Here is a 110,509-nt window from a genome sequence, read left to right as displayed (position 1 = left end):
AATGAGCCCGATACAATATCGAACTCATTTTTATAATTATTAATTTTTAATCTGTCCAAACTTTTGGGTGCAGTCTATATTGAGCCTTTTTTATTTTTACTATTTTAGCGAATTATTATAACATTTTCAAGAAGTTAACTTCTAATTCTGTTAATTTTCTATATTCACCTCTTTGTATTGTTTTCTTTGTAAGTCCAGCAAAAGAAACACGATCTAAAGCCTCTACCTCATACCCTTTCTCTTGGAAAATACGGCGTACAACACGGTTCCAACCAATGTGTAGCTCTATACCAACTTCATTTTTTGGTCGACCTTCGATAAAAGAAATCGCATCAACAACTGCAATTCCTTCAGGAATTAAGCGTACACCTTTTTTGATGTCAGCCATATCGTTAGCTGTTAATTTCTTATCCAATGTCACATGATATATTTTCTTAATATCGTGACTTGGATGCGTTAATTTCTTCGTTAAATAACCATCGTTCGTAAACAATAAAACACCTGTTGTTTGTCTGTCTAAGCGACCTACAGGGAAAATACGTGCTGTAGTTGCATTAGCCATTAAGTCCATAACTGTTTTACGTCCTTTTTCGTCATTTGAAGTAGAAATAAACCCTTTAGGTTTATTCAATACAAAATAGACATTTTTCTCTGAAGAGATTTTACGACCATCAAAACGTACTTCATCATCGGGTTGTACTTTATACCCCATTTCTGTAATCACTTGACCATTCACTGTAACGATTCCAGTTTTGATCAACTCGTCAGCCTCTCTTCTGGATGCAATCCCTGCATTCGCTACATATTTATTTAAACGAATAGTCCCGTCATCAACTGGTGCTTTTTTTAACCTTTTTACAAAAGGTTTTTCACCTGGTTTACTGAACGTCTTTTTTGGTCCAAAACTTTTCTTTCCTTCTTCTGTTGGTTTTCCTCCAAAAGTTGGTTTGCTTGAGCCAAAAGATGGTTTACCACCTTCTGTTTTTTTAGCTCCAAAACTTGGTTTACTTCCTCCAAAAGACGGTTTTCCTTTCCCTGAAGATGGTCGTGAAGAAGAATTTCCTCTTGCTGACCCACCTTTTCCACGATTGTTCCCGCCTTGGGAATTTCTGTCGTTGGATTGATTTCGTCTGTTATTCATTTGAATTTGATTAATTTATGCGCTTGTTAAAATTTTGCGCAATAGTTTGCAAAGTTAAGGGATTTATTTCGATTAATACGATACTAAATACACCTGCAACAATCATTCCTTTAAAAAAATAATGTAAAATCTTATATTCTTGCATAGTTTTGATTCTCCAAATGATAAGTAAGATCAAGGTAAATGCAATATTTGCTGCAATAAAAAAATATTTCATAGCACCCACATCATTTTTTATCAAAATAATAAAACCAATGATTAATTCGATAATAATTAAACCAGAAATTAAAATTTTGGTAAAATCTATTCCATATTTGATTGGAATCGAGTCGTAATTATAAATTAAATCTGCTTTCTGAGAGCTCAAATCTTTTACGATATCGGTAATCAACAACAAAATGGTTAAATATGTCGCGTGTAATGCAAGATTGAATGTAAAATGGTCAAAATAAATGAGTAATGCAAAAAATGGCATGACGCGAATAATAACCAAATAAAAATTTTTAATCAATGCAAAACGGTTAATCTTGTGGCTATAAAACCAAACTAAAAATTGATAAACGAAGAAGAAAATAAAAACACGCCAAGAAATCAAAGCCGCAATAAATAAAGCGAGTAAATTAAGAATGATATAAACAGTTAATTTAAAGCCTTGCGAAACTTGTTTTTGCAAATATACTTTCATCGGACGTTTGAGTTCGTCTTTCTCTAAATCGTAAAAATTATTGATAATATAGCCAGCTGCAACGCAAAGAATAGAGCAAAGTATTAATCCATCTAATTTAGGATTAGTTAGCAATTCTCGGTGGCTAACATCGGGTGCAAAAATAAAAAGTGCGGCAAGATATTGTGCTAAAATTAACACAATAAGATTGTAACCACGAACAACAGAAAATAATGCAAAAATTTTTAAGATTATTTTCTGTATGTTCATAAATTGTATTTTAATAAATTATTTTATTAGAATTTGTAGATAACTTCTGTCTGAAAGTCTTTCAAATAACTTTTTGCTTTGTCATAATCTTGCGTAAATCCAAGAACGTAACCACCGCCACCAGAACCACAAAGTTTTAGGTAATAGGTATCTGTATCAATTCCAGTTTTCCAAGCGTCCACCAATTTTTGAGGAATCATTGGTCTAAAATGTTCATAACCCCAAGCAGATAATTTCTGAAGATTAGCAAAAAGCGGATTGTATTCTCCCTTTACAAAGTTTTCGATACAAGCATTGTTGTATTTGATAAATTCCTCTTTCAATGTTTTACGGAAACCTTCTTTTTTCATCTTTTCGAAGAAAATGTGAATCATTGGTGCAGTTTCTCCAGGAGTTCCTGAATTGATTAAGAAAACAGCTCCTTTTCCATCTTCTTTTGCAGAAGGCAAACCAATTGTCGAAATATCGTCTTTAGATTGTATTAGTAATGGAATATTCATGTAACAAATCAAAGGGTCAATTCCAGAACTTTTACCATGAAAATGAGATTCTAAATTTCCAAAAAGCGCTTTTAACTCACTTATTTTTTCTTTGTTTAGATGTTGATTGATATCAATTTTATTCAAGGCATATTTGTCATAAATAGCTGCGACCAAAGCGCCCGAACTTCCTACGCCATATCCTTGTGGAATATTAGAGTCGAAGTACATGCCGTTTGCAACATCTTCTGAAAAAGATTTTGTATCAAAGGTATCGGCAAAATTTTCTTCTAAAAATTTTGCATAATTTTTTAAGTGAGCATTTGATTGTTCTGCTATTTCAGAAGGTTCAAATTTTAATGCACCTTGGTAAAAATTATAAGGAATTGTTAATCCTTTCGAGTTCTCAATAATTCCATATTCGCCAAAAAGTAAGATTTTGGCATAAAATAATGGGTTTTTCATTCCACGCTAAAATTGGTCTTGCAAATCTACAAAATTTAAGCCAATCTTTTCTCAATTCGTAAAAGACTTTTGGTTTAAGAAATTGTAAATCACCTTTATTTGAAATCAATCGAATTATTTTTTCGTTTTAGACTTATTTTGGAATATATTTTGACTAATCATTTTAAAATAAATTAATTAAATTTTGATTAAGGTGAAATGATTTTAAACGAATTAAGACTAAAAATAGAGAATTAATGTATTAAAATATATAAATTTGCGCCATGTATATTACTGAATATTTATCAAACGAAGTTAAACCCGGAAAAGTTAGTTTTTCTCCAAGTCAGCTTTTAGAAGTTGTACAGGAGAATAGATTGACGCATATACCTTTGTTCCAAGGATTGGATTTTGTTGGTAATATCTCAGATGAAGATTTGATCGAATTATCTCTTAACGATGAAAAAGTGGATTACACTTCCTATTTAGAGCATTTTTATCTTTCGGAATCAAGTACGCTTTTAGATGCTATTCAGATGATGTACACGAATCAGGCGAATATCCTTCCAATTATCAATGAACAATCGCGCTATGTTGGTTGTATTACAGAAACGGATATAATCAATACATTAGCAAAATTTCCTTTTGTTGCAGCTCAAGGCGTCTCGATGTTAGTTTCTATTGCAGAAAAAGAGTTGTCGATGACTGCGATTTCTAATATTATCGAAGTGAATAATGGAAAAATTTTGGGAATGATGATTGTTGGTTACAAAGAAGATAGTGTTTATGTTTTGCTAAAATTTAGCTCTTCCAATTTGTTAGCGATTGGTGAAACATTTGAACGTTATGGATATCAAGTGATTCAGAAATTTTATAACGACGAAAAACAAGAACTTCTACAAAGTCGTTATGCACAACTATTAAAATACATGAATACCTAATGATAAAAGTTGCACTTTTTGGACAAAAAACAAGTACGTCTTTAACGGATATTATTCCACCATTTATTAATTATTTAGTTCAAAATGAAATTACTTTTTGTGTTGAACAAAACTTTCTTCAAATTTTAAAAGAGACAACTGATTTTCATAGCGAAAATGTAGAAACCTATACTTCTTATGAAGATCTTGACAAATCAGTCATGTTCTTATTCAGTTTTGGAGGAGACGGAACAATATTGTCTGCGACAACAATAGTGAAAGACTCTAACATTCCGATTATTGGTGTCAATACAGGTCGATTAGGTTTTTTAGCAACAATTAATAAAAATGTATTGTTAGAACAATTAGATAGTTTTTTCAATGGACAATACAATATTATTCCAAGAACTTTATTGACAGTAAAAAGAAGTGATGGTGTAGAAATTGAAAATAATTTTGCCATTAACGAAGTAACTGTTGTTCGACGCGAAACCACGAGTATGATAACAGTTGATGCTTATTTAAACAATGAGTTTTTAAATTCTTTTTGGTCCGATGGTTTGATTATATCGACACCTACAGGTTCTACAGGATATTCGTTAAGTTGTGGAGGTCCAATTGTACATCCTTCTAATCAAAACTTTGTGATAACACCGGTCGCACCTCATAATTTGAATGTACGTCCATTGATTGTGTCTGAAAATGAGAAAATTGACCTAAAAATACGCAGTCGTGCCAACGAATATTTTCTTTCCTTAGATTCTCGTAACTTTCCTTTAACAACTGATGTTGAGTTAACCATACAAAAAGCAGACTTCAAAATTTTAATTGTAGAAGCTATTGACGCGACTTATTTCACAACTTTGAGAGAAAAAATGCTTTGGGGTTCGGATAAAAGGAATTAAAATTTACAATAAAACTTCTTAATTTTTGTTAAATCAGTTACGTTGAATTGACTTTTGTTTATATTTGTTCGAATTTAAAAGAAACTAAAAAGCAAAAGCCGAAAAAATAACACAACATATGAGGAGATTATTTTTGTTTGTTTTTATACTATGTTTTTCGCAATTAGCAGTTGCGCAAAGGCATGAACTCGGAGTTTTTGCTGGTGGTGCAAATGTGATTGGCGATATTGGTAAAGCGAATTATATAAATCCTTTGCCAACAAAAACAGAACCAGGTGGAAAAATATATTTCCCTATTTCGATGGGCGCATTGTATCGTTTTAATATAAATCCACAAATGGGATTTAGAGCAAATGTTTCTTATTCAAAAGTTGGGGCAAGTGACCATCGTTCGAAAGAGTACTATAAATTAAAAAGAAATAAAAATTTCAGAAATAATATTGTAGAAGGTTCTTTGATGTTTGAGTATAATTTTTTTAACATCAATGATGATCAAGAAACAGCACAATCGCCTTATATATTTTTTGGTGTAGGGGCTTTTTCAGCAAAAGGCAAAGAATATGATTATGATTCAACAGTTTCAACAGAATACCCAAGTGGAAAAATTATAGAAAAATCAAAATACAAAACCAATTTATCTCTTCCTTTTGGAGTAGGATATAAAGTAAGGTTTAATTACAGTTGGATTTTGTCTTTCGAAACAGGTATTCGTTATACAAGTGTCGATTATTTAGATTACAATGTAGGTGAATTTTCAACAAATTTTACTGAAGCAATAGATAATGGAGATTTATCTTCTAAAGAGTATAAAAAAAGAATATTTGGAAATACATCGAATAAAGATTGGTATGTATTAACAGGAATTTCCTTAACATATAGTTTCGGACGACCTGCATGTTATTGCGATTAAAAATAAAATGAAAGACAGTTTAGAAGAACAAATAGATAAAAACAATCTACCTCATCACGTTGCAATCATAATGGATGGTAACGGAAGATGGGCGAAGAAGAACGGAAAGGAAAGAACTTTCGGACACAAAAATGCGTTGGGAGCTGTACGATCTTCAATAGAAACTTGTCGAAAATTAGGTATAAAACATCTGACACTCTATGCATTTTCTACTGAAAATTGGAACCGTCCAAAATTAGAAGTCAATGTTTTGATGACTTTATTAAGCTCTGCAATTAAGGACGAAATAAATGAATTGCACAAAAATGGCATTCGATTGAATGTGATTGGAGATATATCAAAATTACCAAGCAAAGCATTCAAAGATTTGACTAAAGCAATGGAAAAAACAAAAGACAATATAGCTTGCGTTTTAACATTAGCATTAAGTTATGGTTCCAAAGAAGAACTATTAAATGCAATGAAATCTATTGCTCAACAATACAAAGACGGTGAAATATCCGACTATGATTTTAATGAAGAATTAGTTCATAAAAACTTATATACACACGATTTACCAATGGTAGATCTTATGATTAGAACAAGCGGCGAAACCAGAATTAGCAATTTCTTATTGTGGCAAATTGCCTATGCAGAATTGTATTTTACAGAGGTTCTGTGGCCTGATTTTAATGAAGAAGAATTTTATAAAGCAATTTTAAATTACCAAAATAGAGAACGTAGATTTGGTAAAATAAGCGAGCAACTAACGAACTAATCGAACTGAAATAGAGGATTATGAAGAAAATTTTTTGGACAATGTGTATGCTTGGTGCTTACATGGCACAAGCGCAAGTCGTAGATTCTACGAAAACCATTGATTCAACACAACAAGATAATTTTGTCTTAGATTATAGCAATTCTAAAACTTTCAAACTGAAAGATATTATCGTAACGGGAGATTCTAAATATTCTAAGAATCAAATTATTCGTTACGCAGGTTTTGCTATCGGTGAAGAGATAGAATTACCAGGTACAAAGGTGAATAATGCTGTAAAAAAATTATGGAGATCTAATATTTTTTCTGACATCGATTTGTATGTTAGCAAAATAGAAGGAGACGAAGTAACTTTAGAGCTAGCCTTAGTTTCAGTTCCAAGTTTAGGAGAAATCAAGATGAACGGAGTTAAGAAATCTCAGCGCGAAGATTTAATCAAACAAAATAAATTAAATCCAGGCGTTAAGATTACACAAAGTTTAATCAATTCAACAAATAATAGAATCAAAGATTACTATACTGGTAAAGGTTATCCAAACACAACAATTAAAGTAGATCGTCAACCAATCGAAGGAAAAGAAGATGAAGAAAACATTACATTGGATGTGAATCGTGGAGAGCGCGTGAAAATTAAGAAAATTATTTTCGAAGGAAATGAAAACTTAACTTCTGCTCGTTTGCGAAAAAAAGGAATGAAAAATACCAAACAGAAATCAATTAATATTTTCAAATCATCTAAAATGATTCCTGAAAAATTCCAGGAAGATTTGAAAACATTGGTAGAAGAGTATAAATCTGTAGGTTTTAGAGATGCAAAAGTTGAGTCTTATGATATCGAGAAAATTGATGATAAAAACTTATTGGTTAAGATAAAAGTCAACGAAGGAAAACCTTATTTCTTAGGAGATGTTACGTTTTCTGGAAACTCTATTTATACATCTGAGCAATTGCAACGAATTTTTGGTTACAAAACAGGCGATCGTTATGATGCAGTAGGTATCAACAAAAAGATCTCAGGATCAGAAAAAGACGACGATATTTCGACATTGTATATGGATGGAGGTTATCTTTTTGCACGTGCTATTCCAGTAGAGAAAAGTGTAAAAAATGATACGATTGATCTTGAAATTAAAATTTTCGAAGGAACGCAAGCGACACTTAACAAAGTTACGATTAATGGTAATACAGAAGCTCATGACCATATTTTATACCGTGAGTTGAGAACAAAACCAGGAGATTTATTCTCTAAATCAGATATCAAGCGTACGATGATGGAGTTAGCTTCTTTGGGATATTTAGAGCCAACGCAAATTGTTCCAGATATTCAGCCTAATCAAGACAATAATACAGTTGACATTGAATGGAAAGTTGCACCAAAATCATCTTCTCAAGTAGAATTGCAAGGAGGATATGGAGCAGGTACATTTATCGGAACGTTAGGATTAACATTTGGTAACTTCTCTCTGAAAAATATTTTCAATAAAAAAGCATGGAAACCAATTCCAATGGGAGATGGTCAACAATTATCTTTGAGAGCACAAGCTGGTAATGGATATAGCAATTATAGTTTTTCTTTTGTAGAACCATGGATTGGCGGAAAACGACCGACTGCTTTATCAACATCTGTTTACTATTCTATGTATGATTACCGTGATAACTATGGTGAAAAAGCGAAGTTAGATATCTTGGGTGCATCTGTAGGATTAACAAAGTTATTAACTTGGCCAGATGATTACTTTAGATTATCAAACTCTATTTCTTATCAGTTATATAACTTTGATAACTATGCGATGTCAGTGGGTAATATGCAATATGAAAACGGTTCGTCGAACAACTTAAACTATACAATAGGTTTATCGCGTAACTCAGCAGGACCAGATCCAATTTTCCCACAATCAGGATCAGAAATTAATTTATCATTTACGACAACTGTTCCTTATTCTGCTTTTAAAGAAAAGGATTATACAAAAATGGACGATGTCGAAAAATTTAAATGGTTAGAATACTATAAATTTAAAGCTAAGGCTTATTTCTACAAAGAATTAACAGGTAAATTAGTTTTAAAAGCTGGTGGAGAATTTGGAGTTTTAGGTACATATAACCGTAAAATTGGAACGATTCCTTTCGAACGTTTTTACTTAGGAGGAACAGGACTTAATCAAAACCGATTTGATGGACGTGAAATTATTTCTTTAAGAGGTTACGAAGATGCTTCTAACTCTGGAGGTCAAAATGGAGATATCACACCAGAAGGAGGAGGTACAATCTACAATAAATATTCGTTAGAATTACGTTACCCAATTACGATGAGCCAGACAGCAAAAATTTATGCCTTAACTTTTGCTGAAGGAGGTAATGTTTGGAACAATACAAGCGAATTTAAACCGTTTGAATTAAAACGTTCTGCAGGTGCAGGGGTACGTATTTACATGCCAGCATTTGGTTTATTAGGATTTGACTTTGGATATGGATTTGATAAAGGATTTGGACAAACAGAACGCTCTGGATGGCAAACTCACTTTATTATTGGACAACAGTTCTAATAAATTATGTAAATTTGTATAGAACGTTTTGGCATAGTTTTAGAATTAGCACACTCAGAATATGAAAAAATGGATTAGCTTTATAGCGTTGTTCTTTGGATTTGCAAGTTTAACTTTCGCACAAAGATTTTGTTACGTAGATTCTCAATATATTTTAGAAAGTTTACCAGAGTATACATCATCTCAAAGTAAATTAAAATCTCAAACAGAATCTTGGCAAAAAGAAATTGAACAGAAAAAAGAAAATTTAGTTAAATTACAAACTGAATTTGAAGCTGAAAAAATTCTTTTAACAGCAGAACAAGTTAAAGAGCAAGAACAAAAACTAGCGGATGAAATTGCGGCTGTAAAAGTTTTACAAGATAAACGTTACGGGCCAAATGGAGATTTAGTAAATTTGAGACGATCAATGGTAAAACCTTTACAGGATCAAATTTATAATGCAACAAAAGAAGTTGCAGACAAAAGAGGTTATAGTTTTGTTTTTGACAAAGGAAGTGATTTGATCATGATTTATACGGATCCAAAGTTTGATATCAGCCGAGAAGTTTTACATACGCTGAGACCAGATTTGAAACCAACTAATTCAAAATCGAATTCAAATTCTAAAACAAGAAAATAAAAAAGAAACACAAGTAATACAACAAGAAAATAAATTTTAAAACAAATTAGACTAGAAATGAAACAAATTAGATTGATAGCAGTATTTACAATGATGGTTTTCGGTAGCGTTTTATCATTCGCTCAAGAAATTGCACATATTGATACGCAAGCGGTTATTGAATCAATGCCAGCCTACAAAAAAGCAGAAACTGATTTACAAGCTTTAGGTAAAAAACACGAAGAAGCAATCTCTAAATTACAAGCTGACTATAAAACTTTTATGGAAGCAGCTCAAAAAGATTTAGCTGGTAAATCTCAAGAAGAAGCTCAAAAATTAATCGCTGCTAACAAATACCAAGAAAAAGAGCAAGAAATGCAAAAGAAATACGAAACTTATGCAAAAGCTGCTCAAGAAGAAATGCAAGCGAAAGAAAAAGCTTTAATGGATCCAATCGAAAAAAGAGTGATGGATGCAATTAATGCTGCAGCTGCTAAAAAAGGAGTTAAATACGTTTTACCTGCAGGTGTATTAGTTTACAAAGCTGGAGGATATGACTTATTAAACGACGTTAAAAAAGAATTAGGATTATAATTTTAAAAAATTATTAATATCTTCAAGCCACTATTTTAGTGGCTTTTTTTATATATGAAAAGAATTTTAGTTACAGGTGCGAATGGTCAATTAGGTCAATCCATTTTAGAACAATCTAAGACTTACAAAGAAATTGAATGCTTTTTTATAACTCGAAATGAATTAGACATAACGAATGAAGAGTTAATCAAACATTACTTCGATGATAAATCATTTGATTTTGTTGTCAATTGCGCTGCATATACAGCTGTAGACAAAGCCGAAGATGAGCAAGAAAGTGCTTATTTGGTTAATGCGAAAGCAACCGAATTTTTGGCTAAAATAACAAATGAGAAAAAAATTCCGTTCATTCATGTTTCGACAGATTATGTTTTTGATGGAACTGCTTCTCAACCTCGTATGGAAACAGATCAAACCAATCCAATTGGCGTATATGGTCAAACAAAGTTGGAAGGAGAAAATTTAGCTTTAAAAAACAATCCGAAAACAATTATTCTTCGTACAGCCTGGGTATATTCAAGATTTGGAAATAACTTCGTTAAAACGATGTTAAGATTGTTTCAAGAGAAAGAATCGATTTCTGTTATAGCTGATCAAATTGGTTCACCAACAAATGCGATTGATTTAGCTGATGCAATTTTAGAAATTATTTCGACAGATGAATTAACTTATGGAATCTTTAATTATTCAAACGAAGGAAAATGTTCTTGGTTTGAATTTGCGCAAAAAATAAAAGAATTTTCAAGTTCAACGATTGAGATTAACCCTGTTCCAACTTCAGCATATCCAACGAAAGCGAAACGTCCTGCGTATAGTTTATTGGACAAAACGAAGATCAAAGAAGTTTATCAACTTACAATCCCGAATTGGGAAGATAGTTTGAAAAAAGAATTGAAACATTTGTTATAATTTCATTTAATAATATAGCAAAAAAGCTCGAGAAATTCTCGAGCTTTTTGTATCTATTAATTAGGAATAATTGCTTAATCTAAAACTTCAAAACGAGTATAGGGCTGTAAAGCTTTCGGAATTTTAACTGTTCCATCAGCTTGCTGATGATTCTCTAAAATAGCGGCTAAAATTCGTGGTAAAGCTAATGCAGATCCATTTAATGTGTGAGCCAATTGCGTACCATTTTCGTCTTTGAAACGTAATTTCAAACGATTTGCTTGGAATGTTTCAAAGTTTGAAACAGAAGAAACTTCTAACCATTTTTCTTGTGCTTCAGAGAAAACTTCAAAATCATAAGTTATTGCAGATGTAAATCCAGTATCACCACCGCATAATCTTAGGATACGATAAGGTAATTCTAAATCTTCTAAAATACCTTTTACATGTTCTATCATACCATCTAAAGATGCATACGAATTTTCTGGTTTCTCTATACGAACAATTTCTACTTTCTCAAATTGGTGTAAACGATTTAAACCTCTAACATCTTTTCCATAAGAACCAGCTTCACGGCGGAAACAAGGAGAATATGCCGTCAATGTAATTGGTAAATCTTCAACTTTTACAATTGTATCTCGGTAAATATTTGTTACAGGAACTTCCGCTGTTGGAATCAAGTACAAATCATCTTCACCAATATAATACATTTGCCCTTCCTTATCAGGTAACTGACCCGTTCCATAACCAGATGCCTCATTAACTACGAAAGGAGGAACAATTTCTGTATAACCAGCATCAGCATTTTTATCCAAGAAGAATTGTGTTAAAGCACGTTGTAAACGAGCACCTTTTCCTTTGTAAACAGGAAAACCAGCTCCAGTAATTTTAACACCTAATTCAAAATCAATGATGTCAAATTTCTTAGCAACTTCCCAATGAGGTAAATTTTCAGGTTTCGCAGCTGCAACTCCATGTTCAAAAACAATTTCATTATCGTCTGCATCTTTTCCTTCTTTTACAAGTTCATTTGGGATATTTGGAATTTGATATAAAATCTCTTTAACGGAGTTTTCGTAAGATGATAATAAATCTTGTAATTCTTTCGATTGTGTTTTTAAATCGACAGTTTTAATTTTTAATTCATTAGCCTCTTCCGATCTTCCATCTTTAAACAAATTACCAATTTCTTTTGCTAATTTGTTGGATTCAGCTAATATATTATCCAATTCAAACTGAGTTTTACGACGAAGTTCATCCACATTTAAAACTTCATCAACAAGATCTAATTGTTTGAAGTTACGTTTTTTAAGTCCTTCAATAACACGATCTTTGTTTTCTTGAATGTAAGAAACTACTAGCATATCTTTAATTAAATTTATACAAATGTATAAATAATAAATATTTTAGAATAGCGTTTAAACCATTTCACGCTAAAAATAGATAAAAAAGACATTTTTAGCATTAATTAAAGACTGAAATGAATAAACATAAGAAGTATTGTTTTTTACAAAATAATTTTAAATTTTGTAAAATATTTTTCAAGAACTTCATTTACAGTTATTTAATTTTTAAAATATATGAAAATGATGTTACAATTATATTACACTGATTTTACATGACGAAGATCAGTTTTCAAAATAAATTTGTCAAAGAAAATTAATCGAAATTATTAATTAAAACAATAAAAAAATGAAAAAGTTTTTCGCAGTAGTTGCAGTAGCAGCAGTATCTTTAGGAGCAGTATCTTGTGGTGAGAAAAAAGCAGAAGAAACTCCAGCAGCAGTAGATTCAGCAGCAGTAGTGGTTGATTCAGCAGCGGCAGTAGTTGATTCAGCGGCAGCAATAGTAGACTCAGCAGCGGCAGTAGTTGATTCAGCAGCAGCTAAAGTAGAAGCTCCAGCAAACTAATTGAAATAATTCAATCACATAAAAAAACCACTCATTTAATGAGTGGTTTTTTTATGTCGTTTTACGATGTAGATAACGAGTTAACTTGATTGAAAGATCCAATAATATAATTTTAGAATTTCCATTTCGTTCGATGTGATACGAAGCCTCAGTTATTTCTTTTAAAATATCTTCGATGTTTGCTCCATGAATAAACGGTGCAAAACCTTGCCATTTAAAACCTTCAGCATTTATTTGTAAAAAAACTAATTCCTCAGATTGATAGTTTTTTAATAAGGCTTGACGAAAAATTTCGGAGCAATAATTTAAAAAATCTTTTTGTTCACTGCGCGACCAACTTGCAATTTGATTTGACCAATCAATCAAGTCCTTCAAAACAGTTGGTGTTTTTGCTGCCATAAATGCTTTTCGAACCCAAGTGACAAAATATTTATCAAATAAATGTTCGTCATCATTCAACAGATGCAATGCTTCGCGTAAATTTCCCTGTGATAAAAAGGCGATATGTTGCGCTTTTTCTGTAGTAATGTTCTTCTTCTCAATTAAATAATTTTGAATATCAGCTTGAGATAAGCGAGGAATTTTCACCAATTGACAACGGGAAGTTATCGTTTGCAAGATTAAATCTTCATGTTCTGTTACCAGTAAAAAAAGTGTTTTGAGAGGTGGTTCTTCTATAATTTTTAACAATTTATTCGCTGCTGCAGTTGTCATTTCCTCTGCTTGCCAAATAATCATTATCTTATATCCACCTTCGTAACTATTTAAAGCAAGTGTTTTTACAATTTCGTCTGCTTCATCAACAGGAATAACACCTTGTTTTTTTTCTATACCAAGGTGAGACATCCAATCGGTTAAATTACCATAAACATTTTCTTCAACAAAGCTTCTCCAATCGTTTAATAAATACTTTGCAAGAGGCTTTTTGACATTTTCTGTTGCCGAATAAGGAAAAGAAAAATGTAAATCGGGATGTTGTAATTTATCAACTTTAAGATTACATTGTTCGTTATTCAATCCACACAAAACTTCTCTTGCATAAGCAAGTGCTAAAGCCAAAGTTCCTGAACCTTCTGGACCAGAAAAAAGCTGTGCATGGCTAATACGACCATCTTTTATAGATTGTTGAAGTTTGTTTTTAATCTCTTGTTGTCCAATTACATTTTCCCAAAGCATAAGCCAAAGTTACTATTTTTATTTTTCAGAATTAATCAAACTTTTTAAATGATTGATTTCTTCTAAATTAGCAATTCCAGAATCATCAATCATAGCAGAAGAATGAAAGTAAGTTGCTTGTGTAAATGAATCGATTTCTTCAATATTTGTTGAACGTAATCCACCACCAGGCATAATCGTAATACGATCTTTTGCTGTCTGTACCAATGTTTTTAGTTGCTGTTTTCCTTCTTCTACATGATGTGCTAAACCGGAAGTTAGAATGGTTTTAAAACCTAATTTGATAACCGTTTCTAATGAATCTTCTGCATCTTTAGTTCGATCAAAAGCTCGATGAAATGTACAAGGAAACGGTTTTGCGAGTTCAATCAATTTTCGATTTCGTTCAAAATCAATTTCATTTTCTTCATTTAAAATTCCGAATACAAAACCATCAATTCTAAAATTTTTAATCATGATAATTTCAGATTTCATTTGTTCAAATTCTTTATCAGAATAAATAAAATCACCTCCACGAGGGCGAATCATAATCATGATTTCTTTGTCTGTTTCTTTTCGCAATGTTTTGATGTCTTCAAATGTTGGTGTAATTCCACCAGAAGAAGCATCTGCACATAATTCGATTCTATCGGCATTCGATTTTGATGCGACTAATGCGGAGGCTATATTGAAGCAAGCAATTTCTAATTTTTTCATTTTGTAATAGATTTTCCGTCAATCAAACGATTTCCACTTTGATCATGAACGGCAAAGTTAAAGCCTGGATGAATACAAAACGAACCATATTCACCTTGTTTGTTAATCGCGATAAAACCAACTTGAATTGCAGATAAATCTTTATTTCGTGATTCTGTTAACTTAATAATTCGATGTACTGCTTCTTTGCACGCGTTTTCTGGCGAATAACCTTGACGCATCAACTCAACAACCAAATGACTTCCCGCAACACGAATCACTTCTTCGCCATGACCTGTTGCTGTAGCTGCACCAATTTCGTTATCAACATATAAACCCGCACCAATAATTGGAGAATCACCAACACGTCCATGCATTTTATACGCCATTCCACTCGTTGTACAGGCTCCCGACAGATTGCCATGTGCATCTAAAGCAATCATTCCAATTGTATCGTGATTTTCGATGTTAATAGGCATTTGATAATTGGTGTCTTTCAACCATTCTTTCCATTCTTTTTCAGAAATATCGGTTAATAAATTCTCTTTCTTAAAACCTTTTTCTAAGGCAAATTGCAAAGCACCATTTCCAACTAACATCACATGAGGCGTATCTTCCATTACTTTTCGAGCGACTGAAATGGGATGTTTAATATGCTCTAAACCTGCAACAGAACCAATATTTGCTTGATCATCCATAATACAAGCATCTAAAGTAACCTTTCCATCTCGATCTGGACGACCACCATATCCAACACTTCTCTCATTAGGATCAGCTTCTACTAATTGCACACCTTTTTCCACCGCATCTAAAGCGGTTCCGTTTTTACCTAAAACTTTCCATGCTTCAGCGTTTGCTTCTATTCCGAAACGCCAAGTAGAAAGTACAATTGGTTTGGTAATTTTCGTAGATTTTGTATGTTTCGTTTGTGCACTTAGGTCTAATTTTGATGTACCTAAAAGTAGTCCCAAAGCACCTAAATTCTTTATAAAATTTCTTCTATTGTTCATGTGTTAATCGATTTCTAAAATGTATTAAAACAAATATAAATCATATTACTTAAAAATTATCGACTGATTTTTCTACCATTTCAATTCATTTTCAATTCACCTCTTTTTCGTAACTTTATATTCGAAATCGAAAGAAATGCAAACAGAAGTTCTAAACAAAACCTTACAAAACCGTTCTATTAATCCAACTGCAATGAGATTGTTGGTCTTGGACAAATTGATGCATGCAGAAGTTGCATTGAGTTTGGCTGATTTGGAAATTGAAATGGATCAGGCAGATCGAGTAACCATTTACCGAACATTAAAAAAGTTTGAAGAAAATAAGTTAATACATTCGATTGAAGACGGAACAGGCTCTATAAAATATGCTTTATGTGAATCGAGTTGTAAATGTACACCCGAGTTTACGCATGCTCATTTTCATTGTAACAAGTGTAATCAAACCTATTGTTTACGAAATATTCACTTACCAGAAATTGATCTTCCCAAAAATTTTCAAGCAGAACAATCGTCTTTTATCTTGAAAGGAATTTGCGATCAGTGTAAAGCCTAACTTTGCAACCAAATTGCATCAACCACATGGTAACTTTGCTGTCTTAAATGATTCATTATGGCAAATTGTAAGACTTGTTGTTCAACAGACGAACCTCAAAATCACTCTCACGAAAGTCACGATCATAATCACGAAGGTCATGACCATAATCACGAACACAACAATAGTAAAATTTTGTTAGGAGCGAGTTTAGCTATTTTCTTTGCTGGAATATTTGTTCAATATGTGTTAAAGCCAACTTGGTTTGTCGATAATCAAACGATTCGCTTGATATGGTTCGCTATTTCTTATATTTTAGTAGCAGCACCTGTTTGGAGTGAAGCGTTTAAATTGGCTAAAAAATTAGACTTTTTCAATGAATTTTCATTGATGGGAATTGCAACTTTAGGCGCTTTTATCATTGGGGAATATCCCGAAGGTGTTGCCGTAATGCTGTTTTATACCATTGGTGAAATGTTTCAAGAAGCAGCAGTTAATAAAGCAAGAGGAAATATAAAAGCCTTATTAGATGTTCGTCCAGATACAGCGCATGTTTTACGAAATGGTCATTTCGAAACCATAAAACCACACGATGTTGCAATTGGTGAAACAATTCAAGTTAAAGTTGGAGAAAAAGTTCCGTTAGATGGAATTATGCTTTCGGATAAAGGGAGTTTTAATACAGCGGCATTGACGGGAGAAAGCAAACCTTCTACATATAAAACAGGTGAAACAGTTTTGGCTGGAATGTTAAATCTTGAAAACGTAATAGAAATTCAAACAACTAAAAAGTTTGAGGATAGTTCGATTGCTAAAATTTTACAAATGGTTCAGGATGCAGCTTCTCGTAAAGCTCCTACTGAATTATTTATCCGAAAATTTGCAAAAATATATACGCCAATTGTTTTCTTTTTAGCAACAGCTTTGGTGATCATTCCTTACTTTATTGTTGATAATTATGATTTCAATGATTGGTTATATAGAGGTTTGGTTTTCTTGGTTGTTTCTTGTCCTTGTGCATTGGTGATTTCGGTTCCGTTGGGTTATTTTGGTGGAATTGGAGCAGCTTCGCGTAATGGAATTCTAATAAAAGGTTCTAATTTTTTAGATTTAATGGCGAAAGTAAATACCGTTGTGATGGATAAAACTGGAACCATGACTGAAGGCATTTTCGATGTGCAGAAAGTAGAAACAAATCTACCTCAAATGGAATTTTTACGCTTGGTTTCTGCGTTAGAAAAACAATCAACACATCCCATAGCAAAAGCCATTGTAGCCAATCATCCTTCTGATTTGAAGGCAATAGAAGTGGAAGAAATTTCAGGAAAAGGACTAAAAGGAAAAGTTGATGGTAAAATTGTTTTAGCAGGAAATACAAAATTATTGGATCATTTTTCGATTCAATATCCACAAGAAATACATGCTATTGTAGAGAGTATTGTTGTCGTTTCAATAGATCACAAATATGCTGGATATATTACAATTGCAGATAAAATAAAAGAAGATGCACAACAAGCGATTCAAAAAATGAAAGCTTTGGGTGTCACGAAGACGATTATGTTGAGTGGTGATAAAGATACAATTACACAAAAAGTTGCACAAGAAGTTGGTGTTGATGAAGCTTTTGGAGGATTATTGCCAGAAGGAAAAGTAGAAAAAGTAGAAGCCTTGAAAAAAGATACAAATCAAGTGGTCGCTTTTGTAGGAGATGGAATCAATGATGCGCCTGTTTTAGCTCTTTCTGATGTCGGTATTGCAATGGGAGGTTTAGGAAGTGATGCGGCAATTGAAACGGCTGATGTAGTGATTCAAACCGATCAACCATCTAAAATAGCAACTGCTATAAAAATAGGACGCGAAACGAAAAAGATTGTCATTCAAAATATCATTTTAGCAATGGGTGTAAAAGTGATTGTATTATTACTTGGTGCCGAAGGAATTGCCAATATGTGGGAAGCCGTTTTTGCAGATGTTGGTGTCGCTTTATTAGCAATTTTGAATGCAGTACGAATTCAGCGAATGAAATTTTAGATCAACAAAAAAGCGACCAATGGTCGCTTTTTTGTTAAATATATAATTCCTTCATCAAATCTAAATCAATGTTCAAGATATCGGTTAAATAATTTTCAACTGATCCAAAATTCTGATTAATTGCTCGGTAAGAACTCTCCAAATATTCAGGTAAAACAGTTATTAAGTATTTATAATTCGGATCGATTTTTAAAATGTGCGCATACTTTTGTTCCAAATAGACATTAGAAGCTAAATAATCATCCATGATTGTATCAAAATCAACTTTTAATGCAGATAAAATCATCGCTGTTGCAAATCCTGTTCGATCTTTTCCGGCTGTACAATGAAATAAAATCGGCGTTCTGTTTTTGTGTTGTATGATATCAAAAAAGCTTTTGTATTGTGCCTGACAGGTTTTATCTAAAACAAAATCTTCATAAATTTTACACATAAAACTTTTTGGATTAGAAATACCAGCTTTAAATTCTTGCACTAACTCTTCGAAATGTCCAGATGAAATATCCAAATGAACTTCGTGATTACAACTGTTCGGAATATGATCTTGATTTTTTAAGCGTTCGTAAGTTGTGCGTAAATCTATAATTGTTCGGATTGGGAAATCATTCAAAACTTCTAAATCGTCATCCGTCAAATTAGCCAAATCATCTGATCGAATTAACAATCCTTTTCTTAAAATTTCATTTTGTGTGTTAACTATTCCACCTAAATCTCTGCAATTAAATCCGCCTTCAAGTGGAAGAGTTCTTTCACTTAGCGAGATTTCGCATAAAGTATTCTCCATTTTCTGTTCGTTTTTTAGGTTATTTTTCAATAGTTAAAAGTTACGGGTATTTATTTAGTTTAACGTATTAAAAAAACGATAAGTTTTTACTTTAACATTTTATTATTTTTATTCAATCTAAATTTATTTTACCTTCGCATAGAATTAGAATAAATCTAAATAATCTGATGGGAGATAAAGTGAAAATTGCGAAAGAGAAATTCATCTTAAAAAAGAAAGAATTTGTGACACCACATCTTATTCGCGTTCATTTAGAAAATAATGATGTGTCTTTTTTTGAAGATACAACTTTAGGAGGAACGTGTAAATTGCTTTTTCCACCGCTTGGAATCCGAGATATTCACTATGCTGAATATGATGAGGAGAACAAGAAATGGATTTCACCATCAGAAAAATTCAAACCAGTTTCTCGCACTTACACATTGCGAAATATAGATGCTGAAAACAATGTGATTGTGGTAGATATTGCAAATCATGGGTTAAATGGTCCTGGATCTCGTTGGGCAAATGAAGCAAGAGAAGGCGATATGATTGGAGTTTCGATGAAATCGAAAAAGAAAGAATTAGCGCCAAAAACAGATTTCATTTTCTTAGCGGCTGATTTAACAGGTTTACCCGTAATTTCTGCTATTATAGAATCATTGCCTGCAAAAACAAACGGAGTTGTTTGTATTGAAGTTCCGTCTGAAGAAGATATTCATCCTATTGAAACCAAAGCAAATTTGGAGTTTAAATGGATAGTGAATCAACATGTAGGTAATGGAACCGCTTTATATAGTTTAACAAAAAAACAAATCTTTCCGAAACGTAAAGATGGGAAACGTTATGCTTATGTGGCGGGAGAATCAAAATCTATAAAAGAAATTAAATCCTTTTTTAAAGATGATTTAGAATGGAAAAAAGACGAATTTTATTGTACATCACATTGGAAAGCTGGGAAAGCGGAGAAAAATGCATTAGAAGATTGTCACGATAAAATTGAACAAGAATTATTGGTTAGGGTTTTCTAAGTTATTTCGTAACTTTCATCTTTACATATTCTACCTTCCATAAATTCTGTGCAAATAGACATGGAGAAAAAAGTGTTAGAAAGAAGAGTAAATATTTATTTTTCATTTTGTAAACGTTTAATCATTAAAGTAATAATAATATTTGTGAGGGTTAGTGATACTTTCTTTAATTTTTATCTTTTTTAATTCTTCAAGTGGAATTAACGTGTTCCAATTCGGATTTTTCGGAAAGATAAAATGTATCTTTTTTTTCTGTGATTATTTTATTTAATCTCCATCCATTTTCCATGTTTGAGTCTATTTTTTCAATTTTACGATTTTTTGATAATACAAAATCTAAATCAGCAAAAGCATCTTTCACAAAAAATACGTTAAAAATATAAATTAAAGGAAATAGAAGCAAAAAGCATAATAGTCGAAAAACTAAAGGACATTTTTCCCATAAGAAAGAAAGCAAAACGGCAAATAATATACTTATTATGCATCTCATTAATTCATACTCCATTGTAGTTGAATTAAGTAAATAATATTTTTCATATGCTCTCAAATCAATAAATAGTGAGATAAAGTAGATTATAATAAATAGAACGTTTATAACGACAAACACTTTTTTATTCATTATTCCTGATTAATTATTAACTAAATATAATAAAAAAAGCGATTCAGTTTTGAATCGCTTTTCCTATATTGAAAATTATTTCTTTTCAGAAGTTTTTCCTTTATTCTTGACATATTTCTCTAACCATTGATCTTGTTCCCACAACATATGTAAAACATTTTCTTTGGCAGCATAACCATGCGATTCTTTTGGTAATAACACCAAACGAGTTGTTGCACCTAAACCTTTTAAAGCATTAAAATATCGCTCAGATTGCATAGGGAAAGTTCCTGTATTGTTATCAGAATCACCATGAATTAACAACAATGGTGTTTTCATTTTTTCAGCATTCATAAATGGAGACATTGTATTGTAAACCTCTGGTGCCTCCCAATAATTACGTTGTTCTGATTGGAATCCAAAAGGTGTTAATGTACGATTATAAGCTCCTGAACGTGCAATACCTGCTGCAAATAAATTAGAGTGTGATAATAAATTTGCTGTCATAAATGCACCATAAGAATGTCCACCAACAGCAACTTTTTCTCGATCAATAAAACCTAAAGCATCAACTGCATCAATAGCTGCTTTTGCATTTGCAACCAATTGCGGAACGAACGTATCGTTTGGCTCTTCTTTTCCTTCTCCAATAATTGGGAATGCGGCATCATCTAAAACGGCATAACCTCTCAACGCCCAGAAAATAGGACCTCCGTATGATGGCGAAGTAAATTTATTCTCAGAAGTTGTGACTTGTCCAGCTGTTGCTGCATCTTTAAACTCGCGAGGATAAGCCCACATTAACATTGGTAACTTTTCTTTTTTCGTTTTATCGTAGTTTGGAGGTAAATATAAAGTTCCTGATAATTCTACTCCATCAGCACGTTTGTATGTAATTAATTCTTTCGAAACTTGGTTCATCGCCTCAAAAGGATTTTTTGTAAATGTTACTTGTTTTGGCTTTCCTCCTTTTTGGAAAATATTACGTACATATAAATTAGGATAATCAGTTTTAGACTGAATTTGCTCTAATATAATTCCTTTCTTTGGATCAATTACACGTGCGATTACTTCTAACTTATCTGATTTTTGTGCTCTCCATAAACGAGAAGTTTTTTGTGTTTTGATGTCAAAATCATCCACAAAAGGTAAGATTCCATCAGCAGAAACTCCATCACCAACTAACATCAATTTTCCTTTGTTAATCGAAAGAACATTGTAACCATACTCATTTATTTCTGTTACAAAACTTCCTGGATTGTTGTATGCATCTTGTGTATTTCGACTAAAGAAACGTGTTGGTTCTTGCTTTGGATTAGAAGGATTAAAAGTATAATAACTTTCGTTTCGAGTATTGTACCATGCATCACGAATCAAAGCGACCTCATCATTCCCCCAAGTTACGCCTCTGTAACGATCTTTTATTTTTACTAATAATTCTTTGTTAGCAGTAAAAGGCGCAGCAACTTGATAAAGAGCATCACGGTATTCTGCAGGTTTGTTAGCATCACCTCCATCTAAAGCTTCTACCCAGTACAATGTATTTGGTTTGTCTGCTCGCCAATATAAACCTCTTTTCCCCATAATGGTAGAAGAAAATCCTTTTGGAACTACTTCTTGTAATTCTTTGTAATCAACTTCTTTTACTAACTTTCCATTGATATCATAGACAACATCTGTAGATGGAAAACTATTGTAGGTTACTAAATAAGAAAACGGTTTTTTGATTTCATTTACCAAAACATACTGTCCGTCTGGAGATGTAGAAATATTTGTATACATCGCTGCATCTTTCCATTTTGATTTTGCTCCCGTTTCGATGTTTACTTTCACTAATTCGGAAATAGCTAATTGCTCGAAATTAAACTCATCTGTTTTATTTTTCAACAAATCTTGGTAAGTTCTATTTTGAGCTTCTTTTCCGTCAGCTACAGAAACTGTTGGTCCTGTTGCGATTGCATCTTTTGTATCAATTAACGCTTTTTTAGAAGCTGGAATTACATTAACAATCAGCTCACTATCAGAAACCCAACTAAAAGGACGACCTAAGTTTGCATTCAATTTATCTTCGTAAACTTTTGTTGCCGATTGATTTTTAACATCAATCACCCACAATTCTACTCCTTTATCTGTAGTATTTGTAACCGCAAATTTAGATTGAGATTTGTTCCAAGATTGATTCGAAAAACGTCCTTTTGCAGGTAAACCAGCTATCGATTTTTCTTTTGAAGTTTTTAAATCAAAAAAAGTGATTTTCTCACTAAATGTTTCACGCGAATTAATATTCGTTACAGGATTAATTCGCAACCCTGCTAAACGTAACTCTGTTTCTGACAATTCATTAATCGTTTTGTAACGACTTCTGTACGATAAAAAAGCATTCTCTGCTTTACGATCCGTAGAAATTGATGGTGGCATATCTGCCTCCGCTAATTGCAAGATTTCTTGAGGCGGTAATTGAAACGTAACATTTTCTTGTGCTTTTACCGATGTTCCTATTGTCATCGCTAAAAACAATAATGAATAAACAATTTTCTTCATGTGTTTTTAAGATTTTACATCATAAAGATATTGAAACTTTGTAAATCTTAAGTAAAGAAATTAATTATCTATAAAAAAAGACAACTCACCTTATGATGAATCGTCTTTAGTATTTATCTTCTTTTTCCAAATTTTCCTCCTTTGGTATTCGTTGGCGGTTTACTTTTTCCAACTCTTGCTTGCGTTGTTGGTTTTTTTGCTGGTTTTTTGATTGATTTTCCTTTCGAATCTTTAAAATCTGGTGAAATTTCTTTGGTTTTCTTCGCAGATGATTTCTTTGACTTTTGCTGTTGAGTTTTTTCAGCATGTTTTTCAGAGTCGGCTGTTAATCGATTTAATTCTGCTAATTCTTCTGATGTTAAATCTCGGTATTGACCAAGCGGAACATTCAACGTTAAGTTCATAATTCGAACACGTTCTAACTTTTTCACCGAATACCCAAAATACTCGCACATACGACGAATTTGTCTGTTTAAACCTTGGATCAAAGTAATTTTAAAAACGGTTGAACTAACTTTTTCTATTTTACATTTTTTTGTAACCTGATTTAAAATCGGAACACCTTTCGACATACGTTCACAAAATTCATCAGTAATAGGTTTATCAACTGTTACGATATATTCTTTTTCGTGGTTATTTCCAGCACGCAAAATTTTATTCACAATATCACCATCACTCGTTAATAAGATCAACCCTTGCGAATCTTTATCTAAACGACCAATCGGGAAAATGCGTTCTCCAAACGATAGAAAATCAACTATATTATCAGGATCTGTAGGATCTGTAGTACATGTTACGCCCACAGGTTTATTCAACATAATATAAACAGCGTTTTCTTTTTCACGTGGTTCTATTTCAACTCCTTTCACAGTTACAACATCATTTGGTCCTACAAATTGACCTATTTTTGCAACTCTTCCATTAATCTGAACCAATCTATTTTCGATGTATTGATCTGCTTCGCGTCGCGAACAAAAACCACTATCGCTGATATACTTATTTAATCTAATAACCATTATACAAATGTAAAAAATATTAGATGTCCAATAAATTAATTTCTAACTTTGCAAAACTTAAAAATTTAAACACATGAAATTACTCAAACTGAAAAGGAAGATTTTTTTTTATTTTTCTTCTATTTTGATCGGATTATCAATTATTAATTGTAATGACGATAATAATTACAACTCTTTAACTCGTTTTTTATTAGAAAATAAGCAGATAACTATTGGAGATTATTCTTCCTCTTTAGATGTAGAAGTTATATCGAATGTAGACTGGAGAGTTGATTCAAAAGAAGAATGGATTCAATTACAAAAATTCGAAGGAAAACTTATTATTAATTTTTTAAAAAATGAATCAGATTTATCAAGAAATGGTAAAATATATTTATATGGTAAAGGAAATGAAGTAAAAGATGTTTTAGAGATTAAACAATCCAAATTACTGCCTTCAATCCAAATTAATGAAGGTTCTGATTTTATTTCCTTAAATAGTAATGAACAAGAAATAGAACTTACTGTAGAATCTAATAGCTCATGGAAACTTACTAAAGATTTTGAATGGATTTCTTTAAATAAAATAGATGGAGAAAAAGGAAAATCTATTGTAAAATTAATTATTTCTGAAAATAGGCTTCAAGCGAGAAATGGAATAATTTCTTTTGATTTTGGAGGAGAAAAACCGTTTAATTTCATTGTTTCTCAAAGTTCTGCTAATACTGGATTTGAAGATACAACACATAATTTCTATGTAACTTTTGGAACTTTACCAACACTTTACGCAGGTTTACATCTATTGACACATGAAGTTCCTAGTTTTGTATTTTATGAAAGAAATAACACATACGATCCTCAATATCTTCCTTCTTATGCAACTCCCATAAATCTTGGAGGTAATGATGTACAAAACGCTATGAGGGACTATATGAAAGCTAAAATTTTAAAAATTAACGCTGAGAATCCAAATGCTGTATTTGGATTATATGTGGACGATTTTAGAGTTAGGATTGGATATGATTGGTTTATTTCTCAAGGTATTGATAGTTCTCGAGTAAAAGTCACTTTACTTACTGATGGTACAGGTTCTTATAATGAATTTTATAAGAGATATGGAAGTTCTGGACAAGCAGAGGGGCATTGGAAAAATACAATAAATGAAATTAACAATCTAAATTGGGGTAATAAAGGAAAAAAGAATTTATCTAACAAGGCTATTCCAGAGTTTGAGTCTTGGGATTGGCCTTGGCCAATATCTACTAAACCAAATTTTAGATATTTTTTACAATTCCCTGATTTATTGGAAACAGAAGATTCGTATGTAAAGACGCAAATACCTCTTATGAATACGATTAATATCCCTCCTTATGAATTACTGAATAGCTTATCGCAAGATAAAAAGAATACTTTCTTAAAAATGGTAGGTTTAGATCATAAGGCCATAAATACAATGCTTAATAAATCTCCAAAAAAGAATTTAGTTATTATCTCAACGGTTAATTCTGCTAGTTTAGAAACTGTTATAGACAAAACAATGGAAAAATATTCAAGCGAATATGATATATTTTTCTCAAGGCATCCTGCCGACAATCAGTGGCAGATGTATGAACAAAAGTATCCTAACTTAACTATTTTACCTTATATGCCTTTTGAAGTGTTTTTTTGGTACTTTCAAGATCAAATAGCAGTTATAGGAGGAAGTCCTTCATCAACATTTTTAACTGTACCAATAGAAAAAGTTAAGTTTATGTATGCTGTTGGACCTCAGGTAATGCCGAAGCCATTAAATTTAGTAATGAATTCTTCAGAAGCAAACATTGATTGGATGTTAAAATAAATTATAAAAAACTAGACTCATTAAAGTCTAGTTTTTTTATTTTAATAGAACGATAATATTATCAAATGAATCTTATTTATCTTTACAAAACCAAAGATTTTGAGAAATGAAGAAAATATTTTTTTTGAAAACGTGTGATACCTGCAAACGTATTATGAAAGAGTTAGATTTTACGGGTTTTGATTTACATGAAATTAAATCTACTGCAATTTCTGAAGAAGAATTAGCTGAAATGAAAGATTTAGCAGGAAGCTATGAAGCTCTATTTTCGCGTCGTGCTCAGAATTACAAAAAATTAGGATTGAAAGATCAAGAACTTTCTGAAGAGGCTATCAAAAATTATATTTTATCAGATTATACGTTTCTAAAACGTCCTGTCGTAGTAGACGGAGATAAAATTTTTATTGGAAACGAGAAGAAAAACTTAGAAGCCCTTGGGCAATATTTGAAATAGAAATCACACATGAAAAAAACAATTTTATTGAGTACGCTTTTACTGAGCGCGAGTTTACTTGCTCAGAAAAAGAACATCACAATGGAGGATGCTGTACTTGGATTATCGACGAATTTACGTATCGAGAATCTAAATCAAGTACAATGGATTCCAAATCAGAATGCATTTACGCAAAATGTAAAAACATCATACGGAGAAGCTTTAATCAAAAAAGAAGTTCCTTCTCTTAAAACAGATACGATTTTTAGAAGTTCTCAGTTTGAGAATAAAAGAATTCCTTCTTTAAATTGGATCAATGATAAACAAGCTTATTTTTCTACAAAAACAGGTTACAAAACAATTACAACTTCTGGTCAACAAGCTGATTGGTTAAAATTACCTGATAATGCAGAAAATGTAGAATTTGATGCAACCAATAATCAAGCTGGATATGTAATTGATAACAATTTATTTTTTGTTGATAAAGCTGGAAAAACACATCAAATTACCAAAGACGGAAAATATGAAATTGTGAATGGAAAATCAGTTCATCAAAATGAATTTGGGATTCACAAAGGAATTTTCATTTCTCCAAAAGGAAATTTAGTTGCATTTTACAAAATGGATCAAACGGTGGTAACTGATTATCCAATAATCGATTGGTCGGTACAACCTGCAGTAAACAAAAACATCAAATATCCGTTTGCTGGAACAAAAAATCACACCGTTAGATTAGGAGTTTATAATCCATCAACACAAAAAACGATTTTCTTAGAAACTCAACCAGAAGTTGACCATTATTTAACTTCTGTTACTTGGTCACCAGACGAAAAACATATTTATATTGCTTTACTTTCTCGTAATCAAAAACACATGGAATTGAATCAATATGATGCTATTTCAGGGAAATTGATTAAAACATTATTCAAGGAAGATGATGCAAAATATGTAGAGCCTCAAAATGAATTGCATTTTATTCCAGGAAAAACGAACGAGTTTGTTTGGTGGTCGCAACGTGATGGTTTTATGCATTTGTATCGTTTCAATACAGATGGAAAATTATTGAACCAAATTACAAAGGGCGATTGGATTGTAACAGATCTTGTTGGTGAAAATGCAAAGAAAAAAGAGTTGTTAGTCATGACGACAAAAGATTCTCCAAAAGAACGTCAGTTATATGCGGTAAATTGGGAGAATGGCAAATTACGTAAAATCACTACAGATGCAGGAACACATAATGTTTCAGTTTCATCGAACGGTGAATATATTGTGGATAACTGGAGCAATGATAACACGCCTCGTAAAATTGATGTAATTGCAGCAAATGGAAAGTTAAAACAAAATATTTTAACTGCTCAAAATCCTTTAGCAAATTACAATACGGCAAAAGTTGAAAATATAACGTTAAAAGCAGATGATGGAACAGATTTGTATGGAAAATTAATTTATCCAACCAACTTTGATCAATCGAAGAAATATCCAGTTATCGTTTATTTATACAATGGTCCTCACGCACAATTAATCACCAATCGTTTTCCTGCAACAGGAAATCTTTGGTACGATCATTTAGCAGAAAAAGGCTACGTTGTGTTTACAATGGACGGACGTGGATCGGCAAATAGAGGGTTAAAATTTGAGCAAGCCATTCACGGAAATGTAGGAACAACTGAAATGAATGACCAAATGAAAGGTGTAGATTTCTTAAAAACATTGCCTTTCGTAGATGCAGATCGTATGGGAATTCATGGGTGGTCTTATGGTGGATTTATGACAACATCCTTTATGTTACGTAAACCTGACGTTTTCAAAGTTGGCGTTGCTGGTGGACCTGTTTTAGATTGGACACAATACGAAATTATGTACACAGAACGTTACATGGAATCGCCACAAGATAACCCAGAAGGTTACAAAACATCAAATTTAATTAATCGTACAAAAGATTTGAAAGGTAAATTATTAATGATTCACGGAGCACAAGATCCAGTTGTCGTTTGGCAACATTCGGTTGATTTTGTTCGTGAAGCTGTTAAGAATGGTGTTCAAATGGATTACTTTATTTATCCTGGACATGAGCATAATGTTCGTGGAAAAGATCGTGTACATTTAATGCAAAAAATTACAGATTACTTCGATTTGTATTTAAAACCTGAAAGTACAACAACAAAATAATTTCAAAACTAAAAACCACTTCTTGCGAAGTGGTTTTTTAGTTTTATTATTTTTTGTCACTTAAACAAAATTACTTCTTCGTAAACTCAAATTTTTGACCACCTTCTTCTAAGGTGAATGATTTTTTATCTTTCGCAAAAATCAATTCAACTCCTGCTTGTTCGTTATTAAATTTATTATCTCCTAAATATTCTAACGGAATATTTTGACCAACAAATGTTAAACTCAACTTACTATTTTCCGAAATCAATAAAAAAGATGCGTCTATTTCCTTATTCGTATATGTTCCTTCGTAATCTTTTGTATTAATCTTTTCAATAGGTTTTGCATCAGCCATATTGAATGTGTTATTCTTAAGATCTGTATCAGGTAAGGCACCTTTTGGATCAAGTTGTACAGTTGTCACTTCTTTTGTAGAAGGCACTTTGAATGTCCATTCTGTATTACGCTTCCAAACTTCGATTGGTAGTTTTACTTCTTGCGAAGTTCCATCTTTAAAATTGACTTGAATAGTTGTTGGCATTGGTAATTGACCAAAGTTTTCGACTTTTAAAATCAAGCCTTTTTTATAATCCCCATCTACATATTTTGCACTGTTAATTCCTTGATCAATTGTCCATTTATTCAAGAACCAACCTCTCCAAAACCACGATAATTCTTCTCCCGAAACATTTTCCATCGTACGGAAAAAATCTTCTGGCGTTGGATGTTTAAACGCCCAATATTTAATGTATTGACGCAAAGCTTTATCAAATCTTTCTTCTCCTAAAATCGTTTCACGCAAAATTCTCATTCCAATTCCAGGTTTGTAATACAACAACGTCCCGATATTACGTTCGCGCATATTATCTGGTTGTGTGGTAACAGGTTCTAAGTTTTCGCCAAATAAAAACCCTCCCATTCGTTGCAACGATTGTTTTTTATAGTACTCTCCGTTGTTAAAATTTTTTGTTGAAATATCATTAATAAACGTATTGAAACCTTCGTCCATCCAACCATGAACGCGTTCATTAGAACCTACAATCATTGGAAACCAAATGTGTCCAAATTCGTGATCTGTAACACCCCAAAGGCTTTCTCCTTTCGAGTTCATGTGGCAAAATACAATTCCCGGATATTCCATTCCGCCCTCATTTCCCGCAACATTTGTAGCCGCTGGATAAGGATATTCTGACCATTGTTTCGAATAATGCTCAATGGATGCTTTTGTATATTCTGTTGATCTTCCCCAAGCTGCTTCGCCATCACTTTCTACAGGATAAGCCGAAATTGCCAACGATTTTTGACCACTTGGAAGATTAATTTTTGCTGCATCTAAGATGAACGAAGATGATGAAGCCCAAGCAAAATCGCGCGTATTTTGAATTTTAAATTTCCACGTTTTTGTTCCTTTTGCAACTTTTGTCGATTTGTTTACCTCATCAGCAGAACGAATAATAACGGTTTTATCACTCGCTTTTGCTTTGTTCCAACGATTCACTTCTTCTTTCGAATAAACTTCGTTTTCATTCAATAATTCTCCCGAACCAACCACATAATGCGTAGAAGGCACTGTAATATTTGCAGTTACATCTCCATATTCCAAATAGAATTCTCCAGGCCCTAAATAGGGTAATGTATTCCATCCCATGATATCATCGTAAACAGCCATGCGAGGAAACCATTGAGCCATTGTAAAAATTTTACCATTTTTAGTTGATTCAACACCCATTCGATCTGCGCCATAATCTGGTGAAACAAACGAATACTCTACTTTTATTTTGGTTTTACCACCTCTTGCTTTCAAGTGATTCACCAAGTCAATTTGCATGCGTGTATCAGAAATGGTATAGTTTGCTTCCTTTCCGTCTATTTGTACAGATTTGATTTTATAACCACCTTCAAACTGAGAAGTAGCATCACCGTATCGGCTACCAGACATTGGTAATAATGCACTTCCACGAGAGTCTGTTTTGAATAAATTTTGATCCAATTGTAACCACAAAAAATCTAAATCATCAAAACTATTATTAGTATACGTAATCTCCGAAGTTCCGGATATTTCATTTTTTTCTTCGTTCAAACTTACATTCAAGTTATAATCCGCGCGATTTTGCCAATAATTATGACCTGGTTTTCCACTTGCCGAACGAGTTTCTGTTGCGTTATTTTGATAAAAAAAAGGTTTGAAAGCTTCTTGGTAATCGTATTTTGGTTTCTCTTGTTGACCAAAAACTGAAACTGAAAAGAAACTCAAACCTAAAATAAAAGGTTTAAAATAATTTTTTCTCATGTGTTTAATTTTACAGTAACTATAAAAATACTTTTTATTTTTTAGATTCACCGAATAAGTTTTGGGTAAAAAAAAACTCATCTTAAAAAAAAGATGAGTTTTTGTATTTCAGCTAAAAGTGAAATCTATTTTTTATTTGCATAAAGAACAGGATTCAAGTCCTCGTCATTATACATTTTCATTTGTTTGTACACTTTCATGTATTTTTTTCCAGCAGCAAAATCAGCCAATAATTCTTCTATCGCAGTTGATAAATCATGATGTTGTTGGTTCAAAACATCCAATTTAGCTTGACAAGCAGCTCTGTGTTCAGCTGTAGCATCTTCACGTTCTGCTTCTTGCTTCATGTGATACACTTTTAGCGATAAAATCGAGAAACGATCGACTGCCCAAGCAGGAGACTCTGTGTTATATGTAGCATCTGCTTTTACATCTACATCTGCGTATTGTTGTAAAAACCAGCTATCCACATATTCTACCATGTCCGTACGCTCTTGGTTTGATTTATCAATCCAACGTTTTAAGCTTAATGCTTCAACTGGATCAATTTCAGGGTTACGAATAATGTCTTCTAAATGCCACTGAACGGTATCAATCCAATTCTTTTTGTACAATAAGTGAGCGATTAAATCTTCCTCGCTATATGGATTCTCGATTTGACGATTTACATCATCGTATTGGTGATAATCATTAATACTTTGATTAAAAATTGACCAAGCTTTATCTGTAAATTTCATGTTTTGTATGTGTTTATAAAATAAAAGCATTGTAATCAAAATTGTTCAACTACAATGCCTTTTTATTTAATTAAAAAGATAATTTAATTTTCTTTCTTTTCAGAAGTTGTGTCTTCTGGCTTGTTATCTTCGCGAGTTGCTTTTTTAAATTCATTTAATCCAGAACCTAAACCGCGCATTAATTCAGGAATTTTTTTACCCCCGAATAATAGTAATACAAACAATAGAATTACTATCCACTCTTTACCTCCTAACATTCCCATATTGAATTGATTTTAATGCAAATATATAATTTATTTATTACATTCCCGCTACCCAAAGTGCAGGATTTTGTTTTGTTGTTCCACTCCAAACTTGGAAATTCATTATAGTTTCTCCGTCTCCACTTGTGTAGATGATTCCTAAAGATTGACCACGTTTTACATCATCTCCTTTAGAAACACTTACACTTGATAAGTTAGTATAAACTGAATAATAAGATCCATGTCTTACTAAGACAGATTTACCATTTCCAGAAACAGCCATGACAGCTTGTACAACTCCTTCGTAAACAGCACGTGCTTGTGCTCCACGATAAGTTGAAATATCAACTCCACTATTCTGGGTTGTAATATTAGATAAAATAGGATGCGAATTTGAACCAAAACGACTTACGACAGTTCCTTTATCAACAGGCCAAGGTAAACGCCCTTTGTTTGATGAAAATTCTCCTGAAATTCCTTCCGAATCTGGACGTTCAGCATGTGTTTCTGCTGGTTTTACAGCATCTACTTTTACGACACGTTCTTTTTCTGGAACTTTAGTTACTACTTTTTGTTCTGCTTCTATCTTTGCTTTACGCTCTGCTTCAGCTTTTGCTGCTGCAATCTTACGGGCATCTTCTTCTTTCTGAACTTTTAATCGAGCTTCTTCTTCTGCCTTACGCTGTGCAATAATGCGTTGACGTTCTTCTTCTGCCTCACGTTCTAATTGCTCAAATTTTGCGACTTCTGTTTTAGCCGTAGAAACAAAACTTCCTGTTGGATGATGTTTAAGATAAGATTGATACGCTTGTTTTGTATGTGCAGAACGTGCAATATTCCATGCTTTTGCATCGTTTTCAATTCTTAAAATTGCAGTACGTGCAGATTTTGCATAATCACCTTTTGGATTATCTCGCAAATATTCGTTGTATGATGCAATCGAATTTCCTCGCTTGGCTTCGTTCCAATCTTTCAAATCTTTTTCTGCTCTAATTTTCGCTTGACGAATTTCTTCTTCAATAATGGCTTTAATCTGAGCATCTATTTGACGTTGTTGCGCTTCTTTAGCATTAATTTCTGCAGCGATTACTCCTTCGTTTTTACGGAATTCTTCAACAGCTTTTTCCTTAGATAATCGTTCTTTTTCTAAGTTTTGACTAAACAAAGTTTGTTGTGAAAGTACTTTTTCTTTCTCGTCTTTTGCTTTTTCTTTCTGCGCTTTTTTTGCTTGAATATCCGTTTGTTTACCAATAATCTCATTGGCTTGTCCCAATTGGAAAGCGGAATATTTCTCTAAATACTTGATACGACGATATGCCTCTCCTAAACTTTTAGAAGAAAGCACAAAAAGTAATTTATTTTCGACAGATTTATTCTTGTATGCACGAACTAAAACCTGTTTGTATTCTTTTTTAAGCTCAACCAACTCGCGCGAAAGCTTATTAATCTCTAATTGAGTTAAATAAATTTCGTCCTCGATAAAGCGTTTTTCTTTTGATAAATTGTTGACTAACTTAGATTGAACTTGAATTTTTTTCGTCAAATTCTGTACATATTCAACATTTAACTTCGAATTTTTCTTATTAACCTCGAGTTGTTTGTTTAAATTTATAATCTCTTTTTTTAGTTGAGCATTCTGTTTTTGTAAGTTCGCTTTATTGTACGGAACTTGCGCAAACACTGATAATGACAACGTTAAAAGTATCGTTGATAAAACAAACTTCATTATTTTATATCTTTTTTCTTATACCCATCTGGAATAGAGAACGGTGTGTTCGTTTCCTGAAACGTAAAACTATTATATTCCAACTCTACTTGGCGCGTTTTTTTATCTTTTATAATAATTTTAACATTTTTCGGAAATTCCTCTGCGCCAGCTTTTACCCAATTGTTATAAGTCAAATCTACTTCCATCTTGCGTTTTGGATCTTTCAAATGAGCTTCGATTAATCTAAAACCATTGTCAAAAATATAAGTTTGAATATATTCTCCTTCTGTTGGAGAAGCAACAATTGCTTGATTTTTATTATAGGTAATTGTGTATTGATTATTTGCAAAACTTGCTGTGTAATCTGTCGGATTTAGGTCAACGAAAACTTTTCCTAACATCAAATTTTGTAATTTTTGATAATCGATAAAATCAACTTTCAATAATTTATTCGCTATCGTAAAATCGCCTTCGTAATACGTTCCTCCGATTTTTTCATAAGCAGCGAAACCGTCTGGTGTAATTAATGAACGAGCACCTGTAAAACCAAATTTTGTTGCATTAACCCATATCTTTTGTCCATTTTTTACAGCAATCGTAGCGTTAGCATCTCCCAAATCTGCTATAACTTTTGCCTTAATCGTCAAGTCTTTGAACGACGATTTTTTAGACAATGTTTGTTGAATAATTTTTGCCGAAGCGGATACAACTTCTGTCTTATTATCTTTCTCAACTTTTGCTAATTTCTGTGTGCTACAAGCTGTTGCAAGTATTCCTAAGCAAAAGATATACGTTAATTTCTTGATCATATTTTATTAAGCTTCGTGTGACTTGAAATCCAATTCAGAGTAATCTCCTAAGCTGATACTACGCGAAACACCAAAATATTTGGCATTATTTCCGATCATTGTATCTGTTAAATTAGCATTACTAATCGTTGAATTTTCTTGAATCAAACTATTGTCAATATTCGAGTTTTCAATAACCGTTCCATTTCCCAATGATACAAAAGGTCCAATTTTTGAGTTTTTAATCACGACATTTTCCCCAATAAAACATGGTTCAATGATTAAAGAATTTTCGATTGTTGCAGTTGCTGAAACGCCTTTAAAATCTTCTTTATCCAAGTTCAACACGCGTGTGTTTGTATCAACAGTAACTGCTTTGTTACCACAATCCATCCATTCGTCAACTTTACCAAGCGTAAATTTATCTCCTGCAGCACGCATATTTTCTAATGCATCTGTCAATTGATATTCACCTCCTTTCTGAATATCATTCTCTAATAAATATTCAATCTCTTTGTATAATTTTTGTCCATCACGGAAAAAATAAATCCCGATAATTGCTAAATCAGAAACAAATTCTTTTGGTTTTTCAACAAAATCCGTGATTACATTTTGCTCATCTAATTTCACAACTCCGAAAGCAGAAGGATTTTCGACTTGTTTTACCCAAACTACGCCATCCGATTCCATATCCAATTTGAAATCTGCACGGAATAATGTATCTGCATATGCAACTACTGTTGGTCCGTCTAAAGCTTCTTTCGCCATCCAAATAGAGTGCGCTGTTCCAAGTGGTTCTAATTGGTGACAAATTGTTCCTTTTGCTCCTAATTTTTCTGCAATCGAAATTAAATCAGCTTCAACCTCATCGCCAAAATCACCAATTACAAATGCAATTTCATCAATTTTTTCTGAACATACTTTTGCGATATCTTCTACTAAACGATGAACAATTGGTTTACCTGCAATTGGAATTAAAGGTTTTGGTGTTGTTAATGTATGAGGGCGCAAACGTGAACCACGTCCTGCCATTGGGATAATAATTTTCATTTTATTTGTAAAAATATTTTTGTTAGATTGATAGTTTATAATTGATAGTTAAATTAATTCTATCTTAGATTCTTCGACAAGCTCAGAATGACAAACTTTCTCTTTTTAATTTTAATGCGATTCTGAAACGAGTCAGAATGATATTTTTATTGTTTTCCTGTACTACCGAAACCACCAGCTCCGCGTTCAGTTTCATTTAAGTTTTGAGTTTCTTCCCATTCAATAGTTTCGTGTTTTGCAATCACTAATTGTGCAATACGCTCTCCATCGTTGATTGTTACAGCTTCATTCGAAACATTTGCTAAAATAACCCCAATTTCACCACGATAATCTGCATCAATTGTACCAGGAGAATTAAGACAAGTTAAGCCATGTTTTAACGCCATTCCACTACGAGGTCGAACTTGCGCTTCATAACCTGCAGGCAATTCGATACTCAAACCTGTTGGAATAAGTCTTCTTTCTAAAGGTTTTAACTCGATTGGAGCATCAATATTAGCTGTTAAATCCATTCCAGCAGATAAAGCTGTTTTATATTCTGGTAAAGCGTGTTTTGAGATGTTAATAACTTTTACTTTCATCTTTATTTTCTTAATTTTTTGAGTGTATTTCTTTCTGCTAAAGCAATAAATGCAATGTACACGATTAGAATTAGATTACCAATAATCAAATTAGAATCAAGCACAAAATAATTTGTCCAACCTAATGCGATTGCAATTCCCATATAAAATAATATTTTATTGACTTTGTAAGGAATCGGATAAACTTTCTGTCCCCAAATGTACGAAATCACCATCATTACACCATAAGCAATTAAAGTCGTCCATGCAGAAACCATAAATCCATATTTTGGTAATAAGAGGATGTTTAATATAATGGTGATTGCACCTCCAATTAATGAAATTATAGTTCCGATATTTGTTCTATCTGTGACTTTATACCATGTTGAAAGGTTGTAATAAATTCCAAAAAATAAATTAGCAATTAAAATAATTGGAACAATATCCAACGCAATCCAATAAGATGATTTGATAATGAACAGTTGCTTGATCCAATCGATGTTTGCTAATATTCCGAGAATTACAATGTTACAAATAATACTAAAAAAGAAAAGGATATTGGCATACATCTGTTTTGCATCTCCTTTTTTAGCAACTTTAAAAAAGAATGGTTCGATTCCCATTCGGTAGGCTGTAACAAAAAGCGTCATCAAAGTCGCTAATTTATAACATGCCGCGTAGGAACCTGCAGCATCTTCATCAATAAATTGTCGTTGAACTAATTTATCAAAATTTTCGTTCAAAACATAACCCAAACCAGCAATCATAAGGGGATAAGCGTATATAAACATCGTTTTGAATAAAGGTTTATCAAACTTAAATTGTACTTGACGAATCACACCAAACAACAATATAAAACCAAGAATACTTGCAATTAAATTTGAGATAAATGGATATGAAATTGTATTATCAAACCCTAATCCATTCATAACATCAAAAGATACGTAGTACAATAAAACGATGGTTAAAATCGCTTGAAATACGTTCTGAAAAACTTTTATGCTGGAGTATAAAATTGGCCGATTCTTGAAACGAAGAACAGCAAACGGAATAACACAAAGGGTGTCAAAGAAAGCAATCCAACCAAACCATAAAAGGTATTCGGGATGATCGGTGTAATTGGCAAAATCTGCCAAAGGTTGTAAAAAAACATACAACAACACCATCATAACAGATGAAGTTAAAGTCATAAACCAAAAAGATGTATTCAATACTTTTTGATACAAACTTTCTTCTGTAGCATATCTGAAAAATGCTGTTTCGAAACCAAATGTCAAAATCACATTAAGAAATGAGACAGCAGCATACAGCTGACCGAAAATAGAGAAATCTCCTTCTGCAGTTTTACCAATAATAAATGGTGTCAATGCAAACATGATTAATCTCGGCAAAATTGAGCCAATACCATAAATAATGGTCTCACTAAAAAGTTTTTTGTACAAGGCCGTTAAAATTTATACAAAATTGATGTTCTTTTTGTAAAATTCAAAATACCGAAGCTACAAATTAATTAACTTTGTCTGTTCAATACATATATTATGATAGAGTTATCTAATCGTAAAGTTGGATTAATAGGGAATGGAAGCTGGGCAACTGCGATTGCAAAAATGCTGAATAAAAACCTTGAAACTTTCAACTGGTGGGTAAAAGATGAATACGTAAAAGGCCATTTGGAGCGTAATAGACACAATCCAAATTATTTGACTGATGTTGAGTTTAAATCAGAAAAACTAAAAATATCAACAGATATCAACGAAGTTGTAGCCAATTCTGATATTATTTTCATTGTTGTACCATCTATTTACGTAGCCGATTGTTTGAGTAAATTAACTGTTCCATTAACAGATAAATTTGTGGTAACATCAATAAAAGGAATTATTCCTGATCATTATCAATTGGTCGGACAATATTTGTTTGAAAACTTCGACTTAAAAGAAGAACAATTAGGAATTGTAAGTGGTCCTTGCCACGCAGAAGAAGTAGCATTAGAGCGACTTTCTTATCTAACAATTGCAGCACAAGAAAAAGAAAAAGCACAAATTGTTGCCGATTGTTTAGCGTGTGATTTTATCAAAACAAAGCTCTCAAACGATATATACGGAACTGAATTTGGTGCTGTATTAAAAAACATTTACGCTATTGCGGCTGGTATTGCACATGGTTTGGGCTATGGCGATAATTTTCAAGCAGTTTTGATGAGTAATGCAATCCGAGAAATGAATCATATTCTAAAAACAGTAAGTCCTGTAAAACGTAAAATTAACGATTCTGCTTATTTAGGCGATTTGTTGGTTACAGGTTATTCATTCTTCTCGCGAAACCGAATGTTCGGAAATATGATTGGAAAAGGCTATACCGTAAAATCTGCTATTTTGGAAATGAATATGGTTGCTGAAGGTTATTACGCAACAAAAGGTGTGGCGATAATGAATGAACAATATCAGATAAAAGCACCAATTATCAACGCGGTTCATAAGATTTTATATGAAGGTAAAAATGCTTCGAAAACAATCGAAAAGCTGTCTAAAAAATTAGATTAAGATGATTAAACAAGATTTTATTTCAAAATATATTCAAGAATTAAACAAAACATTGGCGCGAATTATTTCTATGGAGATAGGCAATTCTGACGATGGTTTCTTGATTATTTTCAATCAAATGTTACAATCGTACTACAAAATTGATGACAACAATTTATCAACATTGTTAGAAATCAACGAAGAACGCGATCAGTTTTTGTTAGCAGATGAATTGAAAAAGAAAAATATCTTGTCTTTTATGAAAGCAATCCGAGTGTATATCAATCAAAATAATTCGGAAAAAGCTTTGGCTGCTTATCAGGTTTTAAAACGGATTGAAAGTACACATTCTGGAATTTTTCAATTTCCAACAGAAGAAGATAAATTGATTGCACAAGAACGCAAAATTGTGGAAGAAAAAATGAATGCACGCGATTCGTTTACTTTTCCTGAGAATGTTTAGGGATGAAGGTTAGAATAACTTTTTTTGTTTTATTATCTTTTTTAAGAGGATTTTATAGTTGTAGTTTCAAAAGTAAGAAAGAAAAATTTGCTAAGGAATTATTAGAAAAGGTTGAAAATTTTCGAAAAGTAAATAATAGAATTCCAGAGAATGTTAGAGAACTTGGATTGTCAGAAGAAATGGATAGCCCTGTTTTTTATCAAAAAGAAAACGATTCGGTCTATATTATTTGGTATGGATTGAGTATTGGAGAATCAAACGTTTACAATTCTTCAATTAAAGAATGGAAGAAAGAAGGATAAGATAATTGTCAAAATAAAAGCCACTTCGATGAAGTGGCTTTCTAATATCTCAATACTTATAGCTAAAATCTAAGTTTATCCAACTTGCACACCATTTGGCGTTTCTTCTTCTGGATTCACAAACGTTAATTTTCCGTCTGCTTTATCCGCAAATAATAACATTCCGTTCGATTCGATTCCACGAATTTTACGAGGTGCTAAATTTGCTAAAACCATTGCTTGTTTCCCAACGATTTCTTCTAACGTAAAATGTTCTGCAATACCAGAAACAATTGTACGAACATCCATTCCAGTATCTACTTTTAGTTCGAACAATTTATCCGCTTTCTCCACTTTTTTCGCTTCTAAAATAGTTCCTATACGGATATCCATTTTTTGAAAATCATCAAAAGAAATCAATTCCTTTTGAGGTTCTGCGTTTGGGTTTGTCATGTTATTTTTAACTTTACTTTCGTTTAATTTATTGATTTGTGCTTCGATGGCTTCGTCTTCAATTTTCGCAAAAATTAATTCCGATTTCCCTAATTGATGACCTGCTTGAACATATTCATCCGTCGATTCTAATTCGTTCCATGACATTTTCTCTAAGTTCATCATCGCTAACATTTTTTCCGATGCAAATGGAATAAAAGGTTCACCTAACTGAGCTAATGCAGCAGAAATTTGCGTTGCAGCATACATAATACCTTTTACAGCTTCTGCATCATCTCCTTTTTTCCAAGGTTCTTGTGCTTGTAAAAATTGATTTCCAAGACGAGCTAAATTCATATATTCTGTTAGCGCTGCGCGAAATTCATATTTTTCTAAATGATCTCCGATACGTTTTGCAAAATATTTGATTTCTGTTAATTCTTCAAATTCGATTGTTTTTGAAGGAACAATTCCCTCGTAATATTTGTGTGATAAAACCATTACACGGTTGATAAAGTTTCCTAAAATTCCAACTAATTCAGAATTATTTTTTGTTTGAAAATCTTTCCATGTAAAGTTATTATCCTTGTTTTCTGGCATATTCGCCGTCAACACATAACGCAATGTATCTTGTTGACCAGGGAAATCTTCTAAATATTCGTGCGCCCAAACAGCCCAATTACGAGATGTTGAAATTTTGTCATCTTCTAAATTTAAAAATTCGTTTGCAGGGACATTGTCTGGCATAATGTAATCACCATGCGCTTTCATCATAGTTGGGAAAATAATACAGTGGAAAACAATATTATCTTTTCCGATGAAATGAACTAATTTCGTTTCTTCATTTTGCCAATAATCTTTCCAATTCTTACCGTTTTGCTCTGCCCATTCTTGCGTAAAAGAAATATAACCAATTGGCGCATCAAACCAAACATACATTACTTTTCCTTCTGCACCTTCTACAGGAACTGGAACTCCCCAATTCAAATCACGCGTCATAGCACGAGGTTTTAAACCATCATCTAACCATGATTTAACTTGACCATAAACACTCGATTTCCAATCGTTTTTGTGCCCTTCTAAAATCCATTTTGATAAGAAATCTTGGTATTGATCTAACGGTAGATACCAGTTTTTTGTTTCTTTTTTGATGGGTGTATTTCCCGATAATGCAGAACGTGGATTAATTAACTCTTCTGGACTTAATGTTGAACCACATTTCTCGCATTGATCACCATAGGCATCAGGATTTTGACATTTTGGACATTCTCCTCGAATGTATCGATCTGCTAAAAATTCGTGTGCTTCTTCGTCGTAAAATTGCTCTGTAATTTCTTCCGTAAACTTATTGTTATTGTACAATGTTTTGAAAAAATCTTGCGAAACTTCTTTGTGTTTAGCTGAAGTTGTACGAGAATAAATATCGAATGTTACACCAAAATTTTCTAATGTACTTTTGATGTTTTCGTGGTATCGATCAACAATATCTTGTGGCGTAACACCTTCTTTTTTGGCACGAATTGTAATTGGAATACCGTGTTCATCAGATCCTCCAATAAATGCTACATCTTTTCCTTTACGTCTTAAAAAGCGTGCATAAATATCAGAAGGAACATACACACCTGCCATATGACCTATGTGCAATGGACCATTAGCGTATGGTAACGCTGCTGTAATTGTATATCTTTTTGGATGACTCATCTGCTTATAATCTATAAGCTACAAAGATACGATTTGTTGTTTGTTTTGTTAAAACCTTTTTCTAAATTTATAAGGTAAAACAATTTTATGGAAGAGCAAGTTGACACAACGCCAGAAGATGTAGTCGCAGATACGATTACCACTATATTTACCTATGCCAATTATTTTTTAGTTGCCGCTCTTGTTGTGTTATTAACTTATATGACGATTAGAGATTTTATGAAGAAACAACGCGAAAAAAAATTAGCGCAAGAACGTGATGCTTACAACAATCAGTTTGATAATGAAAACGAAAATAAAGATGAATAAAAATCAAAATAGCCTCTCAAATTGAGTGGCTATTTTTGTAATATGAATTGTTATTCTATTCTTCTTCAGGAATTTCATAGTTCTCTCCTACGCTTTCGCTTCCACTTCCTTCGATTATAGGTCCTGGATCATAGCTTTGATCATACTGATGGAATCCATAGGTATTTGAACAATCCCAATGTTTTTCGATATCCTTAGGCTTATCAAATTTATCTCCAGCAGTTACACCAAATTTTCCTCCTTGTTTGTACACATCTTGCATATAGTAGGCCCAAATAGGTAAAGCCGTATTCGCTCCTTGCCCTATTGCTGTACTTGCGAAATGTGCAAATCGATCTTCTGCTCCGACCCAAACTCCAGTTACTAAATTAGGCGTTAATCCCATAAACCAACCATCCGAGTTTTCGTTTGTTGTTCCTGTTTTACCAGCAATCTCAGCAGTTAATCCATAACGGTTTCTCAAACGAGCACCTGAACCTCTGTCTACAACACCTTTCATCAAATCAATCATCGTGTAAGCTACATTTTCATTGACTACTTCTCTGGTTTGAGGCGTATAATCTTTGATTACTTTTCCTTGTTTATCTTCTATTCTTAAGATTAATTGTGGTTTAATGTAAATTCCTCCATTAGCAAAAGCACTCATCGCACCAACCATTTCGTATAAAGACAAGTCGGCAGAACCTAATGCAATAGTAGGATCATTAACGATTGGCGATTCAACTCCTAAATCTCGTGTCATTTGTATCACAGGTTCTGTACCTGTTTGCATAATCAAACGAGCTGCAACAATATTTGTAGAATAAGCCAATGCCGTTCTCAAATCTTGAGAACCTCCATAGCGACCGTTTGCATTACGAGGAGACCAATTCCCTGGGATTCTTTCGTTCGAAACGGTATGACAAGGCGTTAATCCCAATTGATTAATCGCTGTTGCATAAACAAATGGTTTGAACGTAGAACCTACTTGACGACGAGCTTGTTTTACGTGGTCAAATTTGAAATAATCCCAATCTATACCACCAACCCAAGCTTTGATTGTTCCGTCTTTTGGATCCATCGACATCAAACCTGCTTGTAAAATATGTTTATGATATTCGATAGAATCCATTAAAGTTTTTCCTTTTTTATATTGAATTCCGTTCCATGTAAAGAACTTAACAGAATCTCGGGGCGTTGTGAAAACGGTTTCTATTTCTGCTTCCGACTTCCCTTCTGCTTTCATTTTCTTGTACAAATCTGTACGTTGCATAGATTGCTTGAAAATTCTTAATCGTTTATCTGCAGAAATATTATAAAATGGTGCTAAACTTCGTCCTCTTTGTTCTCCAAAAAATTGATCTTGCAAAACTTTCAAATGTTTTTTTACTGCATCTTCAGCTAAAGCTTGCATTCTCGAATCTAATGTGACATAAATTTTAAGACCATCTTTTTCAAGGTTATATGATTTCCCTGTTTCTTTCTCATATTCAACCATCCATTCTTTAATCTCTTTTCTTAAAGCTGATTTGAAATAAGCTGAATGCGATTCGTCTTGTTTCATAATATCTTGCTTATCTGTAACTAAAGGAGCTGATTTTGCAGCTTCACCTTCAGCTTGAGAAATTTTATTGTATTTCATCATTTGATCCAATACAAGATTTCTCTTTTCTTTCGAAACTTCTGGATATTTTACAGGATTATAAGCAACTGGATTTTGAAACATCGAAACTAAAGTTGCGGCTTCGTCTAAGTTTAATTCTTTTGTTGTTTTATTAAAATATACCTTAGAAGCAGATTCAATTCCTTTTGCACCATAAATAAAATCGAATTTATTAAAGTACATGGCAATAATTTCTTCTTTCGTATATAACTTCTCTAATTGTACAGAAGTCACCCATTCTTTTAACTTTTGTATAACACGTTTTACTTTGTTAGAAGAAGGATCTTTTGTGTACAATTGCTTTGCCAACTGTTGTGTAATCGTAGATCCACCACCCGAATCACCACCCGAAGTAATTGCACGAGCAGCGGCTTTAACGTCTACACCAGAGTGATCAAAGAAACGAATATCCTCTTTTGCTAACAAGGCATCTACCAAATGTGGTGGTAGATCTTTGTAATCAATTGGGGTTCTTCGTTCTGCTTCGAAACGATCTAATAAAACGCCATCAGATGAAATAATTTCTGACGAAACATAAATATCAGGATTTTCTAAATCACGAACATTTGGAATTTCACCTAACCATCCGTTAGAGGTCGCCCAAAATATGCCGAAAACTCCTATTATTGCGCCAAAAAATAGTACCCAAATGGTTACAATTATTTTTTTAGCAAATGAAAAGCTATTGAACTTCTTTTTTGCTTTAGAAGTTTTGCTTGTTTTAGAATTTTTATTGTTTTCCATTCTGTTTTATTCAGCTTTATCAACAATCAAACTAATGTCTTCGATTCCTTTCAAATTCTTTGTTCGCATACCTTGCCAAACTTTTAGTTGATAGCGACCAGAGTCTTTTATTGGTAAATTTTCGCGGTAAACCAACATCATTTCTTTTGTTGTCATTCCTTTTCCAATCCAACTACCATCAGGATTTGCAATGTAATACTGCAAAGTATCAATCATTTCGTTGCCTTTTGGATCGATGAATTTCGTGAACAAATATAAGTTACTATATTCATACGACGTATTATTTCTTAAGACAAATCCAATGTTAACAGCCGATGGTTTAGGATCATTCACCTCAAACGTAAACGTTTGAGGTTGATTACTTTTCCATTCGTCTTTCACATCTTTTGTGTCTTGATAATAATGTTTTGCTTCGCAGCTAAACAACAAAAAGACTAAAATAAAAAGCAAACTACTGTTGCGTATCATCTGGTTTTGGTCCACGATTAAATCTTTTTTTATTTCGATTTTTCGATTTATTTGGATTCGGTTGAGAATTATTGGTTTGATTCTCCTCCTTTGTTTTCGGATTTTGCTCAGTATTTTGTGTATTTTGCTGAGGCTGTTTTTTAGGTTGTTGAGTTAACTGATTAGCCTGATTGTTTTGTTGGCTATTATTGCTCGGATTATTCGGTTTTCGCTTTTGTTGATTGCGATTATTTCCTTGCGGTTTTTGTTGATCAGTATTAGGTTGAGCTTGTTGCTCATTCACCTGAGTTGGCTTACGCTTCTCTTTTGGCTGATTTGATTGCTGATTCGGATTCGAATTTTTATTCGGTCTTATTTGATTATTCTTTTTCGACTGATTTGGATTCTTACCTTGTTTATTTTCAGGACGATTCGTTTTATCTTTTGCTTCATTAGGCTGTTTTTGTTTTGCCTTCTGAGGTTTTAGATTATTCGCATTAGCAGCAACTTTTTCGTTTCCAGAATTTTGATTGTTCTTATTAATTCGTTTACGTTTTTTGTTCTGTTTTTCTTTGCGTTCAAAACGTTCTAATGAATCTTCTCCAATAACATCAGAAAAATCTGGTTTTGATTCTTCTACATTTTTCGCTAAGTCTTCTAAAGGCTGGGTTTTTTTACCTTTAGCTGTCATCGCTAAAAATTCTTGAATATCATCTACAGAAAATTTATACCATATAATTCCACCTTTGTCATAAGCAAACCACATTTCTTTCTTGAAAACATCTACTTTCACACAATGTGCCCAACCTTTTTCAGTTTCAAATCGACTCTCCATTGATGGAAAATGATTCAATGCATCTAAATATGAATCTAATTCAAAATTTAAACAACATTTTAGTTTCCCACACTGTCCAGCTAATTTCTGAGAATTGATTGATAATTGTTGATAACGTGCTGCAGCTGTACTAACAGAACGGAAATCTGTTAACCAAGTTGAACAACATAACTCGCGTCCACAAGAACCAATCCCTCCTACTTTAGCAGCTTCTTGACGGTAACCAATTTGTTTCATCTCTATTCTTACGCCAAATTTACCAGCGTAATCTTTGATTAATTGACGAAAATCGACACGTCCTTCTGCTGTATAATAAAATGTAACTTTCGCTCCATCTCCCTGGTACTCAACATCACAAATTTTCATTTCCAAATTAAGGTTTTTAGCCATAATTCGAGAATCTACCATTGTTTGTTTTTCTCTATCACGAAACTCTATCCAAGTTTCGATATCTTTTTGGTTCGCTTTACGATAAACCTTTTTGACATCTTCCGCAGTCCACGAAAGATTCTTCTTTTTCATTTGGATTCTAACAAGCTCACCCGTAAGTGTAACAACCCCGATATCATGACCAGGTGTTCCTTCAACAGCGATTACATCGCCAATATTTAGAGATATGTTGTTTTCGTTTTTATAATAAAACTTTCGATCGTTTTTGAAACGAACTTCCACAAAGTTGAACTTTTCTTGTCCATTAGGAAGTTGCATATTCGATAACCAATCAAAAACTGATAATTTTCCGCAACCATCAGTGCCACAAGCACCATTATTGTTACATCCTTTCGGAAGGCCATTAGAAGTTCCACAAGATCCACATCCCATGCTTTTATATTTTTTTAATGACAACACAAAGGTATGAAAATATTTTTCTGAATTTGTGAAATCATTTCGGTTAAGTTTTCGAATTTAAATCGAATCAAAAACTTCTGAAAATGAATAAGTTTGATCTAACCTAATACCTTTCTCGGTTAATTTTAAGGTTGCCAATTCATTGACATGATCGTGTTCAAAAAACAAAATATAATCATTTTCAACTGCTTTTTTCAAAAAAGCATCTTTTTCTTCTAATGTTATTAAAGGTCGTGTATCATACCCAATCACATAAATTAACGGAATATGCCCTACAGTTGGGATTAAATCTGCGATATACACTATTTTTTTTCCTTTATAAGTGATGATAGGCAACATTTGTTTTTCGGTATGACCATCTACGAATAGAATATCAAAACCAAGCGGAGAATTTTCTAATATTGAACCATTTTGTGGTAAATCAATAAAATTTAATTGTCCACTTTCTTGTAATGGTACTATATTCTCTTTTAAGAAAGACGCTTTTTCTCTCGGATTTGGATGTTCTGCCCAATCCCAATGATTGGCATTCGACCAAAATTTTGCATTTTTGAAAGAAGCTTCCAGATAATCTTTCTCTTTGTTGTACTGAATTGCACCTCCACAATGATCAAAATGTAGATGTGTTAAAAAAACATCCGTAATATCGTCACGATGAAAACCGTGTTTCGCTAAAGAATTATCCAATGAAAAATCGCCCCATAAATAATAAAACCCAAAGAATTTTGCATCTTGTTTATTTCCTATTCCGGTATCGATTAAGATTAATCGTTCGCCATCTTCTATCAACAAACAGCGCATGGCAAGATCTATCAAATTGCGGTCATCAGCAGGATTTGTTTTATTCCAAATGGATTTCGGAACGATTCCAAACATGGCACCTCCGTCTAATTTAAAATTTCCTGTTTCTATCGTATATAATTTCATAATTTGTGGTTTCTAAAATTGTTTCAATGATTTAACGAAGATAAAAAAATAGAATATTATTGAAATAAATATCCAATATAGTTTTGAACAGCTTAAATTTGCAAAAATTTTGATTACAATGGCAAAAGAAGTTCGTGTAAGATTTGCGCCAAGTCCAACAGGTGCTTTACACATCGGAGGAGTCCGTACAGCGTTATACAATTATCTTTTCGCAAAACATAATAATGGGAAATTCTTATTAAGAATTGAGGACACAGACCAAACACGTTATGTAGAAGGTGCTGAGCAATATATTATTGATTCGCTGAAATGGTTAGGTCTAACACCAGATGAGGGCGTTGGTTTTGGAGGAGATTTAGGACCTTATCGTCAATCAGAACGCAAAGAAATCTACAAAAAATATGTAGACGAATTGTTAACGAATGGAAAAGCGTATTATGCATTTGATACAGCTGAAGAATTAGATGCAGCTCGTGCAAAAGCAGAAGAAAATAAAGAAACTTTTATCTATAATTGGTCAACAAGAGGAAACTTAAAAAACTCGTTGTCGTTGACAGAAGCTGAGACAACAGAATTAATTGAAAATGAGACACCTTATGTTGTTCGTTTCAAAATTGATGATTCGCGTACAGTTCTATTGGATGATATGATTCGTGGAAAAATCTCGATTGATGCCTCTACATTAGACGATAAAGTATTGTTCAAATCAGACGGAATGCCAACCTATCATTTAGCAAATATTGTAGATGACCATTTGATGGGAATTACACATGTGATTCGTGGTGAAGAGTGGTTACCATCTATGGCGTTGCACGAATTATTATATGATGGTTTTGGTTGGGAAGCACCTCGCTTTGCTCATTTACCATTAATCTTGAAACCAGAAGGAAAAGGAAAATTGAGTAAACGTGATGGAGACAAACACGGATTCCCTGTATTTCCAATGGAATGGAAAACTGAAGAGGGAATTGCAAAAGGATATAAACAAGAAGGCTATTTTCCAGATGCGGTATTGAATATGTTAGCCTTATTAGGTTGGAATTCTGGAACAGATCAAGAGATTTTTACGATGGATGAATTAATTCAATTGTTTTCATTAGAAAAAGTTTCGAAATCAGGCGCTCGTTTTTCTCCAGAAAAAGCAACTTGGTTCAATCATCAATATTTACAACTAAAATCTGTTGAAGAATTATTACCATCTTTTGAGGAAGTTTTGAAAGAAAATGGAATTGAAGCAGATGCTTCTCTGGATGCAAAAGTTGTAGAATTATTAAAAGAAAGAGCAAATTTTGTAAAAGATATTTTCGATCAAGGACAATTCTTTTATATAGCTCCTACATCATACGAAGAAAAAGCGTCTAAAAAAGCGTGGAAAGAAGATTCGAAAGAGATTTTGAATAAATTTATTGAAGTTTTAAATTCGTCTGAATTTGATGCTGAAACACTACACGATGCGATGGCTAATTTTGTTACAACTCAAGAAATTGGGTTTGGTAAAATTGGAATGCCTTTACGTCTTAGTTTAGTTGGTGCGTTACAAGGACCTGATGTTCCTGTAATTATGTCAATTTTAGGAAAAGATGAAACTATTGCTCGTATCAACAAGGCAATTGAAGTTTTAGGATAATATTATTTCTATCATAAATACAAAAGCCATTTGCATTGCAAATGGCTTTTTCTATTATAAATTGATTTTGACATCTTCTAACCGACCAAGTTCATCTTGCGTAAAAAGCGTATAATTAACTTTGAATGTTTTTCCAAGCGGAACTTCTAACGAAAATCCTCCTGCTCCAATTGCTTCAATTACATCTAATTCGAAATGAGCATATTTCCAATATTCAAATAAATCTTTATCCACCCAAAATTCGACATTGTCAATCTCTCCAATACAAACATCTTTATAACGAAGATAATATTCGCCTTTTCTAAAACATTGCGGCTGTGTTCCTTCACAACAACCACCAGCTTGATAAAGCATCAAATCACCATACTTTTCTTTCAATTCTTGAAGAAGATTTTTCGCTTTTTCTGTTGCATCCACTCTTTTCATATTGTTTTTTTTTAGATGATTTGATCATGTTCTATTAAAAGAATCCTAATTTCTTTTTACTATAAGAAACTAACATATTTTTTGTTTGACGATAATGATCTAACATCATTTTATGATTTTCGCGACCAATACCTGACAATTTATATCCACCAAATGGAGCACCTGCAGGATAGCTATGGTATTGATTTACCCAAACACGACCTGCCTGAATTGCTCTTGGAACTTGGTACAACTGATGTGCATCTCTTGTCCAAACTCCGGCACCTAATCCATAAATCGTATCATTGGCAATTGCAATCGCTTCAGCCTCATCCTTAAAAGTAGTTACAGCTAAAACAGGTCCAAAAATTTCTTCTTGGAAAACACGCATTTTATTATGACCTTTTAACAAAGTTGGTTTGATATAGTATCCGTTTTCGATATCTCCTTGTAAATGATTCGCATCTCCACCTGTTAATACTTCTGCACCTTCTTCTTTACCAAGTTTAATATAACCTAAAATTTTATCATATTGAATTTGTGATGCTTGAGCACCAATCATTGTTTCTGGATCAAGTGGGTTTCCTGCTTTGATGGCGTTTACACGTTCTACAACTCGAGCAATAAATTTCTCGTAAATAGATTCTTGAATTAATAAACGAGAAGGGCATGTACAAATTTCACCTTGGTTCAAAGCAAACAATACAGCTCCCTCAATCGCTTTATCCAGAAAATCATCATCATGATCCATTACCGACTCAAAGAACACATTAGGCGATTTACCTCCTAATTCTAATGTAACTGGAATAATATTTTCTGTTGCATACTGCATTACAAAACGACCTGTTGCAGTAGAACCCGTAAAAGCAGCTTTAGATACTTTCGGATTTGTAACCAATGCACGACCTAACTCACTTCCAAAACCATTCACAATATTCAAAACGCCTGGAGGCAATAAATCGCCAATGATTTCAATTAAGAATAATATTGAAATAGGTGTTGATTCGGCTGGTTTTAATACGATACAATTCCCCGCAGCTAAAGCTGGAGCTAATTTCCAAACAGCCATTAAGATTGGAAAATTCCAAGGAATAATTTGCGCCACTACACCAATTGGTTCATGAACAATAATCGAAACTGTATCTTTATCAAGTTCATTTAAAGAACCTTCTTCAGCACGAATTACAGAAGCAAAATATCTGAAATGATCAATTGCTAAAGGAATATCTGCATTTAATGTTTCGCGAACAGGTTTTCCATTATCATATGTTTCTACAGCAGCAATATCTTGTAAATGTTGCTCCATTCGATCAGCTATTTTATTTAAGATTAAACTCCTTTCTGTTGCAGAAGTTTGACTCCAAGATTTAAAAGCTTCGTGTGCTGCATCAACAGCTAAACTTATATCATCTTCAGATGAATGTGCAGCTTGTGTGAAAACTTTTCCTGTTAATGGTGTCACAACATCAAAATATTTTCCTGATTTTGGTGCCGTAAATTTTCCATTAATATAATTGTCATAGTGCGCTTTGAAAGCTGGTAGATTTACTAAATTTGACATATTTTTGTGTTTTTAAATTTTTTAATTGTTCTAATTTAAAAATTTATATTGAATAAGTATGTTTAGAAAAAGTTAATTCTATTTGGTATAAAATTTGTACATTTGGAATCCGTCAATTATTGAATTGACCATTTACTAAAAAGGGGCTGACTGGTTTTGACAGCAGGGCCAATGGGTAAGTAAGCATGTAGTGATAGGTTGTGTACTCACTTTAATCAGGCACTTCAACTTTTTAACTGGCAACGAAGAGTACGCTTTAGCTGCATAATTCTGAATTTTAGTAAGAATTCGCCACGTCTATACAAGGTATAGAAGCTGAATGTTCCTCAAAAGCCTTGACTTACGGCGTTTGATAAAGGAACACGGGAAAGTAAGAATAGAAACCTTAGTGCATCGGATAGGTTTCGAGATTTTAGATGATAAGCGAATGACAGAGTGTTTGTTCTCAGGATTTCGTCGAAAATTAAGAATAGACTAAACATGTAGAAAGCTTATTTGTTGCTTGTTTGGACGCGGGTTCGAATCCCGCCAGCTCCACAAAAGCAACTTTTAGAATCACTAAAAGTTGCTAAACCCTCTAAAATAGAGGGTTTTTTTATGTCCATACTTTTTGGATTGATATGAAAATCAGTGAAAAATAGCTATTTCATCCCCTAATTCATCCCCTCGTATATCAGCTTTAATCCCGCTTATAGAACGGAATTTTAAAAATTTGATATATGATAAACACCACATTTGTTTTGAAAGAGCCAAAGAGTAGCTCAGAAACAATTATTTATTTAGTCATTCGTTGGGATGGTTTACAAATGAAAATCTCAACAAAACAGAAGGTTAGCCCTAAGTTTTGGAACAAAGAAAGATTGAAGGTTAAAGAAGTAGCTTCAAAAACGAATCATCAACTTATTAACAAAGAGTTGATAGAGATTGAAAAAGTCGCTTACAATATGTTTAAGAATTTTACTGAAACCTTTAAAAGAAAGCCAAACACAGAAGAGTTAAAAAACTTAATCGAGCAAGAATATTTTCAAAATAATCCAATGTTTAAGAAAGTCGATAAAAAAACGATCTTAGATTATTTTGATGATTATATTGAGACTATAAAATCTACAACAGCTCATACAACAGTTCAGAAGTATAGACAAGCTAAAGAAAATTTTTCATCCTTTCAGAAACATAAGAAGCGTTTATATAATACCGAAATGATTGATTTGAAATTTAGAAATGAGTATGTAGAATATTTAATTGAGGATAAGAAATATGCTCCAACTACTGTTTATCGTAAAATGAAGTTTTTGAGAACGGTTTTATACTTTATTGAAAACTTAGGCATCAAGGTTAATCCATTTTTACATAATAGCAGATTTTTGACAAAAGATGTTGAGGTTGATAATATTGCATTGAGTGAAAAGGAACTGACAGAAATGGAAAGATTAAACTTATCTACTAACAAAAGATTGGAACAAGTAAGAGATTTATTTTTGGTTGCATGTTATACAGGTCAACGATTTTCAGACCTCAACAAGATAAATCAATCAAATATTATTGATGATGAATATATATCAATACGACAGCAAAAAACTAATGAGCAATTAACTCTTCCATTGCTGAAAGTTGTAAAAACAATTCTTTTAAAGTATAGTTATAGGCTTCCGAAGATTTCCAATGTCAAGTTTAATGAGTACATCAAGAAAGTTGCTAAACTTTGTGAAACACTTAATAAGCAATACAACGGAGATAATAAAAAAGTTAGGTGGCAGATGATAAGTAGCCATACTGCAAGAAGAACATTTTTAACACTCAATTATGGAAAAGGAGTTGATCTAGACACATTGAAGCTTGGTACAGGACATAAGAAAACTAAAACTTTACAAACATATATTAAAATGAACGATAAGCAGAAAGCCGACTTGTTGAGGTCAAAACTTGAACCAAAAAGTAAATAAGATTATGAAAAATAGATTTGAACATTTAGATAAATTGAAACAACATCTTAATCAGCTTAGATACTTAGAAAGTGATAAAGTTACAAAGGCTTTTGATATTGAATACACGTATGAAAGTAACAAAATCGAGGGTAATACGTTAACGTTACAAGAAACGGCTTTAGTTATTGAAAAAGGTTTAACAATTGGCTGAAAATCTTTGAATGAACATTTAGAAATAGTTAATCATCAAAATGCTATAGGGTATATCAAAGAACTTGCAAAGAAAAATAAAACGATTTCTGAGCGTGATTTACTTCAAATTCATTATTTAATGGTACATGGAATCAACAACGACCAAGCAGGAAAGTACAGAAATTTACAAGTATTGATTTCGGGAGCAAAGCACGTTCCACCTCAACCGTTTTTAGTTCCAAAAGAAATGGAAAATTTGTTTTTATGGTATAATGAGAACAAAGATAAATTACACCCATTGTATTAAGTGCAGAAATGCACGAACGTTTAGTAACAATACACCCATTTATAGATGGAAACGGAAGAACGGCTCGTGCATTGTTTTATTGGTACATGTTAAAAAATGGATATTGGCTGACAGAATATTTATCAATTTCTAAAGTAATTAAAGAAACAAAAGTGCAATACGAAAAAGCATACTTGTATACAGAAATTGATGGAAACGATTTAGGGTATTTTATCACATATCATTTAAAAAAAATGATTAAGGCTTATGATGATTTAAAAGCCTACATCAATAAAAAACAAAATGAGGTAATACAAGCTGCTAAATTTATAAAGTTAGACGGTGTTAATGATCGTATGGCTCAAATAATCAAAATTATAAATGATGATCCAGATCGTGTATTTAATAGTAAAGAAGTAGAAAATAGATTTAAAATTTCAAATTTTACAGCACGTCAAGATTTAAAAGCCCTTGTGTCACTCGGATTTATGCAAGAAATTCATGTAAACAAGAAAAAAATTAATTACATTAAATCGGAACAATTTGATAAATTAGTAAAAGCCATAAAATAAAAAATGCGAGATTTTTCAATAATCTCGCATTTTTTACTTTTAGTTTATTAGAACCACATCTGCCAACCCTCTCCAAAAAATCCATCCCGAACCCAACAAACAACAATTCAATAGCTCTCAAACGTTTCGGAAGTAAAACCCATCCAACAGCGTATAACATGTATATAAGCAATACCTTATATAGAACTATTTATAAAAAAAGGATAATAAGATAAATGGTTTAAATTATTTATAATACACTTAAGGAATTACAATTGAACCTATTAAAAAAATAAATTAAATTTTAACAATACCTATGTTGTGAATTGATGTGTATTTGTGCGTATTTTGCAAAAAAAGCTATACCATCAAAATTTATGGGCAAATTCTTCTATTATTTAGTCATAGTATTCACATTTTCATTTCAAGTTGTTCTTTCACAAGATAAAAATAAAGAGTATTTAAAAGAATATAAAACATTTTATGTAGGCAATAAAACTAATAATGAAAAGATTAGAATTGGTGATTCATTAAGATTACATGCTGAAAATCCCTATCAAGCAATATATTCTAACCTTTATCTTTCATTAGCTTATATAAATAATAATGTTCATGATAAATCCATTCAATATATCTATGATTCATATAATCTAGCGGATGAAAATCATTTGAACGAAGAAAAAGTGATCTGTCTTACTCATTTAAAAGATGTATATAAAAGATTGAATTTAGAAGAAAAAAGGAAAGAGATTATAACTCGTCTAGCAAACGAAATAGAGTTCTTAGATAAAAATACTGTTTATTACACAACAAAAGCAATAAATTTAATTGATTTAGGAAGTACAACTTCATCTAACCCTAAAAAAGCAATTGAATATTATCAAGAAGCTATGACACTTCTTGAGTCAAATAAAATAAAATCAAGCGCCTACTTAACAGCTATGAATTCATTGGGTGGGATCTATCATGATCAAAATGAATTTAAACGGGCAGAATCTGTATTCCATAAACTTCTTGATAAAAACAAGAATGAATTCAATAACTTAAATTTATACCAAGTCATTGGAAATTTAAATCTAGCTTACATTTATATTAAATTGAATTGCCTAGATTTAGCAAATAAACATCTTCAAATAAGTTCAGATTTAATTGCAAATGATCAAAGTTTAGATGTTTATAAAGAATGGCTAAATATGATTCAGAGCGATTATTTTAAAGCAATTAATGCTGAGAATGAAGAGTTGGAAATCAACAGAGAAATTATACAAGAAAATGAAATTGTAAACAAAAATAAGGCAGTTGCTATTGAAAAGGTTATTGAAAATGATGAACTAATACATCCTAATAACGTACAAAATAAACCATTTGAAAATAAAAATAAATATTATCTGTATGTAATTCTTCTAACTTCTATAATAGTAATTTTAATAGGCGCTATCCTAAAGTATAAAAAATCAAATAAAGTGCTTCATACTAAAGAACCGAACGATGAAGATAATCCGACTAAGGAATTAAATACTATAGGTGATCAAATGAAAATAACGAAAGAAAAAGAACAGGAAATTTTAAAATCTTTAAATTCATTTGAAAAGGGTAAACAATTTACACAAAAAAACTTTTCCTTATCAAAATTGGGTATAATTTTAAACACAAACACGAAGTATGTAAATTATATTTTAAAGAAATATAAAAATGAAAGTTACCCTGAATACATCAATAGATTAAGAATTGAATATATAATTCAACGATTAAATAATGAGCCAGAAATGTCAAATTATAAAATAGATCATATTGCTCAGCTTGCAGGTTATAGTTCAGTTTCTAATTTTTTACGCAATTTTAAAAAAATAACCCATCAATTACCATCAGAATATTTAGAAAAATTAAGAAATACATATAGTAATAAATAAAAACCTATTGAAAATTTCAATAGGTTTTTTTATTCAATATGATTTGAAAAAGCTTTTGGCTTCACCAGGTTTAGTTGAAATATTATTCTGTACAAGTTATAGCTTGTGTGGACAAATCACCGGTATCGGAAACAGTTATTTTAAAACAACTACCATTATTTGATTTTAGATAAACTTGGTTATGGATTATATCATCAATATTTTTCCATGAAAGATTCGCTTGAGGTACTACATCAAGGTCTGAAAATCCAGATGTTACTAATACTTGATTTTTTAATCCCATACTTTGTGGAAATGAATAATTACCATGTTCAATATCATTCCCATTTCTTTTATTATACTGAAAAGTTATTCCTCTGTCAACATCTGATAAAATTAATCCATTACCAACATTATTCATAAAAGATGTTAATCTAAAAGAATTTCTAGTGTAAATATTGGAATCTAATGTTGATTTCATTGTAAATAGATTTGTAACATTACCTGCTATAGCTTTTGTCTCAGCAAAAGCAGTATTTCCTGAAATTCCATTTTCTTGTACTTGAGATAAAGGATTAGTTGGATCAGTAGTGTCATTATGAGCTGAATATTCTAATGATGCTCTTAAATTATTACTTTCTTGAAAAACATTAAATCCATACGTAAAGAAATCTTTAGATAGTACACTATATAAATCATTAATACTATTAATATTTAGTTTTTCTCCTTTATAACGAGTATACATATCTGCAAATGCTAGATCACCAGATTCATTAAAAGTTTTAGATCCAAAATAGGATGCTGATCCATATTGATTTTCACCGCTACCTTCATGATCATGAATCAATAAATCTCCCTTAACATATAAATTTACATCTAGAGGATTCTCATTTTCATCAGTTCCTATCGCAACATTCCCTTTTTGATAAATGTTTTCATAATTGTTTGATGCTTGGTTGGCCGTACCTTGTACTTTCCAAGGTTCTTTATTCATTTTTTGCCAAACTAAACCATCAAAGAAATAATATCCAATAGAATTAACGTTGACTGTTTTATCAGTTAAAGCTTCAGTTGCAATTTCTGAAACATATACTATTGTACCAGTTTGTTCTTCTGTATATAAATTACCTTTAAGTATTAATTCATTTCCTGTAAACTTAGGGGTCATTACTCCTTCAGGAACTGTTAAGTTTAATTCATCAAATTCTTTTACATGTAAAGTTGTTTTAGGATCTTCTGTGTTTATCCCAACTTGTGCATATGTAGAAATAGAAATAAAAATTATTGCAATAATAGTAAATGATTTTTTCATAAAAATTTAAGTATAATTTAAATTAATTAAAGAACAAAATTAACGTTCTAACTTTTAAATAATTAACTTATTATTTACTGTTTTCTAGAATTTATAGGGATTTTATAAAGGGAGTAATCTATAGTAAATCAAGTGTATAGATTTTTTAAAAACTGAATTTATTCAAATGATAGTTTATAGATAAAAATCGAATAATTTTAGGTATTTTACATTGTATATTAACTTTTAATTCAAATTACTAAATTAATTATAGGTGAGTTTTACTGTGAAAATAACATTTTACTTTAATAGTAATCTATAAAAAAATAATAAGAAAATAATTAGTTTTAAATATTTACAATGAATTATGAATTCAATATAACTCACTTAAAATTTTTATCTACCACCAAAAGCAAAAAACTCAATCCATCACATTCCAAAGCATGGAGTAACCAGCCGCCCTTAATCCACTGGTCCCTGAGCCTGCCGAAGAACTCGAAGGGCGGTCCCTGAGGTCCCTCGAAGGGACAAAGCTATTTTACATAACATGGCATTATAGTCGCCTACGGGCTATCGGGGACAAGCCCACTATAACCAAATTATGTTAAATATATTTTTGTTTTATTTAATAATCTGAATTTAAATACAAAATTACTATTAATTTTTATCTTTTACGCATCTTATACAATGACCAAAAGAACGTAAACCACTTAAACGTATAACACCTCTTTCTTCAACAATAATATAGCGAGCGTCTTTTAAATCTTGAAAATGCGATTCACTGCTCCAATAAGCACCAATTTTATCTTTAAAATAATAAACTCCATTAGATGAAATCATACCTGTAGTAGGCAAAAATATTTGGTTACCTTTTTTTCCAAAATAATAACCTGATTTACCATTCAATTTACCGTATGTGCTTTTAGAAGATATTAATGATTCAAATTCATCAGTACTTGGAACATGCCATCCAACAGGACATACGTTATTACTCCAAAAATTCAAAGAAATAAAAGGTGATGAGCCTATCCACTTACCATTCTTTATTGAATCCCAATCTTTTTATTGAATCGTTATTATTTAAATTCAAAACTTCAAACCCCTCTATACTATTCCACTGGTATAACATACCAATATCTTCTGGACTCTTAGTAAATGTACCATTATAACCCACATTGGAAATAGCCCATGTTACTCCATTAATAGTAACACCTAGTTCTTTTTCGTTGTCAACTTTAGAAGTTACTTTTGTAAAGTATACTACACCTATACATTAAAATAAAAAATATATTTTTATATTTCATATTGAATTAGTTAATTTAAATACGCAATATAGCAATTTCGACATGAATGTTTACATCATTATAAATATTTGTAAAACATGGTATAAAATATCTCTTTTGTATCTTTCTGAAAGTTGAAAACTTCAAAGGAAAAAAATGTAAATAGTATTCCCTCAATTATTACAAACCTTACAATTCTTACAAAAAAAAATTTATAAAATTTTCGAACACGTAAACTACCTTCAACTAACCCCCGTCTATTTTTGGAGAATTTAGAATCCCCCGTACCTCTTTATTGAAATACGGTTTTTTCTGGTGGATTTATTCAACCTCCTGTGATTCTAAATTAATGTTTAACAACGTAGAGGTAAACGAAAGAGCTTGTTTTGAGCACTAAATCAGTACACAATTTTATCTCTACACTAAAATAATATAGCCAAAAATGAAGGTATCAGAAATTAAAATCTCATATACTAATGAAGTTGATGAGGTAATCAAAGTATTGGGAAGTAGTGAAGTTTACCAAGTACTAAAAGCGAATTGGGATATGGATACAATAGAGCTACAAGAAGAATTCAAGTTGTTGCTTTTAAATCAAGCAAATCAAGTATTAGGTATAAAAAGCCTATTCAAAGGAGGGGTAAGTAATTGTAGTGTTGATGTTAGATTATTAGATCATATTCTTATGGCTAAAAATTCTTACTTTAGTTTTGAAGACGAAGGAATTCTTTGATTTAGAGAAAATATACGAGTAGAATTAGAGATTAGATTTGAAAGAATCATCCCCGATTTCATCCCCTCATATATCAGCTTTATCGTTTAGCACCTTTCCATTCAGACGAAGAGCGATTAGAATATCTGTTCAAACTTTATGACGAAATGACAACAAAAGAAACGTTGTTTACGAAAGAGAAAAAAGGGAAGAAGAAATAATTTATTTTATTTACAAAATGAGTCGCATTTTTGTAAATAAAATATTTTGATAACAGAAATTGTAAGCTAAATTTGTTGTTTACATTTTCTAAGCAAAAGTTGTAAGCAAACTTTTTTGTTTACAACTTTTGTAATCAAATCTATTTGATTGTTGTTTTTTGCTGTTTTTTGTAATCAAACACACTTGTTTACATAATTTTATTTATATTTGGATACAATATAATGTGAAATGGATTTTAATATAGATAATGCTGTAAAATATCACTACAATAATTTTCCTCCTCAAAATATTAACTACGCAGATTTTATTCAGGAACTTGTGAAAGCAACGGACGCTCTTGCACGATTTGATCAAATGCTAAAAAATTTACATAACACAGAAATTCTTTTAGCTCCATTAAGAAATCAAGAAGCCGTAATTTCATCTCGTATAGAGGGAACTATTAGTACAATGGACGAGATTATGCTATATGAAGCTGATAATGAAGGTCAAGATAATCCTAATGCTAAAGCTGATGTTATAGAGACTATTTTATATCAACGTGCTTTAAAGAATGCGCAAAATGCTTTAGAAAGCGGTTATGGCTTTTCAATAAGTTTTATTAAACAAATGCATCAACAACTTCTGTACTTAGGAAGAGGAGCAAACAAATCACCTGGTGAATTTAAAAAAGAGCAAAATTATTTAGCTGATACCCGTAAAAAAGAAATTCAGTTTATACCAATTAATCCAGAAAACTTAGATCAAGGTTTAGAAAATCTTTTTGATTATATTAAAACTTGCGATTTACCGCCTTTAATTAAAACAGCAATCATGCATTTAGAGTTTGAGGCATTACATCCATTTAAAGATGGAAATGGTCGAATTGGTCGTATGTTAATAACACTTAATTTATGGCAAGAAAAAATTCTTTCTCAACCTCATTTTTATATCAGTGGATATTTCGAAGAAAATAAAGACGAATACATCGAGCAAATGAGAGAGGTTTCTCGTTCTAATGATTGGAACCAATGGATAAAATTTTTCTTGAAAGCAGTAGAAAGTCAAGCAATACGTAATTTAGAAATTGCAGAAAATATCAAAAACTTATACGAAACAACAAAAACAGAATTTTCAGATATATTGTCTTCCAAATGGAATATGGAAATTTTAGACTTTATTTTTACTTATCCTGTATTTAGAAATAATAAGTTTGTGAATACAACGAAAATCCCAAATGCTACTGCTGTTCTGATTATTAAAAAATTAGAAGAAAATGGATATTTGGTTTTAAGAGAAAAAGCAGCTGGTAGAAGAGCAGCCCTTTATTCTTTCGAACCTTTAATGCAATTAGTACGCGTGTAAAACAAAATAATAACTCTATTCAATAAACATGAAAACCAATACAACAAACGACTATAAACAACCAATTAATCTGGTTAATGTAAATTATAAACAGACAGGACAAAGTAAATCAACAAATGAATATGGAATGCGTGAAATGCAAGAAAAAGCATTTGAAGCGCGTTCTGCACAATATTTGTTATTAAAAGCTCCTCCAGCTTCGAGAAAATCAAGAGCTTTAATGTTTTTAGCCTTAGACAAATTAATTAATCAAGGAATTAAAAAAGTAATAGTTGCTGTTCCTGAAAGATCTATCGGAAATTCTTTTGCTCCAACTGAACTTTCAAAATATGGATTCTTTGCTGATTGGGATTTAAACCTAAAATATAATTTATGTTCTCCTGGAAGTGATACAAGTAAAGTTCAGGCATTCAAAGATTTTATGCAATCAGAAGATAAAATATTAATTTGTACACACGCTACTTTACGTTTTGCTTTTGAAGGATTAACAGAAACTAATTTTAACAATTGTTTAGTTGCAATTGATGAGTTTCACCATGTTTCGGCTGATGGAGATAACATATTAGGAAATGTGATGCGTAAGATTATGGAAAAATCGAATGCACACATTGTTGCAATGACTGGATCTTATTTTAGAGGAGATAGTGTTCCTGTATTATTACCTGAAGATGAAGAGAAGTTTATCAAAGTAACCTACAATTATTACGATCAGTTAAACGGATATGAATATTTAAAATCTTTAGGAATTGGTTATCATTTTTATCGTGGAAGATACTATAAACACGATGATGAGAGAGGTATGTCTGCATTAGAAGAAATCTTAGATGAAAATCTTAAAACAATTATCCATATACCAAGTGTAAATTCTGCTGAATCTTCGAAAGAAAAATTAGAAGAAGTAAATCATATCATTGATTGTTTGGGCGAATTAGAATATCAAGATACAGAAACAGGAGTTTTATTTGTAAAAAGTAAGCGATCAGGAAAAATTTTGAAAATAGCTGATTTGGTTAACGACAATCAAAAAGAACGTGATAAAATAACAGCTTATTTACGTCGTGTAAAAACACCTGAAGATATCGATATGATTATTGCATTAGGAATGGCAAAAGAAGGTTTTGATTGGCCGTTTTGTCAACATGCATTAACGATTGGTTATAGAGGTTCATTAACAGAGATTATTCAAATTATTGGTCGTGCCACACGAGATAGTAACAATAAAACGCATGCTCAGTTTACAAATTTAATTGCTCAGCCTGATGCAATGGAAGATGATATAAAATTATCTGTAAATAATATGTTGAAAGCAATTACTGCTTCTTTGTTAATGGAACAAGTTTTAGCGCCGAACTTTAAATTCAAACCAATGGATGATGAAGAAGATGATTTAGAGAATGAAGATGAAAATACAATCAAAATTAAAGGATTCAAGAAACCAAAATCTCAACGAGCTAAAGATATTATTGAAAGTGATTTAAATGATTTAAAAGCTCGCATTCTTCAAGATGATACAATGATTAAAGCTATGCCAGGGAATATCGAACCTGAAGTAATTAATACAGTTTTAATACCTCGAATTATTCGTGAAGTTTATCCTGATTTGAATGAAGAAGATGTAGAAGCAGTTCGTCAATATGTGGTAGTTGATTCCGTAATCAAAAATGGAGAAGTTGAGGAACAAGGTTCTAAAAAATTCATTAAAATGGCTGGTAGTTTTGTGAATATTGATGACATCAACATCGATTTAATTGATACGATTAATCCATTTCAGAAAGCTTTTGAGATATTATCGAAAAATGTAACAACTTCAATTTTAAAATCAATTCAAGATACAATTAATGTAACTAAAATTGATATGACTGAAGAAGAGGCTGTAATTTTATGGCCTAAAATCAAAGAATGGGTTAAACATACAGGAGATAAACCAAGTATACAATCTTATGATCCAAAAGAGCAAAGATTAGCTCAGGCTTTGTTATTTATTCAAGATGCTAAACGTAAAAAAGCACAAAATGGCTAAAACATTAGACGATATATTTGATGACGATGATTTGGGTTTATTAAATTCAAAACAACCTCAGAATTATATAAAAACAGATGAAGATCGGTTAATAGATGCTTTTGAAGAGATCAATTCGTTTTATGAAACAAATAAAAGAGAGCCTTCAAATAGCTCTATGTCTGAATATACGTTATCTTCAAGGTTAAAAGAATTAAGAACAAATGATAATAAAAAAGGAGTTTTAAAAGCTTTTGATCGATACAATTTATTGGGTGATTATGAACCTAAAATAGAATCATTGAATGATATTTTAGATGATGATGAGTTAGGTTTATTAGAAACAGATGGAGATTCTTCAATTTTTGAATTTAATTATGTTCCTAAAGAACCGAAAAGAGATAAGGCTGATTATATCGCACAACGTTCATCAATTCCCGAAAAAGAGTTTACCAAATATGATGTGATGTTCAAACAAGTTCATCAAGAATTAAAAGAAGGGAAAAGAAAATTCAAAGAATTTAAAAATGCTGAAACCAATCTTAAAGAAGGTAACTTTTATTTAGTTGATGGACTTTTAGCTTATTTGGAAGTTTCTAAAGCTGAGAAAGTTTTAAAAGAAAATACTTCAGGTGACAGAGTCCGTTTAGAGGGGAGAACCGTTACAATTTTCGAGAATGGAACTATTTCAAATATGTTATTTCGTTCATTAGGAAAAGCAATTCAGAAAAATGGTAAATTAATTACAGATGTGATTGATGGCGGTGAAAAAGAATTGTTCAAAAATGCTGGAGTTGATTATCAAGAAGATATTTCTTCAGGATGGATTTATATTTTAAAATCCAAATCAAAGAATCCTGAAATAGCTTCAATAAATGATTTATACAAAATTGGTTTAAGCACAACAAGCGTTAAAGAAAGAATTAAAAATGCTTCAAAATCATCTACTTATTTATTTGATGAAGTAGAAGAAGTTTATTCTTGTGAAATAGCGAATGTCAACATACATAAATTTGAAAGTCTTTTACATCGCTTTTTTGGTAATGTTTGCCTTGATTTAGATATTTATAACAATGGCGAAAGAATTAATCCAAGAGAATGGTTTGTAGCACCATTGCCTATAATTCAAGAAGCGATCAATTTATTAATTAACGGAACTATTATTAATTATAAATATGATAATGATTCTCAATCAATAAAATTGAAATAAACACTGTTCACAATTTTGATAAATCATCTAATAAATTCACTACATTTACCATTGAATTTGAATAAATTAGAAACATTTCTGTTTTTTTTTGAACGCTCTAATACTCATACTTCTATAACGCCTTTATACTACCTTTATAATGCATTTATAATACATCTATACCGAGGTTTATTCGGAGTTAGAGGGAGGATACTCGCTAATTAATACGTATATTATGCGTACAAATTTTAAAATTTCAGAATTTAAAATTAATAAACAATTGACCGTTAAATAAATAAAATTTTAAATTCTTATTAAATTAAGAACTTCAATCTATATCAAATTTATAACAATACACTTTACATTTCAACAAATAAACGCCTAATCTACTTGAATTAGGTTAACGTTAAGCTCCAACAACACATAAAAAAAGGAAGAAATTAGTATTTCTTCCTTTTTTTGATTGAATATATAACGTCTATTTTAATTGTTGATAAAAGTATAAATCATAGGTAGGAAATAAATTTGGATAGAAAATTTTACCCAAGTCATTTAGAATTATATCGGGACGAACAATTCCTTGTTCAAAATAATCGTTTGAACCTTTTTCGTTCATACGTTTATTGTAAGCATATACATTTCCTTTATTAAATGCATCAAACCAAGTATAATTCGGATAAGATGCTTTCATTTCTGCCAAGGAATTAACATTTGTCACATTAATCCAATAAGTTGCCGATTTACCTTTGGTATAGACTTCTTCAAAGGTTAAACTCAAACTATTTTCTCCAATTTTATCATCAAAAATATAATTACCTTTTGCATCATCAATCAATTTTGCTTGCAACAAATCTCTCGTTGGCAAATACCAAACATCACCATACATCGTATTTACAATTGTCGAAATATCTCCATTTGCTTTGGTTTGAATGATATTTTTAATCGAATCGTAATTATTTTTAACTGTTTCTATACGTTTTTCGGCATCTATTTCTTTTCCTACAAGCTTCCCAAAAATCTTCAAATATTCAACCTGTCCTAATGGATTTTGTTCTTTATATTCATCTAAATACAAGATTTTTATTCCATTTTGTTCCAATTGTTGATGAAATTTTGCCAAAACAGGATTAGAACTAGCAATAATTAATTGAGGTTTATTTTTAAGAATAATTTCTGTGAACAATTCATTGGTGTTACCGACTTTCAAGATCGTCTTATTTGATATTCCTTCATCAATTTTCGGATTAAAGATAAAATCGGCATCGCAAACACCTTTTATTATATCAATACTTCCTAATTCATCTAAAAATGTAACTGCAGCCGATGTTTCGACCATTACAGATTTGATTGGTAACTCTTTTTTATCAAAGGAGACGAAATTACCCGAAGACTTAATTGTGATTGTTTCATCACTTTCTTCTATTGAAATATTTTTTGCAAACTGAAATTTCTGTTGGTTTTGATGAGATTGAACGACTTCTTTTGGTTGTTTACAACTGCTAATGGCAAGAAGTATGAATGAACTTAGAATTATTTTTTTTAGCATTTCTTTTAAAAATTGAAGGAGCAAGTTAAGAAATATGACAAAATCATAAAAAATATTTTTGTAAGCAATTGATTCGTTGCAGATTAAATTATAGTTAAAATTTTTTGTCTAAAACCTTAGGTTTTTCTAATAAAAGTGCTGTATATTTGCAATCGAAAATAAGGGAAATTAGTTTTCAATATTTCAAATGGCCGAGTGGCGCAACTGAATAGCGCACTTGATTACGGCTCAAGAGGTTACAGGTTTGAATCCTGTCTCGGTCACAAAAATGCTCAGCGGCAAACGTTGAGCTTTTTTTATGAATGTTAAATTCTATTGTTATCAATAAGAAAGTCCATTTACAAATTGTAAATGGACTTTTTGGATTTTTATTATTTCTTTCTGAAGTAAACTTCGATCGGAACACCTTCAAAATTAAATTCTCTTCTCAATTGATTTTCGATAAATCGTTTGTAAGGATCTCTAATATATTGTGGCAAGTTACAGAAAAACGCAAATTGAGGCGTTTTTGTAGGCAATTGCGTCACATATTTAATTTTGATGTATTTTCCTTTTACTGCAGGTGGAGGTGTAATCTCGATAATCGGTAACAATGTTTCGTTTAACTTACTTGTTTTAATACGGCGACTACGGTTCTCATAAACTTCGACAAATGTATCTACAGCTTTTAAAACACGTTGCTTTGTTAAAGCTGAGATAAACAATACAGGAACATCTGTAAATGGTGCAATACGTCTTAGAATAGCTTCTTTGTATTCTTTCATGGTATTGGTTTCTTTTTCTAACAAATCCCATTTGTTAATCAAAATAACGACACCTTTTCTATTACGTTCTGCTAAATAAAGAATATTTAAATCTTGTGCTTCAATCCCACGTTCTGCATCAATTACTAATACACAAACATCACATTCTTCGATTGCACGAACCGAACGCATCACAGAATAAAATTCTAAATCTTCGCTAACTTTTCCTTTTTTACGCATCCCTGCAGTATCCACCAAAACAAATTCATGTCCAAATTTATTGTACAATGTTTCGATAGAATCACGTGTTGTTCCTGCGATATCAGTTACAATATTACGTTCTTCCCCTAATAATGCATTGATTAATGTAGATTTTCCAGCATTTGGACGACCTACGATTGTAATTTTAGGTAAACCTTCAAATGGATCTACGTGTACTTCTTCTTTAAAAGTATCCACTACATCATCTAACAATTCACCTGTTCCACTACCAGTCATGGCAGCGATTGTGTACATTTTTTCGAATCCTAAGTTATAAAACTCATAAGAATCGTCTAAATTTTTGTTGGTATCGACCTTATTCACAACTAAGAATGTAGGCTTCTTAGTGCGTCTTAAAAGGTTGCCAACTTCCTTATCCATATCCGTTAATCCAACTTGATTGTCTACCATGAACAAAATTACATTTGCTTCATCAATAGCTAATTCAACTTGCTTGCGGATCTCTTCTTCAAAGGTATCATCCGAACCAACGACATACCCTCCGGTATCGATTACAGTAAACTCTTTCCCATTCCAATCCGATTTTCCATAATGACGATCACGAGTAACACCAGAAGTGTCATCCACGATAGCTTGTCTTTTTTGGATCAATCGATTGAAGAATGTAGATTTACCAACGTTTGGTCTTCCTACAATTGCAACTATATTTGACATTCTGCAAAGGTATAATTTTTCATTTTATTTTTTGTATTAATTTTTTGATTGATAAAGTTTTGTACAAAAAAAAGGTTAGATAAACTCTAACCCTACTAATTTTCTTACTTTACAACTTTTAAAAGTTCTTTTTCCGCCACTACTTTTCTTAATCCAGAACTTGAGAAACGGTGATCTCTTGAGTTATAATACAATTCAATTCCTTTTTCTTCACAATATTTTCTTCCTGTGAAGTTTTTATCTTGATACTCTACTCCCAAAATGCGAACATCAATCTTGAAAGAACGTAAAACATCTTCCAAATCTTGTTCTGTCGCATAAGGCACAATTTCATCTACGAATTTGCATCCTTTTAATTGAATGTAGCGTTCTACAACAGTTTGTGTTGGTTTGTTTTTTTCAGGACGATCCAATGTCGGATCCGTCTGTAAACCTACAATCAAATAATCACAATGTTGTTTTGCATCTTCTAACATTTTGATATGCCCAGCATGGAGCAAATCAAATGCACTAAATGTAATTCCTATTTTCATAGTATGTTTTTAGTTTAGTTTCTTAAGTTATTGTTTAGTCTTCGCTGGAACGATTATAATCATCTTCAATTCGAATTATGTCCTCTTCCCCAAAATATGTACCATGTTGTACTTCGATGAAAATCAAGACCTCATTTCCGATGTTTTGAATACGATGCTTTGCTTTCAATGGAATAACCACCACTTCGCCAGCATTATATTCATATTCTTTATCATCAAGCGTCACCAAAGCTTTTCCTTGAACAATTGTCCAAACTTCGGCACGATGATTATGGTATTGGTAAGACAAACGTCCACCAACATTTACTTCTATGCGTTTTAATTTATATATCTCGGTATCTTCTAATACATAGTAAGTACCCCAAGGTCTTTTTCCTATTTCCATCTTTTATGCAATTTACTGAATATTTCGATATACATATTCAAAATATTCCATTAATAAATTGTTTCCTTTGTCAAAAAAAAAACCCCAAACATACGCTTGAGGTTTTAAAATGTGGTGCCTCCAGGAATCGAACCAGGGACACAAGGATTTTCAGTCCTTTGCTCTACCAACTGAGCTAAGGCACCGCTCATTTTGGAATGCAAATATAAGAAGGTTTATTTCTTATTTCCAAAATAAATTTATTTATTTTTTTAAATTTATTCAAAACAATTGATTTTTATTGAGTTATTTTTATAAAAAATTTCTAACTGCTAATAAAATGGATTGGTCAACAACTATTTTTCAAGTTTGGAGCTTTATCAAAGATTGGTATTGGATTCCATTATCTTTTTTATATGTCATAGTTATTATTACCATTTTAATTGAAAACAGAAATCCAACAAAAACAATTGCTTGGATATTAGTGATTGTTTTTCTTCCCGTAATTGGATTCATCATTTACTTTTTCTTTGGTCAAAAATTTAAAAAAGATTTATATTTTAAACGTATAGATAAAAGTCATCAAAAAATTATTGGAGAAAAATGGCAAGAAATGGATAAAATTATCCAAGAAGATTTGATACGAGTTAAAGACAAAATAGGTTCTCTTTCTCAGGTTTATCGTTATCTAAATAATGCGCGAGTTGCTCCTCCATCAACCAAAAATAAAGTGAAATTATTGATAAACGGAGAAGAAAAATTTCCTTTATTTATTGAAGCACTAAAATCTGCAAAGCATCATATTCATCTCGAATATTATATTTTTGATGAAGATAAAATTGGTAATGAAATTATCTCCATTTTAGAAAAAAAAGCAAAAGAAGGTGTTGAAATACGTCTAACCACAGATGATTTTGGTTCTCCAAAATTAAATAAACATCAAAAAAGATTTGAAGGAACTGGAATTGAATATCAAACGTTTCTTCCTGTTCGTTTTTCGTCTTTAGCCAATTCAAACTATCGTAATCATAGAAAAATTTTGATTGTAGATGGTCAAAAAGCATTTATTGGTGGCATTAATATTAGTGATAAATACATCAATCAGAATGGAGAAAAAAGTCCGAATAACGAAGTTTATTGGCGTGACACATCCGTTATGATAGAAGGTGAAGCGATTAATAATTTGCAATTGCATTTTTACTTAAATTGGATGATGACAGAAGGAAATAAATTTAATATTTCTGACCCCAATTATTTTTTCGATTCAAAAAACACGAATTTTGACGATATGGCGACTGTAAGTTATGGTCTTTCTTCGCCAGGTAGTGACGTACATTCGGCAATGGAAGCCATGATTTTGGCGATTACCTTAGCACAAAAAAAAGTACAATTGTGCACGCCTTATTTTATTCCAAGCGATGAATTTAAAACAGCCTTGATGATTGCGGTTTCTGCTGGTGTAGAAGTCGAATTGATTATTCCTAAAAAAGGCGATTCTATCATCGTACAACAAGCTTCATTGTCATTCCTAAAACCTCTAATGAAGAGAGGTGTAAAAGTTTATCTCTATGAAAAAGGATTTATTCACTCAAAAACAATTACTGTTGATGATAAATTGGCTTTTATTGGAACTGTAAATTTAGATTTTAGAAGTTTTATGATCAACTTTGAAATTACTTCAGTTATTGAGAACGATATTTTATTGAATGAAATGAATACGAATTTTGAAATAGATCGAAATAATTCAGAATTATTAAACATCGAAAAATGGGAAAACAAACCATGGTATAATCGTGCATTTGCTTCGGTTTGTAGGTTATTAGCACCGATATTGTAATCGTTTATTATATTTACTTTAATAAAAAAAAAATGCTTTGCTATCAATAGGAAAAATTGCTTTAGGATTTATTTTCGTAAGTTTCGATTTTAATGATTTCTGAAATCTTCGATTTCCTTTCTGATATCTTCATATCGTCTTCTCAAATCATCTGAAATTGTATTTGGTAAATTTTTAACTCTTTTCAATTGAAATGAAATAAAAATTGCAAATATACCTGATGAAATGATAGCTAAACCAAGCCACATAACAGCTGTTAATCCTGCTAATTGTGGATTTGAAATTAATATAATCGAAATAATTAATCCAATAATTGCGAAAAATAAAGAGAATCCCCAATCTTTAACACCATAGTTTTTAAGTTCAAAAGCATAACTAATTCCCGAAATTGAACGGAATAGCACTAAGAATCCTACATAAAATGCAAAAACTTCTAAACTTAGAATAGGATTAATCACTAACATAAATCCTATAATAGCAGTGATAATTCCAAAAGCTAATGTCCAACCCCAACTATCTATTTCATCTTTATTTGAAAGTGAAAAAACAATTTCAGAAATTCCAGAGAATAAAAATGATACAGCAAAAAACACTGAAAGTGCAACATAAGAAGCTAAAGGAGAGACAAAAGTGTAAATTCCTAATCCAACAAATAATAATCCTATGATTAATAAAATCCACCAATATTTGATAGAATTCTTGATTGATTTGTAAAAAGTACGAGCCATTTTAAATATAGATTTTAAATTATAAAACTATAATTTTAAGAAATTCTCCAAAAAGGAGCATTGTTTTTTGCATAATTTATAATCATCCAAGATTGTTTAAAAATGAAGATTTATTTCATATATAAATAAAAACAAAATAGCCTTAACTTTGAAGTTCGCTTAAAAATCAACGAAAATGAAGTATGGAATAGAAGCGGCTTCTATCTACGTTCCGCATATATATTTACCAATTAAAGATTTGGCAATTAAACGCAATATTGATCCTGATAAACTTGAAATTGGATTAGGTTTAAAGAAAATGGCTGTTTTAGATGCTCACGAAGATACTGCAACTATTGCTGCGAATACTTTATTGAAATTAATTATTGATTTTAACATCAATCCGAACGAAATTGGACGAATTTATTTAGGAACAGAAAGTGCATTGGATGGTGCTAAACCAACGGCTACTTATGCCGTTCAGTTAGTAGAATCTGTTTTAGAAAATCAATTTGGAGAACGACCTTTCAAACACACAGATGTTGTAGATATGACGTTTGCTTGTGTTGGAGGCGTTGATGCTTTACACAATTCTATTGACTATGTTCGAGTAAATCCAGCTAAAAAAGCAATTGTTATCGCGGCAGATTATGCAAAGTATGGATTAGAATCGACAGGAGAATATACACAAGGCGCTGGTGCTGTTGCAATGTTGATTTCGAATCAACCTGATTTGATCGCATTTGATAATAATTGGGGAATTGGAATGGAATCTGTTTTCGATTTCTTTAAACCTCATCAAGCGACTTCGAATAGAAATATTTTAAATGCATTAGAAACAACAAAATCTGAAATTGAGATTTTCTCTGATGAACCTGTTTTTGACGGTCAATATTCTAACGAATGTTATAAAAACAGAGTAAGAGAAGCCTATTTTAATTTTAAAGATCAAACAAATGTTGAAGGAAAATTGTATGAAAACTGGCGATATATTGCCTTTCATTTACCTTATGCATTTCAAGGAAAAAGAATGTTTTCGGATGTTTTTGCTTTAGAAAATGGTCAAGATAATTCGAATGATAATTTAAAAATAATTTCAAAATCGGATGAATATAAAGCGTTAATCAAAGAAAAAGTAGAGCCAACTCAACGTGCTTCTTCTGAGATCGGAAATATGTATACTGCTTCAATTTTCACTGCATTTTTATCGGCTTTACAAGTTAGTACTGATAACAATGAAGATTTAACAGGAAAAACAGTAGGTTTTATTTCTTACGGTTCTGGTTCAAAATCTAAAGTTTTCCAAGGAAAAATTGGGGAAGGTTGGAAAGATGTAATGAATAAAGTTGATTTGTTTAATTATTTGAATCAAAGAGAAGCTATTTCATTTGAACAATACGAGGATTTGCATAATAAAAATCAGAAAACTTCAATTAATGCTTCAAAAGGGTTTGCTTTAGACCGCATTGAAACTGAAATTCCCGATTTGAAAGGTGCAAGATATTATACATTTAAAGGATAAAAACATAAAAAAATCGCTCAAATGAGCGATTTTTTTTTATACTATTTTCAATTTCCATTTCCCTCGTTTAAAAAGTATAAATGCTAAAATTGCAATAAATGTTTCAGCAACAGGAATTGCTATAAAAACACCTTCTTCTCTCAAATCGAAATGGTAAGACAATATATACGCTAATGGAATTTGAAACAACCAAAATCCAACAAAATTAATAATGGTTGGCGTCATCGTATCACCAGCACCGTTAAACGCATTCATCATCACCATTCCAATTCCATACAAAAGAAAACCACTTGCCAAAATATACATTCCTTCCTTTGCAACAAGTTTAATAGACTCTTCTGTTGTAAATATTGAAACTAAATAATTGCTCAAACCATAAAAAACTATGCTTATTATTAGCATATAAATAATATTAAATTTCATGGTCATTAAAACCGATTTTTCTGCTTTTTCGGGATCTCTATTTCCTAAATTTTGTCCTACCAACGTTGCTGCTGCATTACTTAATCCCCAAGCAGGCAACATAAAAAACATCATTAATCGCAATGCAGTTTGATAACCTGACGAAGCTATTTCTCCTCCTGTTTGTGCAACAATCCGTGCTAAAATTATCCAACTACAACTTGCTATAACATATTGAACAATTGCAGGAATAGCAATTCGTAAAATATTGAGAATTAAATTAGATTTTGGCACAAAATAAGACCATTTGATTTGAATTAATGAGTCTTTTTTCTTTAAATAATACAGCTGATAGACAACCCCACAACTTCTACCGATTGCTGTTGATAATGCTGCTCCTTCTAATCCCATTTCTGGAAAAAAGAACCAACCACGAACAAGAATTGGACACAAAATAATATTGATCCCGTTTGCTAACCATAAACTTTTCATGGCAATTGCGGCATTTCCTGCACCACGAAAAATTCCATTTATTAAGAATAGAAGGACAATACTTAAACAACTCACCATCATAATCTTGGTAAAGTTTTTACCATATTCGGCTGCTTCTTCAGAAGAGCCCATCCAAATCAATAAATCTTTAGAATAAATAAATCCGAAAACACTTAATAAAATGGTAATCAATATGGATAATAAAATTGCTTGCGAAGCACTTTCAGATGCTTTTATAGGATTTTTCTCGCCAATTCTCCGTGCAATAATAGCGGTTGCAGCCATGCTTATTCCAATCGAAATCGAATAAACTATTGTTAATAATGATTCGGTTAGTCCTACTGTTTGTATCGCAAAAGCGCTTTCTTTTAAATGACCTACAAAATATAAATCAACCAAGGCAAAAACAGATTCCATCACCATTTCGAACATCATCGGAATAGCCAATAAGAATACAGATCTACGAATTGGAATTGCAGTTAAATCTAAATTTTCGCTTGAAAAAGATTGCTTAATCAACAAGAAAACGGACCTAATTTTAGCTGTTAAAGACTTTTCTAAAGTCATTTTTTAGGTTTTATGAATGAAAAATAATTGATAAAAAATTAAATCAAAATGAATTTAACGTAAAGTTGCCGCGAAAAGTTAAGTATCCATTTAAAAATAGGTGAGGATTTTGCACAAATTTAAATCATTTTTTTCAATACCAATTTATCTTTTTGGTTTTATTATCTTTACCAAAACAGCTATTATATAGAGAAATGAAAAAAACTGCTTTTATTTTATTTAATGTTGCCCTTATGGTAGGAGTGAATGCACAGAGTTACAAAAAAAAATACCCAGACACGAAAAAAATTAATCATGTTGACACGTATTTTGGAGAAGAAGTACAAGATCCATATCGTTGGTTAGAAGATGATTTGTCTGATGACACAAAAAAATGGGTGATTGAACAAAATAAAGCGACTTATGCTTATTTGAATGAGATTCCGTTACGCACGCAATTGAAAAAATCGTTGACAGATATCTGGAATTACGAAAAAATATCTACGCCTTTCAAAGAAGGTGATTATACCTACTATTATAAAAATGATGGTTTGCAACAGCATTCTGTTTTGTACCGTAAATTAGGAGAAAATGGAGCAGAAGAAGTTTTCTTAGATCCAAATAAATTCTCAAAAGATGGTTCTGTTTCTTTAGCAGATGTAAGTTTTTCGAAAGACGGAAGCTTAGTTGCCTATTCTATTTCAGAAGGTGGATCGGATTGGAGAAAAGTGATTGTTTTAAATGCGAAAGATAAAACACAAGTTGGAGAAACTTTGATTGATGTTAAATTCTCTGGTACAGCTTGGAAAGGAAACGAAGGTTTCTATTATTCTTCTTATGATAAACCAAAAGGATCTGAATTATCAGAAAAAACAGATCAGCATAAATTATATTACCACAAATTAGGAACAGCTCAGAAAAAAGATCAATTAATTTTTGGAGGAGCAGAAATGCCTCGTCGTTACGTTGGTGCTTATTTGACTGATGATGAACGCTACTTAATCATTACAGCTGCAAACTCGACAACAGGAAATGAGTTGTACTATCAAGATTTATCAACAACCAATTCTCCAATTGTAAACATTGTAAATAATTTTGAGACAAATACTTCTGTAATCGACAATGATGGAGAAACGTTCTATTTATTTACAAATAATAAAGCACCTAACAACAAGGTTGTAAAAGCTACAATCTCAGATTTGAGTGAGCCTGCTTGGCAAACGGTTATTCCTGAAACAGAAAATGTATTATCCGTTTCTACAGGAGGAGGGTATTTATTTGCGAAATACTTAAAAGATGCTATTTCTGTTGTTGAACAATATAAATATGATGGAACCAAAGTTCGTCAAATTACATTACCTGGAGTTGGTACTGCATCAGGATTTGGAGGAAAAAAATCAGAGAAAGAAATTTATTTCGGTTTCTCAAATTATATCACACCATCAACAAGTTATAAATTTAATGTAGAAACAGGTTCTTCTGATGTTTACATCAAACCAAATGTAAAATTTAATTCGGATGATTATATTTCGGAACAAGTATTCTATGCGTCAAAAGATGGCACAAAAGTTCCGATGATTATTACATACAAGAAAGGATTAAAGAAAAATGGTAAAAACCCAACAATCGTTTATGGATATGGTGGCTTCAATATTAGTTTAACACCTGGTTTTAGTCCTGCAACTGCTGCTTGGATTGAAAATGGCGGTATTTATGCTGTTCCAAATTTACGCGGAGGTGGAGAATATGGTAAAAAATGGCACGATGGTGGACGTCAGTTCAATAAATTGAATGTTTTTAACGATTTTATCGCTGCTGCCGAATATTTACAAACAAACAATTATACGTCGCCAGATTACACTGCATTATCAGGGGGATCTAACGGAGGTTTATTGGTTGGAGCTACAGAAACCATAAATCCTAAAATTGCTAAAGTTGCTTTGCCTGCTGTTGGAGTTTTAGATATGTTGCGTTACCACACATTTACTGCTGGAGCAGGTTGGGGATATGATTACGGAACTGCTGATGATAGCAAAGAGATGTTTGATTATCTGAAAGCATATTCACCTGTTCACAATGTTAAAGAAGGAACATGTTATCCCGCAACTTTGGTTACGACTGGAGATCACGATGACCGTGTAGTTCCTGCGCATTCATATAAATTTGCAGCAGAATTACAAAAGAAACAAGCTTGTGATAATCCTGTATTAATCAGAATCGAAACTAAAGCTGGTCACGGAGCAGGTCGTTCGACAGAAGTTGTAATTAACGAAACAGCTGATAAATATGCATTCACATTGTGGAACATGGGAATCAAAAAATTGAAGTAATAAAATCAATTTAATAACTCAAAAATCCATCTGATTATTCAGGTGGATTTTTTAATTTTATCCAAAATATAATCGAATGAAAAAATTATTTACTCTACTTATCTTATGTTCAACCTTTTCTTTTGGACAATATATTTCTAAAGCGAAAATAATTTCAAATCAAACGAATAATACTTTTGAGATTAGGGACGTAAGCTATATTAATGATGGAAAAGGAATTCAATTTAAAACAGATTTATCTAAAAATACGTTCGCAATTGTTCGACTAAAAGATTTTAAATTAATCTTTGATAATGAAGATTACTCAAAGAATATTCCGCAAATTAAAGGCGTTTTTAACCAAAAAGAATTCTCTTATCCCGATGGTTTATATTTAACAAAGGATGATTTTATTTCGAAAAAGACAGAAGATAGATTATTTGAGATGAAACCAAATCTTTATGCTGATTTGTTTGAACAGTCAGCAGATTTAGTAAACTTTTATGATAAAAACGGGAAATTTCCTGAATATCAACAACGAGATTATTTCGCAATTGTTAAAAATGGGGATATTTATTTTAACGTAAAAGAAATTAAAAAGATAGCTAAGGAGAAAAAGATTTTGTTGGCAAAAGAAATTCCTAATTTTGCTTATTAAGAGTAAAAGCAGGTTCAGATCATCATTTATATATGGAATTACCAAGATCTCAACAGAATAATGGTTATTTAATGATGTTTGGAATGGCAGGAGCAATTGCTTCGACCATGATTAATACAACTGATTCTAAAGAAGAATATTCCGAAAATTATATAAATCTTGTAAAGGAAGGAATTATCACTCTTAATCCTAACGATTATAAAGGAATTATATTCAATACTAAAAATAAAGAATTTGAAATACTATCGAATTGTTCTGATTTGAGTAATTATTCAACTCGATATAATAATTCAATGCTTAATTTAGATTGTAAATCACATTATTCTATAGATAAACAAAGAGAAATATTAAATAACCTTTAATAAGTACAAAATGAACACAAAAGCATACGCAGCATTTAACGAAACAGATGCATTAGGACCACACACAATAGAACGTCGCACATTATCTCCAAAAGATGTTTTTATAGATATTGATTATTGTGGTGTTTGTCACAGCGATATTCATACAGTAAAAGGGGATTGGGGAAAACCAAATTATCCCGTTGTTCCTGGTCACGAAATTATTGGTCGTGTCAAAGAAATCGGTTCTGAAGTAACCAAATTCAAAGTTGGAGATTTAGTTGGAGTTGGTTGTATGGTTGAATCTTGTCAACATTGTCATCCTTGTGACGAAGGTTTAGAACAATATTGTGAAAATGGATCAACAGGTACGTACAATTCTAAAAATTCTAAACATGGTGGAATTACCTACGGAGGTTATTCAGAAAACATTGTGGTAGAAGAAAACTTTGTTCTTCATATCCCAGAAAATATTGATGTAAAAGCTGCTGCACCCTTATTGTGTGCTGGTATTACAACTTGGTCGCCTTTGCGTCATTGGAATGTAAAAGCTGGCGATAAAGTTGGTGTAGTTGGACTTGGAGGTTTAGGTCACATGGGGGTTAAATTTGCTAAAGCAATGGGTGCTCATGTAGTGATGATTACCACTTCTGAATCAAAAGGGGAAGATGCAAAAAAATTAGGCGCAGATGAAGTTCTTATTTCAAAAGATGCTGACCAAATGAAAGCACAACGAAATACCTTTGATTTCTTATTGAATACAATACCGGTGAAACATGATGTCAATCCATATTTAGCTTTACTTAAGCTTGACAAAACAATGTGTATGGTAGGTGCGATAGAACCTTTGGATGCAGTTCATGGTGGATTATTAATTATGAAACGTCGTAATTTAACGGGTTCATTAATTGGCGGAATCAAAGAAACACAAGAAATGTTAGATTTTTGCGGTGAACATAACATTGTTTCGGATGTAGAAATGATCGATATTCAAAATATTAATACCGCTTACGAACGTATGATGAAGTCTGATGTCAAATATCGCTTTGTGATTGACATTAAATCATTAAAAGAATCTTAGAATCTAACGTTATAAAAAAAATCCGCTCAATGTAGCGGATTTTTTTATATTAAGTCTACGAGTTTCACTTCAAGACAGAATCTTTAGAAACTTCTGTTTTATTCACAGTTTTTGAAGAATCTACAGTAACTCCTTCTACAGAATCGGCAGACGGTACTTCGATTATTGATGAATCTACATTTTCTGGTGTAGTAACTTCTGGCTGAGAAGCTTCTTTTTTACAAGAAATTGCAGTAAAAGTGAATGCTGCAAACGCAAATAACGCTAATTTTTTCATTTGATTTTTATTTAATTTATTCTGCAAATTATTTTTTCTCAGTTGTTGTAGTTGTAGTTGTTTCAACTTTTATAGAATCATTAATCACAACTGAATCTTTTCCAATTGTATCAACTTTAATTGAATCTTCTAATGTTGTAATGGTATCATTTTTCACATCAGTTTCTGTTTTTATTTCTTTCGATCCAAACAAATGACAAGAAGATAAACCCACCGCAGTCCCGAATACTCCTAATACAATTACGTTTAATGCTAATTTTTTCATAACTTTAATTTTTTAAATGTTTTAATTGATTTTAGATTGAAATGATATGTTGTATCATTTTGTTGAACCAAAGTTAATCTCAAATCAACGTTTTTTTCATGCAAGATGCTTGTAAGACAATTGTAATCGATCAAATAAAAATTCAACAAATGTTTTACAATAGAAAAAATCATTTAACAAGTCATTAATAAAGAAATTCGACGAATCATATCAAAAAAATTATTTTATTTGTACTTGTATTAAAACAAGATTTGTAAAATATATTTTATTTTACAAGTTACTAAAAACCAATCTTTTAAATTTTAATTTTTGAGCAAATTTACAGATATAGAAATTTTCGAAATTCTAAAAAAAACGATTGCAACTCGATTTTTAGAAGATAATTCTGCTCAATCCGAAAATATCTCTGATTGGAAAGGTCAAGAAATTACGACTTTCCAAGATGACTTATTCAATAAAACCCGATCAACTGTAAGTGAAAAGTGGTTTTATACTTATTTTAAGTCAGATTTCAAGAAGCTTCCACGTATTGATATGCTCAATCTTTTGGCGCAATATTGTGGATTCAAGAATTGGGCGCATTTTGTTCAAATTCAAAAGAACGAACATTTTGGAACTCATAAAACAGAGGAAATACTGATTGATACAGAAGAAATCGAAAATTTATCCCAAGAAAATATTCCTTCGGACGAAGTAGAAAAAGATACACAACAACAAGTTAAACAACAAGCTGAAAAAGAATTAAGTCCAATACAAGCTATTGAGAAGAAACCAAAACTAAAACTGATTTCAATTATAGCTTCTGTAATTCTTTTGTTATGTGGTATTGGTGTGGCTGTTTATTATTCATTTTTTGGACAACGCGAATATGAATTTTGTTTTGTTGATTCGGATAGGCAAACAACCATCAATAACTCTGTCGAAGTGACAATTATAAGAGAAGGATTTACGCCCTTGTATCTATCAACAAAAACAGGTTGTATTAAATTCGAATCTCAAAAAGATACGATCAAAATGTTTGTGACTTCACCTTATTATAAACAAGATACGTTTAAGGTTAATTTACATCAATATAATCAACCCGAAAAGTTATTATTAGAACCTGATGATTATAAAATTATGCTGTATTATTATTCGAATTCAGCAAAAGATTTAAAACAGCGAATTTCTAAATTAAACCAGATGATTTCTGATAATGCGTTGATTTATCAAGTATATGATAATGATTTTTTCGGTGTAGAAATTCTTTCGAAACAACAGTATATCAATTTGGTTACAATGCCTACGACTTCGTTAAAGAACTTTTCTTTAATCGAATCAGAAAGTAAAAAAGGTAAAATTGTTAAATTAAAATTTAAAATCCAGCAAGATGAGAACGATAAGTAAAGTAGTTCATTTTAGCATTATTTTGCTAATGAGTGTTTGGATTATATTTTCGTGTAAAGACGATAAATATAAAGGTGATTACAACCCAGAAGCGATAAAAGGTTACAAAAACGAAGCTTCTACTGTGAGCAGTAAAATGGATTCTGTTGAAGCTGTAAATTTTATTGCAAAACAGAAATTACGTGAGTTTTACGAACTTTCGGCACTGGCTTCTAATACAAGCGACACCGTTGTTGACAGTTTGTTAAGAGATCAATTATTGTCTTATTTCCCGCAAAAAGATACAACAGAAATTTATGCATTACTAAGAGATTTAGCCGATAAAAAAGTAACGATAACTTCTGTTTCTAAGTTTGCAATTCTACCTCAAGACTCTGTTACGCCAGATTCTGTGAAAAGAATTGCTTATTCAGTGAATTATTTTAACTCGAACAAAAAATTAATCGAAACCAATAATCGTACAGGAATTTTTGTGATAAAACAGAAGCCTATCCAATTTAAACGAGAATTTAAATTCTATTTTAGAACTTTAAATGATAAAAAAGACTCGATTCAGAAAGATTCAATTCCTTCGGGAGTAATACAAAAATCAAGTGGAAAATCGCCAGAATAAGCGTCTTCAATAATTTCAATAGGTCTAAAATAAGTTAGACCTATTTTTTTGGAATCAGGTCTACATCTTGCTAAGAACTTATCGTAATATCCTCCTCCATATCCAACTCGATTCCCATTTTTATCTGCAACAAACATTGGAATAAAAACGACATCAATCGTAAAAGCATCGACTTCTGTATATTGAACTGGTTCTGGAATTTGAAGTGAGTTTAATTTAGTTTCAACATCTTTTTCAACCTTACAATTCAACATATCATCACCAACAACCAAAGGTAAAATTACATCTTTATCCTGCTGAAATAACCAATCAATAATTGGATAAGTATTGATTTCGTTGTTTTTTTCGATGGGTAAAAAAAGATGAAACGACTTAGATCCAGAAAAATCGAAGGTTTTGATATACTCAAAAATTTGTTCGCTCAACTTATTTACTTCTTCTTTTGAGAAAGATTTTCTCAACGATCGATAGTATTTTCTTGCTTCAGCTTTTGTCATTTTTAGGCGTATTTCAGACGAAGTTAAGAAATAATTGATAGGTTAAGAAAGTAGAGAGTTTTAAAAAGTTTCAACTATTTAAAAAAAACTAAAACAATAATAAAACATACAATTGCTATAAAAAGCAATAAATTAATAGGTTTTATTTTCATTTTGCTAAATACAGACTTTTTGTAAGTCTTATGAATCCTCTTAGGCTTTGACATTATTTGTTAGATTTGTTATATAAAATATGTAGAAAAGGTTGCTTTATAAAATGAGGGAAAACGTAATTCAATTGTAAAACACTATATATCAAAACAATAAAATACGTTTATTTTTTTTTTGAAAACAATTATTAAAACGTTTTAACTAATTTTTTTCATACGTTTTGAAGCTTCATCTAACCAAGGTTGATAGTTACAATGTTTTTTTATTGCCTGATAAATTGCTTCGCTATTCGGATCATTTGGGTCAAGTTCGTAGATTAATGAATTAATGAATCCTTTTTTGATGGATGGACTTTTTATGTTTTCTAACAAACTATCTGCAGAAAATCCTTGATACAATTTTTCTTGTAAACTCGTCAAAACAATGTTGCGATAACTCTGATAAGTTTTATAATCTTCGTCATTATCCAAATCAATCTTCTCTAATTCGGACAAAAAATTAACGGGTAATTGCTCCGATGCTGGATTGTAGTACGTATAAGAATCCTTGTACATATACAATAAATTGATAAAATCGTAATTCAGATTTGTTTTCTCAGTTCTAATAAATGACGAGTTCACCTTCAATTTTTCTAAATCTTCAAACACTTTTTGATGAAAATTTTTGATTTGATTTTTAAAATATGGAGGGGTTAATTGAAACAATTCTATATTATCAGTCAAAAACTTATCCGTTTTAAAACTTTTTTCAATTAAATAATTGTTTCGATTTTTTCCTTTTCCTGAGAATTTAAAGTGATTCTCAATTTGATTCAAATCTGCATCTAAAATCAGACTATCTCCCGGAACTAAGTAAATTGTAAACTCTTCTCGATCAATTGAAAGTGTTTTATAGCCTTCATCTACCAATTGAAGTGTATCCGAAAAATTTCCATCATAATCTAATGCAAATGCTTTTTCGCGATTATTCAATAAGAGGTAAATACTATCCGTTTGTGCATTGGCAATTCGTCCACTAAAGTGGATCATTTCACCATTTTCTTTTTGAGGTGAACAACTATAAACTGTTATTAAAAGTAGCAGAAAAAATCTCCACAACATCTTCATTTTCATCTTTCTCTCTGTCTTACAAAAGTAGAAAATTATTCTTCGTTTTGATGAATTTCAAAGAAAGAATCTACCTTAAAATTGGCTGAATCATTTGCCGCAGCAACAGCCAATTTATCTGCTTCCTCGTTCCAATGATGTCCAGCATGACCTTTTATCCATTGAAATTTGACACGATGAATTTTGTACACATCCAAAAAACGTCGCCACAAATCTGAATTCTTTTTTCCTTTAAAATTCTTTTGTACCCAACCAAAAACCCAACGTTTTTCTACTGCATCAACGACATATTTAGAATCGGTTATAATCGTAATCTCCGTATTGGTAAATTTTAACGTTTCTAAAGCGGTAATCACAGCTAATAATTCCATTCGATTATTTGTCGTTAATCGAAAACCTTGAGAAATTTCTTTTTTAATTTTTTTCTCAGTTTCTAATAAAATACAACCAAATCCTCCTGGGCCTGGATTTCCCAACGAAGAACCATCTGTATACGCTACAATTGCCATAGTTTATGGTTTGTAGTTTAACATTGTATCAATCGTTTGACGCGCAACGAAATGGTAATTAGGACGTGCATCTTTGTAAATATTTTTCGCAAAATCTGTTTGATTAGATTCTTTAAGAGCTAAATACAAAGGTTCTAAGAATTTACGTCTTCCGACATTTACCAAGAAATCTTTCGCATTGGCATTCACTTTATCGTAATGCAACAAAAATGCTTTTTCATACCAAGCGGTTTGAATTTCAGGATTTTTAGAAGCTGTAAAATTATATATCTCATCCAAATAAGCTAAATCTTCTTTTGTGTTTTTAGCTGTATCGATTTGACGAATAAAATGTACCCATTCGTTTGTTGATTTTGTAGAAATCTCAACTTTTTTAGGTGCTACTTTATTTCTTCCGTTAGTGATATCTTGTTGTAATTGTGCTTCAGCTAAATCAAATAGTTTTGAAGTTGGTTTTTTCAAATCTTTCGGCCAACCTGTATTGTAAATCCATTCTTGAACAAAAGAATCTTCGCCATTTGTTAAATTAGCTTTCAAATAATCGACAAATTTTTCTGTTGTCATGGTTTGGAAAGCATGCGAAGAAAAATATTGATTCAAGAATTGATCAAATTTTTCGCGTCCATATTTATCTTCTAACATTTTTAAGAACAAATAACCTTTATCGTACGGAACATCAGAAAAAGCATCATCAGGGTTTGCTCCCGTCATGTTCACTTTTAAAGAAGTATATTTTTCTGGGATATTTTTCATGGAAGTTTCTAAATCTTGAAACCCGATTACCGAAATCATATCTGCGTAATCCTTTCCTTCTAATTCTTCCATAATTCGACGTTCAAAATAAACAGTAAATCCTTCATTTACCCAGAAATCATCCCAAGTAGAATTTGTTACCAAATTTCCTGACCAAGAATGTGCCAATTCGTGTGCAATTAAATTCGTCATCGAGCGATCTCCTACAATTGCAGTTGGCGTTGCAAACGTTAAACGTGGATTTTCCATTCCTCCAAAAGGAAACGATGGTGGTAAAACCAATACGTCAAACTGTTCCCACGGATATTTTCCGTACAATTTTTCGGCAGCCGTAACCATATTTCCCATTTCAGCAAATTCCCAAGCAGCAGCTTTCAATAATCCTGGTTCTGCATAAACACCTGTTCTGTTATCAATTGGTTGATATTGCACATCTCCAACAGCTAAAGCAATCAAATAAGGTGCAATTGCTTGTGGCATTTTGAAGGTATAAACTCCTTCCGCATTTTTTTCTTTTGGATTAATTGCACTCATTAAAGGCAACAAATCTTTTGGCGTTTTTACTTTTGCATCATACGTAAGACGAACACTTGGCGTATCTTGAATAGGAATCCAAGAACGTGTTAAAATGGCTTGACCTTGCGACAATAAAAAAGGATGTTTTTTATCGTGTGTTTGTTGCGGACTTAACCATTGTAATGCATTTGCATCAGGTGATGTTTTATAGAAAACTTGTACAATCGTATCATTTGGTGTGACATCAATAAGTAATGCTTGACCTTTGATCGAATCTTTTTCGCCTAATTTATACGTTGTTTTTTGTCCATTTGCTAATAAAACAGAATCAATTGTCAACTTTTCAGTATCCAAAATCAATTGTTTAGCTTTATTATTTACAAACGTATATGCAGCCGAACCTTTTATTTGATGGGTATTAAAATCAGTTTCGATATCTAAACTCAAATGTTTAATTCGCGCTTGATCTAAATCTGCAAAAGTCTGATTGTCTTTAGCTTCAATACCTTTTGTTGATGTAATTTGTTTGCTACAAGCTGTCGCAATTAAGGTTGTACCAAGTGCGATATAAACTAATTTTTGCATTCTTCTAAATCTTTTAATATTGTGTTGAAAGCCGCTGCTTTTAAAGCTGCTTTGTCATTTTTAACGTCTAAATTTTCGGTATCGAAAGTAGCCAATAATCGAACTTTTATTTTTCCTGGATAGCCTCTAAACCAATTGAATGGAAACATCTTATTCAATCCATGTATAGAAAAAACAGCCAAAGGAGTTTTAGTTTCAATGGCAATATTAAATGCACCATCTTTGAAAGGATCCAAATAAATCTTAAATTCCTTATCGTTTGTTACTCCTCCTTCTGGGAAAATAAAAATACTCAAATTTTTATCTAATTTCTTTTTTGCTTCCGGATAAACGTTTGCTTTACTTCGCACACTTTTTCGATTAACTGGAATACAAATTCGTTCGAATATTCGCCCAAAGATAGGGATTTTAAGTAATTCTGCCTTACCAACAAATACGATTGGATGATGTTTTAGTATGGTTAACATCAGCATAATATCCATTACCGAAGTATGATTAGCTATAAAAATATAATTTTCGTCCGGATCAAGTGGAACATGTTTTTTATAATCGATTCTAAATCCTGTTCCATACAAAACAAATTTCCCCCAATACCTAATCAGTGGATAAATATAAGGAAAGGTTCTGTCAAAACTTGCTAATGGTAAAACGATAAATACCCCTATTGTTAAAATATAAACTGTGGCTAACAAAATCATCCAAATGCGCCAAATAAGAACAAAAAAACCTGTAATGTATTTCATTGAGTTGGTTTAGTTGGGTAAAGATATGGAGAAAATTAGTTGATTGAAAAATAAATCATTTTCCTCGTTTTGTTGAAAAAAGTCTTAAATAAAATTGCTAAAACGATATCATCCAAAACTTCATTTTGCAACCAATTTGAAATGATTAAATTTGTTAAGGAAAGAATACTAAAAATATTATGGCTTTAAATACAATCAATCCAACAACTACGAATGCTTGGAATGCGTTAGAAAAACATTTTCAAACGATTCAACATACGTCAATCAAAGAATTATTTGCTCAAAATGCAAATCGTTTCGAAGAATTTTCTATTCAATATCCATCATTATTAGTGGATTATTCGAAAAATAGAATCAATGCAGAAACAATTCAGCTTTTGGTTGATTTAGCAAAAGAAATGAATGTTGATCAGGCAATTCAACAAATGTTTGATGGAGATGTAATCAACGTGACAGAGAAGCGTGCAGTTTTGCATACGGCTTTACGTAATCGCTCTAATGAAGAGGTTTTAGTTGAAGGAAAAGATGTGATGCCTCAAATTAATGAGGTGTTAGAACAAATGAAATCTTTTTCTGAAAAAGTGATTTCTGGTGAATGGAAAGGTTTTTCTGGAAAAGAAATTACGGATGTTGTCAACATTGGAATTGGAGGTTCTGACCTTGGGCCAGTGATGGTTACAGAAGCGTTGAAACATTATAAAACTCGTTTAAATATTCATTTTGTTTCGAATATTGATGGAACACATTTGGCTGAAACGTTTAAAACGATTAATCCAGAAACGACTTTGTTTATTGTTGCTTCAAAAACATTTACGACACAAGAAACTATGACAAATGCTTTTTCGGCGAAAGAATGGTTTTTGAATTCGGAAGCGCAAGAAGCTGATGTTGCGAAACATTTTGTCGCGTTATCAACAAATGCAGAAGGAGTTGCAAATTTCGGAATTGATACGGCAAATATGTTCCAATTTTGGGACTGGGTTGGTGGTCGTTATTCGTTGTGGAGTGCAATTGGTTTGAGTATTGCTTTGGCAGTAGGTTTTGATAATTTCGAAGAATTATTAGAGGGTGCACATGAAATGGATATCCATTTCAAAACAGAAACTTTAGATCAAAATATTCCCGTTGTTTTAGCGCTTTTGGGAATTTGGTACAACAATTTCTTTGGAGCTAATTCTGTTGCTTTGTTGCCCTACGAGCAATATTTATCACGTTTCGCAGCTTATTTTCAACAAGGAGATATGGAATCGAATGGGAAATATGTTGGTCGAGATGGGAAGAAAGTGGATTACGAAACAGGACCTATTATTTGGGGTGAACCAGGAACAAATGGTCAACATGCTTTTTATCAACTAATTCATCAAGGAACAAAATTAATTCCAGCAGATTTTATTGCAGGAGCTAATTCCTTGAATAATTTAGGGGATCATCATGCAAAATTATTATCAAACTTTTTTGCACAAACAGAAGCTTTAGCTTTTGGAAAAGATGAAGAAACGGTTGTTGCTGAATTAGAAAAAGCGGGTAAATCGAAAGAAGAAATTGATTTCTTAAAAGCATTTAAAATATTTGAAGGAAATCGTCCAACAAATTCTATTTTATACGAAGTTTTAACACCAAAAGTTTTAGGAAATTTAATTGCGATGTACGAACACAAAATTTTTGTTCAAGGTGTAATTTGGAATATTTTCTCTTTCGATCAATGGGGAGTTGAATTAGGAAAACAATTGGCAAATGTTATTTTACCAGAGTTAGAAAATGATGAGCAAATAACTTCACATGATGCTTCTACAAACGGTTTGATAAATACATACAAATTCTGGAGAAAATAAATTCAGCCATTTTAAATAAAAAAAGCCTGTTGAAAAACAGGCTTAAAATTAACACATGAGGACAAAATTTACTCTACTAAATCTTATACACCCATGCTTATTTCAATATTTGTGCCAAAAGTAAATTTGACATAATCAATTATTATTTAACGGCTTTAATTTTTCCGTTCATTGTAGCAAAGTGTCCAGGGAAAGAACATAAGAAATCATACGTGCCTTCGTCTACCGTAAATTTGATTTGATCATTTTCTCTGCCTCCTAATAATTTTGTGTGTGCAATGATTTCTGATTGTAAATCAGTTGGAATATAATCTGTCGCTTTGGCAGAAGCTGCTTTATTTGCAAATGCAGAAGCATCAGAACCTGGTTTTAATAAAATAAAATTATGTCCCATCGCTTCTTTAGACATTTCACCTGTATTCATCAAAATTAACGTAACCTCTTCTCCTGCCTTTACTGTAAACTCTGTTTTATCAAAACGCATGTCATCACTCGCCTTTAAAACAATATGATTATTTGTTGCTGGTGTTGAAGCTACTGTAGTTTCTGAATCCTCTTGCGGAGCAGTGCTGTAGTCTATTTCTGGTTGAGCAGATTCTTCATTTTTAGAACCACCGCAGCTCATCATAAAGACTGCTGCGAAACTCATTAAAACTATTTTTTTCATGATTCAATATTTTTGTTTGATATAAAAATAGTGAAATTCAGTTACTTAAAAAAGTTTATTGATTAATAAATAATCTGATTTAAAGCAGAAACTTGTTAAGGAATATCTAAATACTTGTGTGTCTGTAAAGAATATCTCCATTTTGGATTCTCTTTTACATAATCAATAATTAAAGGAAGGTTTTTGTCGCGTTTGCTCCATTCGGTTTGTAAAAAGAGTGTACAATCCTTTCCAACTCGTGCTGCTTGTTCTTCCGCAAACTTAAAATCATGATTATTAAAAACAATACATTTTAATTCATTTGCAGCTTCGCAAACCTCATCCAATGGCAGCATTAATTTTTTGGGAGAAAGACAAACCCAATCAATTTCTCCACTTAACGGATAAGCACCCGAAGTTTCGATATGAATACGGGCACCTTTTTCATGTAGTTTTTTTGTCAAATAAGTCAAATCCCACATCAAAGGTTCTCCTCCTGTAATGATGATAGTTTTGGCTTGTGAAGTTGCCAAGTCTACCAATTCATCAACATTAGTTAAGGGATGCTTTTCAGCATCCCAACTATCTTTAACATCGCACCAATGACAACCTACATCACAACCTCCTAATCGAATAAAATAGGATGCCACTCCAGTATACATTCCTTCCCCTTGAATTGTGTAGAAATGCTCCATAACAGGCAATAATTTACCTTCTTCTATCAATAGTTGTTCTTCTGCAGTTGTTGATGCAATATGTATCATAATTTTATTTTTTGTTGTTGTAAGCCAACAATGTGTTTTTTAATAACATTGCACGTGTCATTGGCCCTACTCCACCAGGAACAGGTGTAATCCACGATGCTTTTTCTTTTACATTATCAAAATCTACATCACCAGCCAATCTAAATCCTCGAGGATTAGTTTCGTCGTCAACACGTGTAATTCCAACGTCAACGATGACTGCTCCCTCTTTTACCATATCGGCTTTTAAGAAACCAGGAACACCCAAAGCAGTGATCACAATATCAGCTTCTTTTGTAAATTGTTCTAAATTTTGAGTTTTGGAGTGAGTTAAGGTTACCGTACTGTTTCCAGGGTTCCCATTTTTACTCATCAAAATACTCATTGGGCGACCAACGATGCGAGAACGTCCGATTACAACAGTGTGTTTACCTGTTGTATCAATGTTATAACGCTCTAACATTTCCATAATTCCATAAGGAGTTGCTGGTAAAAATGTTTCCATTTCTAATGCCATTTTTCCGAAATTCATTGGATGAAATCCATCTACATCTTTCTTTGGATCAATCGCATTAATTACTGCTTCTTGATCGATATGTTTTGGCAATGGTAATTGAACGATAAATCCGTCCAATGTATCATCATTGTTCCATTTTTCAATCTCTGTAATTAAATCTTCTTGTGAAATTGTATCTGGCAAACGTAATTCAGACGATTCGAAACCTACGAAATGACAATCCTTTATTTTATTGTCAACATACGTTTGCGAAGCGCCATTACTTCCTACTAAAATTGCCCCCAAATGTGGTACACGAACTCCTTGGTCCTTGTAATTCTGTACCAGCTCCTTGATCTCTTGTTTGATCTCTTTTGCCAGTTTAATACCGTCTAAAATTTGCATTGTTTTGTTGTGTTTGCGCAAAGATACGGACAAATTAGAAAATAAATAAAGATGTTGTGATGATGATTTTTGATTCAATAGAAAAACCACTTCTTTTTATGAAGTGGTTTTTGGTTGATAATAATTTTATGCTTGCTCTGGTAAAGTAAACGAATCGTCTTGATTCGGTTTATTTTTTCGGTGAGTTGATGGCTCGTCTTTTATGATTTGATGTTCATTTAACTGATGTGCCGCTGTAAAAGAAGTCACCATTGTATTCAACATTTCCGATGCTGCTGTTGGCGAATTAGGTAATAACACTAACTTGCTTCCAGATTTTTCTCCAATTGCTTGCAAGGTATCATAATGTTGTGTAACTACAATTAATGCAGAAGCTTCTTGAGACGTAATTCCTGCCCCATTTAATACATCAACAGATTCTAATAAACCTTTTGCAATTTCGCGTCGTTGATCGGCTATACCCTGTCCTTGTAAGCGTTTTGACTCGGCTTCGGCTCTTGCTTTTTCAACAATTAAAATACGAGCAGCATCACCTTCATATTGTGCAGCCAATTTTTCGCGTTCGGCAGCATTGATACGATTCATCGCATGTTTTACTTGTTCATCAGGATCGATATCGGTTACCAAAGTTTTGACAATTTCGTAACCATACGAATTCATCGCTTCTTGTAACTCTCCCTTTACAGCAACGGCTATATCATCTTTTTTCTCGAAAACATCATCCAAACGAAGTTTAGGAACTTCAGCACGAACAACGTCAAATACGAAAGATGTAATTTGCGTATATGGATTATCTAATTTGTAAAATGCATCATAAACTTGTGTTTTGATGACTTGATATTGAACCGAAACTTTTAATCGTACGAATACATCATCTTTTGTTTTTGTTTCAACGACAACATCTAATTGTTGAATTTTGAGTGACATTTTTCCTGCGATTTTATCAACAACTGGAATTTTGAATTGTAATCCAGGGTTACGAATACTGTTAAATTTTCCGAATCGTTCTATGATAACTGCAGTTTGCTGTTTTACGGTAAAAATGAATAAAAAGAGTACAATTATACCTGCAAATAATAAAAATCCTAATGTAGGTCCCATAGTTTTAGTGCTTAAAAATAATAATGGAATTAAGATAAGTATTTATTTTCAGAAAATATTCAGAATGAATTGATAATTGATTTTTAGACCAAAAAAAATTAGGAATGTTAACTTATAACATTCCTAATTCGAATTTTGCTTCTTCGCTCATCATATCTCTATCCCAAGGTGGTTCGAAGGTAATTTCTACGTAACATTTTGATACGTATTCTATTTCTTCTACGCGCTGCTCTACCTCTAAAGGCAAACTTTCAGCTACTGGACAGTTTGGAGATGTAAGGGTCATGGTAACTTTTACTTCACCATCTGCATTCACCTGTGCATCATAAACCAATCCCAATTCGTATATATCAACGGGAATCTCTGGATCGAAAACTGTTTTGAATTTTTCAACCAATTTTTCTCCAATCGAATCTAATTGTTGTTCTGTTAATGCCATTGTTATCAATTATTATTGTTCTGCAAATGTACGAATAGTTTAGGTTACGTGGAATTTTTCTAAATAACTATTTTTAATGAGTTAAAATAAAATCTTTATAATGATAGAAAATCGCTTCTTTGGAGAACCCAAAAAAGCGATTTACAAACACGAAGAACTTTTTTAGATAAAAAGTTTTATCATTATATGGATTGATTATTATAAACCTAAAGTCCAGCCTTTTGCCCAATCTGGTGTAGCTGTTCCATTTCCAGCACCATTAGCGGTAGAACTTTCTGTATAAACAGCAGAAACATCTACTGTTTCATTCTTAGTATTTTTTCCAACAGATTTTGTAGTTACATTATCAAATTTGACATTAGTAGCTTTTAATTTTCCTGTAGTAATTGCTGCAATTGACTCATCTTGTTGAATATCAAAACCTACATTCCAGTTACTTAAAACTATGTTATCAAATGTACCTTGAGAACCTACTCGTAGCTTTATCCCTTGAGGTTCTGCTCCTTCTTTTCCTGCACCGATTAATGTCATATTTTTTATAGTAGGACTAGAGATTGGAGTTGCTAATGGATTATTAGAGTTGTTATCAGCTTCTATACCTCTATTTCCTGCATTTGTCTTTTTACCATACCAATTTTGTCCCGTTCCATTCCATCCTTCAGTCCAATCAAACATGTCATCCCCAACATCTTTATGGGTATTAACAACAACTAAATTACTCGCGTCTACTGTTCCGCCAAACCACTCAAATCCATCATCTGAACTTTCGTATGCTTGTACATTTTTTATAACTGTTCCTTTTCCAACTCCAAATAAAGATAAGCCATTAAACTCTTTATCTGCATTGTAAGCAAAACCAGAATACTCTATTCTTAAATATTGAATTGATCCAGAATTATCGTTGACATCACTTCCTCCGTAAGCCAATTCCCCACCTACTTCTGTTGTCGCTGTTGTTCCTTTGTTTATAGGAGCTTTACCAGCTAATACTAGTCCTCCCCATTTACCAGGAGCTTTGTTTGTAGCCGTCATAATAACTGGATTGCTTTCTGTTCCTTCTACAAATATTTTTGCTCCTTGAGCAATAGAAATAAATCTTACTTCTTCGTAGGCTGTAGCAGAACTAGGATTTGTAGCTTCTATAACAACTCCTGGTTTGATTCTTAAAATTGCTCCTTCTCTTACAATTAAACGTCCTGTTAATTTGTAAGTTCCTGACTCCAATACGACCTCTCCTTTTGTTATTTCTCCTTTTAAGTTATTTCTATCTACAACGAAAGTAGATGGATCAGTTATTTCAGTAGAAGAATCATCATCGCTAGAACAAGATATAAATGTTGTTGAAACTGTTCCTACAAATAATGCTAATGTTAAAAGTTTAAAAAAAGATTTTTTCATGTTATTTGTTTTTGTTTTGTTTTGTTTTAAAAATTATAATTTACAGAAAGACCAAAGTTTGCCCCTCTTTTATATGAAACAGCTGTTACGTTACCTGTTGCGTTTTCTTGTACACGTTTAAATTCTGGATTAAGAATATTTCTTGCAGCAATGTTTATTCCTATGTTTTTATTTAACTTAGTTCGTAATATAAAGTCTAAAGATCCTATCCCTTTATCAATTAAGTTTCCTCTATTCTCATTGTTCAATGCATAAATTCGATCCGAGTAATAAGCATAAGAAAGTGTAGCCATAACTTCAGATCCTCTCTTCCAAGATTTTACATAAGAGACATCCACATTAAGTAAAAAATCAGATGCTCCTGTCAAAGCAGCTTTAGGTGTAGTTAAATTTAAATTATACATCCCTTTTGTTTCTTTTCGTACCTTTTCAGCATCTATTTCTTGGTCAGTTTTCATGTAACTGGCATTTAAACCTGCTGACAATGTATTTTTGCCTTCTTGTCCAAAATTGAATATATTTTTTCTGATTTCTAACTCTGCTCCAACGACATAACCATAATCTCCATTAACCCAAGAAATATCATTTGTAGATGAAGCAATGACAACCTCATTAATTGGATTCTGAATATATTTTCCGAAACCTGCAATAGAAATTAATTCTCCATGAGATGGAAAAATCTCCCATTTTAAATCTACATTATAGTTATCTGATGCATAAAGAAAAGGATTTCCATATTTTGTTTCATTTACATCTTCATATAAAAACAATGCTTTTTCTTTAAATTGAGGAAGTGTATAGGTTTTCGATGCTCCGAAACGTAAGTTTTGTTTATTGTTGATAGCATATTTTACAATAAGACTCGGTAAGAAGTAGTTTTCGTCTAACATGTTAGAATTTAAGTCAGAACTTAACTGTGTTCTCCACGATATTTCTTGCAATATATTTTCGTAACGTAAACCAAGGACTGCACTTAATTTATCTGTTAAGTTATATTCCAAATTTGCATATCCGGCATGTATAGTTTGATCTCCATTATAAACCTGAGGAGCTAAAGTACCGCTATATGTCGTTGTACTAAAATATCCGTTATTATAGTTCGTTTCATTAAAAAAAGCATCCAAATTATTCGGGTCTACGACTTGTGAGTTGTTTAATCTGAAATTAAATTGTCTTGCTTCAAAATCACGATTCACAGAACGACCGTTATATCCCACTTTTACAAAACCTCTAGCTAATCCATTTGCAGATTTATTCAAACGATAGCTTAATCCTACATTTGCAGCATAACTCTTTTCTATTAAATTATGAAAATAACGATGATTATCGGTTGTAGAGTTTTGAGCAAGCTGGTATTCATTTGTCGTTTTATTAAGTCGTAATGTGTTTTGTGTACGATCTGGCACATCACTTTCTATTTTATTAAAAGCTAATCCCCAATTCAGATCCAATTTATCTGTCAACTTATGATCTCCCAAAAGTTGGTTTACCATTAATTGGTTTTGTATATAAGTATTACGCTGGATTAATCCATTATCATCCTCAGCAATATCACGAATAAAACCATAGTATAAATCTCTTGATTGCTCAGAAGAATTAATAAATAAGAAATTATATTTGATACTATGATTTTTATTTATTTTATAATTCGCATTAAACATTCCTGTAGAATTTGTTTCATAAGAATATTTTTGATGAGGTACAAAAGATCTTAATCTTCCTCCTAATCCTCCTAAAGCATTAACTGTTTGATTTATACCTTCACGATAATCATAGTTACTATTAAAACTCGCACTAGCAAACACTCCTAGTTTTCCTTCATCTCCAATTCTAAAAGTTTTACCAGCTTTCAATCCAAAATTTGGCGCAATTGTACTCGACGTTGTTGGATTTAACTTCGTCTTAAATTGGTATGAATTCAAAGGGTTATTAGGAACATTTATTTTAGAAAAACCTGCCTTACTTGGTCCATCTTGTAACATAAAGTTACTCTCACCTATAGCATTTGTATTAACAGAAGTTCCTACAGAAATCTGAAATAGTCCTTTATCTTGGAAATCCTTTGATACTATATCTACAGCTGCCCCAGAAAAATCCCCCAACAGTTTAGGAGAATAAACTTTATCAACTGAGATATATTCTATAATGTCAGTATTAAAAAGACTTAAATCAATATTTTTATATTCTGGATCGTTAGATGGTAATGGTAAATTATTTAATGTTGTAGATATATAACGATCACCTAATCCTCTTACAAAAATAGAATTTGTACCTTCAAGCTTAGAAATTCCAGCTATTTTAGTCATAGCTGTTGCTGCATCACTTACTCCTTTTCGCTCTAGCTCCGCAGAACCAATATTCGTTACTATATTTACAGATCTTTTTTGCAAGTTCAAAAGATTTGCCTCTGCAGCTTTACTTCTTACACCTGTAATAACAGCCGTTGATAAATCAATTTTACCATCTTTGAAATCTTCTGGTTGCAAATACATATTTAATGTATTCGAATCTGTTAAATTCTGAGTGATCGTTTGATAACCATCGACTTTCATTTCCAATTGATACGTATCATCTGGAACAGAAATTTCGTAACGACCGTTTTCATCTGTTTTAGCTTGAATATCCAAGCCTTCTACTGTAAATGATTTTCCAGAAAGAGGTTGATTGGTTCTTTGATCAAATAGAGTTCCTTCTAATTTAATATTGGTCTGTGCAAATAATGCGGCTGACCCTAATAATAAAAGTAAAGTTAAATTGCGTTTCATTGCGATTGATAATTCGTGTTTGTTGATTGCAAAGTTGTTGGTTTTCAATGAAAAACATTTTTACAAATTGTAAAGCTTTTGTTAGGTAATTGTTATCAAATTATTGTAATTTTAAATGAATGTTAAGAAATATTTTTAAGTGATTTCTCCTAAAATTTAAGCTTAATTTTACATCGACTAATTTTATTTAGTTATTACAAACAATTATGAAGAACATTAAAATTTTATTAGTTGACGACGAACCAGATATCTTAGAATTTATTGGTTACAACTTAAAAAAAGAAGGATTTGAAGTAGAAACTGCTCAAAATGGAATTGAAGGCCTTAAACAAGCCAAAATTTTTCGTCCAGATTTAATTCTACTTGATGTCATGATGCCACAAATGGATGGAATGGAAATGTGTGCCGAATTAAGAAAACTTGACTCTTTTAAGGATACTTTAGTTGTATTTCTTTCTGCTCGCGCCGAAGATTTTTCTCAATTAGCAGGTTATGATGCTGGTGCAAATGACTACATTCTGAAACCAATCAAACCAAAAGTTTTAGTCAGTAAATTAAACGCTTTATTAAAGCTAAAACAACCTAATGAAGCCCCTAAAGATGAATACATCAAATTAAATAACTTCGAGATTAATCGCGAAACCTACAAAGTAAACTTTCAAGGAGTAGATTTTTTATTACCACGAAAAGAATTCGAATTGATTGCTTTATTAGCTTCAAACCCGGAACGTGTTTTTAAACGCGAAGAAATTTTAGAAAAAGTTTGGGGGAACGAAGTTGTGGTTGGTGGACGCACAATTGACGTGCATATGCGAAAATTACGCGAAAAATTTGGGAACGATCGCTTCTCTACAATCAAAGGAATTGGATACAAAATAAATGACTAAAAGCTCGTAATGGCTTCAACTTTCAAAGTTCAAAACATCTTTTTATATGCCTTTATCAGTACATTATTTTTGGCTTTAGGATTTGTTTTGTTCTCATTTTTATGGTTTGGAAATATTCAATTTATTCTCCAAGAAAAATTATTTTTCATCAGTTTGATGATGCTTTTGTTGATTGGATTATCAATATTTTATTGGTTTTCTTTAAAAAATCAACGCAAAAAAGATTTTACCGAAATCTCTAAAAACATTCCTCAATTTCAATCTAATCATGTTGATTTTGAAGAACTTTCTCAGAAAATTTCAACAATAACAGAAGATCAATCGAAAGAAATTGACGTGTTGAATGAGCGCGAAAATTACCGAAGAGATTTTCTTGGAAATATTTCGCATGAATTAAAAACGCCCCTTTTTTCAGTTCAGGGATATTTATTAACCTTGATTGAAGGTGGAGTTGAGGACGAATCGATTCGAGATAAATATTTAAACCGAATCAATAAATCAGTTGATCGATTAATTTATTTGGTCAAAGATTTAGATATGATTGCTGAATTGGAACGTGGACGAATCAACATCGAGTTTTCGGTGTTTAATTTGACTGCACTTGTACAAGATGTGATTGATTTATTAGAAATTAAAGCAGAAAAAAATAACATCAAAATTTCGCTTAATTACCCTATTCATCAGCCGATAAAAGTGGTAGGTGATATTCAGAAAATACAACAAGTGTTGATTAATTTGATTGTAAATGCCATTAATTATTCGAATCCAAATACAGAAGTTTCAATTGATTTTGAGGAATATGATGATAAAATTCAAATTTCAATAAAAGATCAAGGTGTTGGAATAAAGCAAGAAGACATTGATCGAATTTTTGAGCGTTTTTATCGTGTTGATAAATCTAGAAACCGTAATAATGGAGGATCTGGATTGGGGCTTGCTATTGTAAAACATATCTTAGAAGCCCATCATCAAAAAATTTATGTGACAAGTAAAACAGGAAAAGGATCTACATTTTCGTTCTATTTGCAAAAAGCTTAATACGTTTCTTTTTTCTTCGTAAATTTTAAAGTGACATTATTCTTAAAGACTTTCAGCGTATCATTTTTAGCTTCTTTCCATAAAAAATAAGGAGGATGAATATTCAACACATTTCCTTTTGTTGCCAACGAATCATCGAACATTTCGGCATATAAAATTGTATCTTTTGATAAGAACAATTTATCTTGATTTTTAACCAAATAATATTCGTTTCTCAAATACATAGGATCTTTTACACGCAAAGTAGAATCTCTTGGATCTAAGTTCCATTTAATATGAATTGGATTAAAACCATCTTCATAGCCCACAAAAACACGTGTCGTATTTACAATATGTCGAATAGAAAAAATTAGAATAGAAAAAAATACAAGTATACCGATATAGTAAAATATCAATTCTTTTTTCATTGGTTTGGTTTAGGTGTTGATTATTAAGTTACAAATATCGTCTTTCTATCTCAAAAGATACATAAAAAATGTAAATTTGCACTAATTTAATTTTAATATAACTTCCAATAATGCAATATAATCCGAATGAAATCGAACCAAAATGGCAAAAGTTTTGGATTGAAGACAAGACGTTCAAATCTGATAATCAATCAGAAAAACCTAAATTTTATGTATTAGACATGTTTCCTTATCCGTCTGGTGCTGGCTTACACGTTGGTCATCCACTTGGATACATTGCATCTGATATTTATTCCCGATACAAAAAATTAAAAGGATTCAACGTTTTACACCCTATGGGTTACGATTCTTTCGGTTTGCCTGCAGAACAATATGCGATACAAACAGGTCAACATCCAGCTGTTACAACAAAAATGAATATCGAAGGTGGTGTTGATAAACAAGGAAATGTAATTGCAGGATACGAAAACCAAATGAAAAAAATTGGTTTAGGATACGATTGGGATCGTGAAATTAGAACTTCAGAACCTGAATATTATAAATGGACGCAATGGATTTTCAATCAATTATTTGATTCATATTATGATCTTTCAACAAATAAAGCAGAACCCATTTCATCGTTAATTAAAACATTCAAAACTAAAGGAAACACAACGGTGAATGCTGTAAGTGATGAAGATACAGAACGCTTTACAGCAGAACAATGGAATGCATTTTCTGAAAAAGAACAACAAGCTATTTTATTAAAATATCGTTTAACATTCTTAGCAGAAGCCGAGGTAAACTGGTGTCCAGATTTAGGAACTGTTTTAGCGAACGATGAAGTAATAAATGGTTTATCAGAACGTGGTGGATTTCCTGTTGTGCGTAAAAAAATGACACAATGGATGATGCGTATCACGGCTTACGCAGATCGTTTATTAACGGATTTAGATAAAATTGATTGGCCAGAACCAATCAAAGATTCTCAACGCAATTGGATTGGTAAATCTAAAGGAGCGTCGATTTTCTTCGGAATTGAAGGTCATGATGATAAAATTGAAGTTTTCACAACTCGTCCTGATACTGTTTTTGGGGTTTCTTATCTTACATTAGCACCAGAACATCCTTTGGTTTCACAAATTACAACTGCTGAATTCAAAGCAAAAGTTGATGCCTATGTAGATTATACGTCTAAACGTTCGGAACGTGATCGTTTAGCTGATGCTAAACATATTACTGGTGAATTTACGGGAGCTTTTGCTATACATCCATTTACAGGAAAACAAGTTCCTATATGGATTGGTGATTATGTATTAGCATCGTATGGAACAGGTGCTGTAATGGCAGTTCCTTCTGGTGACGAACGAGATTTTTCTTTTGCAAATCATTTCAATTTACCTATTATTAATATTTTCAAAGGACAAGATATTTCTGAAGCTGCTTTTACAGAAAAAGGTGGATTCGAATTACAAGATTCTGATTTCTTAAATGGATTAGGTTATCAACAAGCTGTTGAAAAAGCAATTGAAGCCTTAGAAAAAAAAGGATTTGGAAAAGGAAAAACAAACTTCCGTTTACGTGAAGCTGTTTTCTCTCGCCAACGCTATTGGGGAGAACCAGTTCCTGTTTATTTCAAAGACGGAATGCCTTACACGATTCCTACAGAAGCCTTACCAATAATTTTACCAGAAGTGGACGAATATTTGCCAACTGCAGAAGGTGAACCACCATTAGGACGTGCAACAAAATGGGCATTTAACACAACTACAAACGAAGTAGTGGACAATAGTTTAATCAACAACGAAACTATTTTCCCTATCGAATTGAATACAATGCCTGGTTGGGCAGGTTCTTCTTGGTATTGGTTACGTTACATGGATGCTAAGAATGATAACGAATTTGTATCAAAACAAGCCGTTGATTATTGGCAAAATGTAGATCTGTACATGGGAGGTTCTGAACACGCAACTGGACACTTATTGTATTCTCGTTTTTGGCAAAAATTCTTATTTGACAAAGGTTTTGCTCCAACGGAAGAATATGCAGCGAAATTAATCAACCAAGGAATGATTTTGGGGATGAGTGCTTTTGCTTACCGTATCAATGGAACAAATACATTTGTTTCGAAAGGTTTAAAAGATCAACACGAAACCACTCCAATCCATGTTGACGTAAATATGTTGAAAGATGGAGGGGATGAATTAGATACAGAAAAATTCAAAGCGTGGCGAGAAGATTTTGCAAACGCTGAATTTATTTTAGAAGACGAAAAATACATCACAGGTCGTGAAGTTGAAAAAATGTCAAAATCTAAGTTTAATGTAATTTCTCCAGATACTATTTGTGACGAATATGGTGCTGATGCGCTACGTTTGTATGAAATGTTTTTAGGTCCGTTAGAACAAACTAAACCATGGAATACACAAGGTATCTCTGGTGTTTCTTCATTCCTTAAAAAATTATGGAAATTGTACCATAATGGCGAAAACGAGAGTTTCTTCGTTTCTGATGACGAACCAACAAAAGAAGAAATGAAAGTTCTTCATCAATCAATCAAAAAAGTAGACGAAGATGTGAATAATTTCTCGTTCAATACATCGGTTTCTACCTTTATGATTGCAGTGAACGAATTAGGAAAAATAAAATCAAATAAACGCGCAATTTTAGAGCCTTTAGCAATTATTATTTCGCCTTATGCACCACATATTGCAGAAGAATTATGGTCTAAATTAGGTCACGAAACTTCTGTCGCAAAAGCTGACTTCCCTATTTTTGAAGAAAAATGGTTGGTTGCAGATGCAAAAGAATATCCAGTTTCATTTAATGGTAAAATGAAATTCTTGTTAGAATTGCCTTTAACCTTATCAAAAGATGAAATTCAGGAAATTGTCATGAAAGACGAACGTACCATCAAACAATTGGGAGATCGCACTCCAAAGAACATTATTATTGTTCCTGGAAAAATTATCAACATCGTTGGATAAAAAAAATTTTAGATACTAGATTTTAGTATTGAGAATATAGATAAAAGCCTCGCAAATGCGAGGCTTTTATATTGGAAAGATTTTTCGACAAACTCAGAAAGACAAGACTTAGAATAAAATTAAAAACCGCGTTAGGGATTGCAGTGGAAATCCTTTGCTGAATAGCAAAGATTGGAACGAAAAGCCCGCCCGAAGGGAACGCCCAAAAAAAATTAATATCTTAGTCCAAATAAATACGCAACATGAAATATTTACCAACGTTAGAGACGGAGCGATTGATTATACGCCCAATTACGATGGATGATTTGCACGATTTTTATGAAATGGATTCTCAACCCGAAGTGCACGTTTACCTAAAGGCTGAACCTGTAAAGACTATTGAGCAAACTCGCCAAATTATTGAAGATTTACAGCGTCAATACGATGAGTTGGGACATGGACGATTGGCAGTTGTGGTGAAAGAAACTGGTAAAATGATTGGTTGGACTGGTTTTAAATATATTATTGAAGAAGAGGCTATGAACAATCGCTTTGACTTTATTGATATCGGATATCGTTACCGAAAAGAAGCATGGGGAAAAGGTTATGCAACCGAAGCTGCGGAGGCTTGTATGGATTATTACAAAAAAAATATGTCGCATATTCAACTAAACGCGATAACACATGTTGACAACGAAGGTTCACGAAAGGTATTAGAAAAAATTGGTTTTGAAGTAACCGAAACTTTTCATTTTGATATTTGGGAGTTGGATTGATACTGGTATGAGTTGAAACAAGGAGAGTAAAAATTCCATCTTAATTTTTATTTAACAAAAAAATAACAATTAAGATGGAGAATAAATTTTAGCGCAAAGAATTAATACCTCGTTTTCAAAACAATATTACCTAGTTCTTTTATTTCCTCTTGGCTAGTAAAAATTGTATTCCCTTTTTTTGCAATCACTTCCCATGCAATAGTACTTACGACATCGTCCAAAACACCTGGTTCTGTAGCGTCGGAAACAATTTCAAATGTACGATCGTCCTTCATACGAACTGGCTGTTGGTAATCTTGGTGCACAATTAACAAATCTCCTCGACCATCAATAGCAGCTTGATAAATTTCTTGTAAATCTGTTAAGACTTGCCCTTTACTTACGGCTTCACTCATTTCTTCGATCGATTTTTTTCGATTTTGGTGTTGATAATTTTTAATAAATTCACCTGCAATTTCCATGTAGTCGTTTTGTTGCGTTGGTGAATTAAAATCGGTAGAAATATTTCCTAAGTATATACTAGGCGTATCTGCTTCGGCAATAAATTCACCATAATTATCATCCGTAGAAATGACCAAGCAACGTAAACTACCTTCCGGGTTTACACGCTGAACTGATTTATCTATCTGATTAAAGAAGTCTTTGATTTTGTTTTTCTGCTCGTCTGTTTTGCTAAATAAACTACTTAGGTTATAGTTATTTTCTGTAAATGGAAAATCATCATTTTCAATTTCTTGAACAATCGAATCATTGATGGCTTGATACAAGTGTACCCCTTTTTTTGTTAGGTACAGCACCAAATATTCAGTAACACGATTCATAACTTTAATAAGAGGTCTGATATGAAACGTTTCATCAATCCAAACACCTTCATGAGTTATTGGAATATCAGTACGTATAAATTCGAACGTGTCCTTTGAAATATAAATGTGTAAACTTTCTAAATTCTTATGTACTTCTAATTCTTCAGCTATATTTTCTAATTTTTCTAATATATCTGGAATTTCTCGTTTGGAGTGAATTTCCAATAATCTATCTTCCGCTTCTTTCGCTAAATTTTTTAGTTTGATTGCGTCTTGTTGGTTGTCTGGGCTCGTACGATGTGTATTGAATGCAATCGTAATACAAGGAGAGTTTTTTTCTGTTGCTAGCGTTAAAAGTTGTTCTTTAATACTCATAAATATTATTTTTATAAATGTTTATTATTCTATTAAGATATCTATAAATTTCTCAACAACAATTAATAACCAACACTTTAACAAAAAAAATAACATTTTCAAAAATATGTATCTTTATTAAAGATAAATGTTGGGTATTAACAAACTTCCTTGGCAAACCATTTTATATGAAAAAATTAATTTTAACAACTCTTTGTTTAGTTTTATCACAAGTCAATTTTGCTCAAAAAATTTCGACGAATGACTATGAAGTGAAAACGACTTTAGCTGATTTTAATCTAAAAGGAAAGGTTGAAAAAGTTGTTTCAACAGCTACAGATGCGAACGGAAATTCGACTACTTTACCATTTTTGGAAAATGAATTTTATAATCAGATTTCGTTAGAATTTAATTCGAAAGGTTTGTTAAAAAAACGGACCAATTATTTGGATTATCGAGGGAAATTAGCTGTTTATAACTATGTTAATAACGACTACAACAACTCGAATTTAATTGATAAACAAACGAATACAGTTATTAACAATAATGAAGATCCAAAACGAATTGCAGCAGACAAAACATTTGTTTATGACCATAAAAATCGCTTGATAAATTTGATTGAAAAAAATGAAGGAAAAACATCTAAATCGAGTTATGAAACAGTTTTTAATTATTCGAATAGGTTAGATAAAATCACAACAAAAGTAGAAGGTGCTACGATTTCTGAAAACAATTTGACTTATAATAAAAAAGGGCACTTGGTGTTGGATGAGATGACTTCTTTTGATGGAAAAAAAGGGCGAAAAATATACTATATCTACGACAAAGACACAGCTGTTTTTCAGGAAGAAGTTGCTGGAAACTCAAGCAAAATAATGTTTTTTGATCATGGAAATATTTCAAAACTACAATCATTTGATCACAATAAAATGTTGGTTTATCAGGCTGATTTTGATTCGAAAAATGAGATTGTCAACTTCAAGAAACAATCATTTCGAAATGGACAAAACTTCTTAACATCGTATCAAGTTTCGTATGAATATGATTCGAAAAATAATTGGATAAAAGCTTCTATTTCAACAGATGGTGAATTAAAATATAGTGTAAAACGCACAATTAATTATTATTAAACAAAAAAGGTTGAGCCTTGCTCAACCTTCTTTCCACAAATAAATAACACACTACTTTTTGATTACTTTGAAAGTAGAGTTGTTAACTTTTATGATATAAACACCTTTCAATAAAGAAGAAACATCCAATTGATTCTTCCCTTTTTGAAGTGTTTTCTCCGTAATTTTAGTTCCTGTAAGTGCAAAGATTTCTGCCTTAGATTCTTCTTTTGTTTCGATGAACAAGATATTATTCACAGGATTTGGGTAAACATTTATCAATGATTTCGTCAAATCATTTGTTCCTAAAACAGCTGTTGAAATTGAAATCGTTTGTGCGACTACTTTTCCATTCGAATTAAAAGAAAGGTTGATTTTAGCTGTTCCGTTTTTTAAAGGATTGATCACTAACTCATCTTTTTCATTGATAGAAATTTCCGCCACATTATCATTTTCGAGAATTTCTAAATCTTTAACAATTGCAATTGCCAAATTATCTTCATCGGAAACTTTATCCTTTAAGTCAATTACTGTTGGAGAATTGATGTGATATGTTGTTTCTAACTCATTTATCTTCGGTGCAGCGTTATCTGGAAAAACGGGCAATGATTGAAACCAATAATAATCTTCTAATTGAATTGTATTAGTTAAATTTCCTTTGTTGTCAAATTTGTGAATCCAGTTTTTTTGATAATGACTTCCAAAACCACTTTCTGTTGTTGTTACAATTAACTCATCTGTAACAGGATCAACACGTAAACCTGCTCCATAAATAGCTTGTTTATATTGTTCGTCTTGACCAGGAATCGTAACAAAATTTTCGTTAAACTCGTTTTTATCCACATCATATTTCACCATTGTTGGACTAATAGACCAACCAGCACCAGGGAAAAAGTAAATTGCATTCTCTTGGGATGAAGCACTAAAACTACCTGCGTTCCACGCTCCCCAAGTGTTTGGGATGGTTTTCGTAGGAATCGCAACTTCGGATGTTGCTAAACTAACAGGGTCTATTTTAACTAACTTATTCGCCAAAGCTCCCCAAACATTCCCATCTTTTGTTTGTACAACAGAAATAAAATTTCCTGTTATCGTTTGCTTTATTGTATGCGCTTTAGGATCGATAACTAAGATTCCACCTTTTTGAGTAACAGCAAAAACATAAGTCGATGTACGAATCATATTCGCCAACGAACCAACTTTATCAGTACCTTCGATTAATGCTCCTTGCACCATGTTTTCAATATCAAATAAATATAGTCCGCTCGTAGTTCCTATATATCCTGTTTTAGTATCTACACCCACAAAACTTCTTCCATCTCCACCAATGTTAGTAAAGCTCGCTTTTTGTTCTAAATTTTTAGCATCTGCGACAACCAAACGATTTCCTTGTTTTGAAACAATATAAAAATTGTCACCATAAATTGTTGCAAAAGGAGGCGTGACACCTAATTCTTCGTTTGGATTAGCCGTTTTGTAAATGTTATAATCAACTGTATGATCTTGATTCAAAAAATTGATTGTTCCATTTGAATGACCAAACCAATCTTCGTTCAAGATAAAAACACCGTTTGTGTATTCCTTTGTTTGTGCAAAGCTTGTTTGTATTGCTACAATCGAAATAATTGAAAGTAAAAGTTTTTTCATGTGTTGTTTTTAAGATATCCGAAACCATTATCAATTGATTCATGGCTTCGGATGAAAAATATTTAAAAATGTTATGTTATAAATGTAAATCGTAAGCTCCAGTTACTTCAGTCGAGATTTCGCCTAACCACCCCGCTTCCTGATTAGTTCCTGTGTAAATTTTGATAAAATCTATTCCCATTAATTTGACAGGGTTTCCATTTTTATCGACAGCCCAATCAATGTCAATATTAGAATCCTCCGAATCATTTTGAGCATTATCTGCATAACCATATGCATATTGTTTTCCTGTCCAAATTCCATTGTTTTCGGTATAATTATTAGGTAAAAGTGTTCCTGAAAATTTCAGTTCATTTTGCTTATACCATAATGGATAATACGATTGCTTATGGTAAATATTCTTGGTTTTAAACCCTGAATTCCCTTGATTATCGGTCCATTTTATATATTCAGGATTTGGAATTACATCTTCAACAGTTGGTTTTTGAAAAACAATCGAATAATTTTTGATTGTGTTTGGATTTTGATATTCGCTTCCTGCAATTTCGTACCATTCATCTTCGTCAGGTTTACCATTTTTATTTTTATCATAGGCAACCATGATAATTCCTGGCTCAGATGATCCAGCAAATCCATTTCCTAAAACTTTGAAATCGCGTTTATTCGCGTGATTCATAATTGTATGATCAAAACCAAAAACGACATAACCACCAAATCCACCTAATGTGATCATTCCGCCTTCTTTGCCAATTAACTCTTTTCCTGCTTTAGCCGTCATTTCAACTTGTGTATCCCCTTCTACATATGCTGGAAGTTTATTCACAAACTGTCCCACTGATGGCAAATAATCAAAAACTTGTGCGATGTATTTACTATAAATAGACGTTTCTTTGTTTACCTTAATTTTCGTAGAAACGTCTACATTATATTTTCCTTTTAATTCTAATGTTAAATTATATTCTCCTTCTATATCTGATATGTATTGTAAGTCTTTTAAACTTCCAATTACTTCTCCATTTTGTTTCCATGTATATGAGTTAAATGTTTCATCATCTAAATCTGGTTTAATATCATATAGCTTTAATCGATCAAAAGAGTATTTACTTTCTAAAACATCTTTAACTTTTAAATTTGAAACTGCTGAATCCTTTTTTAAATTATTCTTAACAATTAATTTTAATTTATAATCTCCAGATTTCAATGGAATAAAGTCCAATTTTTCTGTTGTAGAAATAATTGAATCTCCTATTTTCCAAGTATAAGTTGCGTTATCAAATCCTTGAGTATTCGCTTCTATATTTAGATTCTTAAATCGAGTAACTTCATACTCGCTTTTTAATGCAACATCATATAAAGAAGTATCAATTGATTCATCATCTGAACAACTGTAAATTCCAACTACTCCCAAAGAAATAATTGAATAAAGTAATATAGATTTATTTTTCATATGTAAATTTTATTTGTAAACAAAGGCAAAATGAGCTGGAATATTTCCTCCTGCAGTTTTCCATTTAAACACGCCATTTTTATCAAAACAATACACATAACCCATCGAAACATAGTTTCCAACATCGGTAATAAAAATGTCTTTTGTCTTTGGGTTTATGGCGATTCCATAAGGTGTTTCGATAGTATTAATCACAGGATCATTCACCAATGTTTTGTTGATAACTTGTTCTGTTTTGGTATCGATTACGCCATAAGATTTGGTGTATTCGAAAGTTGTATAGCTAAATTCATTCGAATAATAATACAGCTTGTCATCATCAATTGTAAAGTTAGAAACTGGAATATCAAATTTCTTTTTGATTTGATGTGTCTTACTATCAATTACAAAAAGATTAGATGAAATATCTTTATAATTACCACGAGAAGTGACATACAAATCGCCATCAGCATCTTTTTTGATACGATGAAGATTCACTTCAACATCTATTTTTTTCGTTTCTTTAAATGTTGACAAGTCAATAACCGAAATAGTTCTATCATAATCTGGAACTCTATACCCACCAGAATTTGCAACATATAAATTATTTCCAACCACTTCCAATTCATCTGGTTGATACCCAACAGTCACTTGACGCGTAACGGATAAATTAATCGTATCAATCTCTACTACTTTTCCTAAAGGCGCTTTCGGGTCAAGCGTGACTGGACCTGCATACGAAGTAGCATACGCCTTTCCATTTGCAAATGTGATGTATCGCCCATTCTCTAAAGGAATTGTTCCTAAATGCTTCGCAGTTTTAACATCCATTACTTCGATAAAATTGGACACATTGATTACCGCATATAGCTTGTTACCATAAATCTTAATATCATTTCCAACATCGCCCAATTCTTTTACTACTTCAGGGTTTGCTGAAGCATAAATGTTTCGATTATACACACCTGTTTTAAATTCCATATAATCTATTGTCGCCATATTGCTTCCCATCTTTCCTTCGTTCAGTAAATAAAATCCAGCCACATCTGTTTCTTCTGGAGTTGTTACACCATCTACTTCACTTTCGATTAAATACGTATCTTGCTGACATGCATAAAAAGTGGTTGCTGTTAATAAACAGACGAATAATTGTTTAAAATATCTCATAAATTTGCGCTTAATATAAATTTGAATTGCCTCCCTGGCATTGGATAATTGTAAATCACATCGTATTGTTGATTCAAGACATTGTTTAATTCAAAAGAAATTTTGAACGAATTTTGATTTAATTTAAATTCTTTATGCACGCCCAAATCATTTGTAAACCAAGGATTAAGTCGATTATATTTATTATTATCTTGATGCACATTGTATCGTTCGCCCACATAAATAAAACTGTAATTGAAATTCCACGTTTTGTATGAAGCGCCTAAAACAAAGGATCCGCTATGCTTGGCTGTATATGGAATTTGATTTTTGTAGTAACTTTTTGTAGGACTTGAATAATCTAACGCTTCTAAAAAACCATAGTTCAACATTGGCGAAAACTCTATCTCACCAAAACTAAATGTTGATCGCAGTTTAATATCCAATCCTTTCATCCTTGTTTGACCAAGATTCATCATTGTAAATCGAAACAAACTGCCCGAAGGAACAGCTACAATTTTATCGGTAACTTCGTTGTAGTAAGCATCAGCTTGAATAGAAATATTTTTGAAGAAACGATGAAATGATTTAGAATAGGTAAATCCCACATTATATTGTGTAGAAAATTCTGGTCGAAGATTAGCATAACCAATACTCGTGTAATATAAATCGTTGAACGTTGGCATTCTAAAAATTCGCTTATAAAATGCTCTAATGTTAAAATCGTGTGATTTGAATGGTTGGTAATTTGCAATAATCGTTGGTGTCCAAATAGTTTTATCTTGTGCGCTTGTATTTTTTTCGACCGATTCTTTCACAAAAGTTCCCAATAAACTTCCTTGTAAACTCAAACGATTCATACGATAAGTTGAAGCAAAAGCAATCAAATTTGTGTGACGAGTTGGATATGAAAATTCTTTTAAATCAGCATCTAAATTGTTAAACTGATAGTCAGTTGCAACGTTCACATCCCACTTATCGCTAATAGAATATAGATTTGCCCACGAAACATAAAACTCCCGTTGAATGTATTTATTTTCATTTTTTACGGTAGAAACGGTATCTGTAAAATGTGTAAAATCGTATGCAAACTTTGCATTAATCTTCGACTGAAAATTATTGAAACGTTTTTCGAATTTTCCCTGAACAAAATAATTTTTATCAACTAATGTTTGTCCGCGCCCATCAAATCGACCTCTTACAATTGCTGCTGGTATTCCCCGATCCGAATCAAACAAATAACCTTTTACATTCCAATTGCATTGATTTCCTTTTCCGAATAATCCCAATTCAACACGTTTCGCGTCAACTTGCCCATCTCGACGTCTCAAAACTGTATCATATGCTGTAGAACCGTCCATATTTTTTCGTTGATAACGAAATTTATACACTCCATTCGTTTTGATATATTCAGCGCTTAAAACTGCTGATAAACGATCAGAAATCTTTTGTTCAATTCGTGTTGAAGGGTTAATTAATTGAATAGAGCCTAATTTATATCGAAGTGTAATATTAGTACTTTTGTTATCTCTAAAAACAGGCTTCTTAGTTTCTAAATAAATTGCATTAGCTGACGCATAATCTTTTGCTGATTGAAAAATATTACTTTTTTGACCAATGTATAACGAAATAACTTCCATATCGTCCAACGAAAATTTTCCTAAATCTATAATTCCGTTCTGCGCATTTCCCAATTGAATACCATCATAAAACACTCCAACATGCTGAGAGCCCATTCCACGAACATCAATTGTTTTCAATCCACCTACCCCACCGTAATCTTTGATTTGTACACCAGAAAAGAAACGAACAGCGTCGGCAACAGAATGGCTATTCAAAGCCTGTAATTGCTCTCCCTTTAATTCTTGAACAGGAACTACAGTTTTAGTATTTGTCGTTGAAATATCAACCTGTTGAAGCTCTAAAATACTATCACGAAAAATTTGCGCATAGGCAATATTACATGAAAGTAAAATCAAGCTGCAACAATAAATTATAGTTTTTAGATTTCTCATTTAGCAATAATTAATTGTTGCTAACGAGAGTGTATGAAGTCAGTACATAGGCATTTACCTATCCCAAAATTGTTCTTCACGCTTCAGTCCCCGAAAGCATTAACATATCATTTTGGTAGGTCTTCTGACTTACTCCTTTTTTAGAAAATCCTTCCCATTCACAAAGAACAGTGGATAATTTATATTCTAAAAAATATGGAGCTTACAGCAGCGGGTCTGTTCAGGATTTTCACCTGATTCCCTGTTACCGAACTATTACGCTCGCACCAAATGTTAACCAAAAATAAAGTTATTATTTTGAATAAACAATTAAACTTTTATTCAAAATATAAATCAATTGCATATATTCTATAAAATTTCTTTCTGGGCGTTCCCTCGCCAACAAAATTATAATTAAATAGTAAAATTTCCTACGCTCGGTCGGGCTATCCGTTGCAATCTTTTGTTTGGAGTATCATAGGTACCTAAAAACAAAATCCTTCGTCAAACAAAAGGATTTCCACTACTATCCCTAACGCGAGTTTTAAGCGTAAACCGTAAGAGATAAGATTTAAGACTGACAATAAAAATCTAAACAAACTAGGAGTGTTATCGAGTTCTGAGTTGTAAGTTGTAAAGGAAGCTTCCTTTTTATCAAGAAGAAGCTTCTCGTTGACTAATTAGAAGCCTCTTGTTGGATGAAAGCAAGCTTCTTGTTTTATAAAACATAGTTTGGAGATGCGTAAAGCTTAAAACGTTCTGCCTAAAGCGCGACGTATAACCACAAAAAAAGCCTCAAGAAATAATCTTGAGGCTTTTGATAAAAACTGGCGACGACCTACTCTCCCGCAATAGCAGTACCATCGGCGCAGGCAGGCTTAACTTCTCTGTTCGGAATGGGAAGAGGTGAGCCCTGCAGCTATAGTCACCCT

General features: G+C 32.0%; 95 protein-coding genes, 2 tRNA genes, 1 rRNA gene, 1 other RNA gene, 1 pseudogene and 1 riboswitch. Of the genes and pseudogenes, 44 read left to right on the top strand and 56 right to left on the bottom strand.

From position 1 onward, the window contains the following. Positions 1 to 115: 115 nt before the first annotated feature. Genes HX088_RS02430 through HX088_RS02420 form a run of 3 tightly spaced genes read right to left on the bottom strand, consistent with a single transcriptional unit; the run spans position 116 to position 3,019 of the window. On the bottom strand, positions 116 to 1,141 hold the full coding sequence (locus HX088_RS02430; protein WP_260541707.1) for a pseudouridine synthase: 1,026 nt from the start codon (positions 1,139 to 1,141) through the stop codon (positions 116 to 118). A 10-nt stretch (positions 1,142 to 1,151) separates the two neighbouring features. After that, the gene (locus HX088_RS02425) at positions 1,152 to 2,075 is read right to left on the bottom strand and encodes a geranylgeranylglycerol-phosphate geranylgeranyltransferase (protein WP_286483242.1); all 924 of its coding nucleotides are present in this window, start codon (positions 2,073 to 2,075) and stop codon (positions 1,152 to 1,154) included. Between the two features lie 26 nt (positions 2,076 to 2,101). Then, positions 2,102 to 3,019, bottom strand: coding sequence for a mevalonate kinase family protein (locus HX088_RS02420; protein ID WP_171623499.1), 918 nt, complete (start codon positions 3,017 to 3,019; stop codon positions 2,102 to 2,104). 263 nt (positions 3,020 to 3,282) lie between these two features. Between HX088_RS02420 and HX088_RS02415 the strand changes: the two genes are divergently transcribed. The 8 genes from HX088_RS02415 (at position 3,283) to rfbD (ending at position 11,137) form a co-directional block, all read left to right on the top strand. Further along, positions 3,283 to 3,939 (top strand): CBS domain-containing protein, encoded by a 657-nt coding sequence (locus HX088_RS02415; protein ID WP_171623500.1) that lies wholly within the window; start codon positions 3,283 to 3,285, stop codon positions 3,937 to 3,939. Continuing rightward, positions 3,939 to 4,823: an NAD kinase gene (locus tag HX088_RS02410; protein WP_171623501.1), complete on the top strand. Its 885-nt coding sequence runs from the start codon at positions 3,939 to 3,941 to the stop codon at positions 4,821 to 4,823. Before HX088_RS02415 ends, HX088_RS02410 begins: the two co-directional genes overlap by 1 nt. A gap of 118 nt (positions 4,824 to 4,941) precedes the next feature. Next, positions 4,942 to 5,733, top strand: coding sequence for a type IX secretion system protein PorG (gene porG / locus HX088_RS02405; protein ID WP_286483241.1), 792 nt, complete (start codon positions 4,942 to 4,944; stop codon positions 5,731 to 5,733). A 7-nt stretch (positions 5,734 to 5,740) separates the two neighbouring features. Next, entirely contained in the window at positions 5,741 to 6,490 is a 750-nt protein-coding gene (gene uppS / locus HX088_RS02400) for an undecaprenyl pyrophosphate synthase (RefSeq protein WP_225541367.1), read from the top strand. 20 nt (positions 6,491 to 6,510) lie between these two features. Continuing rightward, positions 6,511 to 9,033 (top strand): outer membrane protein assembly factor BamA, encoded by a 2,523-nt coding sequence (gene bamA / locus HX088_RS02395; protein ID WP_286483240.1) that lies wholly within the window; start codon positions 6,511 to 6,513, stop codon positions 9,031 to 9,033. A 61-nt stretch (positions 9,034 to 9,094) separates the two neighbouring features. Next, positions 9,095 to 9,655, top strand: coding sequence for an OmpH/Skp family outer membrane protein (locus HX088_RS02390; protein WP_171623504.1), 561 nt, complete (start codon positions 9,095 to 9,097; stop codon positions 9,653 to 9,655). 57 nt (positions 9,656 to 9,712) lie between these two features. Further along, entirely contained in the window at positions 9,713 to 10,228 is a 516-nt protein-coding gene (locus tag HX088_RS02385) for an OmpH/Skp family outer membrane protein (RefSeq protein ID WP_171623505.1), read from the top strand. A gap of 54 nt (positions 10,229 to 10,282) precedes the next feature. Then, the gene (gene rfbD, locus HX088_RS02380) at positions 10,283 to 11,137 is read left to right on the top strand and encodes a dTDP-4-dehydrorhamnose reductase (RefSeq protein WP_286483239.1); all 855 of its coding nucleotides are present in this window, start codon (positions 10,283 to 10,285) and stop codon (positions 11,135 to 11,137) included. Positions 11,138 to 11,211: 74 nt separating this feature from the next. On the opposite strand, the gene serS is transcribed toward rfbD, so the two are convergent. After that, positions 11,212 to 12,480 (bottom strand): serine--tRNA ligase, encoded by a 1,269-nt coding sequence (gene serS / locus HX088_RS02375; RefSeq protein WP_171623507.1) that lies wholly within the window; start codon positions 12,478 to 12,480, stop codon positions 11,212 to 11,214. Between the two features lie 328 nt (positions 12,481 to 12,808). Between serS and HX088_RS02370 the strand changes: the two genes are divergently transcribed. Beyond that, a complete protein-coding gene (locus HX088_RS02370; protein WP_286483238.1) occupies positions 12,809 to 13,027 on the top strand; it encodes a PG1828 family lipoprotein in 219 nt (72 codons plus the stop codon). Between the two features lie 51 nt (positions 13,028 to 13,078). Here the strand turns inward: HX088_RS02370 and HX088_RS02365 are convergent, their stop codons facing one another. From HX088_RS02365 to HX088_RS02355, 3 genes are read right to left on the bottom strand one after another with little or no spacing between them, the layout of a single operon-like run. Further along, positions 13,079 to 14,203 (bottom strand): DNA polymerase III subunit, encoded by a 1,125-nt coding sequence (locus HX088_RS02365; RefSeq protein ID WP_286483237.1) that lies wholly within the window; start codon positions 14,201 to 14,203, stop codon positions 13,079 to 13,081. Between the two features lie 18 nt (positions 14,204 to 14,221). Then, positions 14,222 to 14,899, bottom strand: a complete 678-nt coding sequence (locus HX088_RS02360) for a copper homeostasis protein CutC (RefSeq protein ID WP_225541360.1) — start codon at positions 14,897 to 14,899, stop codon at positions 14,222 to 14,224. Then, complete coding sequence (locus HX088_RS02355) at positions 14,896 to 15,888, bottom strand: isoaspartyl peptidase/L-asparaginase family protein (protein ID WP_284583022.1); 993 nt, start codon at positions 15,886 to 15,888, stop codon at positions 14,896 to 14,898. Before HX088_RS02355 ends, HX088_RS02360 begins: the two co-directional genes overlap by 4 nt. Positions 15,889 to 16,024: 136 nt before the next feature. On the opposite strand from HX088_RS02355, the gene HX088_RS02350 reads away from it, so the two are divergent. Continuing rightward, complete coding sequence (locus HX088_RS02350) at positions 16,025 to 16,441, top strand: Fur family transcriptional regulator (RefSeq protein WP_260541693.1); 417 nt, start codon at positions 16,025 to 16,027, stop codon at positions 16,439 to 16,441. Positions 16,442 to 16,498: 57 nt separating this feature from the next. Next, positions 16,499 to 18,451 (top strand): heavy metal translocating P-type ATPase, encoded by a 1,953-nt coding sequence (locus HX088_RS02345; protein WP_286483236.1) that lies wholly within the window; start codon positions 16,499 to 16,501, stop codon positions 18,449 to 18,451. 34 nt (positions 18,452 to 18,485) lie between these two features. Here HX088_RS02345 and HX088_RS02340 read toward each other — a convergent pair whose 3' ends face one another. Beyond that, positions 18,486 to 19,235: a tyrosine-protein phosphatase gene (locus tag HX088_RS02340; RefSeq protein WP_171623929.1), complete on the bottom strand. Its 750-nt coding sequence runs from the start codon at positions 19,233 to 19,235 to the stop codon at positions 18,486 to 18,488. 167 nt (positions 19,236 to 19,402) lie between these two features. Between HX088_RS02340 and HX088_RS02335 the strand changes: the two genes are divergently transcribed. Then, on the top strand, positions 19,403 to 20,245 hold the full coding sequence (locus tag HX088_RS02335; RefSeq protein WP_171623930.1) for a siderophore-interacting protein: 843 nt from the start codon (positions 19,403 to 19,405) through the stop codon (positions 20,243 to 20,245). 190 nt (positions 20,246 to 20,435) lie between these two features. Here the strand turns inward: HX088_RS02335 and HX088_RS02330 are convergent, their stop codons facing one another. From HX088_RS02330 to rluF, 3 genes are all read right to left on the bottom strand, one after another. Next, on the bottom strand, positions 20,436 to 20,750 hold the full coding sequence (locus HX088_RS02330) for a hypothetical protein (protein WP_286483235.1): 315 nt from the start codon (positions 20,748 to 20,750) through the stop codon (positions 20,436 to 20,438). Positions 20,751 to 20,939: 189 nt separating this feature from the next. Then, positions 20,940 to 23,384: an alpha/beta hydrolase family protein gene (locus HX088_RS02325; protein WP_260541691.1), complete on the bottom strand. Its 2,445-nt coding sequence runs from the start codon at positions 23,382 to 23,384 to the stop codon at positions 20,940 to 20,942. A 113-nt stretch (positions 23,385 to 23,497) separates the two neighbouring features. After that, positions 23,498 to 24,400: a 23S rRNA pseudouridine(2604) synthase RluF gene (rluF, locus tag HX088_RS02320; RefSeq protein WP_286483234.1), complete on the bottom strand. Its 903-nt coding sequence runs from the start codon at positions 24,398 to 24,400 to the stop codon at positions 23,498 to 23,500. Positions 24,401 to 24,473: 73 nt separating this feature from the next. On the opposite strand from rluF, the gene HX088_RS02315 reads away from it, so the two are divergent. From HX088_RS02315 to HX088_RS02305, 3 genes are all read left to right on the top strand, one after another. After that, entirely contained in the window at positions 24,474 to 26,219 is a 1,746-nt protein-coding gene (locus HX088_RS02315) for a BACON domain-containing protein (protein WP_286483233.1), read from the top strand. Positions 26,220 to 26,325: 106 nt separating this feature from the next. Beyond that, entirely contained in the window at positions 26,326 to 26,673 is a 348-nt protein-coding gene (locus tag HX088_RS02310; RefSeq protein WP_286483232.1) for an arsenate reductase family protein, read from the top strand. 9 nt (positions 26,674 to 26,682) lie between these two features. Next, positions 26,683 to 28,821, top strand: coding sequence for a S9 family peptidase (locus HX088_RS02305; RefSeq protein WP_286483231.1), 2,139 nt, complete (start codon positions 26,683 to 26,685; stop codon positions 28,819 to 28,821). 70 nt (positions 28,822 to 28,891) lie between these two features. Here the strand turns inward: HX088_RS02305 and HX088_RS02300 are convergent, their stop codons facing one another. The 8 genes from HX088_RS02300 to HX088_RS02265 form a co-directional block, all read right to left on the bottom strand. Continuing rightward, positions 28,892 to 31,093, bottom strand: a complete 2,202-nt coding sequence (locus tag HX088_RS02300; protein ID WP_286483230.1) for a M1 family metallopeptidase — start codon at positions 31,091 to 31,093, stop codon at positions 28,892 to 28,894. Positions 31,094 to 31,218: 125 nt separating this feature from the next. Further along, the gene (locus tag HX088_RS02295; RefSeq protein WP_171623566.1) at positions 31,219 to 31,830 is read right to left on the bottom strand and encodes a DUF4254 domain-containing protein; all 612 of its coding nucleotides are present in this window, start codon (positions 31,828 to 31,830) and stop codon (positions 31,219 to 31,221) included. An 83-nt stretch (positions 31,831 to 31,913) separates the two neighbouring features. Beyond that, on the bottom strand, positions 31,914 to 32,093 hold the full coding sequence (gene tatA, locus HX088_RS02290; protein WP_171623567.1) for a twin-arginine translocase TatA/TatE family subunit: 180 nt from the start codon (positions 32,091 to 32,093) through the stop codon (positions 31,914 to 31,916). Between the two features lie 37 nt (positions 32,094 to 32,130). Beyond that, positions 32,131 to 33,798: a murein hydrolase activator EnvC family protein gene (locus tag HX088_RS02285; protein ID WP_260541682.1), complete on the bottom strand. Its 1,668-nt coding sequence runs from the start codon at positions 33,796 to 33,798 to the stop codon at positions 32,131 to 32,133. Further along, the gene (gene lolB1, locus HX088_RS02280; RefSeq protein WP_260541680.1) at positions 33,798 to 34,589 is read right to left on the bottom strand and encodes a lipoprotein insertase outer membrane protein LolB1; all 792 of its coding nucleotides are present in this window, start codon (positions 34,587 to 34,589) and stop codon (positions 33,798 to 33,800) included. Before lolB1 ends, HX088_RS02285 begins: the two co-directional genes overlap by 1 nt. Positions 34,590 to 34,595: 6 nt before the next feature. Beyond that, a complete protein-coding gene (locus HX088_RS02275) occupies positions 34,596 to 35,618 on the bottom strand; it encodes a sugar phosphate nucleotidyltransferase (RefSeq protein WP_171623569.1) in 1,023 nt (340 codons plus the stop codon). Between the two features lie 146 nt (positions 35,619 to 35,764). Further along, positions 35,765 to 36,199 (bottom strand): dUTP diphosphatase, encoded by a 435-nt coding sequence (gene dut / locus HX088_RS02270; RefSeq protein WP_171623570.1) that lies wholly within the window; start codon positions 36,197 to 36,199, stop codon positions 35,765 to 35,767. Between the two features lie 2 nt (positions 36,200 to 36,201). After that, positions 36,202 to 37,620, bottom strand: a complete 1,419-nt coding sequence (locus HX088_RS02265) for a lipopolysaccharide biosynthesis protein (RefSeq protein WP_188319356.1) — start codon at positions 37,618 to 37,620, stop codon at positions 36,202 to 36,204. Between the two features lie 96 nt (positions 37,621 to 37,716). Between HX088_RS02265 and HX088_RS02260 the strand changes: the two genes are divergently transcribed. From HX088_RS02260 to HX088_RS02250, 3 genes are read left to right on the top strand one after another with little or no spacing between them, the layout of a single operon-like run. Further along, positions 37,717 to 38,718: an NAD(P)H-dependent glycerol-3-phosphate dehydrogenase gene (locus HX088_RS02260; protein WP_171623572.1), complete on the top strand. Its 1,002-nt coding sequence runs from the start codon at positions 37,717 to 37,719 to the stop codon at positions 38,716 to 38,718. Position 38,719: 1 nt separating this feature from the next. Further along, on the top strand, positions 38,720 to 39,160 hold the full coding sequence (locus tag HX088_RS02255; protein ID WP_171623573.1) for a hypothetical protein: 441 nt from the start codon (positions 38,720 to 38,722) through the stop codon (positions 39,158 to 39,160). A 2-nt stretch (positions 39,161 to 39,162) separates the two neighbouring features. After that, a complete protein-coding gene (locus HX088_RS02250; protein WP_286483229.1) occupies positions 39,163 to 39,462 on the top strand; it encodes a hypothetical protein in 300 nt (99 codons plus the stop codon). Between the two features lie 75 nt (positions 39,463 to 39,537). Here the strand turns inward: HX088_RS02250 and metG are convergent, their stop codons facing one another. Continuing rightward, positions 39,538 to 41,574, bottom strand: a complete 2,037-nt coding sequence (metG, locus tag HX088_RS02245; protein ID WP_286483228.1) for a methionine--tRNA ligase — start codon at positions 41,572 to 41,574, stop codon at positions 39,538 to 39,540. Positions 41,575 to 41,661: 87 nt separating this feature from the next. On the opposite strand from metG, the gene HX088_RS02240 reads away from it, so the two are divergent. Then, positions 41,662 to 41,883 carry a hypothetical protein gene (locus tag HX088_RS02240; protein ID WP_171623576.1) on the top strand — a complete coding sequence of 74 codons (222 nt, stop codon included), beginning with the start codon at positions 41,662 to 41,664 and terminating at the stop codon, positions 41,881 to 41,883. Positions 41,884 to 41,938: 55 nt separating this feature from the next. Here HX088_RS02240 and HX088_RS02235 read toward each other — a convergent pair whose 3' ends face one another. The 4 genes from HX088_RS02235 to HX088_RS02220 form a co-directional block, all read right to left on the bottom strand. After that, on the bottom strand, positions 41,939 to 44,269 hold the full coding sequence (locus HX088_RS02235) for a penicillin-binding protein 1A (RefSeq protein WP_286483227.1): 2,331 nt from the start codon (positions 44,267 to 44,269) through the stop codon (positions 41,939 to 41,941). A 6-nt stretch (positions 44,270 to 44,275) separates the two neighbouring features. Then, complete coding sequence (locus HX088_RS02230; RefSeq protein WP_171623578.1) at positions 44,276 to 44,737, bottom strand: gliding motility lipoprotein GldH; 462 nt, start codon at positions 44,735 to 44,737, stop codon at positions 44,276 to 44,278. Further along, positions 44,721 to 46,373, bottom strand: a complete 1,653-nt coding sequence (locus HX088_RS02225; protein WP_286483226.1) for a PSP1 domain-containing protein — start codon at positions 46,371 to 46,373, stop codon at positions 44,721 to 44,723. The genes HX088_RS02230 and HX088_RS02225 overlap by 17 nt, the downstream gene beginning before the upstream one ends. 84 nt (positions 46,374 to 46,457) lie before the next feature. After that, positions 46,458 to 47,327 (bottom strand): MBL fold metallo-hydrolase, encoded by an 870-nt coding sequence (locus HX088_RS02220; RefSeq protein WP_284583008.1) that lies wholly within the window; start codon positions 47,325 to 47,327, stop codon positions 46,458 to 46,460. A gap of 118 nt (positions 47,328 to 47,445) precedes the next feature. Between HX088_RS02220 and gltX the strand changes: the two genes are divergently transcribed. Further along, positions 47,446 to 48,954: a glutamate--tRNA ligase gene (gene gltX / locus HX088_RS02215; protein ID WP_225541340.1), complete on the top strand. Its 1,509-nt coding sequence runs from the start codon at positions 47,446 to 47,448 to the stop codon at positions 48,952 to 48,954. A 54-nt stretch (positions 48,955 to 49,008) separates the two neighbouring features. Here gltX and HX088_RS02210 read toward each other — a convergent pair whose 3' ends face one another. Continuing rightward, positions 49,009 to 49,380 (bottom strand): DUF779 domain-containing protein, encoded by a 372-nt coding sequence (locus HX088_RS02210; protein WP_171623582.1) that lies wholly within the window; start codon positions 49,378 to 49,380, stop codon positions 49,009 to 49,011. Positions 49,381 to 49,414: 34 nt separating this feature from the next. Next, on the bottom strand, positions 49,415 to 50,920 hold the full coding sequence (locus HX088_RS02205; RefSeq protein ID WP_188319351.1) for an aldehyde dehydrogenase family protein: 1,506 nt from the start codon (positions 50,918 to 50,920) through the stop codon (positions 49,415 to 49,417). Positions 50,921 to 51,062: 142 nt separating this feature from the next. On the opposite strand from HX088_RS02205, the gene ssrA reads away from it, so the two are divergent. The 5 genes and pseudogenes from ssrA (at position 51,063) to HX088_RS02175 (ending at position 55,784) form a co-directional block, all read left to right on the top strand. Beyond that, positions 51,063 to 51,460: a transfer-messenger RNA gene (gene ssrA, locus HX088_RS02200) on the top strand. A 179-nt stretch (positions 51,461 to 51,639) separates the two neighbouring features. Beyond that, positions 51,640 to 52,863: a site-specific integrase gene (locus HX088_RS02195; protein WP_286483225.1), complete on the top strand. Its 1,224-nt coding sequence runs from the start codon at positions 51,640 to 51,642 to the stop codon at positions 52,861 to 52,863. A gap of 4 nt (positions 52,864 to 52,867) precedes the next feature. Next, a complete protein-coding gene (locus HX088_RS02190) occupies positions 52,868 to 53,056 on the top strand; it encodes a hypothetical protein (RefSeq protein WP_286483224.1) in 189 nt (62 codons plus the stop codon). Between the two features lie 120 nt (positions 53,057 to 53,176). After that, positions 53,177 to 53,895 (top strand): annotated as a pseudogene (locus tag HX088_RS02180) (Fic family protein). A gap of 356 nt (positions 53,896 to 54,251) precedes the next feature. After that, a complete protein-coding gene (locus HX088_RS02175) occupies positions 54,252 to 55,784 on the top strand; it encodes a helix-turn-helix domain-containing protein (protein ID WP_286483221.1) in 1,533 nt (510 codons plus the stop codon). A gap of 82 nt (positions 55,785 to 55,866) precedes the next feature. On the opposite strand, the gene HX088_RS02170 is transcribed toward HX088_RS02175, so the two are convergent. Beyond that, positions 55,867 to 57,075 carry a hypothetical protein gene (locus tag HX088_RS02170; RefSeq protein ID WP_286483220.1) on the bottom strand — a complete coding sequence of 403 codons (1,209 nt, stop codon included), beginning with the start codon at positions 57,073 to 57,075 and terminating at the stop codon, positions 55,867 to 55,869. A gap of 636 nt (positions 57,076 to 57,711) precedes the next feature. After that, entirely contained in the window at positions 57,712 to 58,059 is a 348-nt protein-coding gene (locus tag HX088_RS02165; RefSeq protein ID WP_353619276.1) for a fibrobacter succinogenes major paralogous domain-containing protein, read from the bottom strand. A 720-nt stretch (positions 58,060 to 58,779) separates the two neighbouring features. On the opposite strand from HX088_RS02165, the gene HX088_RS02160 reads away from it, so the two are divergent. From HX088_RS02160 to HX088_RS02145, 4 genes are all read left to right on the top strand, one after another. Further along, entirely contained in the window at positions 58,780 to 59,070 is a 291-nt protein-coding gene (locus HX088_RS02160; RefSeq protein ID WP_286483219.1) for a JAB domain-containing protein, read from the top strand. 429 nt (positions 59,071 to 59,499) lie between these two features. Further along, positions 59,500 to 60,615 carry a Fic family protein gene (locus HX088_RS02155; protein WP_286483218.1) on the top strand — a complete coding sequence of 372 codons (1,116 nt, stop codon included), beginning with the start codon at positions 59,500 to 59,502 and terminating at the stop codon, positions 60,613 to 60,615. A gap of 28 nt (positions 60,616 to 60,643) precedes the next feature. Beyond that, positions 60,644 to 62,635, top strand: coding sequence for a DEAD/DEAH box helicase (locus HX088_RS02150; protein ID WP_286483217.1), 1,992 nt, complete (start codon positions 60,644 to 60,646; stop codon positions 62,633 to 62,635). Then, a complete protein-coding gene (locus HX088_RS02145) occupies positions 62,628 to 63,824 on the top strand; it encodes a GIY-YIG nuclease family protein (protein WP_284582998.1) in 1,197 nt (398 codons plus the stop codon). Before HX088_RS02150 ends, HX088_RS02145 begins: the two co-directional genes overlap by 8 nt. A 457-nt stretch (positions 63,825 to 64,281) precedes the next feature. Here HX088_RS02145 and HX088_RS02140 read toward each other — a convergent pair whose 3' ends face one another. Then, positions 64,282 to 65,349: an ABC transporter substrate-binding protein gene (locus HX088_RS02140; RefSeq protein WP_286483216.1), complete on the bottom strand. Its 1,068-nt coding sequence runs from the start codon at positions 65,347 to 65,349 to the stop codon at positions 64,282 to 64,284. Between the two features lie 189 nt (positions 65,350 to 65,538). On the opposite strand from HX088_RS02140, the gene HX088_RS02135 reads away from it, so the two are divergent. Next, positions 65,539 to 65,612 (top strand) — tRNA-Arg (locus HX088_RS02135). Positions 65,613 to 65,720: 108 nt separating this feature from the next. On the opposite strand, the gene der is transcribed toward HX088_RS02135, so the two are convergent. The 4 genes from der to HX088_RS02115 all read right to left on the bottom strand — a co-directional run bounded on the left by der (position 65,721) and on the right by HX088_RS02115 (position 68,131). Beyond that, on the bottom strand, positions 65,721 to 67,028 hold the full coding sequence (gene der, locus HX088_RS02130; protein WP_171623781.1) for a ribosome biogenesis GTPase Der: 1,308 nt from the start codon (positions 67,026 to 67,028) through the stop codon (positions 65,721 to 65,723). A 104-nt stretch (positions 67,029 to 67,132) separates the two neighbouring features. Further along, a complete protein-coding gene (locus HX088_RS02125) occupies positions 67,133 to 67,561 on the bottom strand; it encodes an adenylyltransferase/cytidyltransferase family protein (RefSeq protein ID WP_171623780.1) in 429 nt (142 codons plus the stop codon). Between the two features lie 34 nt (positions 67,562 to 67,595). Then, positions 67,596 to 67,946 carry a phosphomannose isomerase type II C-terminal cupin domain gene (locus tag HX088_RS02120; RefSeq protein WP_171623779.1) on the bottom strand — a complete coding sequence of 117 codons (351 nt, stop codon included), beginning with the start codon at positions 67,944 to 67,946 and terminating at the stop codon, positions 67,596 to 67,598. Positions 67,947 to 68,058: 112 nt separating this feature from the next. Continuing rightward, positions 68,059 to 68,131, bottom strand: a tRNA-Phe gene (locus HX088_RS02115). 134 nt (positions 68,132 to 68,265) lie between these two features. Here HX088_RS02115 and cls point away from each other — a divergent pair. After that, a complete protein-coding gene (gene cls, locus HX088_RS02110) occupies positions 68,266 to 69,762 on the top strand; it encodes a cardiolipin synthase (RefSeq protein WP_260541609.1) in 1,497 nt (498 codons plus the stop codon). A gap of 89 nt (positions 69,763 to 69,851) precedes the next feature. Here the strand turns inward: cls and HX088_RS02105 are convergent, their stop codons facing one another. Then, on the bottom strand, positions 69,852 to 70,490 hold the full coding sequence (locus HX088_RS02105; RefSeq protein ID WP_286483215.1) for an HdeD family acid-resistance protein: 639 nt from the start codon (positions 70,488 to 70,490) through the stop codon (positions 69,852 to 69,854). Between the two features lie 175 nt (positions 70,491 to 70,665). On the opposite strand from HX088_RS02105, the gene HX088_RS02100 reads away from it, so the two are divergent. After that, positions 70,666 to 71,991, top strand: coding sequence for a hydroxymethylglutaryl-CoA synthase family protein (locus HX088_RS02100; RefSeq protein WP_260541607.1), 1,326 nt, complete (start codon positions 70,666 to 70,668; stop codon positions 71,989 to 71,991). Between the two features lie 36 nt (positions 71,992 to 72,027). Here HX088_RS02100 and HX088_RS02095 read toward each other — a convergent pair whose 3' ends face one another. After that, a complete protein-coding gene (locus HX088_RS02095) occupies positions 72,028 to 73,452 on the bottom strand; it encodes an MATE family efflux transporter (protein WP_171623978.1) in 1,425 nt (474 codons plus the stop codon). Positions 73,453 to 73,646: 194 nt separating this feature from the next. Between HX088_RS02095 and HX088_RS02090 the strand changes: the two genes are divergently transcribed. From HX088_RS02090 to HX088_RS02075, 4 genes are all read left to right on the top strand, one after another. Beyond that, entirely contained in the window at positions 73,647 to 75,761 is a 2,115-nt protein-coding gene (locus tag HX088_RS02090; RefSeq protein ID WP_225542478.1) for a prolyl oligopeptidase family serine peptidase, read from the top strand. 76 nt (positions 75,762 to 75,837) lie between these two features. Then, positions 75,838 to 76,398, top strand: coding sequence for a hypothetical protein (locus tag HX088_RS02085; RefSeq protein ID WP_286483214.1), 561 nt, complete (start codon positions 75,838 to 75,840; stop codon positions 76,396 to 76,398). 32 nt (positions 76,399 to 76,430) lie between these two features. Next, the gene (locus HX088_RS02080; RefSeq protein WP_286483213.1) at positions 76,431 to 76,760 is read left to right on the top strand and encodes a hypothetical protein; all 330 of its coding nucleotides are present in this window, start codon (positions 76,431 to 76,433) and stop codon (positions 76,758 to 76,760) included. A gap of 10 nt (positions 76,761 to 76,770) precedes the next feature. Continuing rightward, positions 76,771 to 77,820 (top strand): NAD(P)-dependent alcohol dehydrogenase, encoded by a 1,050-nt coding sequence (locus HX088_RS02075; protein WP_286483212.1) that lies wholly within the window; start codon positions 76,771 to 76,773, stop codon positions 77,818 to 77,820. Positions 77,821 to 77,884: 64 nt separating this feature from the next. Here the strand turns inward: HX088_RS02075 and HX088_RS02070 are convergent, their stop codons facing one another. Continuing rightward, positions 77,885 to 78,097, bottom strand: coding sequence for a hypothetical protein (locus HX088_RS02070; protein WP_284582987.1), 213 nt, complete (start codon positions 78,095 to 78,097; stop codon positions 77,885 to 77,887). A 28-nt stretch (positions 78,098 to 78,125) separates the two neighbouring features. Next, positions 78,126 to 78,362, bottom strand: a complete 237-nt coding sequence (locus tag HX088_RS02065) for a hypothetical protein (RefSeq protein ID WP_171623906.1) — start codon at positions 78,360 to 78,362, stop codon at positions 78,126 to 78,128. 309 nt (positions 78,363 to 78,671) lie between these two features. Here HX088_RS02065 and HX088_RS02060 point away from each other — a divergent pair, with 309 nt between their 5' ends. Next, positions 78,672 to 79,748, top strand: a complete 1,077-nt coding sequence (locus tag HX088_RS02060; RefSeq protein ID WP_286483211.1) for a flagellar basal body-associated FliL family protein — start codon at positions 78,672 to 78,674, stop codon at positions 79,746 to 79,748. Then, positions 79,732 to 80,361 carry a hypothetical protein gene (locus HX088_RS02055; RefSeq protein ID WP_260541598.1) on the top strand — a complete coding sequence of 210 codons (630 nt, stop codon included), beginning with the start codon at positions 79,732 to 79,734 and terminating at the stop codon, positions 80,359 to 80,361. Before HX088_RS02060 ends, HX088_RS02055 begins: the two co-directional genes overlap by 17 nt. On the opposite strand, the gene HX088_RS02050 is transcribed toward HX088_RS02055, so the two are convergent. The 5 genes from HX088_RS02050 to HX088_RS02030 all read right to left on the bottom strand — a co-directional run bounded on the left by HX088_RS02050 (position 80,301) and on the right by HX088_RS02030 (position 85,220). Continuing rightward, positions 80,301 to 80,858, bottom strand: a complete 558-nt coding sequence (locus tag HX088_RS02050) for a 5-formyltetrahydrofolate cyclo-ligase (RefSeq protein WP_260541596.1) — start codon at positions 80,856 to 80,858, stop codon at positions 80,301 to 80,303. The genes HX088_RS02055 and HX088_RS02050 overlap by 61 nt on opposite strands. Positions 80,859 to 81,205: 347 nt before the next feature. Next, positions 81,206 to 82,036, bottom strand: coding sequence for a hypothetical protein (locus HX088_RS02045; RefSeq protein ID WP_284582984.1), 831 nt, complete (start codon positions 82,034 to 82,036; stop codon positions 81,206 to 81,208). A 113-nt stretch (positions 82,037 to 82,149) separates the two neighbouring features. Then, positions 82,150 to 82,623, bottom strand: a complete 474-nt coding sequence (gene rnhA, locus HX088_RS02040; protein ID WP_284582983.1) for a ribonuclease HI — start codon at positions 82,621 to 82,623, stop codon at positions 82,150 to 82,152. A gap of 3 nt (positions 82,624 to 82,626) precedes the next feature. After that, on the bottom strand, positions 82,627 to 84,477 hold the full coding sequence (locus HX088_RS02035; protein ID WP_286483209.1) for a M1 family metallopeptidase: 1,851 nt from the start codon (positions 84,475 to 84,477) through the stop codon (positions 82,627 to 82,629). Then, the gene (locus HX088_RS02030) at positions 84,465 to 85,220 is read right to left on the bottom strand and encodes a lysophospholipid acyltransferase family protein (RefSeq protein WP_286483208.1); all 756 of its coding nucleotides are present in this window, start codon (positions 85,218 to 85,220) and stop codon (positions 84,465 to 84,467) included. The genes HX088_RS02035 and HX088_RS02030 overlap by 13 nt, the downstream gene beginning before the upstream one ends. Before the next feature lie 179 nt (positions 85,221 to 85,399). Here HX088_RS02030 and pgi point away from each other — a divergent pair, with 179 nt between their 5' ends. Beyond that, positions 85,400 to 87,052, top strand: a complete 1,653-nt coding sequence (gene pgi, locus HX088_RS02025; protein WP_286483207.1) for a glucose-6-phosphate isomerase — start codon at positions 85,400 to 85,402, stop codon at positions 87,050 to 87,052. Between the two features lie 142 nt (positions 87,053 to 87,194). Here the strand turns inward: pgi and HX088_RS02020 are convergent, their stop codons facing one another. From HX088_RS02020 to HX088_RS01990, 7 genes are all read right to left on the bottom strand, one after another. Further along, the gene (locus HX088_RS02020) at positions 87,195 to 87,719 is read right to left on the bottom strand and encodes a plastocyanin/azurin family copper-binding protein (RefSeq protein WP_171623899.1); all 525 of its coding nucleotides are present in this window, start codon (positions 87,717 to 87,719) and stop codon (positions 87,195 to 87,197) included. 95 nt (positions 87,720 to 87,814) lie between these two features. After that, a complete protein-coding gene (locus HX088_RS02015) occupies positions 87,815 to 88,462 on the bottom strand; it encodes a 7-carboxy-7-deazaguanine synthase QueE (protein WP_171623898.1) in 648 nt (215 codons plus the stop codon). 4 nt (positions 88,463 to 88,466) lie between these two features. Continuing rightward, complete coding sequence (locus HX088_RS02010; protein WP_171623897.1) at positions 88,467 to 89,342, bottom strand: bifunctional 5,10-methylenetetrahydrofolate dehydrogenase/5,10-methenyltetrahydrofolate cyclohydrolase; 876 nt, start codon at positions 89,340 to 89,342, stop codon at positions 88,467 to 88,469. A 126-nt stretch (positions 89,343 to 89,468) separates the two neighbouring features. Further along, entirely contained in the window at positions 89,469 to 90,443 is a 975-nt protein-coding gene (locus tag HX088_RS02005) for an SPFH domain-containing protein (RefSeq protein WP_260541592.1), read from the bottom strand. A gap of 112 nt (positions 90,444 to 90,555) precedes the next feature. After that, positions 90,556 to 90,882: an iron-sulfur cluster assembly protein gene (locus HX088_RS02000; RefSeq protein ID WP_171623559.1), complete on the bottom strand. Its 327-nt coding sequence runs from the start codon at positions 90,880 to 90,882 to the stop codon at positions 90,556 to 90,558. Between the two features lie 198 nt (positions 90,883 to 91,080). Continuing rightward, positions 91,081 to 92,280, bottom strand: a complete 1,200-nt coding sequence (locus tag HX088_RS01995; protein WP_171623558.1) for a beta-helix domain-containing protein — start codon at positions 92,278 to 92,280, stop codon at positions 91,081 to 91,083. Positions 92,281 to 92,306: 26 nt separating this feature from the next. Continuing rightward, on the bottom strand, positions 92,307 to 95,093 hold the full coding sequence (locus tag HX088_RS01990) for a TonB-dependent receptor domain-containing protein (protein ID WP_286483201.1): 2,787 nt from the start codon (positions 95,091 to 95,093) through the stop codon (positions 92,307 to 92,309). Between the two features lie 158 nt (positions 95,094 to 95,251). Between HX088_RS01990 and HX088_RS01985 the strand changes: the two genes are divergently transcribed. Both HX088_RS01985 and HX088_RS01980 read left to right on the top strand, forming a co-directional pair. Beyond that, the gene (locus HX088_RS01985; RefSeq protein ID WP_171623557.1) at positions 95,252 to 95,932 is read left to right on the top strand and encodes a response regulator transcription factor; all 681 of its coding nucleotides are present in this window, start codon (positions 95,252 to 95,254) and stop codon (positions 95,930 to 95,932) included. Between the two features lie 9 nt (positions 95,933 to 95,941). After that, complete coding sequence (locus HX088_RS01980; RefSeq protein ID WP_171623556.1) at positions 95,942 to 96,970, top strand: sensor histidine kinase; 1,029 nt, start codon at positions 95,942 to 95,944, stop codon at positions 96,968 to 96,970. Here HX088_RS01980 and HX088_RS01975 read toward each other — a convergent pair. Beyond that, positions 96,967 to 97,377 (bottom strand): hypothetical protein, encoded by a 411-nt coding sequence (locus HX088_RS01975; protein WP_225542461.1) that lies wholly within the window; start codon positions 97,375 to 97,377, stop codon positions 96,967 to 96,969. The genes HX088_RS01980 and HX088_RS01975 overlap by 4 nt on opposite strands. 110 nt (positions 97,378 to 97,487) lie before the next feature. On the opposite strand from HX088_RS01975, the gene leuS reads away from it, so the two are divergent. Next, complete coding sequence (gene leuS, locus HX088_RS01970; RefSeq protein ID WP_286483194.1) at positions 97,488 to 100,343, top strand: leucine--tRNA ligase; 2,856 nt, start codon at positions 97,488 to 97,490, stop codon at positions 100,341 to 100,343. 242 nt (positions 100,344 to 100,585) lie between these two features. Continuing rightward, the gene (locus tag HX088_RS01965) at positions 100,586 to 101,098 is read left to right on the top strand and encodes a GNAT family N-acetyltransferase (protein ID WP_286483193.1); all 513 of its coding nucleotides are present in this window, start codon (positions 100,586 to 100,588) and stop codon (positions 101,096 to 101,098) included. 101 nt (positions 101,099 to 101,199) lie between these two features. Here HX088_RS01965 and HX088_RS01960 read toward each other — a convergent pair whose 3' ends face one another. Further along, positions 101,200 to 102,276 (bottom strand): baeRF3 domain-containing protein, encoded by a 1,077-nt coding sequence (locus HX088_RS01960; RefSeq protein WP_286483191.1) that lies wholly within the window; start codon positions 102,274 to 102,276, stop codon positions 101,200 to 101,202. Positions 102,277 to 102,443: 167 nt separating this feature from the next. On the opposite strand from HX088_RS01960, the gene HX088_RS01955 reads away from it, so the two are divergent. After that, positions 102,444 to 103,385, top strand: coding sequence for a hypothetical protein (locus HX088_RS01955; RefSeq protein WP_286483189.1), 942 nt, complete (start codon positions 102,444 to 102,446; stop codon positions 103,383 to 103,385). A gap of 51 nt (positions 103,386 to 103,436) precedes the next feature. Here the strand turns inward: HX088_RS01955 and HX088_RS01950 are convergent, their stop codons facing one another. The 5 genes from HX088_RS01950 to rrf form a co-directional block, all read right to left on the bottom strand. Continuing rightward, on the bottom strand, positions 103,437 to 105,011 hold the full coding sequence (locus tag HX088_RS01950) for a DUF5074 domain-containing protein (protein ID WP_286483187.1): 1,575 nt from the start codon (positions 105,009 to 105,011) through the stop codon (positions 103,437 to 103,439). Between the two features lie 76 nt (positions 105,012 to 105,087). Next, positions 105,088 to 106,458 carry a PKD-like domain-containing protein gene (locus HX088_RS01945; protein ID WP_317619451.1) on the bottom strand — a complete coding sequence of 457 codons (1,371 nt, stop codon included), beginning with the start codon at positions 106,456 to 106,458 and terminating at the stop codon, positions 105,088 to 105,090. A gap of 9 nt (positions 106,459 to 106,467) precedes the next feature. Beyond that, a complete protein-coding gene (locus tag HX088_RS01935) occupies positions 106,468 to 107,604 on the bottom strand; it encodes a YncE family protein (RefSeq protein WP_286483185.1) in 1,137 nt (378 codons plus the stop codon). Further along, the gene (locus HX088_RS01930; protein ID WP_260541580.1) at positions 107,601 to 109,598 is read right to left on the bottom strand and encodes a TonB-dependent receptor; all 1,998 of its coding nucleotides are present in this window, start codon (positions 109,596 to 109,598) and stop codon (positions 107,601 to 107,603) included. The genes HX088_RS01935 and HX088_RS01930 overlap by 4 nt, the downstream gene beginning before the upstream one ends. 96 nt (positions 109,599 to 109,694) lie before the next feature. Beyond that, positions 109,695 to 109,884: riboswitch (cobalamin riboswitch) on the bottom strand. Between the two features lie 518 nt (positions 109,885 to 110,402). Further along, a 5S ribosomal RNA gene (gene rrf / locus HX088_RS01925) occupies positions 110,403 to 110,507 on the bottom strand. Between the last annotated feature and the right edge of the window lie 2 nt (positions 110,508 to 110,509).

This window comes from Empedobacter sp. 225-1, from assembly GCF_030328185.1.
In the GTDB taxonomy this organism is placed as follows: domain Bacteria; phylum Bacteroidota; class Bacteroidia; order Flavobacteriales; family Weeksellaceae; genus Empedobacter; species Empedobacter stercoris.
The sequence above is the reverse complement of the archived record's forward strand: the minus strand, read 5'-3'. Positions and strand labels throughout refer to the sequence as shown.

What these genes read in the sequence shown, in the direction of transcription:
- HX088_RS02345 (WP_286483236.1), top strand. Translation starts at nt 16,499, where the DNA reads ATGGCAAATTGTAAGACTTGTTGTTCAACAGACGAACCTCAAAATCAC.
- HX088_RS02385 (WP_171623505.1), top strand. Translation starts at nt 9,713, where the DNA reads ATGAAACAAATTAGATTGATAGCAGTATTTACAATGATGGTTTTCGGT.
- HX088_RS02220 (WP_284583008.1), bottom strand. Translation starts at nt 47,327, where the DNA reads ATGAAATTATATACGATAGAAACAGGAAATTTTAAATTAGACGGAGGT.
- HX088_RS02415 (WP_171623500.1), top strand. Translation starts at nt 3,283, where the DNA reads ATGTATATTACTGAATATTTATCAAACGAAGTTAAACCCGGAAAAGTT.
- porG (WP_286483241.1), top strand. Translation starts at nt 4,942, where the DNA reads ATGAGGAGATTATTTTTGTTTGTTTTTATACTATGTTTTTCGCAATTA.
- HX088_RS01935 (WP_286483185.1), bottom strand. Translation starts at nt 107,604, where the DNA reads ATGAGATATTTTAAACAATTATTCGTCTGTTTATTAACAGCAACCACT.
- HX088_RS02210 (WP_171623582.1), bottom strand. Translation starts at nt 49,380, where the DNA reads ATGAAAAGAGTGGATGCAACAGAAAAAGCGAAAAATCTTCTTCAAGAA.
- HX088_RS02310 (WP_286483232.1), top strand. Translation starts at nt 26,326, where the DNA reads ATGAAGAAAATATTTTTTTTGAAAACGTGTGATACCTGCAAACGTATT.
- HX088_RS01980 (WP_171623556.1), top strand. Translation starts at nt 95,942, where the DNA reads ATGGCTTCAACTTTCAAAGTTCAAAACATCTTTTTATATGCCTTTATC.
- metG (WP_286483228.1), bottom strand. Translation starts at nt 41,574, where the DNA reads ATGAGTCATCCAAAAAGATATACAATTACAGCAGCGTTACCATACGCT.
- HX088_RS01975 (WP_225542461.1), bottom strand. Translation starts at nt 97,377, where the DNA reads ATGAAAAAAGAATTGATATTTTACTATATCGGTATACTTGTATTTTTT.
- HX088_RS02095 (WP_171623978.1), bottom strand. Translation starts at nt 73,452, where the DNA reads ATGACTTTAGAAAAGTCTTTAACAGCTAAAATTAGGTCCGTTTTCTTG.
- HX088_RS02125 (WP_171623780.1), bottom strand. Translation starts at nt 67,561, where the DNA reads ATGAAAATAGGAATTACATTTAGTGCATTTGATTTGCTCCATGCTGGG.
- HX088_RS02195 (WP_286483225.1), top strand. Translation starts at nt 51,640, where the DNA reads ATGATAAACACCACATTTGTTTTGAAAGAGCCAAAGAGTAGCTCAGAA.
- HX088_RS02205 (WP_188319351.1), bottom strand. Translation starts at nt 50,920, where the DNA reads ATGTCAAATTTAGTAAATCTACCAGCTTTCAAAGCGCACTATGACAAT.
- bamA (WP_286483240.1), top strand. Translation starts at nt 6,511, where the DNA reads ATGAAGAAAATTTTTTGGACAATGTGTATGCTTGGTGCTTACATGGCA.
- cls (WP_260541609.1), top strand. Translation starts at nt 68,266, where the DNA reads ATGGATTGGTCAACAACTATTTTTCAAGTTTGGAGCTTTATCAAAGAT.
- HX088_RS02365 (WP_286483237.1), bottom strand. Translation starts at nt 14,203, where the DNA reads ATGCTTTGGGAAAATGTAATTGGACAACAAGAGATTAAAAACAAACTT.
- HX088_RS01955 (WP_286483189.1), top strand. Translation starts at nt 102,444, where the DNA reads ATGAAAAAATTAATTTTAACAACTCTTTGTTTAGTTTTATCACAAGTC.
- HX088_RS02355 (WP_284583022.1), bottom strand. Translation starts at nt 15,888, where the DNA reads ATGAACAATAGAAGAAATTTTATAAAGAATTTAGGTGCTTTGGGACTA.
- HX088_RS02370 (WP_286483238.1), top strand. Translation starts at nt 12,809, where the DNA reads ATGAAAAAGTTTTTCGCAGTAGTTGCAGTAGCAGCAGTATCTTTAGGA.
- HX088_RS02150 (WP_286483217.1), top strand. Translation starts at nt 60,644, where the DNA reads ATGAAAACCAATACAACAAACGACTATAAACAACCAATTAATCTGGTT.
- HX088_RS02275 (WP_171623569.1), bottom strand. Translation starts at nt 35,618, where the DNA reads ATGAAAATTATTATCCCAATGGCAGGACGTGGTTCACGTTTGCGCCCT.
- HX088_RS02295 (WP_171623566.1), bottom strand. Translation starts at nt 31,830, where the DNA reads ATGAAATTTACAGATAAAGCTTGGTCAATTTTTAATCAAAGTATTAAT.
- HX088_RS02340 (WP_171623929.1), bottom strand. Translation starts at nt 19,235, where the DNA reads ATGGAGAATACTTTATGCGAAATCTCGCTAAGTGAAAGAACTCTTCCA.
- HX088_RS02075 (WP_286483212.1), top strand. Translation starts at nt 76,771, where the DNA reads ATGAACACAAAAGCATACGCAGCATTTAACGAAACAGATGCATTAGGA.
- uppS (WP_225541367.1), top strand. Translation starts at nt 5,741, where the DNA reads ATGAAAGACAGTTTAGAAGAACAAATAGATAAAAACAATCTACCTCAT.
- HX088_RS02425 (WP_286483242.1), bottom strand. Translation starts at nt 2,075, where the DNA reads ATGAACATACAGAAAATAATCTTAAAAATTTTTGCATTATTTTCTGTT.
- HX088_RS01960 (WP_286483191.1), bottom strand. Translation starts at nt 102,276, where the DNA reads ATGAGTATTAAAGAACAACTTTTAACGCTAGCAACAGAAAAAAACTCT.
- leuS (WP_286483194.1), top strand. Translation starts at nt 97,488, where the DNA reads ATGCAATATAATCCGAATGAAATCGAACCAAAATGGCAAAAGTTTTGG.
- HX088_RS01995 (WP_171623558.1), bottom strand. Translation starts at nt 92,280, where the DNA reads ATGAAAAAATCTTTTTTTAAACTTTTAACATTAGCATTATTTGTAGGA.
- HX088_RS02010 (WP_171623897.1), bottom strand. Translation starts at nt 89,342, where the DNA reads ATGCAAATTTTAGACGGTATTAAACTGGCAAAAGAGATCAAACAAGAG.
- HX088_RS01930 (WP_260541580.1), bottom strand. Translation starts at nt 109,598, where the DNA reads ATGAGAAATCTAAAAACTATAATTTATTGTTGCAGCTTGATTTTACTT.
- HX088_RS02015 (WP_171623898.1), bottom strand. Translation starts at nt 88,462, where the DNA reads ATGATACATATTGCATCAACAACTGCAGAAGAACAACTATTGATAGAA.
- HX088_RS02070 (WP_284582987.1), bottom strand. Translation starts at nt 78,097, where the DNA reads ATGAAAAAATTAGCGTTATTTGCGTTTGCAGCATTCACTTTTACTGCA.
- HX088_RS02000 (WP_171623559.1), bottom strand. Translation starts at nt 90,882, where the DNA reads ATGGCATTAACAGAACAACAATTAGATTCGATTGGAGAAAAATTGGTT.
- HX088_RS02230 (WP_171623578.1), bottom strand. Translation starts at nt 44,737, where the DNA reads ATGATACGCAACAGTAGTTTGCTTTTTATTTTAGTCTTTTTGTTGTTT.
- HX088_RS01985 (WP_171623557.1), top strand. Translation starts at nt 95,252, where the DNA reads ATGAAGAACATTAAAATTTTATTAGTTGACGACGAACCAGATATCTTA.
- HX088_RS02410 (WP_171623501.1), top strand. Translation starts at nt 3,939, where the DNA reads ATGATAAAAGTTGCACTTTTTGGACAAAAAACAAGTACGTCTTTAACG.
- HX088_RS02080 (WP_286483213.1), top strand. Translation starts at nt 76,431, where the DNA reads ATGGAATTACCAAGATCTCAACAGAATAATGGTTATTTAATGATGTTT.
- HX088_RS02050 (WP_260541596.1), bottom strand. Translation starts at nt 80,858, where the DNA reads ATGACAAAAGCTGAAGCAAGAAAATACTATCGATCGTTGAGAAAATCT.
- HX088_RS02325 (WP_260541691.1), bottom strand. Translation starts at nt 23,384, where the DNA reads ATGAAGAAAATTGTTTATTCATTATTGTTTTTAGCGATGACAATAGGA.
- HX088_RS02305 (WP_286483231.1), top strand. Translation starts at nt 26,683, where the DNA reads ATGAAAAAAACAATTTTATTGAGTACGCTTTTACTGAGCGCGAGTTTA.
- HX088_RS02100 (WP_260541607.1), top strand. Translation starts at nt 70,666, where the DNA reads ATGAAGTATGGAATAGAAGCGGCTTCTATCTACGTTCCGCATATATAT.
- HX088_RS02300 (WP_286483230.1), bottom strand. Translation starts at nt 31,093, where the DNA reads ATGAGAAAAAATTATTTTAAACCTTTTATTTTAGGTTTGAGTTTCTTT.
- HX088_RS01945 (WP_317619451.1), bottom strand. Translation starts at nt 106,458, where the DNA reads ATGAAAAATAAATCTATATTACTTTATTCAATTATTTCTTTGGGAGTA.
- der (WP_171623781.1), bottom strand. Translation starts at nt 67,028, where the DNA reads ATGTCAAATATAGTTGCAATTGTAGGAAGACCAAACGTTGGTAAATCT.
- HX088_RS02390 (WP_171623504.1), top strand. Translation starts at nt 9,095, where the DNA reads ATGAAAAAATGGATTAGCTTTATAGCGTTGTTCTTTGGATTTGCAAGT.
- HX088_RS02020 (WP_171623899.1), bottom strand. Translation starts at nt 87,719, where the DNA reads ATGAAAAAAATAGTTTTAATGAGTTTCGCAGCAGTCTTTATGATGAGC.
- HX088_RS02360 (WP_225541360.1), bottom strand. Translation starts at nt 14,899, where the DNA reads ATGAAAAAATTAGAAATTGCTTGCTTCAATATAGCCTCCGCATTAGTC.
- serS (WP_171623507.1), bottom strand. Translation starts at nt 12,480, where the DNA reads ATGCTAGTAGTTTCTTACATTCAAGAAAACAAAGATCGTGTTATTGAA.
- HX088_RS02285 (WP_260541682.1), bottom strand. Translation starts at nt 33,798, where the DNA reads ATGAAGTTTGTTTTATCAACGATACTTTTAACGTTGTCATTATCAGTG.
- HX088_RS02105 (WP_286483215.1), bottom strand. Translation starts at nt 70,490, where the DNA reads ATGGCTCGTACTTTTTACAAATCAATCAAGAATTCTATCAAATATTGG.
- HX088_RS02120 (WP_171623779.1), bottom strand. Translation starts at nt 67,946, where the DNA reads ATGGAAATAGGAAAAAGACCTTGGGGTACTTACTATGTATTAGAAGAT.
- pgi (WP_286483207.1), top strand. Translation starts at nt 85,400, where the DNA reads ATGGCTTTAAATACAATCAATCCAACAACTACGAATGCTTGGAATGCG.
- HX088_RS01965 (WP_286483193.1), top strand. Translation starts at nt 100,586, where the DNA reads ATGAAATATTTACCAACGTTAGAGACGGAGCGATTGATTATACGCCCA.
- HX088_RS02255 (WP_171623573.1), top strand. Translation starts at nt 38,720, where the DNA reads ATGATTAAACAAGATTTTATTTCAAAATATATTCAAGAATTAAACAAA.
- HX088_RS02225 (WP_286483226.1), bottom strand. Translation starts at nt 46,373, where the DNA reads ATGGGATGTGGATCTTGTGGAACTTCTAATGGCCTTCCGAAAGGATGT.
- HX088_RS02085 (WP_286483214.1), top strand. Translation starts at nt 75,838, where the DNA reads ATGAAAAAATTATTTACTCTACTTATCTTATGTTCAACCTTTTCTTTT.
- gltX (WP_225541340.1), top strand. Translation starts at nt 47,446, where the DNA reads ATGGCAAAAGAAGTTCGTGTAAGATTTGCGCCAAGTCCAACAGGTGCT.
- HX088_RS02030 (WP_286483208.1), bottom strand. Translation starts at nt 85,220, where the DNA reads ATGAAATACATTACAGGTTTTTTTGTTCTTATTTGGCGCATTTGGATG.
- dut (WP_171623570.1), bottom strand. Translation starts at nt 36,199, where the DNA reads ATGAAAGTAAAAGTTATTAACATCTCAAAACACGCTTTACCAGAATAT.
- HX088_RS02430 (WP_260541707.1), bottom strand. Translation starts at nt 1,141, where the DNA reads ATGAATAACAGACGAAATCAATCCAACGACAGAAATTCCCAAGGCGGG.
- HX088_RS02330 (WP_286483235.1), bottom strand. Translation starts at nt 20,750, where the DNA reads ATGGAGTATGAATTAATGAGATGCATAATAAGTATATTATTTGCCGTT.
- HX088_RS02035 (WP_286483209.1), bottom strand. Translation starts at nt 84,477, where the DNA reads ATGCAAAAATTAGTTTATATCGCACTTGGTACAACCTTAATTGCGACA.
- HX088_RS02190 (WP_286483224.1), top strand. Translation starts at nt 52,868, where the DNA reads ATGAAAAATAGATTTGAACATTTAGATAAATTGAAACAACATCTTAAT.
- HX088_RS02335 (WP_171623930.1), top strand. Translation starts at nt 19,403, where the DNA reads ATGGGAGATAAAGTGAAAATTGCGAAAGAGAAATTCATCTTAAAAAAG.
- HX088_RS02240 (WP_171623576.1), top strand. Translation starts at nt 41,662, where the DNA reads ATGGAAGAGCAAGTTGACACAACGCCAGAAGATGTAGTCGCAGATACG.
- lolB1 (WP_260541680.1), bottom strand. Translation starts at nt 34,589, where the DNA reads ATGATCAAGAAATTAACGTATATCTTTTGCTTAGGAATACTTGCAACA.
- tatA (WP_171623567.1), bottom strand. Translation starts at nt 32,093, where the DNA reads ATGGGAATGTTAGGAGGTAAAGAGTGGATAGTAATTCTATTGTTTGTA.
- HX088_RS02090 (WP_225542478.1), top strand. Translation starts at nt 73,647, where the DNA reads ATGAAAAAAACTGCTTTTATTTTATTTAATGTTGCCCTTATGGTAGGA.
- rnhA (WP_284582983.1), bottom strand. Translation starts at nt 82,623, where the DNA reads ATGGCAATTGTAGCGTATACAGATGGTTCTTCGTTGGGAAATCCAGGC.
- HX088_RS02315 (WP_286483233.1), top strand. Translation starts at nt 24,474, where the DNA reads ATGAAATTACTCAAACTGAAAAGGAAGATTTTTTTTTATTTTTCTTCT.
- HX088_RS02055 (WP_260541598.1), top strand. Translation starts at nt 79,732, where the DNA reads ATGAGAACGATAAGTAAAGTAGTTCATTTTAGCATTATTTTGCTAATG.
- HX088_RS02170 (WP_286483220.1), bottom strand. Translation starts at nt 57,075, where the DNA reads ATGAAAAAATCATTTACTATTATTGCAATAATTTTTATTTCTATTTCT.
- HX088_RS02250 (WP_286483229.1), top strand. Translation starts at nt 39,163, where the DNA reads ATGAAGGTTAGAATAACTTTTTTTGTTTTATTATCTTTTTTAAGAGGA.
- HX088_RS02175 (WP_286483221.1), top strand. Translation starts at nt 54,252, where the DNA reads ATGGGCAAATTCTTCTATTATTTAGTCATAGTATTCACATTTTCATTT.
- HX088_RS02420 (WP_171623499.1), bottom strand. Translation starts at nt 3,019, where the DNA reads ATGAAAAACCCATTATTTTATGCCAAAATCTTACTTTTTGGCGAATAT.
- HX088_RS02145 (WP_284582998.1), top strand. Translation starts at nt 62,628, where the DNA reads ATGGCTAAAACATTAGACGATATATTTGATGACGATGATTTGGGTTTA.
- HX088_RS02065 (WP_171623906.1), bottom strand. Translation starts at nt 78,362, where the DNA reads ATGAAAAAATTAGCATTAAACGTAATTGTATTAGGAGTATTCGGGACT.
- HX088_RS02235 (WP_286483227.1), bottom strand. Translation starts at nt 44,269, where the DNA reads ATGGAAAACAATAAAAATTCTAAAACAAGCAAAACTTCTAAAGCAAAA.
- HX088_RS01950 (WP_286483187.1), bottom strand. Translation starts at nt 105,011, where the DNA reads ATGAAAAAACTTTTACTTTCAATTATTTCGATTGTAGCAATACAAACA.
- HX088_RS02005 (WP_260541592.1), bottom strand. Translation starts at nt 90,443, where the DNA reads ATGGGACCTACATTAGGATTTTTATTATTTGCAGGTATAATTGTACTC.
- HX088_RS02260 (WP_171623572.1), top strand. Translation starts at nt 37,717, where the DNA reads ATGATAGAGTTATCTAATCGTAAAGTTGGATTAATAGGGAATGGAAGC.
- HX088_RS02140 (WP_286483216.1), bottom strand. Translation starts at nt 65,349, where the DNA reads ATGCTAAAAAAAATAATTCTAAGTTCATTCATACTTCTTGCCATTAGC.
- HX088_RS02160 (WP_286483219.1), top strand. Translation starts at nt 58,780, where the DNA reads ATGAAGGTATCAGAAATTAAAATCTCATATACTAATGAAGTTGATGAG.
- HX088_RS02350 (WP_260541693.1), top strand. Translation starts at nt 16,025, where the DNA reads ATGCAAACAGAAGTTCTAAACAAAACCTTACAAAACCGTTCTATTAAT.
- HX088_RS02045 (WP_284582984.1), bottom strand. Translation starts at nt 82,036, where the DNA reads ATGATCCACTTTAGTGGACGAATTGCCAATGCACAAACGGATAGTATT.
- rfbD (WP_286483239.1), top strand. Translation starts at nt 10,283, where the DNA reads ATGAAAAGAATTTTAGTTACAGGTGCGAATGGTCAATTAGGTCAATCC.
- HX088_RS02155 (WP_286483218.1), top strand. Translation starts at nt 59,500, where the DNA reads ATGGATTTTAATATAGATAATGCTGTAAAATATCACTACAATAATTTT.
- rluF (WP_286483234.1), bottom strand. Translation starts at nt 24,400, where the DNA reads ATGGTTATTAGATTAAATAAGTATATCAGCGATAGTGGTTTTTGTTCG.